Origin of the sequence: Aeromicrobium sp. Root344, assembly GCF_001425755.1 — a bacterium.
GTDB lineage: Bacteria > Actinomycetota > Actinomycetes > Propionibacteriales > Nocardioidaceae > Aeromicrobium.
The window spans coordinates 1871998-1987340 of the sequence record NZ_LMDH01000001.1; the positions used below are offsets into that span (position 1 = coordinate 1871998).

Consider the following 115343-nt stretch of genomic DNA (forward strand, 5'->3'; position numbering starts at 1 on the left):
GAGCGCGGCGACGAGGACTACGCCGACTTGGGCCTCACCCGGACCGGCGGCACGTTCAACGTCACGGGATACGGCGACCTCACCCCCGGCACGTGGACCATCGTGGTGTCCGACGACGACGCGAACCCCGAGTACTCGACGACGTTCAAGAGCGTGACGCTCGTCGCCGGCGCCAACGCGCTGGGCGACATCCAGGTCCAGCTGTCCTCGACGGCCGAGGGATCCGTCACGGCTCCGTCCGGCCGCAAGCTGTCCAACGTCGAGGTCATCGCGCTGCCCGGCGACGGCACGTTCCCGGACGAGCCGGACCCGTCGTTCTTCTACAGCCTCGGCTTCGGGCAGACCGACACCTCGGGTGCCTTCCGCATGACGGGACTCTCGGTGGGCCAGTACACGGCGTTCTCGGTGTTCGAGGAGGACCAGGAGCTGCCGACGCACCACGTCTCGTTCGACGTGGCGACTCCGGGCCAGACGGTCACCGGCGTCAACCTGACCGGGATCAAGGTGCCCCCGTCCGTACGCATCAAGGGCACCTCGCCGGCGAAGGGCAAGGCGACGCTCACGCTGACGGTCAGCGCCGCGCAGTACGGCATCGCCAACGCGGGGGGCCGCTTCGACCTCTACCTCGGTTCGAAGAAGATCCGCTCCGCCGTCGGCTTCACGAATGGCAGCCGCACGGTCCACCTGATCGGGCTCGCCGCAGGCAAGCGCACCTTCAAGTTCAAGTACCTCGGCTCGACCGACACCCGTTCCGCGTGGTCCAACAAGATCACCGTGACGGTCAGGTAGCCGCCGGGTCGTCACTCTGGCGGTACGTGGCTCTCGCTGCCATGCTCAGGGACGGAAACAGGAGGTCTGCATGGCACTCGTCGAGGTCAACGGCGCACGGATCAACATCGAGGACACCGAGGCGCCGGTCGGCCGGCCCGACGCGGCGACGGTCGTGTTCGGCCACGGGCTGTTGTTCAGCGGCCGGATGTTCGACGACCAGGTCGACCGGCTGGCGCCGCGCTATCGGTGCGTGACGATCGACTGGCGCGGCCAGGGCCGGTCACCGGCGGCCGACGGCGGCTACGACATGGACACGCTGGCCGACGACGCCGCGGCGATCATCCAGGAGCTCGCGCTCGGCAAGGTGCACTGGGTGGGGCTGTCGATGGGCGGGTTCGTCGGGATGCGGCTGGCGGCCCGGCGCCCCGAGCTGATCCGCTCGCTGAGCCTGCTCGACACGAGTGCCGGACCCGAGGACCCCGAGAAGGTCGGCCAGTACCGGCTGCTCGCCAAGATCTACGGCCTGTTCGGCCTCGGACCCGTGCAGTCGCGGGTCAAGCCGCTGCTGTTCGGACCCACCTACCTCAGCAGCCCGGAGTCAGAGCCGCAGATCGAGGCCTGGCTCAACGAGGTCAAGGCGGTGAAGCGCTCCGGCATGAAGCGGGCCATCTATGGCGTCACCGACCGTGAGCCGATCGCCGACGAGCTCGGCAACATCACGGCGCCGACCCTCGTGGCCACCGGTGCCGATGATGTCGCGACACCGGTGGCCAAGGCCGAGGTCATCCACAAGCTGATCCCCGGCTCGCAGCTCGAGATCATTCCGCTCGCCGGTCACTCGAGCACGATCGAGCAGCCCGACGCGGTCAGCGACCTGCTCGAGGCGTTCATCGACCGGAACTGACCGGCGGCTCGACCACCCACGGCTGCGTGGGCAGCTGCGCCGGGTCGAACGACTTCAGCAGCCCGCCCGGGCTGGCGCCCGTGAGGCCCAGCGATTCGACGATGAGTGCGAACACGTCGACGCCGGCCTCGCGGAGCTCGGTGAACGTGACCGCCCCGTCGCGCTTCGCCAGCCGCTGACCGGACGCGTTGAGCGCCAGCGGCACGTGCACGTACGTCGGTGGGCTCGCCCCGAGCAGGGTGGCGAGGTAGGCCTGGCGCGGCGCCGAGGCCAGCAGGTCGTCGCCGCGAACCACCTGGTCGACGCCCTGGTCGGCGTCATCGACGACGACCGCGAGGTTGTAGGCCGGCACGCCGTCGCCGCGCCGCAGCACGAAGTCGTCGACGGCGCCTTCGTACGTCCCGTGGATCTCGTCCTCGACCCTGAACGTCGCAGCCTCGCTGCGGAGCCGGAGGGCCGCGGGTCGCTCGGTCCGTCGCTCCGCGCGCTGGGCCTCGGTCAGGTCACGGCATGTCCCGGGGTAGGCGCCCGGCGGGTGGTGCGGTGCGGTCGGCGCCTCGAGGATCTCCCGGCGGGTGCAGAAGCACTCGTAAACCCGGTCCTCGTCCTGCAGGCGCGCGATCGCCGCGTCGTACAGGCCGAGGCGCTCCGACTGGCGCACGGGTGGGCCGTCCCAGTCGAGTCCGAGCGCACGCAGGTCGTCGAGCTGGCGCTGCTCGGCGCCGGCACGGACGCGATCGAGGTCCTCGACCCGGATGAGGAACTCGCGTCCGGAGTGCCGGGCCCACAACCACGCCAGGAGTGCCGTGCGGAGGTTGCCGACGTGCAGGTCACCTGACGGCGAAGGGGCATATCGGCCGGCGCTCACCCCACCAGTATGTCGACGGTCTCAGAGCAGCTGCTCGATCGCCGCCCAGACGGCATCCACGCGGTCGTGGGTGGCCAGCCCGCGGGTGACGTACGCACAGGAGTAGCCCTTCGCGGTCGACACCCACGCCGACGAGCCGCCGATGCCGCCCATGCCGATCTCGACGTCGTCCCGCTGGAAGCCGAACGTCCACGACACCTCCCGCTCGAGGACGAGGTCATGACCTGCGGCCTGCACCGATGTGTACTCGCGCAGGAGGTCATGTCCGAGCCGCCGGGCGACCGGGCCGTCGGGGTCGAGCAGGCCGGCGTAGAACCCGGCGAGCGCCGAAGCCGTGGCGTGCAGGCCGATCGCGGGGAACCAGCCCGTGCGCCAGCGTTCACTGTTGACCACGTCGACGTCGAGGGGGCCCACCGGCCGGCCGAGCGAGGCGGTCAGCGCCTCGTTCGGACTGCTGAGGTAGCCGTCCGCCCAGCCCGGCTGCCGGTACGTCAGCTCGGCGACCCGTGGCAGATCGGCGGGGCCGACGGAGAGGTGCAGGTCCCAGGCGTACGCCCGGGCGAGGCTCGCGAAGCGCTCGGCGAGACTCTCGCCGGTCGCCCTCTGCACGACGCCGTGGAGCAGGTGCCCGTACGTCAGCGCATGCTCCGCGATGCCCTCGCCGGGCGGGTGCAGGGGTGCGGCGTCCGCGAGCGCCGCGACCAGTGCCTCGCCGTCGAGCGGGTCGATCGTCGATGCCGCCGGCGGGAACGCGTAGAGGCCGGACTGGTGTGACAGCACGTGCCGCAGCGTCGTGGCTTCCTTGCCGTGCGCGCCGAACTCGGGCCACACGTCGGCGATCGGCTGGTCGAGGCCGATCGCACCGTCGGCGACGGCGGTGAGCGCCGCGAGGGCAGCGAACGGTTTCGCGACGGAGTAGGTGTGGACCAGTGTGTCGAGCTGCCAGGGATCACCGGCCGCGTTGCGGGTGCCGACCGCGACGTCGAGCACCTTGGCGCCGTCGTGCCACACCGACACCCCGGCGCCGATCTCGTCGCCGGTGTCGGCCGAACGCCGTACGAGATCGCCGATCGTCGACCAGTCGGGCTCTTGGGGCATGGCGTCACAGTGCCACGCCACACGGCGCGCGCGGGCCGGGTTGCGCGACTAGGGTCGAATCATGGCCGAGATCCACACGCCGGACGAGCCCGACTCGGTCGCGGACCGCCCGATCGGCACGCGATCGTTCATCTACGGCACCAAGACGTTGGCGACCGCCGTGGTCGCCCTGATCCTGACCATCGCGAACGGCGGCGACACCGAGCCGGCGTTCTGGGTGCTGGTGTCGGCCGGCGTGCTAGGCGTGATGTTCAGCCTGATCGAGCGCACCACGACCCATGGCGCCGAGGTGGTCAGCCATCGCCGGGTCAACCTCGACGTGCTCGGCACGGTCCTGCTCGCGGTCGTGGTCAACCTCGTGGTCCACGTCGCCCAGCGTTGAGACTGCGCCAACGGGGCGGTCTCGGGCGCAAAAGTCGAATCTCCGGACACCAGCGGCGCGGTCGGGTTACATGGTGTCTGACATACGCCTCGGCGTGAAGCAGGATTCAGGCACGAGGACACTCCCATGCGTTCACATCTTCGGGCGACGGCTGTCGCTGTCGCGACATGCGCGGTGCTCGTGGTGGGGCTCACCGCTGCAGCGGCGCCCGCCGGGGCCAGCACGACACCCACCATGGTCGTCATCGGCGACTCGATCACGTCGCGACACAACGACACCGTGGGCAGCGCGTCCCGTGGGTGGTGGTCCTACCTCGGCAGCAAGCTGGAGCTCCGGGTCATTCGCCACGCCGTACGCGGCTCGGGCTATGGCAAGCGCGGCAAGGCCAACGACGGCACGGACGTCTGCGGTCGCTCCACGTTCCGGCAGCGCCTCGAGAACGCCACCGTCGCCCAACACGTCAAGGCCGCTCGTGTCGTCATCGTCGAGGGCGGGATCAACGACTACATGACGTGCGTCCGCAAGGACGGGGAGTGGGACCAGGTCCGCTCGACCGAGTCCGAGGTCAAGGTCCAGATCCACGCCACGATGGTTCGCCTGGCAGAGCTCCGAGCCTCGGCGCCGTCATCGGTCTACGTGACCGCACCGTTCGGACCCTTTGCGCCGGCCGACAGGACCAAGGCCTGGATCCTCCCGTTCCTCAAGGCCGAGGCCGAGGCGGCGGGCTTCCACTACGTCGACACGGCACACGGGACGCTCTACGGCGATCGCACCAGCGACAAGGTGCATCCCAACGCCGCCGGCAACGTGCGGCTCTACCGCGACCTCTACACCAACGGGGCGATGTATCGATGGGGTGCCGGCTTCAAGGGGATGGACGCTCCGGCGCCACCGACGAGCGGCGCGCCGGTCGCGCCGAGGACGCCCTGACCGCAACGGCCTGTCGGCGGCCGCCTCAGGGCAGGGGCTTCTCGTAGTGCTTGTAGGTCGTGTCGACCTCGTAGCCGCTCCGGTCGTACACCGCCTGGGCGCGCAGGTTGGCGTGTGCCGTCGACAGCTCGATCGCGACGGCGCCGGCCTCGACGGCCAGGGTTGCCGCGGTGTCGAGCAGCGCGTCGACGGCGCCTGTGCCCCGTGCCTCCTCTGACACGTAGAGGTCGTTGAGGATCCAGATCGGCGCGAGGCGCGTCGACGAGAACGCCGGGTAGATCTGGCTGAAGCCGACCGGGACACCGTCGTCATTCCGCGCGAGCAGCACGATCGACTCGTCGCGCGCCAGCCTGCTGGCCAGGAACGACGCCGAGATGTCCAGGTCGTAGGGCTCACCGTAGAACTCGCGGTACGCCGCGAACAGCGGAGCGGCCTGGGAGACGTCGGAGAGCTGGGCGCGGATGACCTTCACGGGAACAGCGTCCCACGCCCACGCCTCGGCGGGATAACGCCCGAGCGCCCAGATCGTTGATCGCGGTAGACGTCGGGGGTCGACGAGGAGGCACCATGGACGAAGCGATCCGCGACTACGCGCGTGGCCTGGCGATCATCGCTGCCTTGGTCCTCGTCGCCCTGGCCGTCGTCGCCAACCCGATGCCGTGGTCGCCGCTCGGTCAGACGTCGGGTCAGGAGCAGGGCGACCACGGGGCGCCGTCCATCGACCTGTCGCGCTTCGACATCCCTGACGGCTGGGTGCCCGGGGAGGGCACCCGACTCGTCGTGCCGAGCGCGCCCGGCACTCACACCTGAGCTATCCGCAGAGCGTACGCACGACCTGGAGGCCCTCCGGCGTACCCGGCCAGTGCCGCTCCAACGCCTCGGGACCCGCGGTGCGTACGACCGAGCGGAGCACCAGCGCGACGACCACGACGTCGTCGGCATAGCCGAGCACGGGGATGAAGTCGGGCACCAGGTCGATCGGCATCGCGAGATAGCCGAGCAGCAGCACGAGACGTACGCGGACCCCACGCGGCAGCGTCCGGTCGCCGGCGAGCCGCTTGATGAGCCGCAGCAGGTCGGGCACGAGCCGGGCGGCGTCTCGCACCGTCATCTCGTCGGGCTTGGCACGCCACAGGAGGACCAGCATCGCCACCCAGACGACCACGAGGCTGCCCGCGCACACCCCCGCGATCGCGACCCAGTTCGGCACGCCTCGCATGATGTCATCCCAAAGGACCTTGTGGAGTGGTGAAGCGTCGCTCTAGGTTGCTGGTGGGGCTCAGTTCACGCGGCGACGAGGGATCGAACGATGGCGAAGAAGCGCCGCAAGCTCAGCTACGAGGAGCCGGTGACCAAGGGCGAGCGCAGCGCTCGGCTGGGTGGGAGCGCCGGCCGCCGCCTGCTCAGGCGCATGGGCCGATCTGATCGGCTCCTGTACGACGCCGAGTCCCAGGCACTCGTCGAGCAGGCCATCGGCTTCCTCCTGGATTCGCAGGGGTTGTCCGTCGACGACGCCAGGAACGTCCTCATCCAGGAGGCCGCCGATCGGGGCCTCACGATGCGCGAAGCCGCCGAGCGGGTCCTTCGACGGGAGAGCTGAGCTGCCTGCGGAGCTCTACGCGTCGTAGTCGAGCCGGAGCTCCTCGCTGACCGGGTGCGCCTGGCAGGTGAGGATGTATCCGGTGTCGATCTCCTCGTCGCAGAGGACGTGGTTCTGGTCCATGACGGCCTGACCGAGAAGAACCTTGGCCCGGCACGTGCCGCAGGCCCCTCCGGCGCAGGAGTAGGGCGGGTCGATGCCGTGCTGCATCGCGGCGTCAAGGATGGTGTCGCCCGTCGATCGCAGCGGGAACGTCGTCTCCGTCCCGTCGACGGTGACGCTCACCTGGCTCTCCACGTCCAGCCCCACCGAGCTGGTGGCCGGCTCGGTGTGGAAGACCTCGGTCAGGACCTGGGCCCCGCGCGGCTTCAGCGACGCTTCCATGACGTCGACCAGGTCCTGCGGCCCGCACAGGAACCACGCATCGACTCGACCGGTCACGACCTCGTCGACCAGCTCGGGGGTGACCCGTCCGCGCAGCCTCGCGCCATCCTCTCGGGACAGCACGTGGTGCACGGTCAGCCGGTCGCCCATGGCGCCGAGCTCGTCCCTGAACATCGCGGACTCCGAGGTCTGGTTCCCGTACACGAGGGTGAACGTGCTGTCCGGCTCGGTCTCGAGGGTCGTGGCGATGATCGACATCAGCGGGGTGATGCCCGAACCCGCCGCGACGGCTGCGTACGTGCGAGAGGCGCTGGGATCCAGTGCGGTGTGGAAGCGGCCGGTCGGGGTCATCACGTCGAGGATGTCGCCGGCCTCGAGGTCGTGGTGCACGTACGTCGAGAAGACACCGCCGGGCACGAGCTTGACGGCGACCCGCAAGGTTCCTGCGGACACGGGCGACACGATCGAATAGCTGCGACGCACGTCCTGTCCCTCGATCATGGCGCGCAGGGTGATGTGCTGGCCCTGGACGTAGCGGTAGTCGTGGGCCAGGTCGTCGGGCACCTCGAACGTGATGAGGCGGCTGTCGGCAGTCAGGAGCTCCGTCGACCGGACGCGCAGCGGGTGGAAGACCGGCCGTCCCGCGGGAACCCGGTCAGGCGTCTGGCCGATGTCGTCGGTCAGCCGTCGCCAGGTGCGGTACTCGGCTGTCGTCAGGGAGCGGCCGAAGACGGTCGAGATGGCGGCATTGCGGTCGAGGTACGCCTGCTCGTTGCGGCGCCACGCACGGACGTAGCGGTAGAACGGCACGCTCGGATGCAGGTGGTGCACCAGGTGATAGTTCTGGTAGACGAACAGCGGCGTCGCCCACCACTCGCCCCCGACGCGGACCCGGGTCGCGCGGTACTTGTCCTGCCTCTGGGTGAACGGCAGTCCGTGGTGCGGCAGGTAGTCGAACCACCACGCGAGTATGCCCATGCCGATCCGCTGCGGGATCAGGAACGCGACGAGGAGCTCGGCACCATGTCCGGCCACGATCAGGGCGGCGAAGGCGGCGAGGACGCCGACCGCGGTCGCCACGGTGCCGACGACCTCACCGCGCGGGCGTTGCGAGATCCTGCGGACGTAGAAGACGAAGTACCACGCCTCGATGGTCATCCAGCGGAACGGGAGCTGCCACCACGGCCCCTCGCTCGTCCAGGCATCCGGGTCGACGGACTTGGGCTCGTTGGTGTTGCGGTGGTGCTCGATGTGGATGAACTTGAGCAGCCGGTACGAGGCGTACGGCGCGACGAAGGGCACCGAGAGGTAGCCGAGTGCATTGTTGAAGCGGGTGTCGGTGCTCGTCGCGTGGTGCGTGGACTCGTGGAGCACGCTGAACATCAAGAACGTCACGGCCGCACCCATCGGGCTCGTGACCCACGGTGACCAGTCCGCCGCCAGCGCCCCGTACATCTCGAGCGCGAACAGCCCGAGGGTCGCCACGTAGAGCGCCACGGTCGGCCAGGCGACGGGGGGGACGCGCTCTCCGGGGTCGGGCAGTCCGAGGACGGGTTGCTGCTGGATGCTCGTCGTCATCGGACGCTCGCTCTCACAGGTATGTAATCTCGTTATGCTTGACATTCGCACCGTATATGTAAAGTCGGTGGATCGGCAAGAGGGCGTGACGATGGGACCGGTGTGTCCGGGCCGGCCATCCAGGTCGGCCCGGGCCTGGCTTGGCTGCTGGTGCACGTCCGCGACGCCACGGGGTACGCCGACACCCAACGCTTCAATCGGACTCAACGGAGGAGACGTCACCCATGGGGCTCAGTGACGCGCGTACGACGACGGGATCGGCATACCTGGCGACCGGTGTGCGGATGCACTACCACGACTGCGGCGAGGGTGAGGACGCTCTCGTGCTGCTCCACGGCTACCCCCAGACGTCGTGGCAGTGGCGCCACGTGCTCGGCCCTCTCGCGGCGGCCGGCTACCGCGTCATCGCGCCGGACTATCGCGGCGCGGGCAGCTCGTCCCGTCCGCGAAGAGATCCCGGCATGCCGGCGGAGCTCCGCGGTGACGGCCCGCTCCCGCGGGGTGGCTACACCAAGTGGGAGATGGCCGAGGACGTCCACCTGCTGCTCCACGACCACCTGGGCCTCACCCGGCCGGCATTCGTCCTCGGGCACGACATCGGCTCGATGGTGGCGACGGCGTACGCCTTCCGCTACCGCGACCAGGTCCGAGCGCTGGGCTACGGAGAGGCCACCCAGCCCGGAACGACGGTGTTCGAGCGCATGAAGAGCTCGCCCGTCGAGTGGCACTTCACGTTCCACAACGTGCTCGACCTGCCGGAGATGCTGGTGGCCGGGAGGGAACGGCTCTACCTGCAGTACTTCTTCGATCGTCACGCCGCCAAGCCCACGGCCATCGACACGGACGCCTACGCAGCCGCGTACGAGCAGGCCGGAGCCATGCGCGCGGGGTTCGACCTCTACCGCGCCTTCGCGGCCGACGCCGACGACATCCGCACGGCACTGCGCGAGGGCGGGAAGCTGTCGATCCCCTGCCTCGGGATGTACGGGCAGGCCAGCCTGGCGCACGCGAAGCAGACCGAGGAGATCGGGCGGGAGCTGGCCGACGACGTCACGGTCGACGGCATCCCCGACGCCGGGCACTGGATCGCCGAGGAGAATCCCGCAGCGATGGTCGAGAGCCTGCTGCGCTTCGACGGTCGTACCCCGTGAGACCCACCGACGCCCACGTTTCGTGTCGTCTCACTGTGCCCGGCCCTGCGCAGGGGGTCACCTAGAGTCGCCTCATGTCTGCGCACTCGCTCGACGACTACCTCGCCCTCGACTTCGTCCCGGAGCCGGAACGCGCCAGCCAGTACGTCAGGCATCTCTTCGGGCGCGCGACCGACGGCGGTGCGGCCGACCCGGTCGACCTGCTGTGCCGGATCGTGGAGGAGGAGATCGGCAAGCGCGGTGTGGACGAGGTGGTCCTGCCCCTGACCGCCGGCTACGACTCGCGAGGCCTGCTTGGTGCCCTGCTCTCGGTGCTGCCGGCGAAGTCGATCCATTGCGTCACGTTCGGCAGCAAGGACTTCCACGACGTGACCGGTGCCGCCGCGGTCTGCTCGCGCCTGGGCCTGGAGCATCGACGCCTCGATCCCAACCGGATGCGTTGGGACCTGGACCGATTCACCGACATCGCCCGCGCCCGCTGGGAGAAGCACCGATCGCTGGCTCCCGTCGACGGCATCGCGGTGTACGCCGCGCTGGCCGACGCTGCCGAGGGCCGAGTCGTGCTCTCGGGCTACCTGGGCGACGCCGTGAGCGGAGCGCACCTTCCCAAGACGGACGAGGCGAGGACCGGGAGCGGCGTCACGGCGCAGTTCCTCCGCTGGAACGACCCGAAGATCGCGACCGCCCAAGGGGTCGAACGACGCACGGCGCTGTTCGAGAAGTTCCTCGCCGACCACGCCGACCTCCTCGGCCAGTCGCGGTCACTCACCCCGTTCGACCTGCTGGATTTCGGGTTTCGCCAGAACTTCCGCATCAAGTCCGTCGCGGTCGACGCGTTCGAGGACTGCATCGCTCCCTACGAGGACACTCGGTGGGTCGCGCACTGGATGGCGCGCAACCTCCCCGACCGTTTGGGGGCGTCGAGCTACCGGTCGATCTACCCCGCTGCGTTCCTCGAGGTGTTTGCCGACGCGCCGGCGAGCCGATCCTTGGTGCAGCGGGCTGCCGGCCGCGTGGTGGCGAAGATGCGTCCCGCCCCACCAGTCGTGCCCTGGGTCATCCAGGCGCGCGGCGACGCCAGACGCAATGCCAGCATCGCGGCTGTGTTCGAGGAGACGACGCGCGCGTTCGACCAACGACGTGTCCGGCCAGAGGTCTCGGCCACGTCGGCGTTCGAGCGGCTCACGGGGGACGCGCCGACTGGCAAGGACTTCATGACGACGCGCTGGGCCGCCACCGCGGAGATGTACGTACGCGCAGGCATCCTCGGGAACGGCACATCATCACCGTGACACCAGCTCGTCTTCCGAGAGTTGTGGCGGCGTCGTTCGAGAGCTGTGGCACCCCCAACGGGATTCGAACCCGTGCTACCGCCGTGAAAGTGGAAATAAAGCCTGATGGAACAGTGTCGATCAATGCGGTTTTTGATTGATATTGCAGGGAAATCGTCGTCTAGATTTATTGGACATTTGTGACAGTTATTGGCTGTTTTGGAGTCTCGTGTTGCCTCAGTGTTGCCAAAGACCGGCCTCCGTCTTTACAGATAACCACCGGAAGAGGCAGTATTCTGTTATGGCGATTCATGGCGACTTCCTGACAACCCAAGAGGTGTCCGACCTCTTGGGGGTTGAGGGGCGGCAGGTTCGCGGCCTCGCCGAGACGGGGTCGATCACCCGCATCGCCCGTGGCATCTTCGACCGCACATCGGTGGAGCGCTACCGTGCCGAGCGCGGTTCAGGCCGGACCCGGACCTGGGCAGCGCGTACCGCCTGGGGGGCTATCGCATTGCTTTCGGGCGCAGCCCCGCTAGACCTCGGTGATGTCCAGACGTACCGGCTCCGCGCTGCTCTGCGCGAGATCACCGACCCGACCGATCTGGCCATCCAGTTGCGCGACCGCGCGACGGTCACTACCTGGGCCGGCCACCGCTCCGTCCTTGAGCGCGTCCGTGAGGAGCTCGTCGTCCCCGGCCGTCAGCGGCTCGGGCTCGTCGAGGACGACGCCATCGTCGACGGCTACATCCATGCTGACCGGATTGCAGAGGTCGTGCGCCGCTACCGGCTCAGCGAGGACACCACGGGTTCGATCACCCTGCGCTACACGAATATGGACATCGAGTTCATCCAATACCTTGCAGCCTTCAACAGGACGCTCGCCGCCGTCGACGCCGCCACCTCGCTCGACCCGCGTGAACGCGGCGTGGGAGAGAAGGCCCTGGTCGGCCGGTTGGAGTTGTTCCGCGAAAATGCCAGACGATAAGCAGTCGGGCATCGAGCGCCCGATCATCGACGTCGGCGCTCCTACTGGTGGCTGGCCCGACCCGTGGCCGAACGTCGCCGAGATCGCCGAAGTTCTGCCGACCGACAAGTGGACCCTTGTCGGCGGCCTGATGACCCAGTTGCACTCCATCCACCACGGCCTTGGCGCCGTGCGACCAACCAACGACGTCGACATCGTGCTGCACGTCGAGACCTCACGCGGCGTCGCCTCGGAGACCGCGGCCGCATTGCAGTCCCTTGGGTACGACCTGCGTCCGACGGTCGATCCGCGCGACAACACCGCGCACCGCTTCTTCCGCGGCACGAGCAGGATCGACATGGTCGCCAACCGTCCAGACGACGAGTCGGAGGAAGTAGTCGACGTCTTGATCTCCGACCACCACGCTCCGAAGGTCACCGAGCGGCTCGCCGGACGCGACATGATTCGTATAGAGGGCGGCACGCAAGCACTGCGACGCACCATCAACGCGCGCATGGAGATCGAGCCCGGAATCGTCACCACAGTCTCGGTCCCTGGCGTATTCGGCGCTCTCCTCTTGAAGGCTGCCGCGTACAAGACCGACTCGCGCGACCCCGACCGCCACCTGCGCGACGCTGTGGCATTGCTCGCCTGTGTCGACGACCCGTTCGCCGAGCGCGAGGGCTTCACGGGCTCTGACCGATCCCGACTCCAAACCCTGCGCACTCGACTCACACCCGACGACATCGCCTGGACCGTGCTGACCGGCCAGCCCCGCATCGACGCCGAGTCGGCACTGGAGATTCTCGTCAGCGAGGACTGACCCCCCGGACCCGCGCGGAGCCGGACATCGGAGGAGTCTTGCCGCGCTATGAGCGGATTCTGGCCGGGCCTCGGATCCTGGTCCTGCGGCATCCGGATCACGGCGGACAGTGGATCATCCCGCCGCGAAGGCGCTAGATACTTCCTGGGCTGCGGTTGCCCTCCGTTAGACGAATCAGGCCGCGGCCACAGCCCTTGCACCGGGTCCCGGAACTCGCCACGACGATAGCGATGCTGAAGAACGTTCGGAGCGATAGCGTGCATTCATGACTTCGACTTATCAGATGGCCAAGCTAGGCCGGCTCGCGTAGGCGGGCCGAACCTAGCTTGTTCCAGCCTTCGGGCTACATCTGATTGGAGAAGTCTGTGTTCATTAGTGATTGCGTTGTGCTCAACGGGCGTGACCTGGTTGTGGAGACCTATGAGGTGCGTGGTCTTCGTCCGTTGCTGGCAGTGGTTGTGGACGAACTGTTTTGCTCCCACCACGGCAGGTCCTGCGCTGAAGGATTCTGTCTGCTCGAGCCGCCTTCGTGGGCCTGGTTCGTCGGGATCGGACCGCACGCGAATCTCGGTCTTGCGTTCTGGAAAGCGGGACAGTGGGCGCTCGGATACCCGTTGCCTCTGACTGACCGGCGCACAATTAGCGAGGACGAGGCCGTGAATGTGTGGGGCTGGAACTCGGCATTGCTGGCCGAGTCGATGTCGCTGCTCGACTAGAACGGACGGCGCCGAGGGTTGCGGAACGTTCGCGTCCAGCGCCACCCTCGGCGCCCAGTAGAAGGGCTCACCTACGGTCTTGGTCCGCCACGCCTATTCGCGCGGCACCGCGCACGGCGGGCCCACAAGTCTTCAGGACGAGTAGACCTCGTCTACAGTCAACTTCGGCCCTGCCGGTCTTCTGCCGGAACCCAGCCGTAGCCACACTCCGGACAGATGTGTGCACCCTCATTGCCCGATTCGTCAAGGTCGACAACGGCTAGGACTCTTGCCTTGCAGTGAGGGCAGTCCACTCGCTGGACAAGGGTCTTCATGAGTCTGACGGTACTCAGCAAAGCCCGATCGTGGCAGGCGTGTTCCCGGTACGCGAGATGGGCGGCCGAGCGTCCTTGGGGTGCGCTTGGCTAGCCAACCGGTCGCAGGTAATCGCGTGCCCGAGCGCTGTCAGAACGACCTGCGTCCGAAGCCCGTCATCCCGTAGCGACTCATATCCCGACGCCAGGGCCACCTGGGGGCAGATCCGTTGATCGCCGTGGCGAGCTCGTGCGTTGTCGTTGGACGCGGTCGAAGACATGGCTCTCGCCTGCGAGGAGTCGGGTGATCCGAGAGTCCAGGGCGGCTGTCGGGTGATCATCGGGTAGCGATCCTTGGCCTGCCGCAGCCTCCAAGAGGCGGTGTACGTCGTGTCCCTGCTGGGCCAGTAAGGCGAGCCGTCCGGCAAGGACAGGCGTGTGATTGTCGCTGTGCCCGACGAGCTCGCTGATTGGCCGTAGCCACGCTGCGCCTTGCTTGTCGAGGTGATGAGTGAGGCTTTGATCGAGTCGCTGTTGATGTTCGCGGGCCGCGAAGTCCACCTGTGGTAAGCCAGTCGGCCGTAGGTCGCTTTCGGGTATGCCGTGGGCGGCGCGCCACACTTCGATGTCGCTCGTGAGGCCAGCGGGGAGCGCGGTGTTCGGCGGCAGCCACTGGTGCGAGTGTTGATCGGTTGACCTCCGGACGTTGCGAGCGAAGGTGCTGACCTGTTCTGCGCGTTCGACCAAGTAGGTGCCCCAGGTGGAGTCTTCCGTGAGCTTGGCGGGGATGGCGGGGAGCCATGGCAACGGGCCGCCGTCCGTCGAAGCCAGGGTATGCAGGCGCCATCCGAGCACGAGTGCTGCGTCGTCAGCGTCGTCGAGCGGGCGGTACGCGAAGGCAGTCTCGAGTAGATCGCAAGCGCTCAGTCCGTTTGTTTCGATCATGAGGAGTTGCGCCGACAGAGACGACCATCCAGGCGTGCCGGTGAGCCCGGTCAGCAGTTCTTCGGCCTGGTCCGCGATCTTGCGAATGTGATCTGGACCGAGCACGTCTTCGGCGGCGGCGACGAGTGCATCGGCATACCGGGTCGCGGCTTCGTTGAGTTGCGCTGCGGGCGAGGTCGCTTCGCGGGCGGTGGTGGTTGCGGAAACAGCAGTTCCGGTGCGGGCCAGGATGGATTCGAGGATTTCCGTTGCGGTCGCCGGCTCGCGAGTATCTGGGTGGAGCAACTGGTGAGGGTCGCCGTCTCCGCCGACCGCCAGGTGTACGTGATTGGCGTGACGTCCTCTGGTCATCATCGAGTAGAGCGTCTCGCGGGATTCCGTGCCGGTGATGACTCCGTGCATTGTGTCGGCGGTGAGGCCTTGGGCGCTGTGGACGGTCGAGGCGTATCCGAGCTCGACGTGCTCGGCGACGTATGGCGCGGGCAGGGTGATGTGCAGACCGGACCGCGCGTGGCGGGCGGTGAGTGATCCGCCCTGGACGTCGGTGACGGTCCAGCGGTCGCCGTTCTTCACCCAGTCTGTGGGGCTGAGCGCGAGCCGTCGGTCGTTGCGTCGAGTGCGCATCGTGTCGCCGATCGAGGCGCGACTGCCATCAGCGAGGTCGACCTCGGCGTCAGGCGTCGTCTTGTCGAGGCGCGTGGCTCGGGCTCGTAGATTCAATTCAGTCACGAGGTCGTGTGTGGGCGCGACCATCAGTGAATCCATTCCGGCTGCGCGGTCCTTCGACCACGCAGCGAAGACCGCGTCTGTGGTCGTGGTGGTGCTGCCGATGTGGACGCGGTCCTGGTCGAAGTAGTACCCGAGGGCCGACGGGTTGCCGTGACGCAAGGCAATTGACGCGGCGGCTTCGGCGGCGTCCGTGAATCGCATGAGTTGGTCCAGGCGTGCGGCGCCGTGGATGGCGACGATGTCGCGCAGTACTCCGCCGGCGCCGATGGCTGCGAGCTGTTGGTCGTCGCCGATGAGCCGCACGGACGCCCCGTTGTCGATGGCGTGGTTGATGACGCGGGCCAGGGTCAGTGTGTCGGCCATGCCCGCCTCGTCGATGATGACGAGCGTCTCCGGCCCGATCGACAGTAATGGGGATGGGCTTCCAACGTCGAGCTCATGCACCAGCTTGGCGAGGGTGTCCGACGTGATGCCGGTCTCCGCCCCAAGCGCGGCCGCGGCTGCCGCAGATGGCGCCAGGCCAACGACTTGTCCTCCGGCGTCGTCCCATGCGCTGGCCAGAATCTGCATTGCGGTGGTCTTGCCTGACCCGGCTGCTGCGATGCCGACCTGCAGACGCCGTCCGCTGAGGGCCATTTCTCGGACCAGTTGGGCTTGCCCTTGGTTGAGGGCGATGCCGTTCGCGGCGCTCTCCAGCAGAGCTACCTCGACGGTCTCGACTGGGACGAGGCGTCCGTCTTCGCGGTCTGCGGCGATCATGATCTGTTGCTCGGCCTCGAGGATCCTGGGGCTGGTGAACAGGTCGTGACCGGTGTGCCGGTAGACGCTTGAGCCATCCGCGCGACGGAGCTTCTCAGGGTCGCTGATGGGGTCGAGGTCGGGCGTCAGGTTGACGGATAGATGCTCGAGGACGTGGTTGACGACCCAGCCGACCGCCGCATCCAGGCGGCCGGAATCGATCTCGGTGTCGCGCACTTGGCGCTGAGCTTCGGCGCGCGCATGGGTGGTCTTCCACGTGGCGCGGTGGGACTCCAGCTCGGCGACTACCCGTTGCGCGGTGTCCGCTACCCATGTTGCTGACACGCCATCGCACACGGTGGCGATGGGGTGCAGCGCCTCAGCCACCATGTCGTCGGCAGCCTGCTGCGATCCGAGTTTGTTGACCGCCTCGTCGTGCCAGACGGAACGTTGTTCGGCCAACGAGCGTGGCTCGTGCTTGGCGTCCCTCGTCTCCAGGTTCGCCTGCTGAGCCAGACCGATCGTCTCCAAAGGAGTTGGCGGGCGCCCGTGCGTCTGCTGGAAATCGGCTGCCAGCTCGCCTTGGCGCACATTGATGTCGCGGCGGCGCTTCGACCATTCCTGGTTGAGCGATGGGTTGATGCCCACGATTTCGCGTACCAGGCGCTTCCCTCGTTGGGCATCGGACCGTGGCGCGAAGCGGACACCGAGTGTCGCGGCCAGGTGGTGCTCGAGTGCGGTGTTGTAGGTCTCCGACGCCGCCACTGCCGCCTCGTAGAGCACCCGCCCATAGATGGCGAGCCACTTGCCGCCCGTCGTCTGGACCTTGTTCGCCACCGCGACGTGGGTGTGAAGGTCGGGGTCACCAGCACGCGAGTCGCGGTGCGTGAATCCCGTCGCGATCAGCCCACGCGTCTCGACCTGCCGAGCCCCGTTCAAGCCTTCGCGGGTGAACAGTGCCTCGCGTTCGATGAATCTCAACGCGTCGGACACCGCGGCATCGTGGGCCTTCTCGATCACCGCTGACACTTCTGGCGGAGCGATTGCCCACAGTGTGGAGACCGACTTGACCGGCGAGAACGTCAGGTCAAAACCGGCGACGGCCGCGCGTGGTGGACGTGAGTATCGCTTCAACGCCGCGTCGAGCTCACGGGGGTTCGTAGGTTCCCGGCCGTGCTCCTCGACGAAGAATTCCTTGGCCACCTCCGTACGCGCGCGTGCACGAACGTCGGCCGGCGAAGCAGGTGCGGAGTGCTCGTTCTCGGAACTCAGGAAGCGGGCGCGAAGTCCCACCTCAGCCCGGAAGCCCTCGCTGAGTTGATTGTCATAAAGCCGGTATGGCCGACCCAGCCGATCGCCGGAGACCGGATCGAGTCCATGTCCGAACAGGTGAAGCATCTGCTCCGCCGTGACGACGTCACCGGTCTCGATACCGTCAATCCCGGCTAGCCCCGAGCCCATCCAGACGCCGGGCGCCTCACCTTTCGCCGAGTAGTAGTCCGCCAGTGTCGCGTGCCCCTTCTCGGTCGAGTCCATCGCAGCGACCTGCCGGGTCAAGTACTCATACCCGGAACCGGCCGAGAGCTTGTGCAACGTCATGGTCACGTTCCCCAAGGCCGAGAAATCAGCACGAGTGGCCACGCGAGGCACCCTCAATGAAAGAGGTGTGTGGAAGTTGATGGGCGTCGTTTCCGTGCCGGGCGTTTCAATTCCGTCGTATGTTGAGCGATCAGTACCGTAATTACAACGTTCGTTGCATATCCGTTTGATTGGCGCTACGGTCACCGGGTGAACGAGAACCTTGACGAAGGTGCATTCAACCTCGATGAGGCCGATCGCCTGTTGAGCACGACCCGTGCTGTGCGCCGCCGACTTGATCTGGAGCGTCCGGTGTCACGCGAGGTGGTCGAGAACTGCATCGAAGTCGCTATGCAGGCGCCGATCGGAGGCAACGTCGAGGTCCGTCGTTGGGTGGTCGTCACCGACCAGGGGCTCAAGGATCAGATCGCTGCGCACTATCGGACGGCCGCCGATCCTTACCTCGACGAGACCTTCGAGGATGCATACAAGCGGGGCGACCAGCAAAAGCTCCGTGTTGTGGCCAGCGCGAAGTTCCTTGCCGCCAACTTCGAGCGGGTGCCAGTCTTCGTCATCCCTTGCATTGAGCCTGGCATCGACTTCTCGGACAGCATCTCCGCCGTCGCAGATTTTGCCTCTGTGCTGCCCGGTGTGTGGAACTTCCAGCTCGCGCTGCGTGCGCGCGGGCTTGGCACGACGCTCACCACTCTCCACCTCTACGAAGAAAGAGCGGTGGGCGACCTTCTCGGGATCCCGGCCTCGGTGAGTCAGATCTGCTTGCTGCCTGTGGCGTACACGGTGGGGCGCAACTTCAAGCCGGCGAAGCGGGTCGACGCCCGCAAGGTCACGTATTGGAACTCCTGGCCCACAACGAAATGAGGGGGCGGGCAAAACCATTGTCCTCGTAGGAACTGTGTTGTACATTCACCGTTACATATCAACGTCTATCGACTATCCGGGCTGGAGGTCTTTCGCATGAGTGCGTTGCCAGAGGTCGGCCTACCGGTCGTCGGCCCGCGGGCCTGGAAATTCGGTTTCATCGCGCGAGTCGCCTCGACTTTCGTCGGTGCTGTGGGGACGATCGTCGCCGCCTCGTTCGTCATCTTCACTGCCCTGAGCTTCGCTCCCGGGGACCCGGTGGCGCAGATCTTGGGGCCCAAGGCCACCGACGAGGCGCGCGCAGCGAAGGCTGCAGAGCTCGGTCTCGATGACCCGTTGATCGAGCGGTACTGGCACTGGTTGACATCGCTGGTTCACGGAGACCTCGGCACGTCGTTCACCTATCGCGAAGACGTCACCAAGCTTGTCGAGCCACGACTCGAGACCACGTTCTTGCTCGTGCTGATGGCAGCACTGACGATGCTGGTGGTCGGGATCGCGCTTGGATCGCTGGGCGGAATCAGCGAGCGGTGGCGTCCCTATGTCAGCGCCGCGGCTGGGTTGGGAGTGTCGGTCCCCACGTTCGTGGCGTCAAGTGTGCTCATCAGCGTTTTCGCAGTTCAGCTGGGCTGGTTCCCCACGTTCGGAGCGGGCGAAGGCCTCGCCGACAGAATCAGGCACCTCGTGCTTCCCGCCATCGCGCTGTCCATCAGCTACGGCGCCTACGTCACACAGCTCTCGGCGACGGCGGTGCGCGACGAGGCGTGTAAGGAGCACGTGATGACCAGTCGCGGACGGGGAATCCCAGGCAATCGCATCGTCTTTCGGCACATTTTGCGCAACGCCGCCCTTCCGGTGATGACGGCATCCGGTCTGGCGATCGCGGGTCTCGTGGCCGGTGCGGTTGTCGTCGAGCAGGCGTTCGCCATCGACGGCATCGGGTCACTGCTGATCGCCAGCATCTCGAGCAAGGACTACCCGGTTGTGCTCGCAGTGTCGCTCATCATCGTCATCGTCTTCGTCGTCGTCATGACGATCATCGACGTCGCTCAGGTGCTTTTGGATCCACGTCAGAGAGAAGGCCGCTGATGGCCACGATCGCGGCAGCCGGTGCCACTGTGGTACCAGCGGAACGGTGTCCCAAGGACAAGCTGCTCATCGTCTCCGCCCTGATCTGTGCACTGGTGGCACTGGTCGCGGCCTTCGGTGCCTTCATCGCGCCGTACTCGCCGAACCAGACAGACGTGCTGAGTGCCAGCCTCGGTCCGAGTGGCCAGCACTGGTTTGGCACCGATGGCATCGGGCGCGACATCTTCTCGCGGGCGGTCAGCGGTGCTCGGATCAGCTTTGCAGGCGCCGGCATCATCGTCGTGGGCAGCGCATTCATCGGAACAGCCCTGGCCATCTTCTCTGCCTGGAACGGTGGGTGGGTGGATCGCGCGCTGAACCGCGTGCTCAACGTGATGTTCGCGGTCCCCGGGATCCTTGTCGCAGTGCTGGCATCGGCCGTGTTTGGTGCTGGCTTCTGGGCGCCGGTCATCGCTCTGACCATCGTGTACGTACCGTTCTACGCTCGCGTGGTTCGTTCGGCAGCGGTCCAGGAGTGCGCCATGCCCTACATTGAGGGATTGCAGCTGGCTGGGCTGTCGTCGTGGCGCATCTGCACCCGCCACATCCTGCGGAACGTCTCGCCGATGGTCCTCGCCCAGGCGACGATCGCCTTCGGCAACGCGTTGGTTGACTTCGCGGCGGTCTCGTTCATCGGGCTCGGTGTCCAGCCGCCCACCTCGGAGTGGGGGCTCATGGTTGCTGACGGACGTGCCGAGATCCTCAACGGGGCGCCGCAGCAGAGCCTCGCGGCGGGCATGTGCATCGTCGTCACCGTGGTGGCCTTCAACGTGCTCGGTGACCGGCTGTCGGCTCGCACTGGAGGTCAACGATGATGACGGCGGCAGGCGTGAGCGCTGACGCACGCGGACCCGCGCTGCTCGACATCCGAGACCTGGGTATCAGGCTGACGGATCGCGTGCCACATCGCGTCCTGGTGCAGGACGTCACGCTGTCCATGCACCCCGGCGAGTCGGTCGGACTGGTGGGGGAGTCAGGTTCGGGCAAGTCCATGACTGTCAAGGCCGCGATGCGTCTCCTCCCGAGCAACGCCGAGGTGGAGGGCAGCATCGAGTTCGACGGCCGACTGGTCGACCGGTTCAGCCGGTCGGAGCTGGCCGCCTACCGCAGCTCCGATGTCGGGTTGATCCACCAGGATCCACGCGCGCACACCAACCCGATGCGTACGGTCGGCCAGTTCCTGGTGGAGAGTGTGGTTGCCACTCGCAAGATGTCCAAGCGCGAGGCGACCGACCGCGCCATCAGCCTGTTGGCCGAGATGGGTATCGGCGACGCGCGGCGCCGGATGGATCAGTACCCTCACCAGCTGTCCGGAGGCTTGCTGCAGCGCGTCATGATCGCCGCCACGCTCATGAATGAGCCCCGACTCATCTTCGCCGACGAGCCGACGACGGCGCTCGACGTGACTGTGCAGTCAGAGGTCATGGCGATCTTGATGGAGCAGATCGAGGAGCGCGACCTCGGCATGCTCTTGGTCACCCATGACCTGGACCTCGCCGCCGCGGTGAGCGACACCCTGGTCGTCATGTACGCAGGAACCGTGGTCGAGTCGGGGGGCGCCAAGGATCTTTACGCCGACCCGCGGCACCCCTACACCGCAGCCCTTTTGGCATCCCGCCCGAGCACCACACAGGTCAAGCGCCTGGTGTCGATCCAGGGTCGACCGGCGGCGGCCTTCGAGGTGGGCCAGGGTTGCGTCTTCGCGGCGCGGTGTCCGTTCGCCACGGAGCTGTGCCGCACGGACCGCCCTGAGATGCGGCTGGTCGACGGTAGTCACGTCGCGTGCCACCGTGCTGAGGCGATCGCTGACGATCTGAAGGTGGCCTTGCATGACTGACCCAGCAGGTGGACAGGCGACACGTGTCGTGACGACCGCACCGCAATCGTCGCCGAACGCAGGATCGGCCATCCTCACGGTTGAGCACCTGACGAAGGTCTTCGGGCGCAGCGGCCGTGAGCACAAGGCGGTCGATGACCTGAGCTTCCACCTGGATGAAGGTGAGTCGCTTGCGATCGTGGGCGAGTCCGGATCAGGGAAGACGACGACCGCGCGGATCGTGGCCGGCCTCGAGACAGCGACGTCGGGGAGAGTAGTCATGGACGGCCTCGACGTGACACGTGGACCTCGCACCGGTCGCCGGAAAGATGTGGCACGAATCGTCCAGATGGTCTTTCAGGACCCGTTCGGGTCGCTGGATCCCCGACAGAAGATCGGCAAGGGCCTCGAGGAGCTGCTGACGATCCACTTCGGTCTGTCCGGTTCCGGTCTGTCGGATCGGGTCTCGGAACTCCTGGACCAGGTCGGCCTCGATGATCGCCATGCGGCGTACCTGCCGCGGACGCTCTCTGGGGGTCAGCGGCAGAGGGTTGCCATCGCTCGTGCTCTTGCCCTGGAGCCCAAGATCCTGATCCTCGACGAAGCCGTCTCGGCTTTGGACGTCAGCGTGCAGGCCCAGGTGTTGAACCTGCTGGTCGACATCCGGCAGAACACGGGGATCTCCTACCTGTTCGTCTCGCACGACCTCGGCGTCGTTCGCCAGGTCACCGACAACTGCCTCGTGCTGAACTGCGGCAAGCTGGTCGAGTCCGGCCCTACGGCCCAGGTGCTCGACGCTCCCGCTGAGGCGTACACGCGTGCGCTGATTGACGCTGTGCCGAAACCGGGCTGGAAGCCGCGCCGCCGGGTCGTCTGAGGCGACCGCCGTTCAATTGCGGCCCTTTTCGTTGAGAAAAAGCGTGACAGGCGTTGCATCAGCCTTTAGTGTATTCCCAATATATAAAGTCGTTCTACAACGTCAGGAGCACATCGTGAGCCTCATCAGGTCGAGACGGAGTCACCGGGCTTTCGTTCCAGTGGTGCTGGCGGCGTTGACGCTCGCCGCATGCAGCGGTGGGAAGGGCGATGGCGACGCGAACGAGCTCCCCAATCCCCGACCCAGCGTCGTGGGCACGGCAAGCGGAACCATGGACACACTCACGTGGGCGTTGCCCCTGGGTGAGCCGAACACGATCGACCCGCCGAACACGGCGTACTACAGCAGCGGCCTGGTGGCCAACAACTTGTGCGAGTCGCTGTTGCGGCTCAACGCGGACTACAGCACCTCCGATGGGCTGGCGTCCCTGTCCACGCCGACCCCGACGACGCTTCGCCTCAAGCTGCGCACCGACGTCACCTTCTGGGACGGCACGCCGATGACCAGCGCTGACGTCGTCTGGAGTCTTGAACACACTCGCAAGAGCATCGTGGGTCCCCTGTACGAGAACGTGAAGTCCATCAAGGCTGTCGACAAGCACACCGTCGACCTCCACCTGGCCCAGCCGGACCGGTTGCTGCCCAAAGAGTTCGCATCATTCTCCGGAAGTGTTCAGCAGAAGAAGTTCTCCGAGCAAGCCGGTGACAAGCTCGGTACGCCCGGGACCGGCGTGATGTGCACCGGGCCGTACCGCTTCGAATCCTGGAAGCCCGGAGCGGGAATCACCCTGACTGCGAACCCGAAGTACTGGGACACGAGGAACGCAGCCAAGGCATCGACCGTGAACCTGAAATTCCTGACAGACTCGAGCGCGCTCGGCCAAGCCCTCAAGACCGGAGGCGTCGACGGTGCCTACGAGGTGCCGGCGTCACTCGTGCCGGCACTGAAAGACGTGGACGCCGGGACGCTGACCCTCGGCTCACCCAGCCAGCAGTACGTCGGACTCTCCCCGATGCGCGCTGACGGGCCGCTCAACACCCCGGAACTGCGCAAGGCGTTCTACATGACGATCAATCGTTCGGATCTTGCCAAGGGGCCGTTCCACGGCGCGGCCGAGCCCAACTACACGGCGGTCAACACCTCCGCCTGGGACAACCCGTCCACCGGCGACGCCGGTCGCAAGCAGTGGCGAAAGGCGTACGACGAATTCGCCAAGGAGCGCAAGGACTGGGGTTCAAGCGCGGCTATCGCCGAGGCGAAGAAGCTCGCCAAGTCGGCGGGCTACGACAACAAGCCGATCACGCTGGCCGTTCCAGCCGGTGACCAGACCTTCAGTCAGATGGCGGTCCTGATCCGCCAGCAGGCTGGCATGGCTGGATTCAAGGTCAAGATCCGTTCGCTCGATCCTGCGCGCTACTCCGCCGCCACGACCGACCCGGCTGCGCGCACGGACATCGATCTTTACATGAATTTGAGCTTCAACGTCGCGCCGGACCCGCTCGAGGCGGTGACGACGTTCGTGCCCGGCACCTATTTCAACTTCATCGGCTATGACAATCCGGAGGTGACGTCGCTGATCGCCAAGGCCAGAACGGCCCCCGACGCGGCCGCCGGTGCTCATGACCTCATAGCAGCCCAGGCGAAGTACGAGGAGAACTACGGGTTCCAGGCGCTCGTCCAGCTCAACGAGATCAGCTTCCTCAAGAAGGATCTCGGCGGGATGACCACGTCGTTCGCCTACCTGAACCAGCCTTCTCTCGCATCGATCGGACCAAAGAAGTGAGCAGTGACATCCCTACGGCCGTCCAGCTCGATCGAGCCGCCGAGATCTTGGAGCGCCGGGACCTCGACGCGATCGTCGTGTGGTCGCGGCAAAGCCTGCGTCATCTGTCCGGTCTCTACTTCCCGCACCTGGCGTTCCTGCCGGAGGAGTACATGTTCCTGGTGTGCACGCGTACCGGTGATCACGTTGTCGTCGCCTCGTACGCCCTGCCTCCGGACTACGCGGCAAAGTCGGGCATCCGGACGGTGTACTGGGACTTCAACACCGATCCCTGGGGGGCGCTGACCGCTGAGCTGCGCCGACTGGGCGTCGACCGGGGCCGCATCGGGGTCGAGCTCGAGCAGGTGACGGTGAGCGACATGCGCCGCTGCGAGGCTGCCTTTCCTGCGGCGACGTGGCACGGCGTCGACCACGACTTGATGATGGCTCGGCAGATCAAGACGACGGCGGAGATCGCGCTGATCGACGAAACCGCAAAGGCGGGTGAGCGCGCCATGGCGGCGGCGATCGAGCGCGGCCGCGTTGGGATGACCGATCGTGAGTTCAGCCTGGAGCTCCGGATCGCCTCGCTTCGGGAGGGCGTCGACGAGCTGACGTGGCTGGCGTTGAACTGGAACTCCATCGATCAGCGGACGCATCCGACCGACGTCCCCATTCGCGACGGCAACGTCTTTTCCATCGAGATGGGCTTGTCCATCGACGGCTACTACTGCGACCTGCAGCGCACCGTCGGGGTCGGGGCGGTCAGCGACGAGGTCTTGTCGACCTATCGGCAGCTCATGGACATCCAGGGCCGGACCATCGCGTCCATGACACCGGGGACGAAGGTCTCTGACGTGCACCGGAGGTTCGACCAGGACATGTCTGACCACGGCCTCATCATGTGGGACTGGTGGCTCGGGCACAGTCTCGGGCTCAACGTCCATGAAGGTGGCACCATCTGGCTGTCCGGTGACGTTGACGTCGTGCTCGAGGAGGGCATGGTGTTCGCGCTCGAGCCCGTCGTGACCTCACCCGCAGTGCTGGCGGTGGAGGACAACCTGGTGATTGAGTCCGAAGGGGCGCGCCTCCTGTCCGGCGCGCTCGACTGGTCCGAGCTCGTTCGACTGGGTCAGGCGGTTCCGGCGCGTGCGCAAGGGAAGTGATCGCGTCGTCGTCGGTCCTGGGTCGATCCCTGACTACCGGATCGAGACCATCGAAGGCGTCAGGACCGGTGGCGTGTCGCACTGGCAGCAGCAGGTGGGGCTACCGGCCGCCAGCGAGACGCTTCCCGGTGACCGCACGGCGGACGTGTGCATCGTCGGTGGTGGTCTGACCGGTTTGTGGACCGCCTACTACCTCTCCGAGGCGGATCCCACGTTGGACATCGTCGTCCTCGAGGCCGAGTTCGTCGGGTACGGCGCCTCAGGACGCAACGGCGGTTGGTTGTCGGCCGAACTGCCTGGAAACAGGGCGACGTACGCGCGCGGTCCCGGCGGAATGTCGGCCGTCGACCGGCTCGCTGCCGAGCTCGCTGACTCGGTGGATCGAGTCATCGACGTGTGCCAAACCCAGGGCATCGAGGCCGACGTCGTCAAGAGTGGGGTCATGTACGTGGCCACCTCGGCGGCTCAGCTGGCACGCCTTCAGTCGACCACTCCCGCTCCCGGTTCTCGGGTCCGGATCCTCGACGCCGAGGAGAGCTCCGCGCGGATCAAGGTCGCCGGAACCCGCGGAGCCGTCCTGGATCCACAATGCGCACGGGTGCAGCCGGCGAAGCTGGTGCGCGGGCTCGCCGAAGTCGTTAGGGCGCGTGGCGTGAGGATCTACGAGCGGACAGAGGTGCAGCGCGTCGAGTCGGGGCGTGCCGTGTGTGAGACCGGCACCGTCACCGCACCTTTCGTGCTGCAGTGTCTGGAGGGCTACACCTCGGCCCTGCGCGGTAACCGCAGGACGTGGTTGCCGATGAACTCCGCCATCGTGGTCACCCAACCGCTCTCCCAGGACGTCTGGTCCGAGCTCGGCTGGGCCGGCAACGAACTGCTGGGCGATCTCGCGAACGCCTACTACTACGCGCAGCACACCGCGGACGGCCGCATCGCATTGGGCGGCCGCGGACGCCCGTACCGCTACGGGTCTGCCACGGACGTCGACGGCGTCACCCAGGCCTGGACGATTCGTTCCCTTCGCGAGACCTTGGAGCGCGCCTTCCCTCAGCTGAACGGCATCACGCTGGAGCATGCCTGGTGCGGCGTCCTCGCTGTGCCGCGTGACTGGTGCGCGAGCGTCAGCCTCGACCCGCGGACTGGGGTCGGTTTCGCAGGCGGCTATGTCGGGAGCGGGCTCACCGCAACCAACCTGGCAGGACGGACGTTGCGTGACTTGGTGCTGGGAAAGCAGACGGACCTCACCACCCTGGCCTGGACCAACCGGCCCGTGCGACGTTGGGAGCCCGAGCCACTGCGCTGGCTCGGGGTCAACGGCATGTATGCGCTCTATCGTGCTGCGGACAGACGGGAGTTGGCTGGACTCGACCGCCCCAGCCGACTTGGTCGATTCGCCGACCGCCTCTCAGGCCGTTGAGGTGGCGGGAAGCAGGTCGAGGCGCCTGAGTGCTGCGTGCAAGGTGCTGACCTGACGCTCGGCGGGCCAGTCCTCGCGGTGCTCAACGCTCGCGAGGACGATGCCGTTGGTCAGGACCCGCAACAGATCGACGTGCTCCTCGAGCTCGTCAGCGGGCACGAGGCCGACGAGGTGGTCGTGGATCAGTGCCCGCATCCGACGATCCATCGTTAAGGCGAGTATCGGTCCGGTCTCGGGGTCTGACAGCAGCACGATTCGGCTCCGCTCCTGGTTCCACCCAGCTTCGCTGCGGGGGAGCATCCACTCCAGCAGGACCCGTAGCCGGTCGGGCCGGTCCATCCCGGCCTCGAGCTCGGGCAACAAAGCGTCGTACTCCTCCAGGAGCGTCTCGGCGAGGCCGAGAAACAGGTCCCGCCGCGTGGGGTAGATGTGAGTGACCAACGTGATCGACCCGCCGAGCTCGTCGGCGATGGCCTTGAGCGTCAACCCGTCCAGGCCCACCTCGGCCAGAAGGCGAATGGCGATCGAGGTGATGTTGCGACGTCGTTGCACGAGGTCGAGAGCGCGGGGCATCTGGTCATCTCCTCGATCGAGCTCTCACTATGGCACGCGTGTCTGCGAGCCAGGCTTGCCCACAACACAGTGTTTGTGTCTGTTGCGTAACACAACGCGTGTCATACAGTATGCGACAACCGATCGTATGGAGAACCATGACTGACGAGCTGCACTGGAAGACCGCCTCGGAACTGGGCCGGATGTATCGACTCCGCGAGGTTTCCCCGGTCGAGGTCATCGATGCTGTTCTCGAGCGGATGGAGCAGGTTCACCCGTCGATCAACATCATGGTGACGACGACCGCGGACCAGGCCAGGGTGAGCGCACGCGAGGCCGAGGCTCGACTCGGCTCCGGCGAAGACCTCCCGCCGCTTTTCGGCGTGCCCATGACGGTCAAGGATCTGGCCGAGACCGCGGGGGTCCGCACGACGTATGGATCCACGGCCTACGCCGACCACGTCCCCGACCTCGACGCCATCGGTTGGGAGCGGTTGAAGGAGCAGGGCGTCATCCTCCTGGGCAAGACCACCACGCCGGAGTTCGGACTTCTCGGGGTCACGGAGAGCAAGCTGACGGGGTCGACGAGCACTCCGTGGCGCCCGGGCTACGCCGCCGGTGGTTCGTCAGGCGGCGCGGCGGCGGCGGTGGTCTCTGGTGTGGGACCTGTCGCCTGGGGATCTGATGGTGGCGGCTCGATCCGAGTGCCTTCGTCGTTGTGCGGCGCGGTCGGCATCAAGCCGTCGATCGGCCGAATCCCGACGAGAGACAACACCGACAGTGACTCGACGGACGGTCCCATCGCGCGCACGGTCCTCGACGCCGCCATGGTCCTCGATGCCACGGCGGGCCATCACCCTGCCGACCGATTCTCGGTGCCCCGCGAGGCGCGCAGCTATGCCGACGCCGCCAGCGCTCCCGGAGATCTGACGGGCGTGCGAGTGGGGTATTGCCACGACCTCGGCCAGAAGGTGCTGGACGCAGAGGTGCGGCGACTGTTCGACCGGGCCGTGGACGACATGCGTGCTGCAGGAGCGTCGATCGAGGGAGTCGAGATCGAGCTGCCCGACACTGAGTACGTCTTCGACCTCGTCAATGGATACAGCTATGTCGACGTCCTGGAGGAGTTGCGGCGCGAGGGTGTCGAGGTCTGGCCGTCGATCCGGGAGTTGGCAGACCGTGGCTCTCGGCTTTCGGGTCGAGAGGTGCACGGCGTCCACGCCGTCAAGACGCAGATCTACAACGCCTTCAATGACGCGATGACAGGGCTTGACGTCTTGGTGACCCCCACCACCGCTGTCTCCGCGTTCCCCAGTGAGGGCGACAAGGGGCCCGCGCTACAGGTCGGCGGCCATGACACCATGCCGCTGGGCATGCTGATCCACATGATGACCGAGCCGCCGTCGCACGCTGGCCTGCCCGCTCTCTCCGTTCCCGGCGGATTCACCGACCAGGGCCTCCCGATTGGCGTGCAGTTCATCGGCCGGCTGTGGGGGGACGCCGATGTGATCTCGGTGGCTGCTCGATACGAGCGCCTGAACGCGTGGCACGAGCACCATCCAGCTCTCTAGAACAGAGGCCATTTACATAGTGTGATGCTCGTTGTATATTGCATGTCTTGCTACCCCTCGCGGGTGCGACCCATCAAGGAGTGGATATGACGACATCACCTGCACGCCGCGCTTGGTATCAACCTCCCCGTGGCGTTGGCGCAGTGGCGACGGCCGCGGTCGTCGCTCTGCTCCTGTCGGCGTGCTCAGGAGGCAGCGGCAGCGACGGCTCCGTCAAGGGTGCGGACAAGCTGGTCACGAGCCTCGCTCCGGCGAAGGCGGACGTCGCAGCCGTCAAGTGGAACCTCACCGCCGGTGAACCGACCACCCTCGACCCGGCCAATGCGGCTGACTACAGCTCCGGCCAGGTCGTGATGAACCTGTGTGATGCGCTCCTGACGATCGACGCCGATTACAACCTGAAGCCGAACCTTGCGACCTACAAGCAGGTGTCCGACACGCAGCTGGTGCTCAAGATCCGCGAGGGTGTCACCTTCTGGGACGGCAAGCCGCTGACTGCCGAGGATGTGGCATACAGCCTCAACCGAGCCTCGAAACCGGACAAGATCATCAGCTTCGCGTTCTTGAACGTGAAGTCGATCGTCGCCACAACCAGGGACGAGGTCACGATCGACTTCACCCAGCCTGACGCCATCTTCCTCAAGGCGCTCGCCAACATCACCGGCGTGGTCCTGGAGAAGGACTTCACAGAGAAGGCCGGCGACGCGATGGGCACCTCCGCGGGCGGACTGATGTGCAGCGGCCCGTTCAAGCTCGACGACTGGAAGGTCGGCAGCGAGATCAGGATCAGCCGCAATGACGACTACTGGAATGCCGAGCGGCGTCCGTTCGCGAAGTCGGTGACGTTCTCCTTCGTCACAGACGGGACGGCCCTCGCCCAGGCGCTGAAGTCTGGTGAGATCGACGGTGCCTACGAGATCCCGGCTTCGGCCGTACCGGCCCTGCAGAAGGCGACATCAGGGCGAGTCACGTTCGGTCCGTCGATGCAAAGCCTGAACGTGTACGTGGCCAACCCGGGTGGCGTCCTCGCGGACCACAAGATCCGGCAGGCGCTCCAACGGATCGTCAATCGCGAAGCCCTCGCCAAAGCCGTCTTCCATGGGGCCGCCGTTCCGAACTACACCGCTCTCACGCCGGCGACATGGCCGAACGACCAGAAGGACGTCTACCAGAAGGCGTATGACAAGATCGCGGCCAGCCGCAGCTATGACCCGGCGGCGGGCAAGAAGCTGATCTCGGACTCGGGCTACGACGGTTCGCCGCTCGTCCTGGCGATCAACGCGGGCGACGAGACCATGTCGCGGGCCGCTCAACTTCTGCAGCAGGATGCCAAGAAGGCCGGGCTGACGATCAAGATCAAGGCGCTGCAGCCGCTGATCTTCACCCAGGCCGGTTATGACGCGACCAAACGCAAGGGCATCGACCTGCTGATGTCGACGAGTTTCAACGGCACGCAGAACCCGCTCGAGCCGATGGGCTTCACGTACCTTCCCGGGCAGCCTTACAACTACACGAACTTGGACAATCCCGGAGTCACTGAGCTGCTGGCCACGGCCCGCAAGACTCTGGACGGAGACGCGCAGGCGCCGCTGGTGACCAAGGCTCAGGGGCTCGTCGAAGACGACTCCAGCATCATTCCGATCGTCTCGACCAACACGGTGACCTATCTCGCCAATGACTTCACGGGTGCCATCACGTCCTTCGCCTACTGGTCGATGCCGCAGATGGCGTTCGTCGGCGCCGCCAAGAAATAGCAGCCACCGGGGCGGCACGGGCACAGGCGCGATCACTAGATAGAACAACCATTGTATAACCGAAGGACATCATGGGAATTCTGACGGACGATCTTTCCGAGGTGAAGACGGTCAGCGTCTCGCACCCCAGCGAAGCTCCTACTCTCGTCGGGCAGGAGTTCGTCACGCCGTGGTTCACGATGGACGAAGACCGTGCGGACATGTTCGAGAAGGGCACGTATCTCGACAGCTACCCCCACCGCTACGGAGGCGACGACGCCTATGGCGATGACCTGGTGGAAGGCTTCCACCTGCTCGGCATGTTCGACTTCCTGCTGAACCACAGCATCTGGTCAGAAGGGCCGTGGATCGCGTGGAACTACGGTGTGGACAAGGCTCGATTCGTGTCGGTCATCCGACGGTCCGACCCGTTTCGACTGAGAGGCACGATCGTTGACGTCGTCGATCGCGGGGCGCAAGGTCACCTCGTCGTCGTCGATGTGGTGGGTGAGGTGCGAGGCAGGGCCAAGCCCGGCTTCGTCGCGACCTCCCGTGCTCTCTGGACCACAGCCGGATGAAGGTGGATGGGGCGACCTCTGCTTCGTTCACGATCGACTATCGCGACCATCATCGCCGGGTGGCCAGGATGACCATGCCCGAGGCGCTCGACTTCGCCGGCGAGACATGGGCTGACAACCCGGCGCTGACATTCCTCGAAGGAGGAGGGCCAGATCGTACGTGGGCACAGCTTCGCGAGGACGTGACGCGCGTTCGCTCAGGCTTGCAGGCTGCCGGGGTCCGCCACGGCGACCGAGTGGGAGTGCTCTTGGACAATCAGCTCGAGTTCCCCGTCAGCTGGTTCGCCATCGCGGAGCTCGGTGCGGTCATTGTGCCGATGAACCCGAAGTACACGCGGCGCGAGATCGAGTTCGTCATGGGTGACGCCGGCGTCACCTGGCTCATCGCCGACGCCACGATGCTAGACAGCCTCAGCGTGGACGGAGCGCTGGGCGATGTCGCGCAGGCCAGGGTCGTCGTGGTGGGAGACGAAACTGACGAGGGTGACCGAGGCTGGCTGAGATTTGTCGACCTGCTCGGTCACGAGGAACTTCCAAGAACTCAGGTGCCCGGCGTCGACGACCTCGCCAACATCCAGTTCACGTCCGGTACGACGGGGCTGCCCAAGGGCTGCATGCTGACTCACCGTTACTGGATCGCTGGAGGGGTCCAGTCGGCTGCACTGTTCGACGACCCGCAGCGGATCCTCGCCGACCATCCGTTCTACTACCTGCAGAACCAGGCGTACTTCACGATGGCGCTTGCCGGTGGCGGCGCGCTTCACGTGACGCGCGGACTCAGTCGCCGCAAGTTCATGGGCTGGCTGGTCGATCAACGGATCGATTTTGCGTGGATCGACGACGGGATGCTGGACGTCCCGAGGAGTGAGCTGGACCGACAGCTCGTCCTCAAGAAGGCGCCGGTCGCGGCCCTGCCCGCGGAACTGCACGCTGAGCTGGAGTCGCGCTTCGACCTCGTCGCCCGAGACTGGTATGCGAGCACCGAGGTCGGCTCCGGCACGTTCGTCCCCTTCGATCGCACCGACCTCGTCGGCTCCGGCTCGATGGGCCTCGTCTTCCCCAACCGCGAGTCCAAGATCGTGGACGCGCAGCTCGAAGAGGTCGAGGCGGGTGTCGTCGGCGAGTTGTGCCTTCGGGGGGACGGGATGATGCAGGGCTACTACAACCGTCCTGAGACCAACGCGGAGCTGTTCCTTCCGGGTGGATGGTTCAGGACCGGGGATCTGGTCCGCAAGAACGCAGATGGGCTGCACTACTACCAAGGCAGGCTTCGCGACGTCATCCGCCGCAGCGGCGAGAGCATCGCGTCCGCCGAGGTCGAACAGCAGATCCTGACCATGCCGGAAGTCGCGGAGGTGGGCGTCGTCCCGGTGCCCGACCGCGAGCGTGGCGAGGACGTCAAGGCAATCGTGGTCCTCAAGCCCGGAGAGAGCGCGACGGCTGAACAGGTCGTGGACGGGGCCCTCAAAGGCCTCAGCTCGTTCAAGATCCCTCGATACGTCGAGTTTCGCGCCGAGCTCCCGATGACATCGAGCGGCAAGGTGCGCAAGGCGGCACTACGGGAGGAGGACCCCTTCAACGACAGCGTCATCGACGTCACCGGTCCCAACAAGAACAAGTACGTGAAGACCGCTGCCGAGAGAACCGGTCACGTGGAATGAGAGCGAAGCACCATGACGTTTGAGATTCTCAGCGGGCCGGACACAGCCATGCCCGCAGCCAAGCCGAAGCCCACCAGCGTTGACGGGCAGGCAGAGTCCTCGGTCAGTATCCCAGGACTACTGGCCGGCGAAGTCGGTCTGTGGGAATGCGACGAAGGTACGTTCAGCGCGGACCGATCGGCGTTCGCCGAGGTCTGCTACATCATCCAGGGCGAAGCGGTCATCGCGACCGACGGTACGTCGGATGATCGGACGGTGGCTGCCGGTTCGCTGTTCGTCCTGCCGCGAGGGTGGCGTGGAACTTGGACGATACACAAGCAGGTGCGGAAGGCATTCGTGCTGATCAGCGACGAGACTCCTGCCTGAGTGCCTGGAGCAGAACCAGCGGGACCGCGAGCGAGTCGTGTCGTGAGGCACGTCGTATCGCATCCGTGATACAACGGGTCGTGTGACCGTGCCGTCAGGCACTGATCTGTCCCAATGGTGAGGAAGGTGGCGTGCGATGCCCAGGTTTGTCGACCACGACGTCCGCAAGCGTGACATCGTGCGAGCGACCCTGGAGATCCTGGCCGAGTCCGGCACTGGTGGCCTGTCATTTCGAGCGGTCGCGGCTCGTCTTGGTGGCTCCACGACCTTGGTGACGCACTATTTTCCCAATCAGGACGCACTCTTTGCCGAGGTGGCATCGTCCTCGCTGGAGCAGTGGGTCGAGGAGATCGACGAACTCGACCAGCGGGGCAGGACGCCCGAGGAGCGCCTCCAGAACCTGCTGGTATGGCTCATGCCGGTCACCCCCCTCGGTCTCACCCAGGAGCGTGCACGCATCAACCTCCTCTCGTCCCAGCTGCTCGGCGTGGGGCACCGAACTGCTCTGGAGGAGTGGGACGTCAAGATCAGGTCCGTGTTGCGAAGCCACCTCGAGGAACTGGTGCCGCAGGCCGACGTCGAGCGAACCGTCGAGCTGTTGCGGGTCACCATCAGCGGCGTCGTGCTCACGGTGGTCGAGCACCCTGACTCATGGCCTGTCGAGCGCCAGCTCGCCATCGTCGAGCACCTCATGCTCTTGCTCGGGATCCCCCTTGCTGAGCAAGGGGTTGTCGTCGACCCTGTCAGTGCTCTCGAGCTCTCACCCCGGGCTGAGCCCCACGCGTAGCCGCGCCACCGGAAGCAACTAGCGGGCGGTAGGCCGCGGGCTCAGTCGACGGTGATCGGCAGCGCCCCCTCAATGGCCGGTCGACCAACTTATTTGTACAACAGACGTTACGCAACGAGCGCGCATCCGCTACGGTTGATAAAACGTTCATTGTAAATAAAGTCGATCCATCGGAGAGCTCTCGTGACGACGTCCCCCAAAGTCGCCGTCGACAACGTCGTCTGCTGGCCCTCAGATCTTGCCGCGGCATGGTCCGCCTGCCCTCTTGAGCCTGTCACGCACGTACTCGGCCGGGCCATGCGATCCAGCCCCGATCATGTGCCGCTGGTCTTCGAGGATGGCTTCGAGGTCACGTGCGGCCAGCTCCTGGCCGAGATCGAGCACTTGGCGGGGGTGCTGTCGGACATCGTTGGAGTAGGTGACCGGGTCGTGGTGGCGATCGGCAACCGCACCGAGTTCGTCATCGCCTTCCTGGCCATCGTCGCCAATCGAGGGGTGGCCGTGTGCCAGTCCCCAGAGCTCGGCCCGCACGAGGCCGCATTCGTTGTCGACGACTCGTCGTGCCGGACCGCACTCGTGGACGAAACGGCGCGAGCGGTCTTCGACGACCTGGCCGCATCATCCGAGGTCCTCGAGGCGGTCCTGCCGGTGATCGGCGAGGAGCCGCGAGGGTTCCGGCACCTGTCTGCGGATGCCGTACCGCTGGACATCGTCACGGTTGACGCCTCGATGCATGACGTGGTCGACATCGGCTACACCTCCGGGACGACGGGCCTCCCGAAGGCGCTGGGCGAGACGCATCGAAGCATGCTGCGGTACGTCGATGTCCATCTGCGGACTCACGCGGACCCATCCCAGCGGCTCATGTTTCCGCTCCAGCTGCACTACGGCGATCCGCTCACCGGTCTGTTCGCAGCCATCGTCGGTGGCACCTCGATCGTCCTCGTACGTAAGTTCAGCGTGTCCCGGTTCTGGGAGGTGGCCCGGCGCACGGGGGCCTCCTCGATCTTCACGATCGGTTCGATCCCCGACATGTTGCTGAACAGCACACCTTCCCCAGACGATCGAGCGCACCAGGTTCGTGAGGCCGTCGCCGTCGCGGTTCCCCGCGCTCGCCATGCGGAGCTGGAGCAGCGGTTCGGATTTCCCTGGCGGGAGGTCTACGGCTCGTCGGAGACCGGGCCCGCCATCGCGATGCCGGCCGAACACGGTCACCGGTTCGTCGGCACAGGCGCTCTTGGCATCCCTTATCCCGACGTCGAGGCCCGGCTGGTCGACGAGCGAGGCGAGGCGATTGTGGGCGCGGGACTCGGCGAGCTGCAGGTCCGAGGAGAAGTCGTCTTCTCGGGGTACGTGGGCCATCCGGAGGCCACCGCTGAGGTCATGGATGGAGACTGGCTTCGAACAGGGGACATCCTTCGTCGGGACGATCATGGCGTCTACTACTTCGAGGGCAGGAGCAAGGAGCTCATCCGCCGCAGCGGCATCAACGTCGCGCCGGCCGAGATCGAGTCGGTTCTTCGCCTGCACCCATCCGTCGAGGATGTCGCGGTGGTACCCGTCGCGGATGCCGTCATGGGTGAGGAGATCAAGGCGTACGTGAAGCTCGTCGAAGGTGCGGGGTGGGAGCCTGGCGAGCTTTCGGCGTTCGCGGCGGCGCGGCTGTCGCGCCAGAAGCTGCCACGCTACCTAGAGGAGCGGATGGAGCCGTTCCCACGCACGGAGACGCAACGCATTCCGAAGGCCAAGCTCATGGTGAACGGTGAACACCGAGTCGACTTGTGCTGGGACAGCCGAGCTGCGACTTCGAGCCCCGAAGGCTGAGGACAGGCCACCATGCCGCGAGCGCCGCTGCCTTTGTGGGCCGAACGCTATCTGACACAGCCGCGTGATGCCGTGCTCGCGACGATGCGGCGCGATGGTGGTCCTGCTGCAGTGCCATGCTGGTACGGCTACTCGGAGGGTCAAGTCTTCCTGTCGATGGGTGGCCGGGCGAAGCGTCTGGAAAACATCAGACGAGATCCGCGAGTCGCGCTGAGCGTCCTGGCCAACGATCCACCTCGGCACCTCTCGCTCACCGGGCTCGCCATCGCCATTCGCGCTGACCCTGATCTGGAAGACATCGACGTCCTGTCCCAGCACTACCAGGGGTGCGAGTGGCACGAGCGCGGGTCAACGGAGATGACGACTGTGGTCGTCAAGGTGCACAGTTGGATTGCTTTCGGCTTCGACGAGATCGCCGACCACTGAGGTCACCCCGCCATCGGGGAATGGATGTGTCTGCCGGTCCGCCTGCCTAGGGCTTGATGATGACGCGCCCGAATGCCTCGCGACTCTGAACCCGGCGGTGCGCCTGCGCCGCTTCGGAGAGAGCGAAGGTGCGGTCCAGCACGGCTGTGAATTCTCCCGAGAACACCCGGTCGAGCTGCTCGGCGATGATGGCAGTGGCGCGATCGTTGTCCCGTACCAGCTCCTCGACGAGATAGTAGCCGCGCAGGCTCGCGTTCTTCAGGAGCAGCGGGATGAGATCGGGGGCGGACTCGTCGCCGCCCATCGTCCCGATGAACACGACCGTCCCGCGGTATGCCACCGCGTCGATGCAAGCGGCCAAGGCGGGGCCGCCGACCGGGTCGATCGCGAGATCCACGCCCCTGCCATTGGTGATCCGCATGACTTCGGAGACGGTGTCGACCTTCGTGTAGTCGATGCCGTGGTCGACGCCGTATCCGGAGAGTCGTTCCAGGCGTTCCGGCGAGGATGCCGTTGAGATCACCGTTGCCCCGGCCGCCTTCGCGAGCTGTATCGCCGCCAGGCCGAACCCTCCGGAGCCGGCTTGGACGAGAACTGTCTGACCGGCCGTGAGCCCGCCGAACTCGAACAGAGTCTCGTGCGCAGTCCCGAACTCCACGGGAACGGCAGCGGCGGTGTCGAAGTCCATGCTTTCGGGAAGCACCCACGTCCAGCTCGAGTCAGCGACGGCGCGTTCGGCGTGGGATCCATTCAGCATGATTGCGGCGACACGCTGCCCGATGGTGCGATCTGTGACGCCTGATCCGACTGCCTCGATCACGCCCGCGACCTGATAGCCCACCACGTGCTGAGGGGAAGGGACTTCATCGGCGGCGCGCGCGCGAACGTCGCCGCCTTGCAGCCCGATCGCGTGAACTTTCACGAGCACCTGATCTGGGCCGGGGACCGGATCGGCGACGGTCGCGTATGTGAGAACGTCGGGCGTGCCGGGTGCGTCGTAGACAGCGGCTTTCACGGGGACTCCTGGGTGTGTGCGGTTGGATGGCCAAGTTCAAAGTGGTTCGGGTGCTCGTCGGAGCGTTGGGCCGGTGTCGCATCAGTCGACGGTGATGACTGGCAAGGTGAGGGTCGCCGGGTGCTCGCCGCCCAGGAGCAGCTTCTGCTCAACGGCGACCTTGATCCTTGCGCTCCACGGGGAATCCTCGGTCCCGGGATGCACCAGGAAGTAGGGGAAGTCGCTGGTCGCAATCTGCAGCTGCAGGCAATGGCCGGCCTGCAGACGGTAGGCATTGTCGTCGAGGAGAAGTCGGACGTCGGTGCCATAGGGCTCACTCAGCACGGCGCGGCCCCACGAGATCGGCCGGGTCGTGCCATCCGGATCGACGTCCTGCAGCTTCGCGAACACGTGCGTGCTCGTACTGGCGTACTCGAGCCGTACGTTGAGCTCTGGCTGGCCGGCGAAGTCGAGGGGCGCCTCGAGTGGTGCTGTACGGAAGGTGAGAACGTCGGCGCGCTCAGCAAGGTCCCGCTCGTCGGGATAGCCGGCGAGCAGGTACCAGAACGTCTCGATGTCGGTGCTGGACGGCACCGGGTCGAGCGGGTCGTGGGTCCATGAGAGCGCGCTCGGCTCAGCGTCCGGGCCAATGGCGAGTTGGTGCGGGCCCGACCCGTCCTGCACGAGATGGAACGTGCTGGGAGAGGACGGCGGCGGCCATTCGGAGGAGTGTTGCCAGCCGACATGACCGAGGTGCCAGCGCGCCCGCGGCCGGGGAGTTGACGGGATCTGGCCCTTCACGTGCTCGTCGAAGAAGTCAGCCATCTCGCCGCACTCCTCGCGGATCTTGTCCATGAGGGTGTCGTCGTCGAGGTACGGGTTCTTGGCGTCGCCTGCGTCGACGTCCTCGAGCTTGAAGCCTCCGTGGTCAGCGGAGCCGACACGCAGGTAGTGCAAGTGGCGGCTGCCGGTCAGGCTGCGGAAGTGGCGCCAGTCCCGGAAGCCCTCGGGAGCCAGGCCAGGGTCGTAGTAGTTCTGCCAGTGCAGGATCGGCACGCTGGTCGTGTGCCATGGATTGCGGTCGCCGTAAGGGTTGTTCCAGCCCTGGTGGTGCGTCCCTTCGATGAGCGCCTCGACGCCGACGGACGTTCCGAGCTGCTGTCGTGCCTGGTCGAGGAGGGCGAGGACGTCGGCGGAGCCCCAGTCGATGTCGATGAGGTAGCCGTCGTTGTTGGTCCAGATCTGGATCAAGTCCTGCAAGGAGATGTTTGCGGGGTTGTCGAGCGACCACCGCGATGCCACGTGGCGGGCGCCCATGTCGATCCCGGTGACCTGAGGGACGGCTGCCTTCAGCGCAGGGTGTCCGCTCGCGACTGCGGCCCAGCACGTGAAGCCGTAGTAGGAGGCGCCCACCGCGCCGGCTGTTCCGTCCGACCATGCCTGCTGGGTGATCCATTCGAGGGTGTCCCGGCTGTCGGCGACATCGAGCGCGTAGGGGACCGTCGCGCCCTTGGACCGGAACTTTCCGCGGACGTCCTGAGCAACGAATGCGTAGCCGCGGCTGTTGAAGTACTCGGCCTCGAACCGCAGCCCGGTGTAGCGGCTGGACTTGTCGTATGGCGTCCGAACGATGATCGCCGGGAACGGTCCCTCGCCTTCAGGCAGGTACACATCCGTCGCGAGTTCGACCCCGTCCCGGGTCTGCACCATGAACTCCGTCGCGGCGGGAGACGGCTCCTCGGACCGCATTGTCTCGATGATCTCGAACGTCATCGGTAGCTCCTCGGACGGCGCGACAGCATTAATACAACAAGTGTTACGCAAAACGCTGTGGCTCGCTAGTCTTTGTAAAACACCCGCGGTACTACCTGCTTTCATCATGCAGCTGACCGCCCAGGTTCTTGGAGGGACCCGCTTGTGAAGCACGAGACAGTATTCGAACGGCTACCGGCCAACTCGGCGGCCGTCGCGCACGCGCTCGGAGCGGCGGCGCAGTCGGTGTACTGGCTGGACGGGATCCAGTCGGAGACCTACGAGCAACTGCGCGGCGAGACGCGTGCCGATCTGACGATCGTCGGCGGCGGCTACACCGGCTTGTGGACTGCGGTGCTGGCGAAGCGACGCAACCCAGCTCAGCGCGTAGTCCTGTTGGAGGCTGAGCAGATCGGCTGGGCAGCATCGGGTCGCAACGGCGGCTTCGCCGAAGCGAGCCTCACCCACGGCGAGGAGAACGGGCGATCCCGGTGGCCTGACGAGTACGAGACGCTGGATCGCCTGGGTCGCGACAACCTCGACGCCTTCGAGCTGGACCTCAAGGACTTGGGTCTTGACGCAGAGCTCGAGCGGACAGGCGGTTTGGCCGTGGCGTACGAGCCGCACCAGGTGCGCTGGCTTGAGGACGCGGATGACGGGGTCTGGCTTGATGAGCCGGCGGTGAAGGCGGAGATCAACAGCCCGATCTTCCTCGCCGGCCGGTGGAAGACCGATGACTGCGCTCTCGTCCATCCCGGCAAGCTGGCGAAAGAGCTGGCCCGGGCGGCAGCCGAGCTTGGCGTGGAGATCCATGAGCATTCTGGTGTCACCGGGCTCGAGTCGGCCCGTCCAGGTCCGGTCCGAGTGCGGACCGCCCGCGGGGCTGTCGTCAGCGACCGGGTTGCCCTGTGCACCAATGTCTTCCGACCTCTTCTGCGGCGTACCCGACTCATGACGGTGCCGGTGTATGACTACGTGCTGATGACGGAACCACTCACGTCCGAACAGATGGCCCAGGTTGGCTGGCGCAACCGCCAAGGCCTGACGGACCTGGCCAACCAGTTCCACTACTCGCGGCCGACCGCCGACAATCGGATTCTCTATGGCGGCTACGACGCGGTCTATCACGTCGGGCGCAGGGTGCGGTCGCAGTACGAGGATCGCCCGGTGACCTATGAGCGGCTCGCCTCGCACTTCCTGACCACGTTCCCGCAGCTCGAGGGCGTGCAGTTCAGTCACCGCTGGGCCGGCGCCGTCGACACCTCGACGCAGTTCTGCGCCTTCCATGGACTGGCCCGCCAAGGCCGCGTGGCGTACGCCTCGGGGTTCACCGGCCTTGGCGTGGGCGCCACCCGCTTCGCCGCCGAGGTGATGCTCGATCGTCTGGCCGGTCAGGCGACGCCGAGGACGCAGCTGGAGATGGTGCGCAAGAAGCCGCTGCCGTTCCCACCCGAACCACTCGCCAAGATCGGCATTGAGGCAACCAAATGGTCACTGGATCGCGCCGATCACCGCGAGGGCCGACGCAACTTCCTGTTGCGAACCCTGGATCGCCTGGGACTAGGGTTCGACTCGTGACATCGGATCGGGCATCGGCCGCCTTGCTGGTCGAGGACGCGCAGCAGCTAGCGCTGGAGCACTCAGCCTTGGATGCGGAGAACGTCGTGGCCGGCGACCCGACGACTGCGCTCGCTCCATTGCACTCCGATGAACGTGTCGAGGTGGGGATCTGGGAGATCACCTCCGGAGTGGCGACTGACATCGAGGTGGATGAGATATTCGTCGTCCTGTCTGGTCGCGGGAGGGTGGAGTTCGCGGACGGCTCGGCCATTCTCATGGCTCCTGGATCGGTCGTGCTCCTCAAGGTCGGAGATCGCACGACGTGGGTCATCTACGAGACTCTGCGAAAGGTCTATGTGGCTCTGCCACAAGTCGTCTCGACGTGAATTCGAGGGGACTCGTCTGACGCGCTTGCTACTGACAAGCGGCTCAACGAAATCCTGATGTCCCTTTGGGAATCAGGAGGACTTTGCCGGTGGCCCGGCAGTCCTAGAGGGTCAGGTGCGCCTGCGTGGCCCGCGGCGAGCGGGAACGAAGGGCGCAGGGCACCGCTCTCGAAGTGGGGCGCGAGCGTGGGAAATGTCAACGCTGCACCCTCCGCTCGTCGATCCGGATCGGGCCCCCGACCGGATATGTATCTCGTCCGGTCGATCGGGGTAAACGCGGCCCACCATTGACAGAACTTGCCAATTGGATAATTCTGGACACCCGTGCATCGGCGTGCCCCCGCCGACCGTCCAAAGGTGTGATCCCCATGGCCCGCGAATCCCGGTATGACGTTCTGTTCGACCCGATCCAGCTCGGTCCCAAGACGTTGCGGAACCGCTTCTGGCAGGTCCCGCACTGCAATGGCGCCGGCTCGGACCGGCCCGGGTTCCAGGCGGCATTCCGCGGCATGAAGGCCGAGGGGGGCTGGGGAGCGGTCTTCACCGAGATCTGCACGATCGCGCCCAGCAGCGACGTCATGCCCTGGGTCAGCTCAAAGCTGTGGGACGCGGGGGACGTCCGCAACCTGGCGCAGATGTGCGACGCCATCCAGGAGCACGATGCACTCGCCGGCGTCGAGCTCGTGCACTCAGGCGGGCTGGCGCACAACGCCGAGACGCGCGCCGGTGGACTGACGGTCTCGCAGCTGCCGAACGACATCAACCACATGGCCAACGGCCGTGCGATGAGCAAGCGCGAGATTCGGGATCTCCGCCGGCTGCACGTCGACGGCTTCAAACGCGCGCGGGACGCGGGGTTCGACCTGTTGACCTTCTACGCCGGCCTCGGGACGTTCCCGATCTTCTTCCTGTATCCCTTCTACAACCGCCGCACCGATGAGTACGGAGGCTCTTTCGAGAACCGGACGAGGTTCACCCGCGAGGTGTTGGAGGACATTCGTTCGGAGATCGACGACTGTGCGATCGGGATGCGCTTCGTCATCGACACGCTCGAGGAGCCGTACGGCTACGGCGATGGCGGCGTGAGGGCCCACGAGGAAGGCAAGGACTTCATCGCTGCCTTCGATGACCTGGTCGACTACTGGGACATCAACATCGGCACCTTGAACTGGGGAGAGGATGCCGGCTCCAGCCGGTTCTTCGACACGAACCACGAGGCGGAGTACACGCGCGTGGCCAAGGAGGTGGCGACCAAGCCGGTGATCAACGTTGGCCGATTCACCGATCCCGACGTCATGGTCAACGTCATCAACTCAGGACAGTGCGACATCATCGGCGCTGCTCGGCCATCGATCGCCGATCCGTTCCTGCCCAAGAAGATCGAGCTGGGCCAGCTGGAGGACATCCGCGAGTGCATCGGCTGCAACGTGTGCGTCTCGCGGTGGGAGATGGGCGGCCCGCCGATCTGGTGCACCCAGAATGCGACCAGTGGCGAGGAGTACCGCCGTGGCTGGCACCCGGAGAAGTTCTCCGAAGCAGCCAACAAGCAGAAGCCCGTCCTGATCATCGGCGCCGGTCCGGCAGGCATGGAGGCCGCGACGGTTCTCGGCAAGCGCGGCTTCGATGCCGTGCACCTCGTGGACGCGTCGGCCGAGCTTGGTGGACACCTGACGTGGATGACGACGATGCCCGGGCTGGCCGCCTGGCGACGCGTGACGGAGTACCGCGAACGGCAGATCAGCAAGCTCCCGAACGTCGAATTCATCCCGAACGTGAGCCTCGACGCCGCAGGTGCCTTGGACTACGGGGCGGAGATCATCATCAACGCGACGGGGTCTCGCTGGTCTGGGGACGGCATCAACGGATCACTCCACAACACGATCGAAGGAGCGAACTCATCGATGCCGGAGGTCGCCACTCCGGAGCAGCTCGTCATCGAGGGCAAGCAGCTCGGCAGCCACGTGGCCGTGGTCGACAGCGATGGCTATCACATGGGCTGCACGGTCGCGGAGTTCTTGGCTCTGCAGGGACGCAAGGTCACCTACATCACGCATTTCGACAACCTCGGCCCCTACCTGCGGAACACGCTTGAGGAGCAGCGCCTGTACCAGCGGCTCGTTGAGCTCGGCGTGGAAATCCTGTCCCAGCACGTGACCCTGTCGTTCGAGCCGGGCAAGGTCGGGCTGATCCACGCCTGGAGTGGCGCGGAACGCGTCGTCGAGGCCGATTCCATGGCGCTGGTGACGCATCGCTACTCCCATTGCGACGTGTACGACCAACTGCTCGACGACGAAGACCGGCGAGTCGCCGCCGAGGTCAGCCAGCTCCATCTGGTGGGTGACGCGCACACTCCGGGCATGATCGCCCAAGCCGTGTTCTCCGGTCATCGCCTCGCGCGCGAGATCGATTCCCCGGATCCCGATACGCCGCTGCCGTTCATTCGTGAGCGACGCCTGCTGGCCAGCACAGAAGACGACTTCCAGCTTGGTGCGAAAACGCTCCTGCCACTCCTCCCACTTTGACCGACGAGGTCTCCAATCGCAGCCGTCCAGATGGATGGATTGCCCCGACCCGCACAACGAAGGACAGTCATGCCGATCCCCCAAGGGCTCACACCCACACCGTTCTCATCCAGGTTTCCCAGCGATGTCGTCGAATGGATCGACATCTACGGCTTCGCGGTCCCGGCCTTCATCAGTGACCCGGCCGAGGAGTACACAGCGATTCGCAACCGGGTCGCAGCTCTCGAGTTCTCCATGTTGTACAAGTGGGATCTTCGCGGCCCGGGAGCCATCGACGCTGCGGATGCCGTGTTCTCCCGCAACGTACGCAAGCTGGGCGCCCGGCGGATCGCGTACGGCGTCGTGGTCGACGAGCACGGAATGATGGTCGACGACGTCACGGCTGTCGTGCTCGCGAACGACCACGTCCGGGTGATCGGCGGCAATCCGCAGACGGCGCGGATGCTCGAGGAGCGAGCGCCGACGGGGACGACGCTCGAAGAGGTGCGGGACACACTTGCGGTGCTGTCCCTCCAAGGTCCGCGAAGCAGAGAGGTGCTCGCGAAGCTGACGGCCGCCGATGTCTCCAACGACGCGTTCCCCTACTACACCTTCGTTCCCGACATGCAGGTCGCTGGGATCGAGGCGCATGTCAACCGCATGGGATTCACCGCCGAGCTCGGATACGAGATCATGGTCCCGGTCGACCGAGCAGAAGAGCTCTGGGACGCAGTCTTCGCTGCAGGCGCTGAGTTCGGCATCGCGTCGGCCTCCGCCGCCGCCCTCATGATGTGTCGTGTGGAGGCAGGGATGATCATGGGCGAGCTCGAGTACGACAGCACCGTCTCGCCGTTCGAATGCCGCATGGGCTGGGCGATCGACCTCGAAAAGGGCGACTTCGTCGGCAGAGACGCATTGCTCGCGGCGCGAGAAGCAGTCACGGGGCGCGTCGTCTCCTTGGCGTTCGACAGCGACGTTGGCGACGTGGACGGGTCTCGGGTGACGATCGACGATCAGGACCTCGGCTTCGTGACGATGGGTGTGCCGTCTCCCGTGATGGGCGGCAACACGCTGGCATTGGCGCGGGTGCACAAGGGTGCGGCGAAGATCGGGACCAAGGTGGTCGTCGGAGGTCACACGGCGCTGGTTCACCGCACTCCGGCGTTCGATCCCGATCGTCTTCGGGTCAGGAGCTGACATGGAGCGCTACGTCCTGACACTGCGGTGCGACGATCAGCCCGGCATCATCCGATCGGTCACCGAAGGGGTGTCGGCGATCGGTGGGAACATCGTCGAGAGCGCCCAGTTCTCTGACCTCGAGACGTCGCAATTCTGTCTCCGCATGACGATCGACACGTCGCTCGAACCGGGTGAGACGGTGCGCGACACGATTGCGACCAGGGTGGCGCCACTGGACCCGATGATCTCCGTGCGGCCGGTGAGCAAGCGACGTCGTGTGTTGATCATGGTCTCGAAGTTCGACCACTGCCTGAACGATCTCCTCTACAGGTGGAGAACGGGTGAGCTGCTCGTCGACATACCCGCGGTTGTCTCGAACCACGAGGAGCTGCGATTGGAGGTCGAGGCTCATGGCATTCCGTTCATCCATGTGCCCGTCACCCGCGACACCAAGGTCGAGGCCGAGGCATCGATCCTTCGCCTCGTCGCGGACCTGGACGTTGATCTGGTGGTGCTGGCTCGCTACATGCAGATCTTGAGCGACGATCTCTGTCGCGCTCTTGCCGGGCGATGCATCAACATCCACCACTCCTTCTTGCCCGGTTTCAAGGGCGCGAAGCCCTACCACCAGGCGCACGAGCGCGGCGTCAAGCTCATCGGGGCAACAGCGCACTTCGTCACGGCGGACCTTGACGAAGGACCCATCATCGAGCAGGACGTCGTACGTGTGGGGCATCAGGAACCGGTCGAGGAGTTCGTCAGACGCGGTCGCGATGTGGAGCGCGTCGTCCTCTCGCGGGCAGTCCGCAACTTCTCTGAGGATCGCATCTTGCTGTTGGGACAGCGAACGGTCGTCTTCGCATGAGTGCTCAGATCCTGGACGGCAAGACGACAGCGGCCGCGATCAAGCAGGAGATGTCCAGCCGTGTAGCGGCGTTGAGGCGCCGCGGCGTGGTCCCGGGTCTTGGGACTGTCCTGGTTGGTGACGACCCAGGAAGTCACGCCTACGTGAACGGGAAGCACCGGGACTGCGGCGAGGTGGGCATCGAGTCGATCCGCGTCGACCTGCCTGCCGCGGCTACCGAACGCGATGTCCTCAGGGCTGTCGACCAGCTGAACTCTGATCCTGCTTGCACCGGCTACATCGTCCAGCTGCCCCTCCCGAGCGGGCTGGACGCTCACGCCGTCTTGGAGCGGATGGATCCGCGCAAGGACGCCGACGGCCTGCATCCGCTCAATCTCGGCCGTCTCGTCCTCGGAGCGCCCGGTCCATTGCCGTGCACGCCACGAGGGATCGTCGAGCTGTTGCGCCGACACGAGGTGCCTATCGAGGGTGCCCAGGTCTGTGTCGTCGGTCGCGGCGTCACGGTGGGCCGGCCATTGGGACTGCTGCTGTCCAGACGGCAGGAGAACGCAACCGTGGTGCTGACCCACACCGGCACGCGAGACGTGGCGGCGTTGACGAGGTCGTCCGACATCGTGGTGGCGGCAGCGGGTGTGCCGGGAATGCTCACGGCGGACATGGTCCGGCCGGGAGCGACCGTCGTCGATGTCGCGATCACGCGGACGGACGCGGGATTGGTAGGGGATGTGCATCACTCCGTCCGTGACGTCGCCGCGTGGATCGCACCGATGCCCGGCGGCGTCGGTCCGATGACCCGCGCGATGTTGCTTCTGAACGTTGTGGAGCAGGCCGAGCGCGAGGCCGCTGAGAAATCCATTGACACAACTATCCAATTGGATTAATCTCCTTCCATTCGGCACCGAATGAATTGCGTCACACTCTGTTGCTCACCGCCATCATTGGAGATCGCATGACCGCCTCGACCCAGCCATCCAGCTCCGCCTCACCTGGGGGCGCCAAGAAATCACACCGCCTTCGGCCAGAGGCACTGGGAGTGATGGGCATCTTGTTCTTCGTGCTGTCCGCGCAGGCGCCGCTGACCGGCATCGCCGGCGCCTCGCCACTCACCGTGGCACTTGGCAACGGGGCAGGTGCGCCGGGCGCCTACCTTCTCGTGGGAATCATGATCACCATCTTCGCGGTCGGATTCATCGCCATGAGTCGCCACGTGAAGGATGCCGGCGCCTTCTACGCCTACATCGGCGAGGGACTTGGTCGCCCGATGGGGACCGGCGCGGCAGTCCTGGCCCTGTGGTCGTACAGCACAGTCCAGGCGGCGATGTACGGGCTCTATGGGGTCACCGTGAGCTTGCTCTTCGATGAGTACACCAGCATTTCGGTGGACTGGTGGGTTGCCGCAGTCGTCACCATGGTGGCCGTGATGGCGCTCGGTGCCCTCCACATCGAGATCGGCGCGAAATTCCTCGCCGTTCTCGTGGCCGCCGAAATGGCGATCCTCCTGGCGTTCGCCCTGTCAGTGTTCTTCAGCGGCGGCGGTCCTGAGGGCATGGGCCTGACCGACAGCTTCTCGCCGTCCGCGGTTCTTTATGGCGCGCCGGGCGTGGCCATCATGTTCGCCGTCGCGTCGATGTTCGGCTTCGAGTCGACAGCCATCTACGCCGAGGAGGCCAAGGACCCCGAGCGCACGGTGGCACGGGCGACGTACGTGTCCGTGGCCGTGATCGCGATCTTCTTCGCGTTCGTGACGTGGATGCTCGTGTCCTACTACGGCGCCTCGGGTGTGCAAGGTGCTGCCGGCAAGGCGCTCGAGTCCGGAGACGCGACGACGTTCCTGTTCGCGCCCGTGGGTGACAAGTTGGGCGCGTGGACGAGTGATGTCCTTGGCTTCCTCCTGGCCAGCTCCTTGCTTGCTGGCATCCTCGCGTTCCACAACGCTCTGAACCGCTATCTGTACTCGTTGGCTCACCACGGGTCAGTGCCCTTGGGACTGAGCACGGTCAACCGTCACGGGGCTCCTCACGTCGCCGGCCGTGTCCAGACCGCAGTCGCCGCGGCCCTCGTCCTTCCCTTTGCGATCTTGTCCAAGGATCCTGTCCTGACGCTCTTCTCCTGGTTCAGCGGCGTGGCGGTTCTGGCGCTGCTCGGGCTGTACGTTCTGACCTCGATCTCGGTGATCGTCTACTTCAGGCGTACCGGAGTCGATCGCCGCGCTTGGCCGACGCTGGTCGCGCCGGCAGTCACGGTCGTCCTGGTGACCGGAGCGCTGATCCTTGTGCTGCTCAACTTCAAGACCCTCATCGGTGGCTCCGGCACGACGGCAGCGTGGTTGATCGCGACCGCGCCGGCGGCGTTCATCATCGGGGTCGCGATGAGTCGGGGCGGTCGTCGCCCGGTCGGCGAGCCGGCCCTCGAGTCCGACCTGCCCGATTGAACTTCCTAGCGCCTGAGGAGATGGCATGACCACCGAACTGACCTGGACCACACGGGACGCTACAACGCTGACGGACCCCTACCCGGCGTACCAGCAGCTCCGTCACGAAGCGCCGTGGTTCGATCACCCCGACGGGTACACGGTGGTGAGTCGGCACGCCGACGTCATGGCACTGCTCGCGGACAAGGCAATCGGATACGAGGATGACCCCGTCGCAGGGGTCGAGAGCCGAACAGGCGCTGGAGCGTTCGCGAGCAACATCGGTTCTTGGTTGCTGTCCATGAACGACCCTCGTCATGCGGCGCTGCGACGCCTGATCGGACCGGCGTTCATGCCGCGAAAGGTCGAGCTTCTCAGGGAACGCACCAAGACGATCGTGTCCGAAGCGTTCGACGCCTTGGAGAGCGCGGGGAAGGGGGAGGGGCTCCAGGACCTTGCCTTCGAGGTTCCCTCCCGCGTGATCTGTCAGCTGATGGGGATCTCGGCCGAGGAGCGCCCTCGCTTGGCGGCGTTGACCGCGGACGTGGCGGCCGTCCTGTTCGAGGCCACGCCAACCCCGGAGATGGTGGCTGCCGCCAATGCCGCGGTCGCCGAGATCGACACCTTCTTCGAGGCTCAGGTCGAGGCGAGACGGGCCCGACCGGGGGATGATCTCATCAGCACGATGGTGCAGGTCGCGGACGGCTCTGACGACGTCACGGAGTACGAGTTGCTGGCGAACGTCCATTTCATGTACGGGGCGGGGTATGAGGAGACTCATTGCTTCATCGCCAGTGGGATCTTCCATCTGCTGACCAATCCCGACCTCGTCACCAGGCTTCGTACGGACGACGATGGTGGGGCAGCGGTCCAGCAGGAGCTGCTCCGCTACGACACCCCGTTGCAGTCGACCCTCCGAACAGTCAGGGAGGCGTGCGAAGTCAACGGGCATGCACTTGCAGCGGGCCAGTCCCTGCAGCTGCTGCTGGGCTCTGCCAACCGGGACGAGCTGGCATTCCCCGACCCCGACCGCCTCATCGTTGATCGTCCGGCCGAGCCCCGCATCGCCAGCTTTGGCGGCGGCAACCACCATTGCGCGGGACACCCGTTGGCCCGCATGGTCAGCATGGAGGTGTTCCAGGAGCTGGTGCGACGCCCGATTCACCTCGGAGTCCCGGCCGAGGCGATCGCCTGGCGGCCCGGGAATGTCTACCGGTGCCTGCAGTCGCTTCCGCTTTCGACCACCAGATGAATGATCATGTTCCTGCGCTGCGCAAACCGGTGAGGATCTCGCGGAGACGCTCGAGCGCCCGCTCCGCGCGGCCTTCGTCCAGGCCGTGGGTCAGCTGGTCGAACACGAGCCCGTCCAGGGCCGCGAACACCAGGTCGGTCAGGGCGGTGTCGTCGCCGAGGCCAAGTGCGATGAGCTCACGGCGCGTCGCTTCGCGATAGCTGCTGTAGACCTTTTCCGTCAGGTGAGAGAGGGCCGGCGTCCGGCGCGCTTCAAGCATCAGCTCGTACTGGAATGCCTGGGTGTCTGGCTCCTTCGTCACCGCGGCGGCCAGACCGGCCGAGAAGTCAGCCATCTCGCCTGTACCGGGCTCCAAGGCCCCTGATTCCATGCTGGTCAGGACCGAGTGCTCGAGCGCGGCCTCGATCAGCGCGTCACGGGTTCCGAAATGGTGCCGCACCAGGCCGTGGGTCATGCCTGCCTCTGCTGCGACAGCGCGGAACGTGAGGTTGCGCAGGCCACGGTTCGCCACGACGTGGACCGCCGCTCGTAGCAGCGCTTCGCGCCCTTCACCGTAGGCCGGACGTGCCTTGGGCCTGTCTTCGTTCTCGGTCTTGAGCTCGGGCACGGTGACTCCTATCCTCATGGACAGCCTAACGGGGGTGTCATCGGCGTGTACGCCGGTGGTCATCCAGATTGTGCGGTAGCGAATGACTATGCTGACGACATGACACCAACCTCAGCCGAGATGAAGCGTCTTGGAAGTCAGGTCGAGGACCGAACCGGCAGAACGATGTCAGAGATGCTCGCCGAGAAACAGGTGGCCGGTCTCGGCGTCGACATCCAGGCCATGACTCTCGTCTCGAACCTCTATCGCGTCGCGGCCCGCATGCGGAACCACTTCGAACAGGGGATCCTGCGCGAGACAGGCCTGACGTGGACGGGCTTCGTCACGCTGTGGGTGCTGTGGATCTGGGGCGAGATGCAAACTCGCCACCTCGCTGATGAGGTCAACGTCAACAGGAGCACCCTCAGCGGAGTCCTCAGCACGCTGGAGAACAAGGGACTCCTTGTGCGACGACCGCATGAGACTGAGGGCCGTCTTGTGCTTGTCGAGCTCACCGACAGCGGGCGCGACCTGATCTCAACCCTCTACCTCGAGTTCAACGCGGAGGAATCGTTCATTGTCTCCCGCCTGTCCAGTCGCCAACAGCAGCAGCTGACCGACGCGCTTCGCGTCATTCATGGACTCCTCGAGGACGAAGGTGAAGAGCGACGCGCGGGCAAGCAGCTCAAACCCGAGACATCCTGAACTCGGCGGCCGCCGCGACCAGCGCTGCGAACAGGTTCGCCTGCGGAACATCCGCTGCGGCCGTGTCCTCCGGGTGCCACTGGACGCCGAGGAACCATCCACCTGAGTCGACGGACTCGACCGCCTCGATGACGCCTCCGCTGGTTCGGGCCGAGACGACCAAGCCCTCGCCGAGCTGCGCGATCGATTGGTGGTGATAGCAGCTGATCGTCACGATGCTGTTCCCGGTCACACTGCGAAGGCGGGTGTTCGTGCTCAACGAGAGCTCTGACACGACGTGTCGGTGATGATCCTTCATGTCCTGCTCCAAGGTGCCGCCGAGCGACACGTTCACGACCTGGAGCCCCCGACAGATCGCTAGCAGCGGCACGTGGTCGGCCCATGCCCAGCGAGCGATGGCGAAGTCGAAGGCATCCTGCACCTCGTCGACGTCATACAGCGCCTCATGGTGCTCGGCGCCGTAGTGGCTGGCCGCGACATCCCCTCCACCGGGCAGGAGCACTCCGTCGGCGAAGCGCATCCGGTGGGCGATTTCCGACCCGTCGTCAGACGGTCGCGCTGGATGGACGAGCAAGGGCTCGCCGCCCGCCTCATACACCGCTTCGAGCAGGGCGGCGGCACCAACCTCGGCGGCATAGCGCAGAGCTGATGCGGAGCTCGAGAACCGGCTCGGGATCGCGATCAGCGGCCGGGTGGTCACAACGCTATCCAAGTGGTCTTCAGCTCGGTGTACTTGTCGAGGGCATGCGCTGACTTGTCCCGGCCGTTTCCGCTCTGCTTGTATCCGCCGAACGGGACGGTCATGTCGCCTTCCTCGTAGCAGTTGACCCAGACTGTCCCAGCCCGGAGGCGTCGGGCGACTCGGTGGGCAGTGCTGACATTCCTGGTCCAGATCGACGCGCCCAGCCCGTAGTCGGAGTCGTTTGCGAGTCGGACCGCCTGCTCGACGTCGGACGCGACCAGGACGGACAGCACCGGACCGAAGATCTCCTCGCGTGCCACAGCGGACTGTGGGTCGACATTGGTGAGCACAGTCGGTGCATAGTAGGCGCCTGCGCCGGTGGGCGTGACACGACAGCCGCCGGTGGCTATCGCGACGCCTTCGACAGCTGCCTGCTCGACGTAGCGCTCGACCGATCTGAGGCGTTGCTCGTTGACGAGCGGACCCATCGTGGTGCCCGGCACCAGTGGATCTCCGACCACGTTCTTGGCGGCACGGTCGACGATTGCCGCCGTGAGATCAGCCGCGACGGCGGCGTGGACGATCAGTCGCGACGGCGCAGTGCACATCTGACCGCTGTTGAAGAAGATGTTCCCCGCGATCACGTCGGCAGCCGCTTCGAGGTCAGCATCGGGCAGCACGACGCTCGGGGACTTGCCGCCCAGCTCCAGCCACACGTTCTTGAGGTTGGAGTCGGCTGAGTACCGCAAGAATTCCCGACCCACGTTGGTCGATCCAGTGAAGGCGAGCACGTCGACATCAGGATGGGAGCCAAGTGCCCGACCGGCGGTTGGACCGTTGCCGGTGACGACGTTGAGGACGCCGTCCGGTAGTCCCGCTTGCCGAGCCAGCTCAGCGATGCGCAACATCGACAGCGGCGACAGCTCGGACGGCTTGACGACGACCGAATTTCCTGCGGCGAGTGCTGGGGCGATCTTCCACGCGGCAAGAGTCATGGGGAAGTTCCACGGAGTGACGACGCCGACAACGCCCACCGGCTCCCGTGTGATGAGTGCCAACGCACCCTCACCCGTGTCGGGTGTCTCGCCGTTCATCTTGTCGGCGAACTCCGCGTACCAGCGATAGCACGCCACGGTGGTCTTCATCTCGATGTCGCGGGCGATCTCCACCGGCTTGCCCATCTCGAGGGCGATGAGAAGCGCCAGCTCATCGCGATGCGCCTCGACCAGGTCGGAGAACGTTTGCAGGACGCGCTTGCGTTGCTGTGGGGGCATTCGCGACCAGGTGCCCGCGTCGAACGCCGTCCGGGCTGCTTCGACGGCGTGGTCGACGTCCGCCGTGCCGGCGTCCGGCACCGTCGCCACGATGTGCCGGTCGCGTGGGGAGAAGACCGCCGTCGCCGTGCCACTGGCTGCGTCGACGTCTTGCCCGTTGATGATCATGCGCTCCGGGACGCGGATCGTGGCGGCGCGCCCGATCCAGTCAACTGCGGACTCGGTGGTGGTCGTCATGGCGGCTCCCTGACTCGTGGGGTCGGACTGGGGCGGAAGGGGGGTTGACGAGAACTATCCATCCGCATAGGTTGCTCGATATGGACAATACCGTTCGGAACCGAACGAGGGAAGAGGTCTCGTCGTGAGTCGTTTGCACGGTTTCTACGGTCCGCGTACTGCGACCGGCAAGGCGTCACTTCTCCCGGCCCCGCCATGGCACTACTCGGGCGACCTGTTGACGATCGAGTTCCGGGTCGATCCGGATCGCGTGGCCGAGCTGCTGCCCGAGCCGCTGGCCCTCGCAGACGAGGACCCGGGCGCCGTGGCGTTCATCTGGGCTGACTGGCAGTCCTGCGCGACCGATCGCGCTGAGCTGGCCGACCCGGTCCGCGGGCAGTACAAGGAAGCGTTCGTCGTCGTGAGATGCCAGTTCGAGGGGCGCACGTACAGCCGTTGCGTCTACATCTGGGTCGACACCGATTTCGCGATCGCTCGCGGCGCCTATCAGGGCTACCCGAAGAAGCTGGGCTCGATCCATCAGACGCGTCCACATCCGTTCGGTCCGGCGCCGCGCATCGCTGCGGGAGGCGCCTTCGGCGCGTCGCTTGCCGCGTCAGACCGCCGACTCGCGGAGGCCAGGATCACGTTGACGCGCGAGACCGAGACGAACGGCTTCGTGAACGGGCACAAGATGGCGCACGATCGCTGGGTCACGGACATCGCCGACCCGACCGCGTTCTCCTTGGACGAGATCATCAGCACCGGCGCCAAGGAATTCGAAGCGGGACCAGCATGGGCGGCAGACGTCGACCATTTCGAGCTCTTCGCGTCCCCCACGGAGGAGCTCGATCGGCTCGCGCCGCGAGAGATCATCGGCGGGTACTACCGTCAGGTCGGCGTCGTCTGGGACGGTGGCGAGCTGATCCACACCCGTTCCACGAACGGGGCGCCCGCATGAGTACCCAGGCAACAGTGGCTGGTGTCCAGGTCGACCTTCGGCACTGGATCGGCGGCGAACGTGTGGCGTCCGCCGAGACGTTCGAGGATGTCTCTCCGATCGATGAGACCGTCCTTGCGCACGTGCACAGCGGTGGACCCGGCGAGATCGATCGCGCGGTGACTGCCGCTCGATCGGCGTTCGCCGCCTGGGCCTCGATGCCGATCGGTGAGCGGGCAGCGATCCTGCATCGCGTTGCCGACGGCATCGACGCCCGCGCCGAGGACCTCGCGCAGGTCGAGACCGCTGACAACGGCGCCCTCCTGAGGTCGCACCGGCGAGGCGTCATGCCGCGGGTGGCCATGAACTTCCGGCACTTCGCCGACCATCTCCAGACGCTCGGCCGTCCGGACGGCAGCATCCGCGGACACCGGCAGCGCGTCACGTACGATCCGGCCGGAGTCGTCGCGATCATCACACCGTGGAACGCTCCGCTGATGCTCGCCACTTGGCGCATCGGCCCCGCCCTTGCCGCGGGCAACACGGTGGTGCTGAAGCCCCCGGAGTGGGCGCCGCTCACGGCATCCCTCTTCGCGGACATTGCTCATGAAGCGGGGCTGCCGGCTGGCGTGCTCAACGTCGTGCAGGGGACAGGCGTCGAGGCGGGCGCGCCTCTGACTGCGCACCCGGACATCAACCGGCTGGCGTTCACCGGCTCGGTGCCCACCGCTGGCGTCATCTCGCGAGCTGCGGCAGCCAACATCGTCCCGTTGTCGTACGAGCTGGGTGGCAAGTCGCCTCTGGTGGTGTTCGCCGACGCAGACTTCGACCTTGCCGTCGGTCTGGCTGTCGAGCAGTTCGACAACTCCGGGCAGGTGTGTCTGGGTGCGTTCCGGATCCTCGTGGAGGAAACCATCGCGTACTCCTTTGTCGAGGAGGTGACGCGCCGTACCCGCGACATCGTCCAGGGTGATCCTCGCGACGAGAAGACTGACATGAGCTGTCTCATCACGCGATCGCACTTCGAGAAGGTTGACGGTTTCGTCAGTCGAGCCCTGGAGGCCGGCGCAAAGGCGTTGGTCGGCGGTGGACCCAATGCAGAGCTCGGTGGTCTGTACTACCAGCCGACGGTGCTGGTCGATGCCGAACCGGGCAGCGAGATCCTGACCGAAGAAGTGTTCGGGCCGGTCCTGACGATCCAGACGTTCCGCACCGAGGAGCAGGCCATCAGCATGGCCAACGACACCCGTTTCGGCCTGGCCGCGACACTCGTGACCGGGGATCCCGTCAGGGCTGAACGAGTCAGTTCCGCCCTCGTCGCCGGCACCGTGTGGGTCAACTGCTTCTTCGTACGCGATCTCGGTGCGCCGTTCGGCGGCTCAGGACGGTCCGGGATCGGCCGAGAAGGCGGCGACTGGTCGTTCGAGTTCTATTCCGACATCAAGAACACCGTGTTCTCACCCGAGGGCTGGCGCACGGACACATCGACCACGGGAGAACATCATGGGTGACATCGTCGGCGCCGGTCTGCTGGCGCACGTACCGACCATCGTCCTGCCTGGGGCAACACGACGCGAGCTCAACCACGGGCAGGACTCGACGCTCGTCTCGGGGCTCGAGGAGCTTCGTGCCGAGGTCTTCGACGTGCTCGACTACGACACTGTCGTGGTCCTCGACTCGCACTGGGCGACGACAGTCGAGTTCGTCGTCACAGCGCAGAACAGGCGGGCCGGACTCTTCACGTCCGAGGAGCTGCCGCGCGGCATGTGCCGGCGGCCGTACGACTTCGCAGGCGATCCAGAGCTCGCCCATGCGATCGCGGCTAGGGGTGCTGAGCACGGCACGTGGATCACGGCGATCGACGACGACCACCTGCCGATCTTCTACGCGACGACGAATCTCTGGGAGTTCCTGGGACAGGGGCTGCCCGACAAGCGATGGGTCTCGATCGGGGTCTGCCAGACCGCGGACACCGAGGACAATCTCCGACTGGGCCGAGCCTTGGGCGACGCGATTCGTGCGTCAGACCGACGTGTGCTCCTGATCGCTTCCGGAGCGATGTCGCACACGTTCTGGCCGCTGCGCGAGCTCCGCCAGCACGAGTCCGCCGGCGTCGACCACATCTTCACCCCAGAAGCCGCAGAAGCCGACCGCGTACGACTGGAGTGGCTCGCGGCAGGTGACCACCGGCAGGTGCTCGACACGATGCCGGAGTTCTACCGCTTCCGGCCCGAGGCGCGCTTCGGGCACTACCTGATGATGCTCGGCGCCCTCGGCGAAGGTGACTGCACTGCGCCTTCTCGCATGTATGGCGAGTACGAGAACTCGATCGGCACGGGCCAGGTCCACCTGTGGTTCGACCGGCCTGCCGCGGGATTTCCGGCCCCTCGCCGCACTGACCTGACCGAGGCCGATGCCCGCTACTTCCCACTGACTGCAGGAGATCCCGCATGACCGAGTTCAGAAGAATCCTTCTCGACGGCAACGTCGTCCAGACCGTACGAGCGGGGGAGGAGCTTCGAGCTCCCGATGGTCGAACCGTCGCCATCGAGGAGGCAACCCACCTGCCCCCCGTCGTGCCTTCCAAGATCGTCGCTGTCCATCTCAACTACGAGAGCAGGGTCGCCGAGTTTGGGATCGGGCTGCCGGACGCACCGACCTACTTCCACAAGCCGACCTCGGCGCTCAACGCCCATGACGGTGCCGTCGTGCGTCCCGAGCGATGCAAGTGGTTGAACTTCGAGGGCGAGATCGCCATCGTCATCGGCAAGACGGCGCGCAACGTGAGCCCGGACGAGGCGGGGGACCACATCGCGGGCTACACGATCGCCAACGACTACGGGTTGCACGACTTCCGGGACACCGACGCTGGATCGATGCTGCGCGTCAAGGGCTCCGACACCCTGTGCCCGCTTGGCCCCGGCCTCATCGATGACTGGGACTTCCACGACAAGCGCATTCGGACGTTGGTCAACGGGGAGGTCAAGCAGGACGGCAACACGTCCGAGATGAAGTGGGACATGAACTACCTGGTGGCCGACATCGCGCGGACCATCACGCTGTTCCCAGGCGACGTGCTCCTCTCGGGGACGCCGGCAACGTCGCGAACGGTGTACCCGGGGGACATCGTCGAGGTCGAGGTCGAAGGGCTGGGCACCTTGCGGAACCACATCGTCTCCGGTCCTGTTCCGGTCCGTGAGGACTGCGGGGCCCAGCCAACCGAAAGTGAAGAAGTGCTTTCGACTGCACTGGGCGGCGATTGGGAGCACCGCGGCCAACGTGCGCCGCAGCGCTGAGAAGCGACAGGTCTTGGAGGCCCGCAGATGACGACTGACACGATGACCGTGGTCCGAGAAGTGGAGCTTGAGCTCGAGGTCGAACAGGCTCATGCAGCAGCCGATGGCGTGCTCGCATTGACGCTCGTCGATCCGTCGGGATCCGCGCTGCCGCGTTGGACGCCGGGCGCCCACGTCGACCTGATGCTCGAGTCCGGGCTCACGCGCCAGTACTCGCTCTGCGGTGACCCCAGGGACTCCCATCGATGGCGAGTAGCGGTGCTCCGTTCCGACGATGGCAGAGGTGGATCCCGATCGATCCACGAGAGCCTGAAATCGGGCTCGCGCCTCAAGGTCCGCGGACCGCGCAACCATTTCCCGCTCGTGCGTGCATCGTCATACCGGTTCATCGCGGGGGGTATTGGTATCACGCCATTGCTGCCGATGATCAGGGAGGTGCAAGCGGCCGGAGACGAGTGGTCGCTGACCTACTGCGGACGCAGCATCGCCTCCATGGCGTTCGTCGACGAGCTCCTCGAATTCGGCGACAAGGTACGCATCGCGCCCAGCGACCAAGTGGGACGGATCGACCTTGCCGAAGCCGTCGGGGACGACGACGGCTCGTTGATCTACTGCTGCGGTCCAGAAGGGTTGCTGGAGGCCGTCGAATCAGTGGTCAGCACTCGTCCGGATCGCTCGAGCTCGTTGAAGGTCGAACGGTTCGCGGCCAAGGCCGCGGTCGACGACGACGGTCCAGAGGATGCGTTCGAGGTCGTCCTGCAGCGATCTGGAAAGAAGCTCACGGTCGAGCCCGGCCAGTCCGTGTTCGACGTGGTGCAGGAGGCCGGCGTGAGCGTGCTCGGGTCTTGCTTCGAGGGCGTCTGCGGTACGTGCGAGACCGGCGTGATCAGCGGCGACGTGGACCATCGCGACTCGATCCTGTCCGACGAGGAGCGGGAGTCGAACGAGTACATGTTGATCTGCGTCTCCCGCTGCACCTCCGGCCGGCTCACCCTCGACCTCTGACAGACGGGACTCTTCACCATGATTCGCTCAGCAGAACGTGCGCGGCGTGACCGCCTCGACCAATTTCCACTCAACTGTTGGTATGTCGCTGCAGCAGCGGAGGCAGTGACCCGGACTCCCATCCGCCGCCGGATAGCTGACATGCCGATCGTGCTCTACAGGGCCGAGAGCGGAGTTGCTGTCGCGTTGATCGACAAGTGCGCACATCGCGGATACCCGCTGAGTCGCGGACATGTCGACGGCGACAACATCGTCGATGGTTACCACGGGTTCACGTACGGTCCTGATGGTCGCTGCATCCGCGTCCCGTCACAGTCGCACGTGCCATTCGGCGCCGAAGTCCGCGCCTTTCCGGTCGTCGAGCTCAACGGTTTCGTGTGGCTGTGGCCGGGATCTGCCAACGCGTCGGACGGACGTACTCCACCGGAGCTCCCGTGGCTGGAGGATCCGAGCTGGAGAACCGTCGCGGGCGAGGATGAGGTCGAGGCGAACTTTCTTCTGCTGCACGAGAACTTCGCCGACATCACGCATGTGCCCGTTGTAGCCCCCGACATTGCGCCCGCCGTCCTGCTCGACTCACCGCCGCCTCTCGAGGTCAAGCTCAACGAAACGACCGTGACGCACGTCAGGTCCTTCCCACGGTCACCGCTGGCCCCGTGGCACGCCGGCCTCCTGGGCGTGTCGCCCGAGGAGCAGCACGTTCAGACCGAGGAAGGCTCGTTCGTCGGACCAGGTCTCTGGATCGACAGCTTCGACGTCCGCGTCGCTGACTCGGAATCTGTCCCGGCCGGGCTCTATCACCTACGTTTCGTCCAGGCGGTCACTCCTCGCGCCGTGGGAAGCACCGGATTGATCTGGCGGCTGAGTCGCAATTTCGCGGTCAACGACACGCGGGTGAGCCAACAGCTCGAGGCGACATTCCGGAGCTATTACACCCGCGTCAAGGACGTCCTGGAGATCCTGCAGTCCAGCAACGACCGCGACCCCCTCGAGCGTGAGGTTCATGTCAGTGCTGACGCGGCCGCCCTCGAGGTGCGTCGGATCATCCGCGCGATGCTGATCGAGCAGGGCGAGACACCTCTGGGGTCGATCGCGACGAGGACTCGCGCACGTGTGAGTCGCGATGACTAACCGAGAAACTTTACAAATGGCAAGTTTGTCGCGTACCGTTCATTCACACCCACGTCAGGAGCAGCCCGTGCAGCACGACCTGGAGGGTCTCGCCGCAGCAGAGCAGCGACTTCGAGATCAAGACATCGACGTGGTTCGACTCGGCTACTCCGACTTCATCGGCTCGGAGCGCGGCCGGGATGTGCTGACCAGCCGTCTGGCGCGAACCGCCGCGGGCGGGGTGGCGTTCTGCCGCTCGGTGTACGGTACGACCCCCCGCGGGGACGTGGTCGATTTCGAGGGCGGACTGGCCGACGGGCTGCCTGACGTCGTTGCTCGACCGGACTTGGCGACCCTGATCGCCATGCCTTGGGAGCCCGGCGTCGCACACTGCATCGTCGACGTCTTCAATCCGGACGGGACGCCATCACAGGAGAGCCCTCGCAACGTCCTGCGGCGCGTGGTGGAGAAGTTCGCCGAGCTTGACTTGTCACCCGTTCTCGGACCAGAGCTCGAGTTCTTCGTGCTGGATGCTGATCCGTCCACGCCGACCGGATGGTCACGATACGGCGAAGCCACCGGAAACGTATATGTCTCCGGGCGCAAGGGCGATCCCGACAACTTTCTCCTGGACACACTCAGGCAGCTCGATGGCTATGGTCTCGAGGTGGTGGCCGGCAACCACGAGTTCTCGAGTGGACAGTTCGAGATCAACCTCTGGCACTCGACCGCGCTGGACGCAGCGGATCGGGCGTTCCGGTTCAAGGCGGCGATCAAGGAGCTGGCGCGCCGCGCCGGGAAGAGCGTCACCTTCATGGCCAAGCCGTTCAACGACGAGGGTGGCTCCGGATTCCACCTGCACTTCTCGGCGCTCACCGATGACGGCGCCGCCGCGTTCGACGATCCCCTTGGCGCTCATGGCCTGTCCGACACGGGACGAAGCGCGATCGCCGGCGTCCTGCAGCACGCCCCAGCCATCGCGGCACTGTGCAACCCGACCATCAACTCTTACAAGCGATTCGGACCCGACACCCTTGCGCCATGGCTGATCGACTGGGGGCTGGACAACCGGAGCGCGATGGTCCGGATCCCGCCCGAGCGGGGGATGGCGTCCAGGCTCGAGCTCCGCCTCGGCGACGCGACAGCCAACCCCTATCTTGCGATCGCGGCGACGCTGGCTGCCGCATATCTGGGGATCAAGTCGAAGGCGGAACTCGGGAGTCCTCTTGAGGGCTACGGCTACGACGAGACCAAGGCTCCGAGGCTTCCGTCATCGCTCGGTGCGTCCCTGGACGCACTGGAGGCGGACCAGGAACTGACGGAGATCTTGGGGCTCACGTTCGTGAACTCCTTCGTCGCCTACAAACGCAACGAGCTCGAAAGGTTCTCCCGCTGGGTGACCGACTGGGAATCGCGCGAGTACGCCTACCACCTCTGAACACCTTCCGATGCGGAGCAAGCATGACAACACAGCACACCCTCCCGGGAATCGATCTCACTGATCTCAGCTTGTTCGAGCGCAATGAGGCTTGGACCGCGTTCGAAACCCTCCGGGCCGAGGCGCCGGTGCACTGGAATGCTGAGGCGCTGCCCAACTCCGGGTTCTGGTCGGTGACGCGGCACGCCGACATCAAGGCGGTCGACAGCGATCCGGAGACCTTCACATCGACGAAGTACGTGAACCTCGAGGAGGTCGACGACGAGGACTACGTCGCCCTGCGTCGCTCCATGCTCGAGAGCGACGGCACGCGCCACATGGCGCTGCGCAAGTTGCTGCTGCGTGACTTCGGTGGTCGCATGCTCGGGCGCTACGAGGAATTTCTCCGGGACCTGACACGCCAAACCGTCGAAGAGGCGCTGGCCCAGGACGAGTTCGACTTCGTCGAGAAGATCAGCGCTGACTTCCCGATCCAGGTTCTCGCCCGTCTGCTCGAGGTGCCCGAGACCGACACGGATCAGCTCATCGAATGGGGCAACCGGATCATCGGCAACACCGATCCCGACTATGCCGACGTTCTCCTCGGCAGCAGCGACAGCGAGACCTACAAGCATCTGCCGTTCAGGTCTCCGGCCTCGCTGGAGGTGTTCGAGTACGGCCGAAAGCTCGCGGCTGAACGGCGCGGGGGTGACGGCGACGACCTCGTCAGCAAGCTCGTCAACCGGGTGCCCGAAGACGGTGAGCCGCTGACCGCGACCGAGTTCGACAACTACTTTCTCCTTCTCGTCGTCGCCGGGAACGAGACGACCCGGCACGCCATCAGTCACGCGATGCTGGCCCTGATCAACAACCCTGAGCAACTGGCATACCTGCGCGACAACCCTGAGGCCATGGCTGTCGGGGTTGAGGAGCTGATCCGCTGGGCGTCACCGGTCTATCACTTCCGAAGGACTGCGACCCGCGATGTCGAGCTGGGCGGTGCACAGATCAAGAAGGGCGACAAGGTCGTCATGTGGTTCGCTTCCGGCAACCGCGACGAGACCGTGTTCGACGCCGCCGACCAGCTGGACGTCAGGCGCTACCCCAATGACCACGTCACGTTCGGCAAGGGCGGCCCGCACTTCTGCTTGGGCAGCAACCTCGCCCGCATGGAGATCCGCATCCTGTTCGAGACCCTCCTGCCGCGTATCGAGTCGATCAAGGTGAACGGCGACGTCACCCGGGTGCGCAGCAACTTCGTGAACGGGATCAAGAAGTTTCCTGTCTCGGTAGTCTCGCGACCGGCACCTTGATCTGATGAAGCACTTGCTTCTCATCGGGCACGACTACCTTTCGGCGGGGCCGATCGAGGAGCGCTTCATTGCGCGCGGCTACCACGTCGATCGCGTCCAGGTGGTTCCGCCGGGCCGTACCGACAATCCCGGCGTGGACTTCGACTTCCCGGACCCGCGTGACTACGACGCCATCCTCGTGCTGGGTGCCCGGTGGAGCGTCTACAGCGACCAGGTCGCGTCGTGGGTGAAGCCCGAGCTCGAGCTTTTGCAGACCGCAGACGAGTCCGGAGTGCCCGTCTTCGGGATCTGCTTCGGCGGGCAGATGCTCGCCCAAGCGCATGGCGGCGACGTCGTCGCATCGCCGGCCCCGGAGATCGGCCCGCACGTCGTGTTGGGAGTGCCAGCAGTGACCGGGGTCTGGACGCAATGGCACCACGACCGGTTCGTGCCGCCGGCGGAGGCGACAGTCGTCGGCGTCAACGCCGCTGCCCCGCAGGCGTTCGTGCTCCGCCGCAACCTCGCATTGCAGTTCCACCCGGAGGTCGACGCCGACAGCGTACGCGCCTGGATTGAGGACGGAGGCGCGCAGGACGCCCGGGACAGCGGGCTCGACCCCGACGTGCTGCTGGATCATATTGCTTCCCTGGACGAGGAGATCCGAGTCCGGGCGGCCGCGCTCGTCAACTACTTCCTCGACGATGTCGCGGCTACGTGATGGCTCGGCCGTCGGTGCAGCGGCACTGAACGGGCTGAGAAGGTGCACCCCCGGTGGACCCCCACGGTGATATCAGCGACTCCGCGACCACGAATGCACTCGAGATAACGGGCAGAAACTCAGTCCGGAGTCACCAGCGGTGAGGAGACTTGTCCATGTGGCACCGCCCGGTTTGGCCACTCGCGGCGTCCCGGTGGCCTTAAGGAGTACGCAACTACTCCGAGGAGCACACGATGACCGAGAATTTCAATCGCGCCAGTGACGAGGGAGAAGCCGTCATGCTGACGCTCGACGAAGCTGCTGCGCTGGTGCGCACTCCCGTCGCGACTCTCCGTTACTGGCGCCACATGGGAACCGGGCCGCGGAGCTTCCGCGTGGGCCGTGCCGTTCGCTACTGGCGGGCTGACGTGATCGCGTGGCTGCACGAGCAGACCATCCACAGCGGCGTCGGAACTCATTGATGCTGTCGGGGCACCCCCCGAGACTGGGACGAGGAGGCAGTCATGGCCAGCATTGAGAAGCGCACGGCAAGCGGCAAGAGCGTTTGGCGAGCCCACTACCGAACACCCGCCGGGAAACAGCGCAACAAGACCTTCCAACGCAAGGTCGATGCCGAACGGTTCTTGACCAGTGTGGAGAGCTCGAAGAACACCGGCTCGTATGTCGACCCGGCGCTTTCGCGGATCACTGTGGGGGAGTGGGCGAAGCTCTGGCTCGCGGGCCAGACACAGCTCAAGCCGACGACCCAGGAGCGATATGAGGGTGTCGTGCGCAAGCACATCAATCCAGCGTGGAGCAACGTCAAGTTGTCCGCCGTGTTGCACTCCGAGGTCCAGGTATGGGTCACCGAGCTGACAAGGACTCAATCGCCGGCGTCGGTTCGCAAGATCCACCGCGTGCTCTCACTCATGCTCGACATGGCCGTCAGGGACGGGCGGCTCGTTCGGAACGTCGCCACTCAGGTCAACCTCCCGCGACCGGTCAAGCACGAGCGGCGCTACCTGACCCATGCGCAGGTCGATGCCCTGGCCCAGGCGTGCGGCTACCCGGCCGAGGTCAGCAAGCATCGAGCTCACGACGAGCGCACGAATGAGATGTATCGCCTCGTCGTCCTGTTCCTGGCCTACACGGGTGTCCGCTTCGGGGAGATGGCGGCGCTGCGCGTGCGGCGTATCGATCTGGAGAAGCGTCGTGCCGTGATCGCCGAGTCGGTCACGCCGGTGCAGGGCCTCGGCATGGTGTGGGGTACCACCAAGACGCATCAACGACGTGAGGTGCCTATTCCGCGTTTCCTCGTCGATGATCTTGCCCAACATCTCGAAGGCAGGGAGCCGGACGATCTCGTGTTCGCAGGCATCCGCAGCGGCAACCCACTGCGGGTATCGGGCTTCCGGAAAGTGTTCAGGCCAGCTGCGGAGTCGATCGGCATTCCTGATCTCTATCCGCACGAGCTGCGGCACACGGCAGCTTCCCTCGCGATCGCGTCCGGTGCAGACGTCAAGGTGGTGCAGCAGATGCTCGGTCACGGGTCGGCGACGATGACCCTCGACACGTATGGCCACCTGTTTGAGAACCGCCTCGATGAGGTCGCCGACGCGATGGACGCGGCTCGCCATCTGGAGCGCGGTTCGACACCTGCGTTGCCCGCGGAACGTGCTGTTGCCAAAGTGTTGCCAATTGGGCAATCAGATGAGCGGCTGTCCAGGTTGCTGGAGCGCATCGCTGCAGGTCAGATGCCGTTTGAGACTGGCACCCCCAACGGGATTCGAACCCGTGCTACCGCCGTGAAAGGGCGGCGTCCTAGGCCGCTAGACGATGGGGGCCGGAAAGCCCGTTCAGCATAGTGGGTGAGGGATGTGCCGCCCAAACCGCATCAGGCAGGATGGAAGCATGATCGAGGTCAGCGAGGACCGCTTCGCCGAGCTCGTCGAGGCCGCGTTCGACGCGGTGCCGGCCGAGCTCGCGGCCCTGCTCGACAACGTCGTGCTGTTCATCGAGGACGACGCCCCTGCCGACGACCCGACGCTGCTGGGCTTCTACGACGGCATACCGCTGACCGAGCGCGACACCTCCTACGGTGGGGTCATGCCCGACCGCATCCACGTCTACCGCAACCCGACGCTCGCGATCTGCGACACCGAGGAGGACGTCGTCGAGGAGGTCGGCATCACCGTCGTCCACGAGATCGCCCACCACTTCGGCATCGAGGACGACCGACTCCACGAGCTGGGCTATGCCTGAGATCCGCCGCGCCGACGACCGTTTCCGCACTGACGGCGACGGCGTGACGACGTGGCACAGCTTCTCGTACGGCCAGCACTACGACCCTGACAACGTCGGCTTCGGCCCACTCATCGCGATCAACACCGAACGCATCGACGCCGGCCGGGGCTACGAGCTGCACCACCACGCAGACGTCGAGATCGTGACCTGGGTGCTCGAGGGCGCGCTCCAGCACCAGGACGGCACGGGTCACCGTGGCACCATCCAACCGCGCACGGCGCAGCGCTTGAGCGCCGGCACCGGTGTGCAGCACTCCGAGCAGAACGCGTCCGACGACGTGCCCTTGGTGTTCGTGCAGATGATGCTGAGCTCGGACCACGACGCCGAGCCGGAGTACGCGCAGGCCGACGTCGACCCACGTCCGGGCGAGCTGACCCCGACGGTCGACGTGCACACCGGGGCCGAGCTGTTCGTCGTACGCCTGACGGCCGGCCAGTCCGTGACGGTCCCTGCCGCGCGTCGCAGCCTGGTGCACATCACCGAAGGGTCGCTCAGCCTGGGCGACGCGACGCTCGCCGCGGGCGATGAGGCCCGGCTGACGGACGAGGGTGAGTACGATCTGAGGGCGTCCAGCGCCGCAACCGCGCTGATCTGGCAACTGCAGAGGTGACACGGATGACGGTCCTCGTCCTCAACGGCCCCAACCTCGGTCGTCTCGGCGTGCGCGAGCCCGACGTCTACGGCACCGCGACGTACGCCGACCTGGTGGCGCGCTGCGAAGAGGTCGCCAAGGAGTCCGGCGTCGACGTCGACGTCCGCCAGACCGACACCGAGTCCGAGATGATCGGCTGGCTGCACGACGCCGCCGACGCCGGCTCGCCGGTCATCCTCAACGCCGGCGCCTGGACCCACACGTCGGTCGCGGTGCGTGACGCGGCGAGCCAGCTGAGCGCCCCGCTGGTGGAGGTGCACCTCAGCAACGTGCACGCGCGGGAGTCGTTCCGCCACACCTCCTACCTCAGCGACATCGCCGCCGCCGTGGTCGTCGGCATGGGCCTCGAGGGCTATGCCGCTGCCATTCGGTTCCTGGCTGTCTCTTAGGGCGACCTACGACGCGAGGTGTCGTCAGACGGGTCTAACCTGAAACACGTGAAAGGTTGGCAGGCCCACGGGGAAGCCGTTGATCGGTTGCTGGCGTCGTACGCGCGCATAGCTCCGGGAGACCGCGTACGCCTCGCCAAGAAGACGTCCAACCTGTTCCGTCCGCGCCAGGGCAACGACTCGCCCGGCCTCGACGTCAGCGGGCTCGACGGCGTCATCGCGATCGACACCGAGGCGCAGACCGCCGAGGTGCAGGGCATCTGCACCTATGAGCAGCTCGTCGCCGAGACGCTCGCACACGGCTTCATCCCGTACGTCGTGCCGCAGCTGCGCACGATCACGCTCGGCGGCGCCGTGACGGGGCTCGGCATCGAGTCGACCTCGTTCCGCAGCGGGCTGCCTCACGAGTCGGTGCTCGAGATGGACATCCTCACGGGCTCCGGCGAGGTCGTGACTGCGGCGCCGGAGGGCGATCACGCCGACCTGTTCGAGGCGTTCCCCAACTCCTACGGCAGCCTCGGCTACGCCACGCGACTCAGGATCAAGCTCGAGAAGGTCCCCCCGTTCGTCACCCTGCGCCACGTCCAGGTCGCCGACGCCGCGGCTGCGGTCAAGGCCATCGAGGTCATCGCCGAGACCGGCGAGTGGCACGGTGAGCGCGTCGACGGCCTCGACGGCACCGCGTTCAGCCCCGACGAGATCTACCTGACGCTCGCCCACTTCACCGACACGCCGCAGACCGTCAGCGACTACACGGGCCAGCAGATCTACTACCGGTCGATCCAGACCCGCGAGACCGACGCCCTCACGATGAACGACTACATCTGGCGCTGGGACACCGACTGGTTCTGGTGCTCCGGAGCATTCGGCGCGCAGAACAGGTGGGTCCGCAGGGTGTGGCCCACCAGGTGGCGCCGCAGCGACGTCTACCACCGGCTCGTCGGGCTCGACGAGAAGGTCGGCCTCAGCAAGGTCCTCGACAGGATCAAGAAGGTGCCGGGTCGAGAGCGTGTGATCCAGGACGTCGAGGTCCCGGTCGACCGGCTGCCGGAGTTCCTCGAGTGGTTCGACGCCGAGGTCGGCATGCGCCCCGTGTGGCTCTGCCCGCTGAGGACGACGCGGCCGTGGCCGGTCTACCCGCTGACGCCCGGAGAGACGTACGTCAACGCCGGCTTCTGGGGCACCGTCGAGGTCCCGGCCGGTTCCCCCGAGGGCATGGTCAACCGCAAGATCGAGGACTTCGTGCACAGCCTCGGCGGGCACAAGTCCCTCTACTCCGAGGCGTTCTACGACCAGGAGACGTTCGAGCAGATGTATGGCGGCGAGGTGCTCGCCGCCGCCCGAGGGCGATACGACCCCGAGGGCAGACTGAGCACCCTGTACGAGAAAGCGGTGAGGAACTCATGACCACAGACGTGGGAGTACGACTGTCGATCGCTGACGCGCTCGGCCGGCTCATGAAGGACGGCCTGCCGTTCCGCTTCGAGGCCTTCGACGGCAGCATCGCGGGACCCGAGGACGCCCCCATCAAGCTGCGACTCGTCAACGAGCGCGGCCTGTCCTACCTGATGACCGCCCCAGGCGACCTCGGCTTCGCCCGCGCCTACGTCTCGGGTGACCTCGAGCTCGAGGGTGTGCACCCGGGCAACCCCTACGACGCCATGGTCCTGGTGATGAGCCAGCTCAAGTTCAAGGTGCCGTCGGCCGCTGAGATGGTGCAGATCGTCCGCAGCCTCGGCTTCGGCAACCTCAAGCCCCCGCCCCCGCCGCCGGAGGAGCACCTCCCCAAGTGGCGCCGCGCGATGGAGGGTCTGCGCCACAACAAGAAGCGTGACGCCGAGGCGATCCACCACCACTACGACGTCTCCAACCGCTTCTACGAGCTCGTGCTCGGCCCGTCGATGACCTACACGTGTGCGGTCTTCCCGACGCTCGAGTCCACGCTCGAGGAGGCCCAGTACGAGAAGTACGACCTCGTCGCCCGCAAGCTCGACCTCATGCCCGGCCAGCGACTGCTCGACATCGGCTGTGGCTGGGGCGGCATGGTCCGCCACGCCGCCAAGCACTACGGCGTCAAGGTCCTCGGCGTGACGCTGTCCCGTGAGCAGGCCAGCTGGGCACAGGAGGAGATCAAGCGCCAGGGCCTCGACGACCTCGCCGAGGTCCGGTTCATGGACTACCGCGACGTCACCGAGACCGACTTCGACGCGATCAGCTCGATCGGCCTCACCGAGCACATCGGCGTGCGCAACTACCCGTCCTACTTCGGCTTCCTCAACGACCACCTCAAGGTCGGCGGCCGACTGCTCAACCACTGCATCACCCGACCGCACAACAAGACGATGTCGACCGGTGCGTTCATCGACCGCTACGTCTTCCCGGACGGCGAGCTCACCGGCGTCGGCCGCATCACGGTGGCGGCGCAGGACGCCGGCCTCGAGGTACGCCACGTCGAGAACCTCCGCGAGCACTATGCGCTGACGCTCAAGGGCTGGTGCGACAACCTCGTCGACAACTGGGACGAGGCGCTCGGCGAGGTCAGCCTCGGCCGGGCCAAGGTGTGGGGCATCTACATGGCCGGATCGCGGCTCGCGTTCGAGCGCAACGAGATCGAGCTGCACCACGTGCTCGCGGTCAAGACCGACTCGCACGGCAACGCCGACTGGCCGCTCCGCCCGACGTGGGGCAGCTGAGCGCGTCCTCGTTAGAGTGGCGTGCGGACCCCGGGCACGGGGTCGGCTCAGCGTCCGGAAGGCAGGTTGCAGGTGAGCGGCGATCCGCCCGAGTTCCTCACGACGTACGCCCGCCAGACGTCGCTGGATCCGCGCACCATCGCAGCCGTCGCGTTGCGCTATCGCGCCGACGAGTCCGTCACGTTGCTGTCACTGATGGCCTCCGGCGGCACCCTGACCTATGACGGGGTGCTGGCTGCCGCCCGCCGGGTGATCAGCGGCGAGACCGACGCCACGGGCAGCGGACTCACCGATCTCGACGCGCTCGCCGCCCTGGCCCGCGCGATCGCCGGCCGGCCGGGACCCGGACCCGACTACACCGAGTCGGCCGATCTGCACCAGGCGCTCCGGGTGCTGGGCCACCGGCCCCGTCGCAAGGACGACACGCACCGGCTCGAGGCGCAGACCAACCTCGCTGCCGGCCGGCACGACTACGTCGAGTCGATCCTGCCGCAGATCACGCTCGACAAGGACAGCCGATGGATGGTGGAGACCGACCTGGTCAGTCCCGAGGCCGGCCGGCCCGGTTCCACCGAGGACGAGTGGCTGCGCTCGTTCAACCGGCTGTTCACGTCTCGGGGACTCTCGCCGATCGGGCTGCTCGACGGCGACGGGGCGAGGTTCGACCGCCTGCGGCCGGCAGAGCCGCCGGCGAAGGTCGCCGGTGACGGGCCCACCGTCACGATCATCATGTCGGTCTTCAAGCCCGACCAGAGCCTGTTCACGGCGCTGCGGTCGTTGATCGACCAGACCTGGCCGCACCTCGAGATCCTCATGGTGGACGACTGCTCGGGTCCGAAGTTCACGCCGCTGCTGACCCAGGCGGCGGCGATGGACGACCGCATCGAGCTGGTCGTGATGCCGCAGAACGGCGGGACCTACAAGATCCGCAACACCGCGATCGCCCGCGCTCGCGGCGAGTTCATCGGCTTCCAGGACTCCGACGACTGGTCCCACCCCGAGCGCATCCAGCGCCAGCTCCAGCCTCTGCTGGACGACCCGGCGCTCGTCGCCTCGGCGAGTCGCGCGGTCCGCGTGACGGGCGACGTCATCACGAGCAAGGTCGGCTATCCGACGGTGCGACCCAACGCCTCCTCCTTGGTGTTCCGCCGCGACATCGTGATGGAGACTCTCGGTGGCTTCGACGAGGTCCGCAAGAGCGCCGACATGGAGTTCGGCGAGCGGATCAAGACCGTGTTCGGCCGCGAGCGGATCGCCGCCATCAAGGACCCCCTGGCCTTGATCCAGCTGTCGCACGCGTCGCTGTCGCTCGAGGACTTCCGGTTCGGCTGGCAGGACGCCGACCGGGTGTTCTACCGAGACGCGATCAACCACTGGCACGACCAGATCGCCGCCGGGACCGAGTCGCCTCTGCTCGACCCGGCTGCGCCCCGGCGGTTCGCGGCCCCCGAGCGGTTCTTCGGCAAGGGTGCTCCCGTGACCGATGCCGCGGACGTGCTGCTGGTGTCGGACTGGCGACCGGGCAACCCGCGCTGCAACGGCAACGTCCAGGAGCTCACGGCCCTGGCCGACTCGGGCCTGGTCACGGCGGTCGTCCACGCGGAAGCCATGCGCTACGCCGACGACAAGCGGCTTCCCCCGGCGCCGGCCGTGCTCGACCTGCGCAACGAGGGACGCATCGTGACCCCGGCCTGGCGCGACGACCTGCGGGCCCGGCTCGTGCTGGTCCACGATCCAGAGCTGCTGAGCTACCCGCGCCCTGCCGTCGATGTCGGCCTGCGTGCCGACCGGGTCGTCATCCGGGCGGCATACCCGCCCCGTGCTCCCGGTGACGATGCCCTGGTCTACGACCCGGTGCACATCCAGCAGCACGTGCAGGAGCTCTTCGGGGCACCGGCCGAGTGGTTGCCCACCAACGACTCGATCGCCAAGGCGCTCGTCGCCGACGGAGCCGGCACCGTGCTCGAGCCCCAGCACCTGGGGGTGGTCAACGTCCATCGCGTACGCCGTCGCGGTCAGCGTGGTGGGCCGCGGCCCGTCATCGGCACGTCCGGCATCGAGCCACTCGCCGAAGACCGGCCGGACTGGGCCACGCTGCTGGGCTGCTTCCCCGACGACGACCGTCTCGACATCCGCATCCGCGACGTACGCGGCACCGTGGCCGCGATCGAGCGGCCGGCGCCGCTGCCGCCCAACTGGCTCCTCGACTCGGCACCGCTGGCCCTGTTCCTGCGCCAGCTCGACGTGTTCGTGGGGCTGCCCCGCCGCACGTGGGGACCCGAGCCGATGTTCGCGGCGCTGACGGCGATGTCGCAGGGCTGCGTCGTGTTCCTCGACCCCGCTTACGAGTCGCAGTTCGGCGACGCCGCCCGCTACTGGGGCGAGGCACCGCCTGCCACGGCGATCACGGCGTTGCTCAAGGATCGTCCGGCGTTCCGGGCCCAGCAGGAGCGCGGCTACGAGTTCGTGGCGGCGGAGCTGTCGCCCGAGGCCTTCACCACCAGGATCGGCGCGCTGGTCCGCGCCCATGACAAGGAGAACGAGGCGCCATGAGGCTCCCCAGTCACAAGCTGCTGCTGGCAGCCGGAGTCATCGGCGTCGTCCTCGTCGTCGGTGTGGTCGCTGCGATTGCCGACAACGTGGGCCTGGCGCTCGTGTGCGTGCTGCTGATCCAGTCGGCTGCGCTGCTCGCCGTGGTCGACACGCGCCGCCGCCAAGGCGGCCTCGCCGACACGGTGAACGACCATGCGGCCTCGCTGAAGCGCGTCGACCGCACGATCGCCAACGTCTCGCAGCGGGTCGTCACCGAGGCCCGGGCCAGCGACAAGGCGCTGCGCACCGAGCTGGCCGCCAGCCGCGCCGACCTGCGAGACCGCCTCGGCCGCACCCGCAAGGGTGTCGAGCGGACGCTCGACCTCCGGGTCCAGGACATCGAGGCGATGATCCAGCTCTCCGACCGCTTCGAGCTGCGCGCCGCGATGCCGCCGTCAGGGCGTTGGGCGCTCAACGCCGGCGGACTGCTCAAGCTCGTGGACCTCGTCGAGCGCCGTCCGATCCGCACGATCGTGGAGCTCGGCAGCGGCACGTCGACCCTGTGGCTGTCGTACGCCCTCGAGCGCCGGGGCAGCGGTGGGCGGATCATCTCGCTCGACCACGACCCGCACTTCGCCGGCATCACCCGTGCCGAGCTGGTCGCCCACGGGTTCGCCGACGGGCCGGCCGAGGTGCGCGACGCCCCACTCGTCGACGGCGTCATCGATGGCCACGACACCCCGTGGTACGACCCCGCGTCGTTCCACGACGTCGAGGCGATCGACCTGCTCATCGTGGACGGACCGCCGATGGCGTCGGGCGGGCTCGCCCGCTATCCGGCCGTACCGATGTTGCTGTCGCGCCTGGCCCCCGGAGCGATCGTCGTGGTCGACGACGCCCCGCGGCCCGACGAGCAGGAGATGATGCAGCGTTGGCTCGCCGACGTGCCCGGACTGACCCGGGTCGACCAGACGGAGCGCCAGGTGTTCCTCGCGCTCGGGGAGTGACTGCGACGGTGCCGTCGAGCGTACGCATCGAGGTCCTCGGACCGTCAGGGGTCGGCAAGTCCACGATCCTGGCGGCAGCCGAACGGCTTCGACCTCCGTCCGGCACGTGGTGGGGCCCGGAGCAGGTGGCGGCCGGCATGTCCGTCTCCGGTCCGATCGGTGAGGCTCTCGACGATCCGGCCCTGCGCGACTTCGTCGACGCGTGCCTGGACATCGTGCACGGCCTGCCCGTCTCGCCCTCGTCGAAGATCGCGATGCTGACGATGCTGCGGCGCTCCGCGCGCGACCAACGTGCCGCTGACCTGCTCGACGTCGCGGTGCCGGTGGTGCACGACGAGCTGCTGCTGCACCGGGCGTTCAGCATCCTGCCGCAGTCGCCCGACGTGGAGCGCGATGCTGCGACGTTCTTCGAGCTCGCACCGACGCCCAGGGCGGCCGTCGTGGTCACGGGCGACGTCGACACGATCCTCGCCCGTATCGCGACGCGTGGCACGCAACCCAACTGCTACGCGGGACTCGACGACGCGGGGCTGCGCACGGCTGTCGAAGCGGGGCTCCGAGCCTGCGAGATCGCTGCGCAACGCCTGCGCGCCCGCGGTGTCGAGGTGCTCGAGCTCGACGCCGGTCCCGACGTCGACCACTCGGCGCAGCAGCTCCACACGTTCATCACGTCCTATCTGGAGGAACCCACCATGACCGAGTCGACCGACCCCGACGACGTACGCGCCAGGCTGCTCGCCGCCTCTGGAAGCTTCCGCAAGAAGGCCGGGCGGCACGAGCTGCGTACGCGCGACGTCATGTACTGCGCGTTCTCAACGCCCAACTTCACCGTGACGGCGGACGAGGCGCAGCGCGACGCCGCCCGTCGGCTCGAGCGGTTCGGCATCACCGCAGACCTCGCCCGTGGCAAGAGCGCGCTCGACCTCGGGTCGAACGCCGGCGCGATGCTGTTCGAGCTCAACAACCTCGGCGTCGCCTCAGGCCTTGGCGTCGAGTTCGACCAGGACAAGGTCGACCTCGCCACCGAGATCGCCGCGCTGTCCGACCTCGACCGGCTGACGTTCCGGCAGGGTGACATCGATGAGCTCGACGCCGCCGAGCTCGGCACGTTCGACATCGTCATGGCCCTCGCCATCGAGGCCCACGTGCAGCAGCCCGACCGGCTCTACCGCCTGCTGGGCCAGGTGGCCGCCTCGACGCTCTACTTCGAGGGCAACGGCAACTGCGACGTCGAGGCCGCGACCGCGCAGCTCAAGGCCGCCGGGTTCGCCGATGTCGAGTCGATCGGGTTCTGCGACGACGACCGCGACCCGCGCAACAACAACCGGCCGATGCTGGTGGCCCGCAAGAAGGTCAGCCGCGGCCTGTTCGGCCGCCGCAAGTAGCTCGGCTCAGAGCCGGGTGACCTTGGGGTCGTCCGTCGCGCCCTTGGTGTCGAACAGGCACCGGGCGACCGAGGCGATGGCCGCGAGGTCGTAGTCCTTGTGGTTCTGCAGCAGCACCGACACGTCGGCGGTCGCCAGCGCGTCGTCGAGGTCGTCGGCGCGCTGGACGGCGACACCATTCGGCGTCCACTCCTGCACGTGCGGGTCGTGGAACACGAGGTTCGCGCCCTTGTCGAGCAGCAGCTGCGCCAGCGGGGTCGCGGGGGACTCGCGCTGGTCGGCGATGTTGGGCTTGTAGGTCACGCCGAGCAGCAGGATCGTCGACCCGCGCAGGGCCTTGCCCTCGTCGTTGAGCAGGTCCGTGACGCGCTCCACGACGTACGCCGGCATCTGCAGGTTGATCGACTGCGCGAGCTCGACGAACTGGAACGGCCGGCCGAGGGTCGAGCGGACCTTGTAGGACAGATAGTTGGGGTCGATCGGGATGCAGTGGCCGCCGACGCCGGGTCCGGGGAAGAACGCCTGGAAGCCGAACGGCTTGGTCGCCGCGTTGCGGATGACCTCCCACAGGTCGATGTCCATCTCGTGGCAGAACTGCGCCATCTCGTTGACCAGCGCGATGTTGATGTGCCGGTAGGTGTTCTCCAGCAGCTTGGTCATCTCGGCCTCGCGGGTGCCCTTGGACGGCACGACGGTCTCGATGAAGCGGCCGTAGAACTCCGTGGCGACCTTGGTCGACTCGGGCGTGTGGCCGCCGACGACCTTGGGGGTGTTGGCGATGCCGTAGGTCGGGTTGCCGGGATCGACGCGCTCGGGGCTGAAGGCGAGGTGGAAGTCGGTCCCGGCCTCGAGGCCGGCCTTCTCCAGGATCGGGCGGACGACCTCGTCCGTCGTGCCGGGGTAGGTCGTGGACTCGAGCACGACGAGGTGCTGCTTGCGCAGCTGGCGCGAGATCGTGGTCGTCGCGGCGATGACGGCGCCGAGGTCGGGCTCGCCCTCGACCGACAGCGGGGTCGGTACGCAGATGACGATCGCGTCGGCGTCGGCCAGGACGGCCTCGTCGGTCGTGGCGGTGAAGCCGAGCGAGATCATCTCGGCGATGTCGGCGTCGGTGAGGTCATCGATGTGGCTCGTGCCGCTGTTGAGCGAGTCGACCATCGCGCTGTTGACGTCGAAGCCGACGACACTGAGTCCCGAACGGGAGGCTTGCTGAGCGAGCGGGAGGCCGACGTAGCCGAGGCCGATGATTGCCATGTCGATGGACAACGGAGTTCCTTCAGATGGGGTGCGTCGTGCCTGCGAAGATTACCTCAGGTGCCCGACCAGCTGGAAACTCGCGGCCGTCGCCCGGGTCGTGAGGACGGTCACGGCCCACGCACGCGGCGGCGGGGCGGTTGCGCCGCATCCGGTAGCCTGACCGCGGTTGTTTTCCCGGTGTCGCAGCGCCTCACGCGGCCGGCGCCCCCGCCCTCGAGATCGAGATTGGATCGTTGCGCATGCCCGTCGTCGCCCAGCACCACTCCGGCGACTCGACGCTCACCAAGCCCGATCACGGCCGTACGCTCCGCCTCGACATCGAGGGCATGCGGACGATCGCCGTCGGCTCGGTCCTGGTGGGGCATGCCGGGGTGTCGTGGTTCGCCGGGGGCTTTGTCGGCGTCGACGTGTTCTTCGTCCTCTCGGGCTTCCTGATCACCGGCCTGCTCGCCCGTGAGGTGTCGCGGACCGGACGTGTGCGGATCGCCAGCTTCTGGGCGCGGCGCATGAAACGTCTGCTGCCGGCCTCGGCCACGGTGCTGCTGTTCTCGGCCATCGTCACCTACGTCTACCTGCCGATCACGCAGCGCGCGGACTTCGGCGGTGACATCAAGGCGGCGGCGCTCTACGTCGTCAACTGGCGGCTCGCGTCGCGAGGGGTCGACTACCTCGCCGAGGACATCGGGCAGTCGCCGGTGCAGCACTACTGGTCGCTCGCGGTCGAGGAGCAGTTCTACCTCGTCTGGCCGCTCCTGATGCTTGCGATCGGCGTCATCGCGGCCAGGCGCTGGAAGCTGGGTGCGTTCGTCGCCCTGGGCGGGATCACCGTCGCGTCGTTCGTCTGGTCGGTCATGCAGACCGAGAGCAGCCCGGCGACGGCCTACTTCGTCTCGACGACGCGGGTCTGGGAGCTGGGCCTCGGCGCCTTGCTGGCGTTGTCGGCGGCGCGGGTCTCCCGGCTCCCGTCCGTCCTGCTGGCCGTCGGCGGATGGCTCGGCATCGCCCTCATCGCGTACGCCGTGCTGTTCTTCGACGGCAACACGACCTGGCCCGGCGCCAACACCCTCGTGCCGACGGTCGGCGCGGCGCTGATGATCGCGAGTGGCCTCACCCGCACCCCCGGGTCGCCGCAACGGATGCTGAGCCTCGCGCCGATGGTGTGGATCGGCGGCCTGTCGTACTCGATCTACCTGTGGCACTGGCCGATCCTCGTCGCGGCCCAGGCGGAATACCCCGACCTGCGCGTCCGCTGGACCATGCTGCTGATGATCCTGTCGATCATCCCGGCCTGGCTGTGCCACCGCTACATCGAGAACCCGGTCCGCTTCGGCACGTTCTTCAAGCCCACGGGCCGGGCGCTGGCGATGGGCACGACCCTGACTGCGCTCGGCGTGTGCACAGGACTGCTGCTGAACGCCTCGGTCGGCCTGAGCAGCCACCTCAAGGAGGCGTCCGTCAAGGACAGCCCCGGCGCGGCGGCACTGCTCGACCCGGCCAACCGAGGGGTCGTGTGGTCCGACATCACGTCGCTCGATGCGATGCGCCCGCTGCCCGTCAACGCGCCCAAGGACCGGCCGCCGCTGTACGACAAGCAGCCCGGGTGTCAGGTCGCGCCCGGTGACCCGAAGCCGAAGCTCTGCGAGTTCGGCGACACGTCGTCGGACCGCGTCGTCGTGATCGTGGGCGACTCCAAGATCGTGCAGTGGGAGACCGCCCTGTCAGACCTGGGCAAGCGCGAGGGCTGGAAGCTCGTCCAGATCACCAAGTCGGCGTGCCCGTTCACCGACGCGAGCCTGCGCACGGGCAACCGCCAGAAGGTCTGGACCGACTGCCGCCAGTGGGGTCAACAGGCGCTCAAGGACATCCTCGACCTGCACCCCGACCTGGTCATCGCCTCGCACCGCAAGGGCACGGCGCTGCCGGAGGGCAAGACCGGGCAGGACGACCTCGACCAGGCCGCGATGGTCAAGGGCATGGCGAGCTACTGGCGGACCATCACCGACGCCGGCATCCCCATGGCGGTGCTGCTGGACAACCCGGAGCCCAAGACCGAGGGCGTCTACGAGTGCGTCGCCCAGCACGAGGACGACCTGAGCGCCTGCGCGTTCGACAAGTCCGACGGCGAGCGTCGCTCGGGTGCGGCGGCACAGCTCAAGGCAGCCGCCGAGGTGCCGGCCGTCAAGGTCATCGACATGTCGAACGTCATCTGCCCCGACGTCGACCGCTGCGCTCCCGTGATCGGCAACGTCCTGGTCTATCGCCAGGGCACGCACCTCACCCGGACGTTCGTCGACAGTGCCGAGCCACAGCTCGCGGCGGCGCTCGCCAAGGCGACCGACGGCCGGTTCGGCAAGGGCTGAGCCCTAGGGGCGCAGTGCCTCGATCGCCGCGACGTTGCGGCGGGCGTTGTCCCGGTCGCGGTAGGTGAATGCCTCGGCGGCTCGCTGCTCGTAGACGGCTTCCCTGCGGCAGCCGGCCTCGAGGTAGGCCTCGATCGCATCGATCGTCGACTCGAGGTCGTCGACGACGGGCCCGAAGCCGTCGCGCTCGTGGTCGAACCACGACGGCGTGGCGTGGAACGCGCGGTACTCGGCGTTGTCGAAGTGCGAGTAGATCAGCGGGGTGCCGAGATAGGCGATGTCGAAGTGCACCGACGAGTGGTCGGTGACGAACAGGTCCGCTTCGAGCATGACCTGCTGGATGTCGGCCGACGCGCCGCCCAGCACCGTGATGCGTTCACTGCCGACCGGTACGTCCGCGAGCTCGTTGCGCAGGTTGTAGTGCGGCATGAACCGCAGCCGGTAGTCGTGGCGCTCGAGCACTGCGGCCAGTCGCTCGCTGGTGAGGAAGCCGAGGATGAACTGCTGGTAGGTCGAGCCCTCGAACAGGCGGCTGCCCTCGTCGCTCGTGCTGAAGAGCTTGGCGACGAGGTATTGCCGCCAGGTCGGCATGAACAGGATCGTGCGGCTCTCCGGCGTCGGGACCAGCGCGTCGTAGCGGGCCAGTCCGGCCTGCACGACCTGCTGGTCGTAGCCCGAGGTGGCGCGGGCGGCCGCGGCCTCGCGGGCCATCGTCGTCGTGTAGGTGTCGTAGCCGCCGACCCGGCGCCGCAAAGCGTTGGTGTCCACGTCGACCCCGTGGTTGAGGTAGGCCCGATAGGCGCCGACCCGCCACGCGAACTGGCGCATGTAGGTGCTGCCGTCCCACTGGCGAGGCACCATGTGCTTGATCGAGTATGCGTTGGCGAGCACCTCGGCGTGCAGCATGAGCAGCCGGTGCCGCCACGAGGAGTGGGCGACGACGTGGCCGAATCCGGCCACGCGGTCACGCTGCTCGCAGTCGCGGTCGATCACGTAGTAGGACCTGATGTCGTGGCGCTCGCGCCGCAGATGGCTGAACAGGTGGTAGCCGTTGTCGCGGGCCGTGTCGGCGCGTTCGCCGACGAGCCAGATCGGCGTGCGGAAGAACGGGCGCGTCAGGAAGCGCGCCAGGCGTACCCAGGCGAACGGTTGGCGGCGGACCGCTGCCTTGAGGTCGTGCATCGCCATCGTCCGGGACCAGCCGAGGCGGGCGACCAGGCCGCCGGCCTGGCGGGTGACCAGCTCGAGCAGATGGGCGGCGCCCGAGGCGACCGGCACCGGCTGCAGGCGACGGCCCCCGACCGTCAACGGGCGGGAGGCAGCCGACAGGCCGATCGACGCGGTGACCCGCTTGCGCGGCGGGTCGAAACCGGCCGGGCCCTCGGCCTCGACGAGGAGCTTGGTGCGGCCGAGCGGGAGCTGGTCGACGGGGACGACCGCGGTGAAACCCGTCCAACGACGTACGCCGGCGTCGACCCGGAGCTGTGGAGTCGTGGGGACGCTGAGCAGGGTGTTGCCGTCGAGGTCGGCCATGATCAACGTGACGGCCTCGGGTGGTGGCGTCGGACCCTCGCTGGCTCCGCGCCGACACGTCCCGGTGAGCAGGAGCGTGCCGTCGTCCCTGATGTCGATGCCGTCGAGGCTCGCCGCGAAGCTGCGATAGGGCAGGAGCTGCAGGTAGGCGTCGAGGGCGGGCTGCAGGGTGGCGAGCGCGTCGGCGTGCCGCTCACGGGCCCAGCCCGTGTAGACCTCGAGGACCCGCAGGTCGGTCCAGCCGGTCAGCACCGGCAGCGGGAACGGCGCATCCGCGAGGCCGCAGCGCTCGGCGAGCTTGGTGCCGTTCCTGAGGCGGGGTGTCATGCTCTTGCCGCTCAGGATGCGGCCGGAGAATCCGACCAGTCGCGTGTTCGTCTCGTCGAGGGCGCGGCGGATCGCGTCGACCTCGGTCGCCTCGTCGTCGGCGGCGGCGTCGACGACGGTGGGCCACGGCTCGGTGGTCGGATCGTGCGCGGTCGAGGCGGCACGGGCGGCGTCGGGGGAGGGCGCGACGAGGACGAGCCGGAGGTCCTCGGGGGTCGCGGCCAGCTCGGCGCGGGTGCCTGCGGAGTCGGTCATGTGGTGCAGTCTCAGCTGATCTCGATGACGACGGGTGCGTGGTCGCTGGCGCCCTTGCCCTTGCGCTCCTCGCGGTCGATCCAGGCGCGGTCGACGCGGGACGCCAAGGCCTCCGAGGCGAGGATGAAGTCGATGCGCAGGCCGCGCTTCTTGGGGAACGCGAGCTGCTGGTAGTCCCAGTAGGTGAACTCGCCGGGGGTGTGCGGGCGTACGACATCGGCGTAGCCGGCGTCGAGGATCGCCTGGAACGCCTCGCGCTCGGGCTTCGACACGTGGGTGTGGCCCTCGAAGACCGACATGTCCCAGACGTCCTCGTCCTGCGGTGCGACGTTCCAGTCGCCCGTCAGGGCGATCTCGCCCTGGGGGTTCTCGGCGAGCCACTCGATCGAGGCGAGCCGCAGCCGCTCGAGCCACGCGAGCTTGTAGACGTAGTGCGGGTCGTCGAGCGTACGGCCGTTGGGCACGTAGAAGCTCCACACGCGTACACCGCCGCAGGTCGCGCCGATCGACCGCGCCTCGACGATCTCGGGGTCACCGAACATCGGCTGGTCGTCGGCGAACGAGGTCGCGATGTCCTCGAGGCCGACGCGCGAGATCAGCGCGACGCCGTTCCACTGGTTGAGCCCGAAGTGGGCGTAGTCGTAGCCCATCGCCGACAGCTCGAGCCCGGGGAACTGATCCTCGCGGCACTTGGTCTCCTGGATGGCGAGCACGTCGACGTCGTTGCGCTCGAGCCAACCGGTGACCCGGTCGATGCGGCTGCGGATGGAGTTGACGTTCCAGGTCGCGATACGCACACCACGAACCTACTCGGTCGTCCGGCGCGGGTCGAAACGACGACCGCGAACGATGCGGGCCCGCGGGATTCCGGGGTTCGAGTGACAGCCGGGACCGGTGAGACGCATGATTGAGGAGTTGTCTCGGGGAAGGGGGCGCGTATGTGGCGCCGATTCGTGCTGGCATGCGTGCCGCTCGTCATGGGGGTCGCGGTGCTGGCGTCGCCGGCCGCAGCCGGGGATCCGCCGATCACCCTCCCGTCCAGCCCCAAGGGCCTGCCGGCGCCGGTGACGCTGCCGGCCGGCGTCGATCCCGCATCGCCCTACCTGCCCCAGGTGTCGTGCAGCCCGGTCGACATGCCGGGCGTCGTCAAGCTGCGGGCGCTGGTCCTCAAGACGTACGGCGAGGGTGGTGCCGGCGCGATCAGCCACGTCTGCACCGAGGGCGTCTCGGAGCACAGCGAGGGCCGGGCGTGGGACTGGATGGTCGACGTCGGCGACACCAGCGAGCGCACGGCGGCGGCGAACTTCATCGGCTGGGCCACGGCCAACAACGGCCGCAACGCCCGGCGCCTCGGCATCATGTACATCATCTACGACAAGAAGATCTGGGCGATCTATCGTGCCGCGGACGGCTGGCGGACGAGCTCGGGCCACACCGACCACGTGCACATCTCGTTCAGCTGGAACGGGGCTCGGGGCAACACGTCGTTCTGGACCGGCGAGGTCGGCACGATCGACCTGGGCCCATGCGTACGGTTCGCCGGCACGTACGGCGCGCGGACCAGCACGCCGCGAACCGGGGCGTGCCCGCGAACCGCATCGCTGCTCAAGAAGACGTCGCTGGCGGACCGGGCCTATGGGCACACCGGGGCCGCCGTCACCAAGGCGCAAGGTCTGCTCGGGGTCGCCAGGACCGGGAAGTTCGACCTGGCCACCTGGAAGGCCGTCAACGCGTACCAGCGGGCTCACGACATCCCCTACACGGCTGCGCTGGACCAGCCGACCTGGGCCTCGCTGAGCCCGTCGAGCGTCACGACCAACGCGGTCACCGGCTATTCGCAGCGCGAGGCTGTCGACTACGGTGTCGCGACCTACTCCGCAAGCACGATCTCGCGGGGCTATGTCGGCCGGGCGGCGCTGTTCCTGCAGACCGCGCTCGGGATGCCGGCCGCCGACCGCAACGGCTACTTCAGCACCGCGACCCTCGCCGCGGTCAAGCGGCTGCAGGCGTCGGCGGGGCTGACCCAGGACGGGATCGTCCGCGCCGAGGAGTGGCGAGCCATGGCGGACGCCCTCGGATGACGGGCGGCGGAACCTCCGTCCTGCCATGATGTGGCCATGACCCAGGACGAGTCGGCCGCGACCAACGAGCCCCACGAGGACGACGCGCTCGAGCGCAAGATCCGGGACCAGCCCGACATCGCCCCCGGTGCGTGGGTCAAGCGGATCGTCCTGGCGATCGTCCTGCTCGTCGTGGCGTACGTCGGCTTCCGGGTCTCCGCAGCGTTCTTCCCGCGCTGGTGGGCGCACCGCGTCGGCGACCAGGTCGGCGACAGCCTCACCAAGGGCACGCTGTGGGGGCTGTTCTACGGGTTCGTGTTCACGTTCGTCCCGCTCCTGCTGCTCTTCCAGATCCGCCGCCGCTTCTTCAGCTGGACCTGGCGCATCGTCGTCGCGGTCGTCGCGCTGCTGCTGGCGGCGCCCAACTGGTTGACCCTCTCCGTCGTCGCCGGCAACAGCAAGGCGGCCCACGCGGGGGAGCGCATCTTCGACGTCGAGGCGCCGGGCTTTCGCGCGGGCACCCTCAGCGGCGTGATCGCCGGCGCGGTGCTGGCGCTGATCGTCACCGGCACGAGCATGCAGATGCGCCATCGCAAGAAGGAGGTCAAGCGCCTCCGTGGCGAGCGGGACGAGCTCAAGCGCGCTCAAGCCGATCACACGCGCGACGACGAATCGAGTTGAGCTCGGCAAAGTCGCGTTCGATTTCCGTCGTGTGAACTCCTTGGATCGTATGCATCAAAGGTCTAGATTCATACCTCTTTGCCGCGCTAGCATGCACCAACTTCACTGAAAGTTGGGTGCACCACATGGCAGATCAACTCACCGACGACGAGAAGCATCTCGCGAGTCTTGGCTACAAGCAGGAGCTGAACCGCAGCTGGTCCAGCTTCTCCAACTTCGCGATCTCGTTCTCGATCATCTCGATCCTCGCGGGTTGCTTCACGACGTTCGGCCAGGCCTGGAGCAACGGTGGCCCGATCGCCATCTCCTGGGGCTGGCCGGTCATCTCGCTCTTCATCTTGATCATCGGCTTCACGATGTCCGAGCTCGTCTCGGCCTATCCGACGTCGGGCGGGATCTACTGGTGGGCGTCCAAGCTGGGCGGGCCGGCGGCAGGGTTCTTCACCGGCTGGCTCAACCTGATCGGCCTGATCGCCGTCACGGCCTCGGTCGCGTACGGCTGTGCCAACTTCGTGGACATCTTCATCAGCCTGCTGAGCGACAGCTGGGCCGCGGACTACAGCCTCAAGCGGGTGTTCATCGAGTTCGTGATCATCTTGTTCGTCGCCGCGCTGGCCAACATCTTCTCGAGTCATCTGCTGGCGGTCGTCAACAACATCTCCGTCTGGTGGCACGTCGCCGGTGCGGCCTTGATCATCGCGGTCCTGGTCATCGTCCCGGATCATCACCAGAGCGTCGGCTGGGTGTTCACCGAGCGCATCAACAACTCCGGCTATGACGGCGGCGCCAGCAACGGCACGATGTTCTGGTTCCTCGTGCTGCCGCTCGGCTTCCTGCTGACGCAGTACACGATCACCGGGTTCGACGCCTCCGCCCACCTCTCCGAAGAGACGCAGGCGGCTTCGGAGGGCGCCGCCAAGGGCATCTGGCGATCCATCGCGTACTCGGCGATCGGCGGCTGGATCCTGCTCCTCGCCCTGCTGTTCGCCGTCAAGGACCAGAACGCAGTCACGGACGGGGTCAACAACGGCCTCTACGGGTCCGACGTCATCCTCGGCCAGGCACTCGGCGAGTCGTGGCACACGATCGTGATCGCCATCTCCGCGTTCGGGCAGCTGTTCTGCACCGTCGCCTGCCTCACCAGCGCCTCGCGCATGACGTTCGCGTTCAGCCGCGACGGCGCGATCCCCGGTTCGGGCCTGTGGTCGAAGGTCAACGCCAAGAAGGTGCCGGCCAACGCCGTCATGTTCGTCGCGGTGATCGCCGGCCTGATCACGCTCCCGGCGCTGATCGAGGTCAACTTCGGCACCAAGGAGGCACCCATCATCCTGCCGACGGCGTTCTACGCGGTCGTGTCGGTGGCCGTGATCGGGCTCTACCTGGCGTTCGCCATCCCGATCTACCTGCGCTGGAAGCTGGGCGACGGGTTCAAGCCCGGCAGCTGGCACAACGGCAAGAAGTACAAGTGGATGAACCTGGTCGCGGTGGCGGAGATCGCCATCATCTGCATCTACTTCATCCTCCCGCTGTATCCCGCGGGGTGGCCCGGCAACGAGAACTTCGCGTGGAAGTTCGTCAACTACGCGCCGCTGCTGGCCGGCGGCACGATCCTCGCCGTCGCGGTCTGGTGGCAGGTCTCGGCCAAGAAGTGGTTCACGGGTCCGAAGCACACGATCGACGAGGCAGTGATCGAGGCGTTCAGCGACTGAGGATACGGTCGGGCGTGTGAGGACGTTGCATGTCGATGACGAGGCGCTGGGCGACAAGCCCGATCTCTCGGCCACGGCGGACGACGGTCCCTCACACGCCCGCATCGCGTCCTGGCTCCTCGGTCGCATCGGGTCCGGCAAGGTGCGCGCCGACGACAAGCTCCCGCCCGAAGAGGAGCTCGCCGCCGGCCTGGGGGTGAGCCGGATGACGTTGCGGCAGGCCCTCGGCTCGCTCGAGGCCCGCGGCTACATCGAGCGCCGGCGCGGTCGCGCCGGCGGCAACTTCGTCCGCGAGCCGCGCATCGAGGTCGACCTCAGCGGGCTGCCTGGCTTCACCGAGCTGATGCGGCGGGCCAACGTACGCGCTGGGGCCCGGATCGTGCGGGCCGGGATCGTCACGGCATCCTCGGAGGTCGCGACGGCGCTCGAGCTCGGTCGCCAGCGCGACGTCATCGAGGTCGTCCGCGTCCGCTCGGCGCGTCGGGTGCCTCTGGCCCTCGAGGAGACCTATCTCCCGGCGCACCTGTTCCCAGGGTTCCTCGACCGCGGCCTCACCGGATCGCTGTACGGCCTGATGCGCCAGCACTACAACCTGGCGCCGCACAGCGCCAAGGAGTGGCTCGAGCCCGAGATCTCGTCGCCGGAGCACGCGCAGCTGCTCGAGGTCGAGCCCGGCTCGGCCCTGATGCTCGTCACCCGCAAGGCCTCCACCGTGGCGGGGGTGCCGGTCGAGTTCGCCCGCGACCGCTATCGCCCCGACCGCACCCGGATCAGCCTGCACACCGGCATCGATCCCGGCACGTCCCCCGAGCTCGTCATCGAACCCACCTAGCCCTGGGTTCACCCCTGAGCGGTGGATTCTCCACCGAATGAGCTGCCATATGGTGGAGAATCCACCGCCGCACCGGACACGGGCCCATCGTCTAGACCTTTTGGTTGGGGCGCAGGTAGGGTTCGAGGATGGTGGACATCGAGGCGGTGCTGGACCAGGTGCCGGTGCTCTCGGGATCCCCGCGGACCGTCGAGGAGCTCTCGGGCGGACTGACCAACCAGAACCTCAAGGTCACGACGCCGACGGGTGAGTACGTCGTACGTCTCGCGCGCAGCGACAACACGCTGCTCGGGATCGACCGCGAGGCCGAGTCCTACAACACCAAGGCGGCCGAGGCTTCCGGTGCCGGAGCGCCGTTCGTGGACTACCGCCCCGACCTCGGCGTGCTCGTCATCGGCTACGTGGGCGGCCGCAGCTACGTCAACGCCGACCTCCGCACGCCCGAGACGATCCCACGCGTCGCCGCCGCGATCAGGATGCTGCACTCCGGCCCCCGCTTCTCGACCGACTTCGACATGTTCGTCCGCCAGCCGACCTACCTGCGTACGTGTGTCACGCGGGGCTTCGCGATCCCCGACGACTACGTCTCGTACGGAGCGGACTTCCTGCGCATCCAGGGTGCGCTCGGCTCACGTCCGATGCCGACAGTGCCGTGCAACAACGACCTGCTCGCCGGCAACATCGTCGACGACGGCGAGCGCATCTGGCTGATCGACTACGACTACGCCGGCAACAACGACGCCTACTTCGAGCTCGGCAACTCGTGGACGGAGTGCGAGCTCGACGACGACCACCTCGTCGAGCTCGTCACGGCGTACGCCGGGCGCGAGGACCCGGGGCTGGTCGCGCGAGCCCGGCTGCAGGCGACGGTGTCCCGCTACGGCTGGTCGTTGTGGGGCTTCATCCAGGCCGCGACCAGCGACGACGACTTCGACTTCCACGGCTGGGGCCAGGAGCGGTTCGACAAGGCGGTCGCCGACTTCCGCAGCCCGCAGTTCGACGCCTGGCTCGAGGCGGCAGGCGCATGACACTGCCGAGCAGGGCGCGCATCGTCATCATCGGCGGTGGCGTCGTCGGCACGAGCGTCGCCTACCACCTGACCAAGTCCGGCGAGCGCGACGTCGTGCTGCTCGAGCAGGGCGAGCTGTCGTCGGGCACGACGTGGCACGCGGCCGGGCTGGTCGGCCAGCTGCGCGCGACCCAGGCCGGCACGACGCTGGTGCAGTACAGCGCCTCGCTCTACGAGCAGCTCGAGGCCGAGGTCGGCCTGAGCTCGGGCTTCAAGCGGTGCGGCGGCGTCACGGTGGCTCGCACCGAGGACCGCATGGAGCAGCTCCGGCGCACGGTCGCCACCGCTGCGGCGTACGACCTGGAGTGCGAGCTGCTCACGCCCGAGCAGGCCGGCGAGCGATACCCGCTGCTCGAGACCGGGGACCTCGTGGGCGGCATCTGGCTGCCCGGCGACGGCACCGCCAACCCCACCGACCTGACCCAGGCGCTCGCGCGAGGCGCCCGCCAGCGCGGCGCGACGGTCGTCGAGCACCTACGCGTGACCGAGATCCTGGTCGACGGCCGTGCAATCACCGGCGTGCGCACGGATCAGGGCGACATCGAGGCCGACATCGTCGTCAACTGCGCCGGGCAATGGGCGCACCACCTCGCGGCACAGATCGGCGTCACGGTGCCGCTGCACTCCGCCGAGCACTTCTACGTCGTGACGGACCAGATCGACGGGGTCCGCCCGGACCTGCCGATCCTGCGCGACCCCGACGGCTACACGTACTTCAAGGAAGAGGTGGGCGGCCTCGTCGTCGGCGGCTTCGAGCCCGAGGCCAAGCCGTGGGTCGCACCCGACCAGATCCCCTACCCGTTCGAGTTCCAGCTGCTCGACGAGGACTGGGACCACTTCCAGATCCTGATGGACAGCGCGCTGGAGCGCATACCCGTGCTGCACGACACCGGCATCCGCAAGTTCTACAACGGGCCCGAGAGTTTCACGCCCGACAACCAGTTCATCCTCGGCGAGGCGCCTTCGGTCCGTGGGTTCTTCGTCGGCGCCGGCTTCAACTCCGTCGGCATCGCCTCGGCCGGTGGCGCCGGGCGAGCCCTCGCCGAGTGGATCCTCGAGGGCGAACCGACCGTCGACCTGCTGGCGGTCGACATCCGCCGGTTCGCGCCGTTCCAGAACGACAAGGACTACCTGCGCGCCCGGGTCACGGAAGTGCTGGGCCTGCACTACGCCGTGCCGTGGCCCAACCGCGAGTACGACACCGCGCGCCCCTTGCGGACCTCGCCGGTCTACGAGCGCCTCGCCGCCGCCAACGCCGGCTTCGGCAGCAAGATGGGCTGGGAGCGCGCCAACTTCTTCGCCCCGCCCGCGGTCGATCCCGCGATCCAGTACGCCTGGGGCAAGCAGAACTGGCTGCCGTGGTCGGCGGCCGAGCAACAGGCATGCCGCGGGGCCGTCGCGATCTTCGACCAGTCCTCGTTCTCCAAGTACGTCGTCCACGGCGCCGACGCCGAGGCCGCCTTGCAGTGGATCTGCAGCAACGACGTCGCGGTGGCGCCCGGCCAGACGGTCTACACCGCCCTGCTCAACGAGCGCGGCGGCTACGAGTCAGACCTCACGGTGACCCGCGTCCTCGACGACGAGTTCTTCCTCGTCGCGAGCTCGGCGACGACCGAGCGCGACCAGGACTGGATCCGGCGCAACATCCCGGCCGGTCTCGACGCCCAGATCGACGACGTGACCGACAGGCTCGCGGTGCTCGGCCTCATGGGCCCGCGGTCGCGCGAGCTGCTGACCGGGCTCACTGAGTCCGACCTCGGCGAGGATGCGTTCCCGTTCGGAGCCAGTCGCGAGAGCCAGCTCGCCGGGCTCACGGTGCGGGCCACCCGGATCACGTACGTCGGAGAGCTCGGCTGGGAGCTGTACGTCCGTACGTCCGACGCCCTGCAGCTCTACGACGCCCTGAAGGAGGCCGGCCGCGAGCTCGGGCTGGTCGACGCCGGCTACTACGCGATCGAGTCGATGCGCCTGGAGAAGGGCTATCGCGCGTACGGGCGGGAGCTCACGCCCGAGGTCGATCCGGTCGAGGCGGGTCTGAGCTTCACCTGCAAGCTCGGCACCGACATCGACTTCCTCGGCCGGGCCGCCGTCGAGAAGGCCAAGGCCGCCGGACCGTCGCGTCGCCTCGTCTCGTTCACCCTCGAGGACCCGGACGTCATGGTCTGGGGCGGGGAGCTGCTCGTACGCGATGGCGTCGCCGCAGGTCAGGCCACCTCCGGCGCATGGGGCGCGACCCTCGGCACCGGCGTCGGCCTCGCCTGGGTGCAGGCGCCCGAGGGCGCAACGGCCGATGCCGCGTACGTACGGGCCGGCGACTACGAGCTCGACGTCGGCGGTCGGCGCGTGCCCGTCACGGTCAGCCTCAAGCCCTTGTTCGATCCTTCAGGCGAAAAGCTGAGGCCGTAGACATACGCTTGGCCGTGCCGATAAGGTTCGATATCAGACCTTAAGGTGGCGACGGGAGGCGGCATGGCGGAGACCGACGACGTCGTGGACGCGCAGGACGACCTCGCGGCCGCCGTGCTCCGCCCGCTGCGCGCACACCACGCGTTCGAGTCGTGCGTCGAGATGCTCGCGACGTCGATCCGCCTGGGCATCTATCCGGACGGCAGCACGCTGCCGCCCGAGCGGGAGCTCGCCGAGCGCATGGGCGTGTCGCGGTCGACGCTGCGCGAGGCGATCGGCGCCCTGCGGGACGCCGGCCTGCTGACGACCCGGCGCGGCCGTGGCGGCGGCAGCGTGGTCGAGTTCCACCCCGAGGAGCCCGGCGCCTCGACCAAGCTCGAGCGGCCGCGCGACGAGCTGCTCGACGCGCTCGAGTTCCGGCGCATCGTCGAACCGGGAGCCGCGCACGCGGCGGCCACCCGTACGTTGAGCGCGTCGCAGGTCGAGCTGCTGCAGGCGTCCCTCGAGCGGGTCAGCTCGGCCGCGGGCAAGGCCGTGCACCGCCAGGCCGACGCCCAGTTCCACCTCGCGATCGCCTCGCTGAGCGAGTCGCCGCTGCTGATCGACGCCGTGACGAACGTCCAGGTCAGGCTGCACGAGATGCTCGGCGCCATCCCTGTGCTCGACCGCAACATCGACCACTCGCGTCAGCAGCACGCCGCGATCGTGGAAGCCATCCTCGCCGGCGACGCCACCAAGGCGCGGCGGGTCATGGAGAGTCACTGCGACGACACGGCGGCCCTGCTCCGGGGGCTCATGTGAACCTGCCCAAGATGAGAGGTACGAGTCGATGACCCAGCGACACCCCCACCTGCTGAGCCTCGAGCAGCTGCGCGTGCAGATCGAGGAGGGCGACATCGACACCGTCATCGTCGCGTTCACCGACATGCAGGGCCGGCTCCAGGGCAAGCGGCTGCACGGGCAGTACTTCCTCGACTTCGTCGTCGAGGCGGGGACCGAGGGCTGCAACTACCTGCTGAGCGTCGACGTCGACATGAACACGGTCGACGGCTACGAGATGTCGTCGTGGGACAAGGGCTACGGCGACATGGAGTTCGCCCTCGACTTCGACACGATCCGGCTGCTCACGCACCTGCCGGCCACGGTGATGATCCAGTGCGACCTCGTGTGGCTCGACCACCAGCCGGTCGTCCAGTCGCCCCGCACGATCCTCAAGGCGCAGCTGGCCAAGGCCGCCGACGCGGGGTTCACGGCGCTGGCCGGCACCGAGCTCGAGTTCATCCTGTTCGACACGACGTACGAGGCAGCGTGGTCGAGCGGCTACCAGGACCTCACCCCGGCCAACCAGTACAACATCGACTACTCGATCGTCGGGACGACGCGGGTCGAGCCGTTGCTGCGGGACATCCGCAACACGATGTACGCCGCGGGGATGAACGTCGAGGGCGCCAAGGGTGAGTGCAACTTCGGCCAGCACGAGATCGGCTTCCTCTACGACGAGGCGCTCGTGACCGCCGACAACCACGCGGTCTACAAGACCGCCGCCAAGGAGATCGCCTCGGCGCACGGCAAGGCGCTGACGTTCATGGCGAAGTACAACGAGCGAGAGGGCAACTCCTGCCACATCCACCTCTCGCTGCGGAACACTGACGGCGGGATCGCGTTCTGGGACGGCGACGCGCGCACGCCGACGTACGACCGGTTCATCGCCGGCATCCTCGCGACGATGCGGGACTTCACGTTGCTCTATGCGCCCAACATCAACTCCTACAAGCGGTTCGCCGGCGGCTCGTTCGCGCCGACGACGATCGCGTGGGGCCTGGACAACCGGACCTGCGCCGTACGCCTGGTCGGCAAGGGCCCGTCGGCGCGGCTGGAGAACCGGGTGCCGGGCGGCGACACCAACCCCTATCTCGCCCTCGCGGCCATGGTCGCCGGTGGGCTGTACGGCATCGACCACGAGCTGGAGCTCGAGCCCGAGCAGACCGGCAACGCGTACGCGTCCGACAAGCCCAAGGTGCCGACGACGCTGCGCGAGGCCCGGGAGGCCTGGCACGGCTCGGCGATCGCCCGCGAGGTGTTCGGCGACGAGGTCGTGGACCACTACACCAACATGGCCGACGTCGAGCTCGCCGCGTTCGACGCCGCCGTGACCGACTGGGAGCTGCGCCGCGGCTTCGAGAGAATGTAAGGAACTGCATTGAGCAACACGTACACCGTCGTGAACCCGGCGACGGAGCAAGCGGTCGTCGAGGTCGAGATGGCTGACCTCGCGGCGACCGACGCCGCGATCGCGCGGGCCGCCGAGGCGTTCCCGGGCTGGCGCGACGTCGCGCCCGGCGAGAAGGCCCGGCTGCTGCGCCGGTTCGCACAGCTCGTCGACGAGCACGTCGAGGAGCTCGCCGAGCTCGAGGTCCGCAACTCGGGGCACACCTGGGGCAACGCGACCTGGGAGGCCGGCAACGTCCGCGACGTCCTCAACTACTACTCGGCGGCGCCCGAACGGCTGACCGGGCACCAGATCCCGGTCGCCGGTGGCATCGACGTGACGTTCCACGAGCCACTCGGCGTCGTCGGGATCATCGTTCCGTGGAACTTCCCGATGCCGATCGCCGGCTGGGGCTTCGCGCCGGCACTGGCGGCGGGCAACACCGTCGTGCTCAAGCCGGCGGAGCTGACGCCACTCACCGCGATCCGGCTCGGTGAGCTGGGTCTCGAGGCCGGGTTGCCCGAGGGTGTCTTCACGGTGGTCCCGGGCAAGGGCTCGGTCGTCGGCGAACGGTTCGTGACCCACCCGGCCGTACGCAAGGTGTGCTTCACGGGGTCGACGCAGGTCGGCAAGAAGATCATGGCGGGCTGCGCCGACCAGGTGAAGCGCGTGACGCTGGAGCTCGGCGGCAAGAGCGCCAACATCGTGTTCGCGGACGCTGACCTCGCCAAGGCCGCCGCGTCGGCGCCGTCGGCGGTGTTCGACAACGCCGGGCAGGACTGCTGCGCGCGCTCACGGATCCTGGTGGAGCGGTCGGCGTACGACGAGTTCGTCTCGCTGCTGGAACCGGCGGTCAAGGGCATCAAGGTGCTCGACCCGTCAGACCGTACGAGCGAGATGGGGCCGCTGATCTCGGCCGGCCAGCAGGCCACGGTCAAGGGCTTCGTCGACGAGGTCGACGTGGCGTTCGCCGGCTCGGCGCCGCAGGGTGCGGGCTACTGGTTCGCGCCGACCGTCGTGCTGGCGGACGACCCGCAGCAGCGGATCTGGCGCGAAGAGGTGTTCGGCCCGGTCGTCGCGGTGATGCCGTTCGACGACGAGGCCGAGGCCGTGCAGCTCGCCAACGACACCGAGTTCGGGCTGTCCGGCTCGATCTTCACGCGCGACGTCGGCCGGGCGCTGCGCGTCTCGCGCGCCGTCGAGTCCGGCGCGCTGAGCGTCAACTCGCACTCCTCGGTGCGCTACTGGACGCCGTTCGGCGGCTTCAAGCAGTCCGGCATCGGCCGCGAGCTCGGACCCGACGCCCCACACTCCTTCACCGACGTCAAGAACATCTTCATCTCCAACGAATAGGAACACAGCATGACAGGACGCATCGCAGGCCGGACCGCCGTCGTGACGGGCGGCTGCTCGGGCATCGGCCTGGCGACCGTACGCCGCTTCGCCGAGGAGGGCGCCAACGTCGTCATCGGCGACGTCGACGACGCCAAGGGGCCCGGCATCGCGGAGGAGGTCGGCGGGACCTACGTGCACGTCGACGTCACCGACAAGGACCAGGTCGACGCGCTGTTCAAGACCGCCAAGGACACCTACGGCTCGGTCGACATCGCGTTCAACAACGCCGGCATCTCGCCGCCGGACGACGACTCGATCCTCGACACCGACCTCGAGGCGTGGAAGCGCGTGCAGGACGTCAACCTGACGAGCGTCTACCTGTGCTGCAAGGCAGCGCTGCCCTACATGCTCGAGCAGGGCAAGGGCTCGATCATCAACACCGCGTCGTTTGTCGCCGTGATGGGCGCCGCGACGTCGCAGATCTCCTACTCGGCCTCCAAGGGTGGCGTGCTGTCGATGTCGCGCGAGCTGGGCGTGCAGTTCGCGCGCGAGGGCGTACGCGTCAATGCCCTGTGCCCCGGCCCGGTCAACACCCCGCTGCTGCGCGAGCTGTTCGCCAGCGACCCCGAGCGCGCCGAGCGCCGTCTGGTACACGTGCCGCTGGGCCGGTTCGCCGAGCCCGAGGAGATGGCCAACGCCGTGCTGTTCCTCGCCTCTGACGAGTCGAGCTTCATGACCGCGTCGACGTTCCTCGTGGACGGCGGCATCTCCGGGGCGTACGTCACTCCGGTGTGAGCATGCGGCCGCTGATCGGAGTCACGACCTACCGCGAGCAGTCGCGGTGGGGCATCTGGCACGAGCAGGCGGACGTGCTGCACGCCGTCTACTCGCGGTCGATCGAGGCCGCAGGGGGAGTCGCGGTGCTGCTGCCGCCGGGTGACCCCGAGGGGGCTGCGTCGGTGGCGGCGCGCATCGACGGGCTGATCATCGCGGGTGGTGCGGACGTCGAGCCGTCCCGCTACGACGCGGAACCCCACGAGCGTACGGTCGGCTGGCGCGAGGACCGCGACGACTGGGAGCTCGCGATGCTCGACGCCGCGGCGGTCGCGGGCCTGCCGGTGCTCGGCATCTGCCGCGGCATGCAGGTCATGGCCGTCCATGCCGGCGGAACGCTCGACCAGCACGTGCCGGAGACCGCCGGCCACGAGGAGCACTCGCCTGGAGGCGACGAGTTCGGCGTGATCGACGTCGACGTCGTGCCGGGTACGTTGCTGGGTCGCGCGGTGGGCGACAAGGGGTCGGTGCACTGCCACCACCACCAGGCCGTGCGCGAGCACCCCGGCTTCGTCGCCTCGGCGCATGCGGCCGACGGCGTGCTCGAGGCGATGGAGGACCCGTCGCGGCCGTTCTGGCTCGCCGTGCAGTGGCACCCCGAGCGCCTCGAGGACGCCGGGCTGTTCCGGGCCTTGGTGGACGCCGCTAGGCGTCCTGCGTCGCCTGCGCCTTCTTGAGGATCGCGGAGAACCGGCGGTTGAGCTGGCGCATGATCGTGTTGTAGATCCACGGCGCGTACCTCTGGGCGTACCAGCCGGCGCGGATGTCGGTGGACGTGAAGACGAGGTACTTGCCCTTCTCCACCCCGCGGATCATCGAGGCGGCGGCGCTCTCGGGGCTGACCGCGTGCTTCTGGAAACGGCCGATGTTCTTCCGGATGACCGGGTTGTCGCGATCGATGCCGACGATGTTGACCGTCCTGACGAGAGGCGTGTCGACGGCGCCGGGGCAGACGAGGGTGACGTTGATGCCGTACTGCTCGAGGTCGAACCGCAGCACCTCGCTGACCCCGCGGAGGCCGAACTTCGCGGCGCTGTAGGGCGCGTGGACCGGCAGTCCGAAGAGGCCGGCGGCGGACGAGACGTTGACGACGTGGCCGCCGTTGCCGGCCTCGATCATGGCCGGCACGAAGGCCGACATGACGTGGATCGGTCCCATCAGGTCGATCTCGACGCAGTCGCGCCAGTGCAGCGTGTCGAGGTCCTGGATGCGGCCCCACGTCGAGATGCCGGCGACGTTCATGACGATGTCGACTGCCCCAGCCGCACTGAGCGACCGGTGCGCGAATGCGGCGACGGCGTCCGCGTCGGCGATGTCGAACGGCTCGTGGTGCACGACCGTTCCGCCGCCGTTCGTGACCATGGCGGCCGTCTCGTCGAGGCCCTCGGCGTTCACGTCGGTGAGGAGCAGGCGCGCGCCCTTGTCGGCAGCCTTGAGGGCGGCGGCGCGGCCGATGCCGCTGCCGGCACCGGTGATGACGACGGTCTTGCCGTCGAAGGACGTCCTGGGCATCGCAACCTCTCCCGGATTAAGTGGGACGATCGTACCGCTTTCGTGTCGCGAAGTCCCGTTGTCCGCCCCGGCACCTACCGTGATCCACATGAGAGCCAACAAGTACGCCGGACGGTGTGCCGAGTGCGACGTGACCGTGGAGATCGCGGCCGGACAGCTCATCGGCCTGCCCGGCGACTGGCGCACGATCTGCGTGGCGTGCTCGCCGGCCCCGCCTCCGCGGGGCGAGCACCCGGGCTGGCACCTCACGCCGCTGGCGTCGCTCGACTTCGAGACGACCGGCGTCGATCCGCTGACCGACCGGGTGCTGAGCTACGCCCTGCTCGACGATCGCGGTCACGACTTCTCCGGCCTCATCAACCCGGGCGTGCCCATCCCCCCGGAGTCCGCCGCGGTCCATGGACTCACCGCCGAGGCACTTGCCGGCGCGCCGGCCCCCGTGGACGCGCTGGCCGAGGTGATCGCCTGGGTGCAGGACCTGATCGAGCGTGGCGTGGGACTCGTCGTGTTCAATGCCGCCTACGACCTCACGATGCTGCGGGCCGAGGCGGCGCGCTGGGGCCTGGCGCAGCCCGACTGGGAGCGGCTGTTCGTCGTCGATCCCTACGTCATCGACTGGGGCATCGAGCGCGGCGGTCTCGGCCCGCGCCGCCTCACTGACGTGGCTGCCTATTACGGCGTCGCGCTCGACAATGCTCACGACGCGACCGCAGACGCGCGAGCCGCTCGTGAGATCGCCTATGAGATCGGCCGCCGTCATCCGACGGTCGCGGCCGGCGACCTCGAGAGCCTGATGCTCCGGCAGGTCATCTGGTTCGCCGGTCGGGCCGAGGACTGGAACCACTACGCTCGCCGGGTCGGTCGGGCCCTCGACGATCCCGCCGGCTGGCCCCTGTCAGCGCCGGACCTCAGCAACGTGCGCATCGCCTGACGCGTACGTGCGGCATCGTTGGGTACATCCCCGCACATGACTGAGACAGACACGCCAGACAACCCCGATCTCGAGGCCGTCCAGCTGGTCGTCGACCGCGTCTCCTCATGGCAGGACGGCGCGACCGAAGGCACGGTCGCCGAAGAGCTTCGCAAGGGATTCGACGAGGTGGGCGTCGAGGTCGAGCCCGACGAGGTCGAGAAGCTCGCCGACGCGATCCAGAACGAGCACGGCGACGTCGACGCCGGAGAAGTCCTCGGCTGGTAGCTGAGTCGGCTCGAAACCCGCAGTCACCGCTGGGTCCTGCTGGCTGGCGGTGGGTCAGTCGCCCTTCGGGCACGGTGACGGGCGACCAGGTCACCGCCGACGCGTCCGTGTCGCTCCGTCGGCAAGGCGCCGACCCTAGACTTCGGGCGTGACCTTGAGGAGCAGGCTCGCTCGCGTCGTCCGGCGTCGTCGTCTGACGCGCGCCCTCGCGAACCTCGACGCCCTAGCGGACGCCCTCGCCGCCACTCAGGGCTCCATCGTCGTCTACCTCGACGAACCCGATCCCGAGCTCGTCGAGCGCCTCATCGACAGACTCGGCGTCGAGGTCCGCACGATCCAGGTCGACGGCTCGATCGACGCCGCCCTCACCGCGCTCCGCTCCATGCCCCGCCCCGCGGCGATCCTCGACGCGACGCTCTCCGGCAACCGGGGCAACCTGCTCCGCCAGACGGTCTTCGCCCTGCCCGCCGGAGCCGCCTACGTGGCTGCCGGAGTCACCCCGGCGTGGACCGCAGACGTACGCAGCTCGGCAGAGCCACGCGACGGCGAGGGCCAGGCCGCCGGCCGCCGGCGCCAGGAGCTCGCCGATTCGATCGACGTCCACGACGCCACACGAGGCCTCGGCGTCGTACGCAAGCGCGGCACCCACCACATCACCCTCCGCCACGACGCCGTCGAGGACGCGCTCAGCGACCAGTTCGGCGCCGACTGGGGCGAGGTCATCGCGCACCGCGAGGCGTACGAGTACGAGTCGCGCGCGACGCTCCACATGCACGGCGAGCCGCCGTCCCGCGAGAAGCCGTCGAGGATCTCCGTGCCCGCGCTGTCGCTGCGCCGTTATGACGACGCCGTCTGCCACCTCCGCGAAGTCGCCACCAAGGGCAATCTCGTGCTGCCCGACACGTTCCGCCACTGGCAGGGCGGCCGCCTGTTCCACAAGCGCATCATCCCGGCGACGGCGTGGTTCGGCCGGCTCGAGGACCGGATGCAGCAGGCGAACGTACGCCATGAGGCCGGCGAGTTCTTCTCGTTCGACTCGGCGTTCCCGACGCACTACGGACATCTGACGACCGAGACCCTCTCGAAGCACTGGGGCTGGCGGATCGCCCGCGAGCGCAACCCCGGTCTCCGGGTCGTCATGACGCACCAGCCCGGCAAGCCGTCCCTCCCGGTGTGGAAGGCCGACATCCTCGGCGCCCTCGGCGTCCCCCTCGACGACATCCTCTGGGTGACGCAGGACGAGGCCGTCGAGGTCGACTCCCTGGTGGCCGCGATGCCGCAGCTCGAGAACCCGCACTATGCCGACCGCGACCTCGGCGACACGTGGGAGGCGCTGTACGCGGGCCTCGACGCGGATCCAGCGCCGCAGGACCGGGCAGCGAAGATCTTCCTGTCCCGGCGCACCCGCACCCAGCGCTGGTGCACCAACACGCCTGAGGTCGAGGCGTTCATGGTCGAGCAGGGCTACACCGTGATCTATCCGGAGGACTTCTCGTACGCCGAGCAGGCCCATGTCTTCCGGGCCGCGAAGGTCATCGCGGGGTTCGCCGGCAGCGCCCTGTTCAACATGATGCTCAACCCCGAGGCGCGGATCGTCGTGCTCTCCAGCCGCGGCTACGTCGCCGCCAACGAGTACCTCTTCGCCTCGGCGGCGGGCCACGAGATCCACTACTTCTGGGCTCCGCCGCTCGTCGACCAACCGGAAGGCGGCTTCACCGTGGATGCCTACCGCTCCGACTTCACCTTCAACCTCGACGAGCACCGTGCCGAGCTCGTCAAGGCTCTCGCCTAGGTCAGCCGACTCGCGCCAGGATCGCCTCGGCCAGCGCCTCGGGATCCTGCTCCGGGATCCAGTGGCTCGTGCCGGTGAGCTCGACGAACCGGAAGTCGGCGTCGACGAACTCCCCGCAGCGCTCCGCGCCCGCGCGGCCGATTGCCTGGTCCTGGTCGCTCCACACGTACGTCGTGGGCACCGTCACCGCCGGCAATGAGCCGAGGTCGGCCCGCATCGCGCGGTACCAGTTGAGCGCCGCCGTCAGGGCATCTGGCTCCGAGAGCAGCACGACATAGCTGTCGACCTGCGCGGGCCGGACATGACCGGCGTACATCGCCCGCAACCGCTGCGCGTCGTCCTCGAGCAGCACGTGCTCGGCCTTGCCGGGCTGCCGCAGCAGCCCGATGTACGAAGCGCGTTGCTGCTGGTCGGGGTCGCCCTGCAGCGCTGCCCCGTACGCCGCGAGGTGCGGCACCGAGACCGCGGTCAGCGTGCGGAGCCGATCGCGGTGCCGCACGGCCGTGACCCATGCGACCGCGGCACCCCAGTCATGCCCGACGAGGTGGAACGTGCCGATCCCGAGCGCATCGGCGATCCCGATGACGTCGTCCGCGAGCAGGTCCGTCGTGTACGAATCGACACCCGGCGGGCGAGCCCCGGGGGAGTATCCGCGCTGGTCGGGAGCGATGACCCGCAAGCCCGCGCCCGCGAGCAGCGGGGCGACCCCGGACCACGACAGCGAGCTCTCCGGGAACCCGTGCAGCAGGATCACGGGTTCGCCGTCCTCGGGACCCGTCATGCGTACGTCGAAGGTCAGGTCGCCGACCGTCACGGGTGTGGTCTCGTCGTACGTCATGGGGCTCCTCGGTCAGTCGAACGTGTCGCCGATGCGGGCGACCGCCTCGCGGTCGAGCACCGCCGCCGTCTCGGGGTCGGGTGCGCTGCCACCGCGATCGTAGGGGACCCACCAGCGGTCCTCGTCGTTGCGCGGCATCGCCGGGTAGGTGTCGATCGCCTCGGCGAGCAGCGCGTCCATCGCGACGTGGAGCCGCAGAGAGAGCTCGTCGACCGACTCGCCGTCGGCCGGCCGCAGCGGCTCGCCGACCATGATCGTGACGGGCATGCGGCGGCGCAAGGAGCGGTGCCCGTCGACGGTGTAGATGCGGTGCCCGCCCCACACGATGACCGGGATCAACGGCACCTGCCGGTTGACCGCGAGCCCGGCGGCGCCGCGCTTGAAGGGCTTGAGCAACCACGACCGGCTGATCGTCGCCTCAGGGAACACGCCGACCAGCTGGCCGTCGTCGAGCAGCCGCAGCGCCTGCCGATAGGCCCGGGCCCCGGACTTCCGGTCGACCGGGATGTGGTGCATCGACCGCATGAGCCGGCCGACGACCGGCAGCTCGAACACCGATCGCTTGGCCATGAACCGGATGCGACGCTTGCGCGGACGGGCGGCGTACCCGATGAACGTGAAGTCGAGGAAGCCGATGTGGTTGCCGGCCACCACCCCGGCGCCGCTGCTCGGGAGGTGCTCGACTCCGCGGACGTCGAACCGGTAGCCCATCAACCGGAACAGCGTGCCGAAGATCCGGACCACCACCCGGTAGGTGAGGTCGGATCCAGGCACGCTGCTCAGGCTACGCCGTGCGGCGGACTCAGTCCTGTCCCGGCGCGGCGTCCACGACGTCGATCGTCACCGTGGTGATCGACGTCGGGTCGTCGGCAGCCACGCCGGGGATGACCGGGAACCCGGGGTTGCGCGACTGGTGACCGATGTACTGGCCGGTCTCCTGGTCGAACAGCAGCTCCTGGGCGTAGCCCATGCGCAGTGCGATCGCCGCCTTGCCGTCGACATGCGTGACGCCGCCGACGATGCGCACCTGGGGCTCCTTGGCGAGCGCCCGGAACAGTGCCGCACGGATGTCCGCCGGCGCGAACCCGCTGGTCAGCACGGGGGTGACGGCCTCGTCCAGTGCGGCATAGTGCTCGACCGGGTCGTACGAGTGGGCATCCTTCAGCAGGGTGTCGAGGAGCCGCGCGGGATCGCGGGGCAGGGAGGCGTACCAGCTGGCGTCCTGGTACTTGGAGTACGAGTGCCAGTTCGTGGAGGCGCCGCCCTTGGAGGTCCAGACGTGGTGGTCCTCGCCCCCGGCGTACTTCTCGCCGTCGACGCTGATGTTGCGCAGCCGGTGTGACTCCTCGTCGAAGACCCACGTGCCGGCCCGGTCGTACGGCACCCACATGTGCTGCGTGCGGAGGGTCTGGAACACGATCGGCTTGCCGTCGCTGCCGATCGGCGGGCCCTCGCCGATGTGCTCCGGCGGCGGGGCGTCGGGATCGGAGGTCACGATCTCGGGCTGGCCCCAGCCCTTCTCGATCGTCGTGATCCGGAGGTACTGCCCCGGCCCGACGACCGGGTCCGACGTCGTGATCGTGACGTCGGCGGCGCGCTCCAGGACGGCAGCGGCGGGGGATCCGCCCACCTCGTGGCCACCGAGGTCGATGCGGGTCAGGCCGAGGGCGACCGTGGCGGCGACGGCACCGGCCACAATCAGCGTGCGGCGTAGGTGTCGACGTGGCGTCATCTCGACAAGCTCAATGACCGGGGAATGGGGTGTGGCCATGATGGCGCGGAGCAGGTCCTCGTCCTGGGCGGTGATCTCGGTGGAGGCGCCGGCCTGCGGGTCGAGCTCGGCGAGCGTACGGGTGATGGCGTTCATGAGGGCACCTCTGCGGTGTGGGTCGTGGGACGGGTGGACGAGCGCTGGGGACCGGGTGGGTCCGAGAGCGCGTCGCGGAGCTTGCGGCGGGCGCGGTGGAGCCGTACGGCTGCGGTGCCGGGCCGGCAGTCGAGCACGACCGCGACGGCCTTGACGGTCAGGTGCTCCCAGTAGACGAGCAGCAGGATCTCGCGCTCGTCGTCGTTCAGCCGCTCGATCGCCTCGAGCACGAGAGACCGGTCGTCGGCGGCTGCCGTGGCGTCGGCCTCGACCAGCTCCGTGGTGTCGGTGACGCGTTGGGCGACCCGGAGCTGACGCCGTTCGGTGCGTTGGTGGTTGGCGAGCGTGAACCTCGCCGTGCGGTAGAGCCACGGCAGCCCGCCGGCAACGGCTTCGTCGCAGCGTCGCCAGGCCGTCAGGTAGGTCTGCGCGACGACGTCCTCGGCGAGGTCGTCGGGCGCCCGCCGTCGGGCGTACGAGCGGATCGAGGGGAGGGTGATCCGGTAGAGCGTCTCGAAAGCGCGGCGGCGCTCGTCCTCATCGGCAGTCATGACCGTTTTATGTCCACGTCGCCGCCCGGCATTACATCTGCTGCGGCAGCCGGGGCCAGCAGTCGGTACGGATCGTGGGGTCGAAACCGGCTCCTGCGGCGATCGTCCGCTTCTCGCGGCCGAGGATGCCGGTGGTCAGCAGCAGGATCGCGACGATGTAGAGCCCCATGATCGCCAGACCCGTGGCGGTGGCGTCCTTGTCGATCCGGTCGGCCTCGCCCAGCGCGATGATGCCGTCGGAGACCAGGAAGCAGGCCCCGCCGATCCCGGCCCGCAGGTCGGTGGCGAGCGACGTCGACGCCGTGCCGAGGAGGAGCGCGGCGTACACCGGGACGATCGGCCTGAGCCCGGCCTCGAGGCCGCTCCACGCCCAGACCACGAGGCCGATCGCGGCGGCGACGTAGATCACGAGGATCCACGGCCTGGCCCGCAGCCGCTCGAGGGCGCCGCGGAGGATGAAGAACCGGATGAAGCAGACATGGGCTGCGGCGAACGCGGCCATGCCGACGACGAACAGGTCGTCGCCCAGCTCGAGGAACAGGTCGCCGAGGAAGCAGAACCCCAGTGCCACGACCAGGAGTCTGGGCCCGTGCTGCTCCACGACCCAGGCCGCGAGCAGCGGCGCGATGAAGCACTTGGTGATGCTGTCCCACGGGGTCGCGTCGGCGGCGTTGAGCGCGAGGTGCACGACGGACACGACGCCGAAGGCGACCAGCCACGGGCTCTTGACTGCCATCCCAGCACCGTACCGGTTGGCCGCCTCCGCAGTTCGCGGGTTGGGCACGACAACCACGAACCTGAAAAGGTGGACGCATGACTTCCCGGCTCGCCGTCCTGACCAGCCGATGGACCGGGATCGTCCCGGTCGCCGCCCTGATCGTGTTCGCCCTCGCCTGGCACCGGGACCTGCCGTGGGTCGCCGTCGCCGTGGTCTCGGCGTTTCTCGGCGGAGCCGTGCTCGCCGCGGTGCACCACGCCGAGGTGATCGCCCACCGGGTCGGCGAACCGTACGGCTCGCTGGTTCTCGCGGTCGCGGTCACCGTCATCGAGGTTGCCCTGATCGTCACGCTGGTGACGACCGGCTCCAAGGGGAGCGAGAGCCTCGCCCGTGACACGGTCTTCGCCGCGATCATGATCACCTGCAACGGCATCGTCGGGGTCTCGCTGCTCGCCGCCACCCGCAAGGGCCAGGTCGCGCACTTCAACGCCGAGGGCACCGGCGCCGCGCTGGCCACGGTCGGCACCGTGGCGACGCTGTGCCTCGTGCTCCCGACGTTCACGACGGGCCGCACCGGGCCGGAGTTCACGCCCGGGCAGCTGGGCTTCGCGGCCGTCGCGTCGCTGGGGCTCTACCTGCTGTTCGTCGGCATGCAGACCGTGCGCCACCGCGACTACTTCCTCCCGACCCGCAGCGACGGGTCCGTCGCGCCCGACGACGACCACGCGTCGCCGCCGTCGGCCCGCGCCGCGTGGCTGAGCCTCGGCTTCCTGTTCATCGCGCTCGTCGCGGTGGTCGGCAACGCCAAGAACGTCTCGCCCTCGCTCGAGGACGCGGTCGACGCCGCCGGTATGCCTCAGGCCGTCGTCGGCGTCATCATCGCGCTGCTGATCCTGCTGCCCGAGACGATCGCCGCGGTGCGCGCGGCCCGCCGCAAGCGGGTGCAGATCAGCCTCAATCTCGCGTACGGCTCGGCGATGGCCAGCATCGGCCTCACGATCCCGGTGATCGCGATCTCGCAGATCTGGCTCGACGGCCCGCTCGTCCTGGGTCTCGGCTCCACCGAGCTGGTGCTGCTCTCGTTGACGATGGTCACGAGCGTCCTCACCGTCGTGCCGGGCCGGGCGACCATCCTGCAGGGCGGCATCCACATCGCGATCCTCGGCTCGTTCCTCTTCCTTGCCGCCAGCCCCTAGGCGTCCTCACGCTTGGCGTCGAGCCACCGCATCGCGGGCGTGGCCGTGACGCCGTGGAGGATCACCGAGAGCGTGATCGCCAGCCCGACGGTCGACCACAGCAGCGGTACGTCCCGGAAGTCGGCATGTCCCGTCGCGTACGCCAGGTAGTAGATCGAGCCGACCCCGCGCACCCCGAAGAACGCCGTCGCCGCACGCTCCCGCGGCCCCATCGTCCGGTCGCCGACGCGCAGGTCGGAGCGGCCCGCGAACAACGCGACCATCCCGCTCGCCGGGCGTACGACCAGGAGCAGCAGCACCGCGACGAGCACGGCCTGCCAGGTCAACGCCGACAGCAGCCCGTTCGTGAGCGCGACCCCGAGCAGCAGCAGGACGATCAGCGTCAGCAACCGCTCGAGTCGCTCGATGACGTCGTGCATCAGGGCGTGGTAGTCGTGACCCCGCTCCGCCGACCGCATCGTCATGGCGCACGCGAACACCGCGAGGAAGCCGTAGCCACCTGCCACCTCGGTCAGCCCGTACGCCAGCAGCACCGCGGCGAGCGCGAGCAAGGGCTCCCCGGAGTCGGCCGTGCGCAACGAGGGCTTGGTCGACCGGAACGCGATCTTGGCCAGTGCCCAGCCCACGAGGACCCCGATCGCCGAACCGACGACGACCTTGCCGGCCAGGTCCCAGGCCACCCACCTCGTGCCCCAGTCGGCGAACGAACCGCTGGCGGCGAGGAGAATCGCCGCATGCACGAACGGGAACGCCAGTCCGTCGTTGAGCCCGGCCTCGGACGTCAGCGCGAAGCGCACCTCGTCGTCCTCGTCGATCTCGTCCTGGTCGCCCTCGGTCGTGGTCGGTCCCTCGACCTGGACGTCCGAGGCCAGCACGGGATCCGTCGGCGCCAGTGCGGCGCCCAGCAGCAGGGCCGCCGACGGTGCGAGGCCCATGACCCACCAGCCGAGCAGCGCGATCCCGGCGATCGACAGCGGCATCGCGATCACGAGCAGCCGCCACGTCGCGCTCCACCGCCGCCACGACTCGAACGAGCGCAGGCTCAGTGGGCGGTCGAGTGCGAGGCCGACGCCCATCAGCGCGATCAGCACCGTGAACTCGGCCAGGTGCTCGACGAACCCCCGATGCGCGATCGGCGAGAACGCGGAGTCGCCGGTGCCCGGAAGCAGTCCGATCAGCGCGCCGAGACCGAGCAGGACGACCGGCGGCGACAGCGCAGCGGTCCGCAGCGCGTACGGCAGGACGACGGCCAGCAGGAGGGCCGCGCCTCCGAGGAGGTAGACGAGATGGGTCGCCATGACCCTTCGAGGCTACGGGGACGAACCGGTGCCCGCCCCTTGAGCTCGCGGCCCTTCGAGCCACTCGGTGATGAACGTCTCGCTCGCGTGGATGTGGGTCGCGATGTAGCGCTCGGGCCCCACGACCTCGAACTTGTGCGGCGTGAGCTTCGGCACGACGAGGACCTGCCCGGCGACGCCCATGAGCTGCTCGCCGGCGACCGTGAACAGCGCCCGGCCGCCGCGGATCACGAAGGTCTCGGCGTACGGGTGCTGGTGCAGGTCGGGGCCGTCGCCGTCGACGTCACTGTCCTCGAAGATCAGGGAGACCCCGGCGCCGTAGGCCGCGCCCTCGATGTTGTCGAGGAGGCGTCCGTCAGGCCGCGTGGTCCCTGTGGTGTGGATCACGTGCATGTCGGCCACGCTAGCCCGGAACCAGCCCCGGAGTGAAGACCGCTGCTGCGACGGGCGTACGCCCGGGCCCACGTACTGCCGTCGTGGTAGTCGAGAGTCACGGCGTACGGAGGACGCGCGGCACCCCCGCGGTTCGGGAGTGTGGTCACACTGCCGCGAGACCCGCGGCCCGTCTCTCGGAGGAACCCCCATGGCTGCATTCGCTCGATGGTGCTTCAACCATCGCCTCTCCGTCATCGGCATCTGGATCGCGCTGCTGATCGCAGTGAGCGGTGCGTCGATGGCCGCCGGCACGAGCTACTCCGACGCGTTCGACCTGCCCGGCACGGAGTCGACCAAGGCGCTCGACCTGCTGCAGAAGTCACTGCCGGAGTCCGCCGGCGACGCCGACCAGATCGTGCTGCACGTCGACGAGGGCAAGATCACCGATCCGGCGGTCAAGACCCGCGTCGACGCGATGCTGGAGAAGGTCGGCGCCGTCCACTCCGTCGTGGGCATCACCAGCCCGTACGACGAGGCCGGCGCGAGCCAGGTCAGCCAGGACGGCCGGACGGCGTACGCCACGGTGCAGTTCGACAAGCAGGCCGACGAGCTCGCGGTCAAGGACATCGACGCGGTCATCGACACCGCGCAGGACGCGCGTGGCGACGGCCTGCAGGTCGAGCTGAGCGGCCAGGCGATCGACACCGCGACGCAGGCCGGGCCAGGCAGCACCGAGCTGTTCGGCATCGCCGCGGCGGCCGTGATCCTGTTCGTCGCCTTCGGCTCGCTCCTGGGCATGGTCCTGCCGCTGATCGTCGCGATCGCCGGCGTCGGTGGCGGGATGATGACGATCGCACTGCTGTCGCACACCCTGAGCCTCAGCGACGTGACCCCGACCCTGGCGGCCCTGATCGGCCTGGGTGTCGGCATCGACTACGCGCTGTTCATCGTCACCCGCTACCGATCCGGCCTCAAGATGGGGCTGCCACCTGAGGAAGCCGCGATCAAGGCGCTCAACACCTCGGGCCGCTCGGTGCTGTTCGCCGGTGGCACGGTCGTCATCGCCCTGCTGGGCTTGCTCGTGCTCAACGTCGACTTCTTGGCCGGCATGGGCATCGGGGCCGCGGTCACGGTGCTGTGGACCGTCGCGGCGGCGTTGACGCTGACCCCGGCCTTCCTCGGCCTGTTCGGCATGCGGTTGCTGTCGCGCCGCGAGCGCCGGACGCTCGCCGCCGAGGGGCCACAGCTCGAGGCCGTCGGCATCTGGGCCCGCTGGGCGCGCTTCGTCGCGCGGCGCAAGGCGTTCGTCTCGGTCGTCGCACTCGGCCTGATCGCGGTCCTGGCGATCCCGTTCTTCTCGCTGCGACTCGGGTCCGCCGACGCCGGCAACAACCCGGCCGACACGACGACCCGCAAGGCGTACGACCTGTTGGCCGACGGCTTCGGGCCCGGCTTCAACGGCCCGCTGCAGCTGGTCGCCGAGCTCAAGTCACCCGGTGACCAGTAGGCGCTGACGACGCTGGTGTCCGACGTCGAGGCGACCAAGGGTGTCGCGGCCGCCACGGCCTTGCCGATGAAGGCCGACGCCACGGTCGGCATCGTCCAGGTCGTGCCCACGAGCGCGCCGCAGGACGAGGCCACGACCAGGCTGATCGACACCCTGCGGGACGACGTCATACCGACGGCGGAGAAGGGCAGCACCCTCCAGGTGTACGTCGGCGGCAACACCGCGACGTTCGGCGACTTCGCCGACGTGCTGACCGGCAAGCTGCCGCTGTTCCTGGGCGTCATCGTGGCCCTGGGCTGCGTCCTTCTGATGGTCGCGTTCCGCAGCATCGTCGTGCCGTTGACCGCGGCGCTGATGAACCTCTTGGCGGCCGGTGCGGCGTTCGGTGTTCTCGTGGCGGTGTTCCAGTGGGGCTGGCTGGGGGACCTCGTGAGCATCGGCAAGGAGGGTCCGGTCGAGGCGTTCCTGCCGGTCATCATGCTGGCGATCCTGTTCGGCCTGTCGATGGACTACCAGGTGTTCCTGGTCAGCCGGATGCACGAGGAGTGGACCCACACCAAGGACAACCGGCGCGCCGTGGTCGTCGGCCAGAGCGAGACCGGCCGCGTCATCACCGCCGCGGCGCTCATCATGATCAGCGTGTTCATCGCGTTCGTCTTCGAGGGTGAACGCGTGATCGCGGAGTTCGGCATCGGTCTGGCGGCGGCCGTCGCGGTGGACGCGTTCATCCTCCGCATGCTCCTGGTGCCGGCGCTGATGCACTGGTTCGGTGCCGCCAATTGGTGGCTGCCGGCGTGGATCGACCGGCGCATGCCGCACCTGTCGGTCGAGCCGATGGAGGACGCGCCCGTGGCGGAGATCGCGGAGCTCGACACCGTCGACCAACCCGCGAGGGCGTGACAGGCTGAGCACGTGAGTCTGAAGGAAGAGCTCGGCGAGCAGGCACGGCGCCACCCGTTTGCGGCGGACGCCGTGCTTGCCGCCGCGCTCGGCGCCATCGCCCTCCTGGTGCCGCACGAGGAGGACCGGTCGCCGGTCGGCCCCGACTGGATCGTGATGTCGATCAAGGTCGCGGTGTTCCTCGCCCTGATCCTGCGCCGGTCGTGGCCGTTCCCGGTGCTGGGTCTCGTGCTGGTCGGCACTGCTGTGGTGCTCGCGCTGGCGCACGGGAAGTCACCCGTCGTCGCCGCTGCGTTCGTCGCGATCTGCACCGTGGCCTACCGAGGCGACCGCCGTACGGGCATCGCGGTGTGGCTGGGAAGCGCTGCGGTCCTCACTGCAGGGGCCGCAGTCGGAGCGGGATCGCTGTTCCGCTTCGAGAACCTCTCGATGCTCGCCTGGACCGGGTTCGCCGCCGCGGCCGGCAACGCCGCGCGCTCCCGCAAGGAGTGGTTCGCCGAGGTCGAGCAGCGCGCGATCGATGCCGAGGAGAGCCGCGAGGAGGAAGCCCGTCGCCGGGTCGTCGCCGAGCGCCTGCGCATCGCCCGGGAGCTGCACGACGTCGTGGCCCACCACATCGCCGTCGTGCACGTGCAGGCCGGCGTCGCGGATCACCTGCTCGACACCAAACCCGCCGAGGCCCACGAAGCCATCGCGCACATCCGCCGGGCCAGCGGTTCGGTGCTCGACGAGCTGGGCGGTCTCCTCGACGTGCTCCGCCAGCCCGACGAGCCCATCACGCCGACCGCGCCGGCCCCCGGTCTCAGCGGACTCACGTCGCTGATCGACTCGTTCTCGGCGTCAGGCCTCACCGTCGACGTCAAGGCCAACGGCGTGCCCGACGCCATACCGCCGGCCGTCGAGCTCGTCGCCTACCGGCTCGTGCAGGAGGGCCTGACCAACGCGCACAAGCACGGCTCGGGGACCGCGACGCTGGACTTCACGTTCGAGCGCGGCGCACTCCGCATCGACATCGCCAACCCGTGCCCGGGTGTCCCCGCCCTCGCCGGTGCGGGCCACGGCCTGCTCGGCATGCACGAGCGGGCCAAGGCCGTCGGCGGCACGGTCCGGACGCACAACGACGGCGACGCGTGGCGCGTCGCTGCCCGGCTGCCCTTCGAGCCCGCCGTATGACGATTCGCGTGCTGCTCGCCGACGACCAGGCGCTGATCCGCAGCGGGTTCCGTGTGCTCATCGAGTCCGACCCCGAGCTCGAGGTCGTGGGCGAGGCGGCCACCGGCAAGGAAGCCGTCGAGCTGGCGCGCAGCACGCGGGCCGACGTCATCGTGATGGACGTACGCATGCCCGAGATGGACGGGCTCGAGGCGACCCGCGCGATCTGCGCCGATGACGACCTCGCCGGCGTCAAGGTGCTCGTGGTGACCACGTTCGAGACCGATGACTACCTGATCGAGGCGCTGCGGGCCGGCGCGAGCGGCTTCGTCGGCAAGGGTGTCGAGACCGAGGAGCTGCTCGCCGCTATTCGTACGGTCGCGGTCGGCGACGCCCTGCTGTCCGCTCGGGCGACGCGCAGTCTCATCACGACGTTCCTGGCGCAGCCCTCGGGCCGGCCGGCGGCGACGCCTGCGGAGCTCGAGGTGCTGACGCGGCGCGAGCGCGAGGTGGTCGGCCTGGTGGCGCAGGGGCTGTCCAACGACGAGATCGCCGAGCAACTGTTCGTCAGCCCGTTGACCGCCAAGACGCACGTCAACCGCGCCATGATCAAGCTCGGCGCCCGCGACCGGGCGCAGCTCGTCGTGGTGGCCTACCAGTCCGGACTGGTCAGCGCCGATCCTCCCGGCTGAGCGACACTGGGCGCATGATCATCGACGGCGGCCTGTCCAACGCGCTGGAGCAACGCGGGCACGACCTGTCCTCCGAGCTCTGGACCGCCGAGCTCCTGCGCGACGCGCCGCACGAGATCGCCGCGGTGCATCGCGCGTACTTCGAGGCCGGCGCCCAGGTGGCCACGACGGCGAGCTATCAGGCGAGCGTGCCCGGGTTCGTCCGCGCCGGCATGTCGATCCCCGAGGCCGAGGGGCTCATCCGCCTCAGCGTCGCGATCGCCCGTGACGTACGCGACGAGGGCCCGGACCGCCTGGTCGCCGCCTCCGTGGGACCGTACGGCGCGGTGCTCGCGGACGGCTCGGAGTACACCGGGCGCTACGGCCTCACCGCCACGGAGCTCTACGACTTCCACGGTCCGCGGCTCGAGCTGCTCGCGACCGCAGAGCCCGATCTGTTCGCGGTCGAGACGATCCCCGACCTCGACGAGGCGACCGTGCTCGCGGGGCTGCTCGACGAGATCGGCATCCCGGCCTGGCTGTCGTTCACGATCGACGGCGAGTCCACCCGTGCAAGCCAGCCGCTGGCGGACGCCTTCGCCGTTGTCGCCGGCGCCGATGCGGTGATCGCCGCCGGCGTCAACTGCTGCGCGCCGGCCGACGTCCTCGCCGCGGTCCGGATCGCCCACGACATCACCGGCAAGCCGGGCGTCGCCTACCCCAACAGCGGCCAGACGTGGGACAGCGCGACCCACACGTGGCACGGCGAGCCGTCGTACGACCTGTCGCTCGTGCCGGCCTGGCTGGAGGCCGGTGTCGCGTACGTCGGAGGGTGCTGCCGCATCGGCCCGGCCGACATCGCCGCGCTCGCCGAGAGCCTCGCCTGACGACGGATGCCGTCGTCCCCGGCGTGTGGTCAGATGGGAACCATGACGAGCCGCATCTCGCACACGACGATCGACTGCCATGACGCACACGCGCAGTCGGTGTGGTGGGCCCAGGTGCTCGACATGCAGCAGGACCCTCGAGATCCCAACGAGCCGGGCCACGAGGAGTGCATGATCTTCTCGCGTGACGGGCGGACCCGGCTGCTGTTCATCGAGGTCCCCGACGAGAAGCAGGTCAAGAACCGCATGCACCTCGACCTGCGGCCGACCGATGTCACCCAGAAGGACGAGATCGAGCGCGTGCTCGCGCTCGGTGCCACCGTCGTGTCCGACCTCCGCACACCACAGGGCCTCGGCTGGATGGTGCTCGCCGATCCCGAGGGCAACGAGTTCTGCATCCTGCGGAGCGACCTCGAGATCCCCGACTACCACTCGCACCTCATCACCTGATGACCGAGCTGCTGCTGACCAACGCCCAGGTCTACGGCGACGGGGCGTGGCAGCCCGGCGTCGACGCGATCGCCGTGCGCGACGGCGTGATCGTCGGCCTCGGCCGGTCCGCCGACCTCGGGAGCCTCGTGCCGGCCGCAGACGTGATCGACCTCGAAGGCGGATGGGTGCTTCCGGGATTCCAGGACGCCCACGTCCACCCTGTGCAGGCCGGGCTCGAGATGAATGCCTGCAACCTCGCCGACGGTGACGGCCTCGACGACTACGTCTCCACCGTCGCGGCGTACGCGCTGGGTCATCCCGCGGCCGAGTGGATCGTCGGCGGTGGCTGGTCGATGGACGCGTTCCCGGGCGGTGTCCCGACTGCGGCGGTGCTCGACCGGATCGTGTCGGACCGGCCGGTCTTCCTGCCCAACCGGGACCACCACAGCGCCTGGGTCAACACCGCGGCGCTCGAGCGGGCCGGCATCACGGCCGCCACTCCCGATCCCGCCGACGGCCGCATCGAGCGCAACGACCGCGGTGAGCCGACCGGCGCACTCCACGAAGGTGCGATGGAGCTCGTACGCCGTCACGTCCCGCGGCCGTCCGCCGACGACATCGCGCGGGCGCTGCAGACGGCCCAGGCGCACCTGCACTCTTTGGGCATCACCGGATGGCAGGACGCGCTCGTCGGCGAGGGACTCGGCATGCCGGACACGCTCGACGCCTATCTCGACGCGCACCGAGCCGGCAGGCTCACCGCCCGTGTCGTGGGCGCGCTGTGGTGGGACCGTGAGCGCGGTGACGAACAGATCGCCGAGCTCGTCGAGCGCCGGGAGCGCGCAGCCGCGGCCGGCTTCGACGCGAGCAGCGTCAAGATCATGCAGGACGGGGTGTGCGAGACGTTCACGGCCGCGGTCGTCGAGCCTTATCTCGACCGCCACGGGCATCCGACCGACAACCACGGCCTGTCGTTCATCGAGGCGGCCGACCTCGCACGCTACGTTCAGCTGCTCGACGCCGCCGACTTCCAGGTGCACATCCATGCCCTTGGCGACCGGGCCGTGGCCGACAGCCTCGACGCGATCGAGCACGCCGTCACGGTCAACGGCCGCCGCGGCAACCGCCATCATCTGGCCCACGTCCAGATCGTCCGGCCGGAGGACGTGCCACGCTTCGCCGAGCTCGACGTCACGGCCAACGCGCAACCGCTCTGGGCCTGCCTCGACGAGCAGATGGCCGACCTGACGCTGCCGTTCCTCAGCGCCACGGCGCGCGCGCAGCAGTACGTCTTCCGGTCGCTGGTCGACGCCGGGACCCGCATCGCGTTCGGCAGCGACTGGCCGGTCTCGTCAGCCGACCCCCTGCTCGGGATCCACGTGGCGGTCAATCGGGTGGCGGCCGGGTCCGACGCCGAGCCGCTGCTGGCATCCGAGAGCCTGACGGTGGTCGAGGCGATCGAGGCCTACACCCGGGGCAGCGCGTTCGTCAGTCGTCGCGAATCGGCGTCCGGAACGATCGCCGTCGACATGGCGGCCGATCTCGCGGTTCTCGACGCCGACATCGTCTCGATCGATTCTCATGAGATCGCAGAGGTCCGGGTCACCCGCACGTACGTGGCCGGCCGGCTCGTCCACACGTTGTGACACGTCACAATTCTGGCTGAAATCCCGGTAAATCAGTGAATTATGCTAGGTGCGACGACAAATTGTTCACGCTCACATCCTGACGAGGTCGCCAGAGATCGACATGAAAATTTGTTGAGAGATTTACTTGACGCCGGAGTTGTTAGCGTTAACAATTCAACGCAGGGTTCGCGTGGTCCACGTCACACAGTGATCCAAGTGAACGCTAACAACGGGGCCGCACCTCAATCCGAGGCAAGGCTTCAAGGACCCAAGCGGATGTCCGCCCGCGAGTGTCCTGGCTCTCCCGAAGTCGAGTGACTTGGGGTGTCGCATCCCAGATGGAGGAAACAGTGTTCAAGAAACTCATCACCGTGAGCGCGGGCGTAGTCCTGGCCAGCGGCCTGGCTGCCTGTGGCAGCAGCAGTGACAGCGGTTCCGGCGGCTCGGGAGGCTCCGGCGACATCACCATGGGCTTCGCCCAGGTCGGCGCCGAGAGCGGTTGGCGGACAGCAAACACCAAGTCGATCCAGGCCTCGGCCAAGGATGCAGGCATCAAGCTCAAGTTCTCCGACGCGCAGCAGAAGCAGGAGAACCAGATCAAGGCGATCCGTTCGTACATCCAGCAGAAGGTCGACGTCATCGCGTTCAGCCCTGTCGTCGAGACCGGCTGGGACACGGTCCTGCAGGAGGCCAAGCGCGCCAAGATCCCCGTGATCCTGACCGACCGCGCCGTCGACTCCAGCGACAAGTCGCTCTACAAGACGTTCCTGGGCTCCGACTTCGTGCTCGAGGGCAACAAGGCCGGCCAGTGGGTCGTCGACAACGCCGCGACCAACGACGTCAACAAGGACGGCAAGATCAACGTCGTCGAGATCCAGGGCACGACCGGCGCCGCCCCGGCGATCGACCGCAAGAAGGGCTTCGAGGACAAGATCAAGGCCGACTCGAAGATCAAGATCGTCGCGTCGCAGACGGGTGACTTCACCCGTGACGGTGGCAAGAAGACCATGGAGGCGTTCCTCAAGTCGCAGAAGGACATCGACGTCGTCTTCGCCCACAACGATGACGAGGGACTCGGCGCGATCGAGGCCATCGAGGCGGCCGGCAAGAAGCCCGGCGTCGACATCAAGATCGTCACGATCGACGCGGTCAAGGACGGCATGACGGCGCTGTCCGAAGGCAAGATCAACTACATCGTCGAGTGCAACCCGCTCCTCGGCCCGCAGCTGATGGACCTCGCCAAGAAGGTCGTCGCAGGCGAGGACGTCCCGGCGCGTGTGGAGACGAAGGAAGGCGAGTTCGACCAGGCGCAGGCCAAGGCCGCCCTGCCGAGCCGTCAGTACTGAGCACAGCACGGAATCGGGGCCCTGCGCCGCAGGGCGCAGGGCCCCACCCCAACCTTCCCAGGAATGAAGAGATGATCCAGATGACAGCCGAAGCCGCCGAGGCCACACGCACCGAGCCGGTCGTGCAGATGAGCGGCGTCTCGGTGAGCTTCCCCGGCGTCAAGGCCCTCCAGTCCGTGGGCCTCACGTTGCGGCCCGGCGAGGTGCACGCCCTCATGGGCGAGAACGGCGCCGGCAAGTCCACGCTGATCAAGGCGCTGACCGGCGTCTACTCGATCGACGAGGGCACGATCATCGTCGGCGGCGAGCCGCGTACGTTCCACAGCCCGGCCGAGTCGCAGGCCGCCGGCATCAGTACCGTCTATCAAGAAGTCAACCTCTGCACCAACCTCACGGTCGCCGAGAACATGCTGCTGGGGCGCGAGCCGCGCTCGTTCGGTCGCATCGACACCCGCGCCATGAACCGCCGCGCCGGGGAGACCCTGACGCGTCTGGGCCTCGACATCGATCCGAAGTCGCAGCTCGGCACCCACCCCATCGCGATCCAGCAGCTCGTGGCGATCGCCCGTGCCGTCGACATCGACGCCGAGCTCCTGATCCTCGACGAGCCCACCTCCAGCCTGGACGCCGACGAGGTCGCCAAGCTGTTCGAGGTCATGCGCACGCTCCGTGCCGAGGGTGTGGCCATCGTCTTCGTCTCGCACTTCCTCGAGCAGGTCTTCGCGATCTCCGACCGCATGACGGTCCTGCGCAACGGCCAGTTCGTCGGCGAGTACCTCACCGCCGAGACGACCCAGCTCCAGCTCGTGCAGGCCATGATCGGTCGCGAGCTCGAGACGCTCGAGAAGATCGAGCAGGCTGCCGAGGAGCACACCGTCAAGACGCAGGGTGCTCCCCTGATGGAGGTCATCGACCTCGGCCGCAAGGGCAGCGTCGAGTCGGTCGACCTGCAGCTGTTCGAGGGCGAGGTCATCGGCATCGCCGGCCTCCTCGGCTCGGGCCGCACCGAGCTGGCCCGTCTGCTGTTCGGCGCCGACACCCCCGACCACGGCGACATGCGGATGCGCTCCAAGGGCACCAAGCTCCGCACGCCCCGTCAGGCCATCGACCACAAGATCGCGTTCTCGAGCGAGAACCGCCGGTCCGAGGGCGTCATCGCCGACCTGTCGATCGCCGACAACATGGTCCTCGCGATGCAGGCGTCGCGCGGCTGGCTGCGGCCGATCCCGGCCAGGACCAAGGACCGCCTCGTCCGCAAGTACATCGAGGCGCTCGACATCCGCCCGGCCGACCCGAATGCGCTGATGCGCAACCTCAGCGGCGGAAACCAGCAGAAGGTGCTGCTCGCCCGCTGGCTCATCACCGAGCCGGAGCTGCTGATCCTCGACGAGCCGACCCGTGGTATCGACATCGGCGCGAAGGCGCAGATCCAGCAGCTCGTGGCCGACCTCTCCAAGGACGGCATGTCCGTCGTGTTCATCTCCGCCGAGCTCGAAGAGGTGCTGCGCCTCAGCGACCGCCTCGTCGTGATGCGCGACCGCCGCAAGATCGACGAGCGCGCCAACGAGGACGTGACCGTCTCGGATGTCCTCGAGATCATCGCGGGGGAGGTGCGCAACGATGCGTGACCTCGGTCTGCGGTTCGTCCGCCACAACCTGTTCTGGCCGACTCTGGCCCTCGTGCTCCTGCTGCTGCTCAACCTCACGAAGACGCCCGACTTCTTCTCGCTCCGCCTGCAGGACGGGCACCTCTACGGCAGCCTGATCGACATCCTGCGCAACAGCGCACCGACGCTGCTGATCGCACTCGGCATGACGCTCGTGATCGCGACGCGCGGCATCGACCTCTCGGTCGGCGCGGTCGCCGCGATCTCCGGCGCCGTCGCCTGCACCTACATGGCCGGCTCGCCGGACGAGTCGACCGCCGGTCGCGCGGTCATCGGGATGACGATGGCCGTCGCCGTCGCCGTGCTCCTGGGAGTCTGGAACGGCTTCCTGGTCTCGGTGCTGGGGATCCAGCCCATCATCGCGACGCTCGTGCTCATGACCGCCGGGCGTGGCCTGGCGATGCTGATCACCGACGGCCAGATCACCACGGTCAACAACTCGCTGTTCGCCAAGGTCAGCACCGGGTTCGTGCTGGGCCTGCCCATCGCGATCCTGATCGCCCTTGCCGTGTTCGCCATCACCGCCGTGCTGACCCGGCGCACGGCGCTCGGCATGCTGATCGAGGCTGTCGGCATCAACCCCGAGGCGAGCCGGCTCGCGGGCGTGCGTGCACGGACCATCACCTGGACCGTGTACGTGTTCGTCGCCTTCTGTGCCGGCATCGCGGGCCTGATGATTGCCTCCAACACCAGTGCGGCCGACGCCAACGCGGCGGGCCTGTTCATCGAGCTCGACGCGATCCTCGCGGTCGTCATCGGCGGCACGTCGCTGGCCGGCGGCCGGTTCTCGCTGACCGGCACGTTGATCGGTGCGATGTTCATCCAGACCCTCGCGACCACGATCCCGACGATGGGCATCCCGGCCGAGACCAACTACCTGTTCAAGGCCGTCGTCGTCATCGTGGTCTGCCTGCTGCAGTCGCCCAAGGCGCGCGCAGTGCTGTCCGTACGACGATCGTCGCCCCTACTCACCAAGGGATCGGCCGCGTGACCACCGTCATCTCTCCCCCCGAGAGCCCCGCAGGCAGCCCCGCCCCCCGCGCGTCGCGTGGATTCACGTTCCCGACCCGCTTCCTTCCGGTGATCGCGACGATCGCACTGTTCATCGCGATGTTCGGCGTCGGCTCGTTCCGCTACGAAGGCTTCTCCTCGCCGCAGACCCTGCTCAGCGTGCTGGTCGACAACTCGCATCTCATCGTGCTCGCGGTCGGCATGACGTTCGTGATCCTGACCGGCGGGATCGACCTGTCTGTCGGCTCGGTCGTCGCGTTGTCCACGATGATCGCGGCCGAGACGTTGCGCGCCGGCTGGGCCGCGCCGCTCGTGATCGTCACGGTCCTGCTCACCGGATCCGTGCTCGGCCTGCTGATGGGACTGGTGATCCACTACTTCGAGATCCAGCCGTTCATCGTGACGCTGGCGGGCATGTTCCTGGCTCGCGGCCTCTGCTACGTCATCAGCCTCGAGTCGATCCCGATCAAGAACGAGACGTTCACGTCGTTCGCGAGCGGCACGATCGAGATCGGCGACTACTTCATCACGCCGTCGGTCATCGTCGCGCTGGTCGTGCTCGTCATCGCCGCCGTGGTGC

104 protein-coding genes, 1 tRNA gene and 1 pseudogene (2 of these 106 only partly in view) are annotated in these 115343 nt (G+C 67.4%); 82 read left to right on the top strand and 24 right to left on the bottom strand.

Translation table 11 applies throughout. From position 1 onward, the window contains the following. Together ASC61_RS09270 and ASC61_RS09275 are read left to right on the top strand one after the other, a co-directional pair. Nucleotides 1-789 carry the 3' portion of a carboxypeptidase-like regulatory domain-containing protein gene (locus tag ASC61_RS09270; protein WP_157439435.1) on the top strand. The gene continues 162 nt to the left of window position 1, outside the view, so only the last 789 of its 951 coding nucleotides appear in the window; its start codon lies beyond the left edge, outside the window; the stop codon is at nt 787-789. A 70-nt stretch (nt 790-859) separates the two neighbouring features. Then, a complete protein-coding gene (locus ASC61_RS09275) occupies nt 860-1675 on the top strand; it encodes an alpha/beta fold hydrolase (protein ID WP_056211208.1) in 816 nt (271 codons plus the stop codon). Here the strand turns inward: ASC61_RS09275 and gluQRS are convergent. Next, nucleotides 1659-2543 carry a tRNA glutamyl-Q(34) synthetase GluQRS gene (gene gluQRS, locus ASC61_RS09280; RefSeq protein WP_056211209.1) on the bottom strand — a complete coding sequence of 295 codons (885 nt, stop codon included), beginning with the start codon at nt 2541-2543 and terminating at the stop codon, nt 1659-1661. The genes ASC61_RS09275 and gluQRS overlap by 17 nt on opposite strands. Nucleotides 2544-2564: 21 nt before the next feature. Then, a complete protein-coding gene (locus tag ASC61_RS09285) occupies nt 2565-3641 on the bottom strand; it encodes a serine hydrolase domain-containing protein (protein WP_056211212.1) in 1077 nt (358 codons plus the stop codon). 61 nt (nt 3642-3702) lie between these two features. On the opposite strand from ASC61_RS09285, the gene ASC61_RS09290 reads away from it, so the two are divergent. Further along, complete coding sequence (locus ASC61_RS09290) at nt 3703-4023, top strand: hypothetical protein (protein WP_056211213.1); 321 nt, start codon at nt 3703-3705, stop codon at nt 4021-4023. A 126-nt stretch (nt 4024-4149) separates the two neighbouring features. Then, the gene (locus ASC61_RS09295) at nt 4150-4953 is read left to right on the top strand and encodes an SGNH/GDSL hydrolase family protein (protein WP_082530556.1); all 804 of its coding nucleotides are present in this window, start codon (nt 4150-4152) and stop codon (nt 4951-4953) included. Between the two features lie 25 nt (nt 4954-4978). Here ASC61_RS09295 and ASC61_RS09300 read toward each other — a convergent pair whose 3' ends face one another. Beyond that, nucleotides 4979-5425, bottom strand: a complete 447-nt coding sequence (locus ASC61_RS09300) for a GNAT family N-acetyltransferase (protein WP_056211217.1) — start codon at nt 5423-5425, stop codon at nt 4979-4981. A 95-nt stretch (nt 5426-5520) separates the two neighbouring features. Here ASC61_RS09300 and ASC61_RS09305 point away from each other — a divergent pair, with 95 nt between their 5' ends. Next, entirely contained in the window at nt 5521-5763 is a 243-nt protein-coding gene (locus tag ASC61_RS09305) for a hypothetical protein (RefSeq protein ID WP_056211219.1), read from the top strand. Between the two features lies 1 nt (nt 5764). On the opposite strand, the gene ASC61_RS09310 is transcribed toward ASC61_RS09305, so the two are convergent. Beyond that, nucleotides 5765-6172 carry a YkvA family protein gene (locus ASC61_RS09310; protein ID WP_056211221.1) on the bottom strand — a complete coding sequence of 136 codons (408 nt, stop codon included), beginning with the start codon at nt 6170-6172 and terminating at the stop codon, nt 5765-5767. 90 nt (nt 6173-6262) lie between these two features. Between ASC61_RS09310 and ASC61_RS09315 the strand changes: the two genes are divergently transcribed. After that, nucleotides 6263-6553 (top strand): ANTAR domain-containing protein, encoded by a 291-nt coding sequence (locus tag ASC61_RS09315; RefSeq protein ID WP_056211223.1) that lies wholly within the window; start codon nt 6263-6265, stop codon nt 6551-6553. 15 nt (nt 6554-6568) lie between these two features. Here the strand turns inward: ASC61_RS09315 and ASC61_RS09320 are convergent, their stop codons facing one another. Then, entirely contained in the window at nt 6569-8515 is a 1947-nt protein-coding gene (locus ASC61_RS09320) for a fatty acid desaturase (protein WP_056211225.1), read from the bottom strand. Between the two features lie 224 nt (nt 8516-8739). Between ASC61_RS09320 and ASC61_RS09325 the strand changes: the two genes are divergently transcribed. The 5 genes from ASC61_RS09325 (at nt 8740) to ASC61_RS09345 (ending at nt 13443) form a co-directional block, all read left to right on the top strand. Further along, nucleotides 8740-9666 carry an alpha/beta fold hydrolase gene (locus ASC61_RS09325; protein ID WP_056211227.1) on the top strand — a complete coding sequence of 309 codons (927 nt, stop codon included), beginning with the start codon at nt 8740-8742 and terminating at the stop codon, nt 9664-9666. A 74-nt stretch (nt 9667-9740) separates the two neighbouring features. Beyond that, nucleotides 9741-10958 carry an asparagine synthase-related protein gene (locus ASC61_RS09330; RefSeq protein ID WP_056211229.1) on the top strand — a complete coding sequence of 406 codons (1218 nt, stop codon included), beginning with the start codon at nt 9741-9743 and terminating at the stop codon, nt 10956-10958. A 280-nt stretch (nt 10959-11238) separates the two neighbouring features. Then, the gene (locus ASC61_RS09335; RefSeq protein ID WP_056211231.1) at nt 11239-11925 is read left to right on the top strand and encodes a hypothetical protein; all 687 of its coding nucleotides are present in this window, start codon (nt 11239-11241) and stop codon (nt 11923-11925) included. Beyond that, entirely contained in the window at nt 11855-12727 is an 873-nt protein-coding gene (locus ASC61_RS09340; protein ID WP_235503522.1) for a hypothetical protein, read from the top strand. Before ASC61_RS09335 ends, ASC61_RS09340 begins: the two co-directional genes overlap by 71 nt. Nucleotides 12728-13092: 365 nt before the next feature. Then, complete coding sequence (locus ASC61_RS09345; protein ID WP_157439436.1) at nt 13093-13443, top strand: hypothetical protein; 351 nt, start codon at nt 13093-13095, stop codon at nt 13441-13443. A 485-nt stretch (nt 13444-13928) separates the two neighbouring features. Here the strand turns inward: ASC61_RS09345 and mobF are convergent, their stop codons facing one another. After that, nucleotides 13929-17747, bottom strand: a complete 3819-nt coding sequence (gene mobF / locus ASC61_RS09350) for a MobF family relaxase (RefSeq protein WP_235503523.1) — start codon at nt 17745-17747, stop codon at nt 13929-13931. Nucleotides 17748-17936: 189 nt separating this feature from the next. Between mobF and ASC61_RS09355 the strand changes: the two genes are divergently transcribed. From ASC61_RS09355 to ASC61_RS09390, 8 genes are all read left to right on the top strand, one after another. Next, nucleotides 17937-18605 carry a nitroreductase family protein gene (locus tag ASC61_RS09355; protein WP_056211241.1) on the top strand — a complete coding sequence of 223 codons (669 nt, stop codon included), beginning with the start codon at nt 17937-17939 and terminating at the stop codon, nt 18603-18605. A gap of 105 nt (nt 18606-18710) precedes the next feature. Then, nucleotides 18711-19694, top strand: coding sequence for an ABC transporter permease (locus ASC61_RS09360; protein WP_200935417.1), 984 nt, complete (start codon nt 18711-18713; stop codon nt 19692-19694). Beyond that, complete coding sequence (locus ASC61_RS09365; RefSeq protein WP_200935418.1) at nt 19694-20548, top strand: ABC transporter permease; 855 nt, start codon at nt 19694-19696, stop codon at nt 20546-20548. Before ASC61_RS09360 ends, ASC61_RS09365 begins: the two co-directional genes overlap by 1 nt. Nucleotides 20549-20562: 14 nt before the next feature. Continuing rightward, entirely contained in the window at nt 20563-21570 is a 1008-nt protein-coding gene (locus ASC61_RS09370; RefSeq protein WP_235503524.1) for an ABC transporter ATP-binding protein, read from the top strand. After that, complete coding sequence (locus ASC61_RS09375; RefSeq protein WP_082530558.1) at nt 21563-22426, top strand: ABC transporter ATP-binding protein; 864 nt, start codon at nt 21563-21565, stop codon at nt 22424-22426. Before ASC61_RS09370 ends, ASC61_RS09375 begins: the two co-directional genes overlap by 8 nt. A gap of 115 nt (nt 22427-22541) precedes the next feature. Then, on the top strand, nt 22542-24209 hold the full coding sequence (locus ASC61_RS09380; protein WP_157439437.1) for an ABC transporter substrate-binding protein: 1668 nt from the start codon (nt 22542-22544) through the stop codon (nt 24207-24209). After that, complete coding sequence (locus ASC61_RS09385) at nt 24206-25354, top strand: M24 family metallopeptidase (protein ID WP_056211250.1); 1149 nt, start codon at nt 24206-24208, stop codon at nt 25352-25354. The genes ASC61_RS09380 and ASC61_RS09385 overlap by 4 nt, the downstream gene beginning before the upstream one ends. A 49-nt stretch (nt 25355-25403) precedes the next feature. Further along, nucleotides 25404-26771, top strand: a complete 1368-nt coding sequence (locus ASC61_RS09390; protein ID WP_056215511.1) for an NAD(P)/FAD-dependent oxidoreductase — start codon at nt 25404-25406, stop codon at nt 26769-26771. Here ASC61_RS09390 and ASC61_RS09395 read toward each other — a convergent pair. After that, nucleotides 26760-27344, bottom strand: coding sequence for a TetR/AcrR family transcriptional regulator (locus ASC61_RS09395; protein ID WP_056211252.1), 585 nt, complete (start codon nt 27342-27344; stop codon nt 26760-26762). The genes ASC61_RS09390 and ASC61_RS09395 overlap by 12 nt on opposite strands. Before the next feature lie 38 nt (nt 27345-27382). On the opposite strand from ASC61_RS09395, the gene ASC61_RS09400 reads away from it, so the two are divergent. From ASC61_RS09400 to ASC61_RS09435, 8 genes are all read left to right on the top strand, one after another. Further along, the gene (locus ASC61_RS09400) at nt 27383-28894 is read left to right on the top strand and encodes an amidase (protein ID WP_200935419.1); all 1512 of its coding nucleotides are present in this window, start codon (nt 27383-27385) and stop codon (nt 28892-28894) included. Between the two features lie 353 nt (nt 28895-29247). Continuing rightward, the gene (locus tag ASC61_RS09405; RefSeq protein ID WP_268750628.1) at nt 29248-30648 is read left to right on the top strand and encodes an ABC transporter substrate-binding protein; all 1401 of its coding nucleotides are present in this window, start codon (nt 29248-29250) and stop codon (nt 30646-30648) included. A 101-nt stretch (nt 30649-30749) separates the two neighbouring features. Then, a complete protein-coding gene (locus tag ASC61_RS09410; protein WP_056211257.1) occupies nt 30750-31205 on the top strand; it encodes a hypothetical protein in 456 nt (151 codons plus the stop codon). A gap of 68 nt (nt 31206-31273) precedes the next feature. Next, on the top strand, nt 31274-32866 hold the full coding sequence (locus ASC61_RS09415; RefSeq protein WP_157439596.1) for a class I adenylate-forming enzyme family protein: 1593 nt from the start codon (nt 31274-31276) through the stop codon (nt 32864-32866). Nucleotides 32867-32878: 12 nt separating this feature from the next. Further along, nucleotides 32879-33232 carry a cupin domain-containing protein gene (locus ASC61_RS09420; protein WP_082530560.1) on the top strand — a complete coding sequence of 118 codons (354 nt, stop codon included), beginning with the start codon at nt 32879-32881 and terminating at the stop codon, nt 33230-33232. A gap of 136 nt (nt 33233-33368) precedes the next feature. Beyond that, the gene (locus ASC61_RS09425) at nt 33369-34019 is read left to right on the top strand and encodes a TetR/AcrR family transcriptional regulator (RefSeq protein WP_056211261.1); all 651 of its coding nucleotides are present in this window, start codon (nt 33369-33371) and stop codon (nt 34017-34019) included. Nucleotides 34020-34316: 297 nt separating this feature from the next. Continuing rightward, nucleotides 34317-35843 (top strand): AMP-binding protein, encoded by a 1527-nt coding sequence (locus ASC61_RS09430; RefSeq protein WP_056211263.1) that lies wholly within the window; start codon nt 34317-34319, stop codon nt 35841-35843. Nucleotides 35844-35855: 12 nt separating this feature from the next. Next, nucleotides 35856-36269 carry a pyridoxamine 5'-phosphate oxidase family protein gene (locus ASC61_RS09435; RefSeq protein ID WP_082530561.1) on the top strand — a complete coding sequence of 138 codons (414 nt, stop codon included), beginning with the start codon at nt 35856-35858 and terminating at the stop codon, nt 36267-36269. A gap of 46 nt (nt 36270-36315) precedes the next feature. Here the strand turns inward: ASC61_RS09435 and ASC61_RS09440 are convergent, their stop codons facing one another. Beyond that, entirely contained in the window at nt 36316-37284 is a 969-nt protein-coding gene (locus ASC61_RS09440; RefSeq protein WP_056211267.1) for a quinone oxidoreductase family protein, read from the bottom strand. A gap of 81 nt (nt 37285-37365) precedes the next feature. Continuing rightward, on the bottom strand, nt 37366-39036 hold the full coding sequence (locus ASC61_RS09445; RefSeq protein ID WP_056211268.1) for a CocE/NonD family hydrolase: 1671 nt from the start codon (nt 39034-39036) through the stop codon (nt 37366-37368). A gap of 144 nt (nt 39037-39180) precedes the next feature. Between ASC61_RS09445 and ASC61_RS09450 the strand changes: the two genes are divergently transcribed. From ASC61_RS09450 to ASC61_RS09485, 8 genes are all read left to right on the top strand, one after another. Further along, the gene (locus ASC61_RS09450) at nt 39181-40593 is read left to right on the top strand and encodes an NAD(P)/FAD-dependent oxidoreductase (RefSeq protein WP_056211270.1); all 1413 of its coding nucleotides are present in this window, start codon (nt 39181-39183) and stop codon (nt 40591-40593) included. After that, nucleotides 40590-40961: a cupin domain-containing protein gene (locus tag ASC61_RS09455; protein WP_056211272.1), complete on the top strand. Its 372-nt coding sequence runs from the start codon at nt 40590-40592 to the stop codon at nt 40959-40961. Before ASC61_RS09450 ends, ASC61_RS09455 begins: the two co-directional genes overlap by 4 nt. A 125-nt stretch (nt 40962-41086) precedes the next feature. Beyond that, on the top strand, nt 41087-43483 hold the full coding sequence (locus tag ASC61_RS09460) for an oxidoreductase (protein ID WP_157439438.1): 2397 nt from the start codon (nt 41087-41089) through the stop codon (nt 43481-43483). A gap of 69 nt (nt 43484-43552) precedes the next feature. Then, nucleotides 43553-44659 carry an aminomethyltransferase family protein gene (locus ASC61_RS09465; protein ID WP_056211277.1) on the top strand — a complete coding sequence of 369 codons (1107 nt, stop codon included), beginning with the start codon at nt 43553-43555 and terminating at the stop codon, nt 44657-44659. A 1-nt stretch (nt 44660) separates the two neighbouring features. Further along, nucleotides 44661-45506: a formyltetrahydrofolate deformylase gene (gene purU / locus ASC61_RS09470; RefSeq protein ID WP_056211278.1), complete on the top strand. Its 846-nt coding sequence runs from the start codon at nt 44661-44663 to the stop codon at nt 45504-45506. Next, nucleotides 45503-46387 (top strand): bifunctional methylenetetrahydrofolate dehydrogenase/methenyltetrahydrofolate cyclohydrolase, encoded by an 885-nt coding sequence (locus tag ASC61_RS09475; protein WP_056211280.1) that lies wholly within the window; start codon nt 45503-45505, stop codon nt 46385-46387. The genes purU and ASC61_RS09475 overlap by 4 nt, the downstream gene beginning before the upstream one ends. 155 nt (nt 46388-46542) lie before the next feature. After that, nucleotides 46543-47937, top strand: coding sequence for an APC family permease (locus tag ASC61_RS09480; protein WP_200935422.1), 1395 nt, complete (start codon nt 46543-46545; stop codon nt 47935-47937). Nucleotides 47938-47962: 25 nt separating this feature from the next. Next, complete coding sequence (locus ASC61_RS09485; protein ID WP_056211284.1) at nt 47963-49168, top strand: cytochrome P450; 1206 nt, start codon at nt 47963-47965, stop codon at nt 49166-49168. A 4-nt stretch (nt 49169-49172) separates the two neighbouring features. Here the strand turns inward: ASC61_RS09485 and ASC61_RS09490 are convergent, their stop codons facing one another. Further along, the gene (locus ASC61_RS09490) at nt 49173-49775 is read right to left on the bottom strand and encodes a TetR/AcrR family transcriptional regulator (protein WP_235503526.1); all 603 of its coding nucleotides are present in this window, start codon (nt 49773-49775) and stop codon (nt 49173-49175) included. 99 nt (nt 49776-49874) lie between these two features. Here ASC61_RS09490 and ASC61_RS09495 point away from each other — a divergent pair, with 99 nt between their 5' ends. Continuing rightward, nucleotides 49875-50459: a MarR family winged helix-turn-helix transcriptional regulator gene (locus ASC61_RS09495; RefSeq protein WP_082530564.1), complete on the top strand. Its 585-nt coding sequence runs from the start codon at nt 49875-49877 to the stop codon at nt 50457-50459. Here the strand turns inward: ASC61_RS09495 and ASC61_RS09500 are convergent. Together ASC61_RS09500 and ASC61_RS09505 are read right to left on the bottom strand one after the other, a co-directional pair. Then, nucleotides 50440-51159: a gamma-glutamyl-gamma-aminobutyrate hydrolase family protein gene (locus ASC61_RS09500; protein ID WP_056211288.1), complete on the bottom strand. Its 720-nt coding sequence runs from the start codon at nt 51157-51159 to the stop codon at nt 50440-50442. The genes ASC61_RS09495 and ASC61_RS09500 overlap by 20 nt on opposite strands. Beyond that, complete coding sequence (locus tag ASC61_RS09505) at nt 51156-52652, bottom strand: aldehyde dehydrogenase (RefSeq protein WP_056211290.1); 1497 nt, start codon at nt 52650-52652, stop codon at nt 51156-51158. Before ASC61_RS09505 ends, ASC61_RS09500 begins: the two co-directional genes overlap by 4 nt. 124 nt (nt 52653-52776) lie before the next feature. Between ASC61_RS09505 and ASC61_RS09510 the strand changes: the two genes are divergently transcribed. From ASC61_RS09510 to ASC61_RS20460, 11 genes and pseudogenes are all read left to right on the top strand, one after another. Beyond that, nucleotides 52777-53592, top strand: a complete 816-nt coding sequence (locus ASC61_RS09510; RefSeq protein WP_056211292.1) for an acetoacetate decarboxylase family protein — start codon at nt 52777-52779, stop codon at nt 53590-53592. Next, entirely contained in the window at nt 53589-55082 is a 1494-nt protein-coding gene (locus ASC61_RS09515) for an aldehyde dehydrogenase family protein (protein ID WP_056211294.1), read from the top strand. The genes ASC61_RS09510 and ASC61_RS09515 overlap by 4 nt, the downstream gene beginning before the upstream one ends. Continuing rightward, nucleotides 55075-56025, top strand: a complete 951-nt coding sequence (locus ASC61_RS09520; protein ID WP_056211296.1) for a catechol 1,2-dioxygenase — start codon at nt 55075-55077, stop codon at nt 56023-56025. The genes ASC61_RS09515 and ASC61_RS09520 overlap by 8 nt, the downstream gene beginning before the upstream one ends. After that, nucleotides 56022-56867, top strand: a complete 846-nt coding sequence (locus tag ASC61_RS09525) for a fumarylacetoacetate hydrolase family protein (protein WP_056211297.1) — start codon at nt 56022-56024, stop codon at nt 56865-56867. The genes ASC61_RS09520 and ASC61_RS09525 overlap by 4 nt, the downstream gene beginning before the upstream one ends. A gap of 27 nt (nt 56868-56894) precedes the next feature. Next, on the top strand, nt 56895-57872 hold the full coding sequence (locus tag ASC61_RS09530) for a PDR/VanB family oxidoreductase (protein ID WP_200935425.1): 978 nt from the start codon (nt 56895-56897) through the stop codon (nt 57870-57872). An 18-nt stretch (nt 57873-57890) separates the two neighbouring features. After that, nucleotides 57891-59003, top strand: coding sequence for an aromatic ring-hydroxylating dioxygenase subunit alpha (locus ASC61_RS09535; RefSeq protein ID WP_082530565.1), 1113 nt, complete (start codon nt 57891-57893; stop codon nt 59001-59003). Then, on the top strand, nt 58996-60420 hold the full coding sequence (locus ASC61_RS09540) for a glutamine synthetase family protein (RefSeq protein WP_235503527.1): 1425 nt from the start codon (nt 58996-58998) through the stop codon (nt 60418-60420). The genes ASC61_RS09535 and ASC61_RS09540 overlap by 8 nt, the downstream gene beginning before the upstream one ends. A gap of 23 nt (nt 60421-60443) precedes the next feature. After that, nucleotides 60444-61712, top strand: coding sequence for a cytochrome P450 (locus ASC61_RS09545; RefSeq protein ID WP_056211303.1), 1269 nt, complete (start codon nt 60444-60446; stop codon nt 61710-61712). A gap of 4 nt (nt 61713-61716) precedes the next feature. After that, on the top strand, nt 61717-62409 hold the full coding sequence (locus ASC61_RS09550; RefSeq protein WP_056211305.1) for a type 1 glutamine amidotransferase: 693 nt from the start codon (nt 61717-61719) through the stop codon (nt 62407-62409). Between the two features lie 233 nt (nt 62410-62642). Continuing rightward, on the top strand, nt 62643-62870 hold the full coding sequence (locus ASC61_RS09555; RefSeq protein ID WP_056211307.1) for a helix-turn-helix transcriptional regulator: 228 nt from the start codon (nt 62643-62645) through the stop codon (nt 62868-62870). Nucleotides 62871-62912: 42 nt separating this feature from the next. After that, a pseudogene (locus ASC61_RS20460) lies at nt 62913-63923 on the top strand (tyrosine-type recombinase/integrase); the annotation flags it as partial. A gap of 233 nt (nt 63924-64156) precedes the next feature. Here ASC61_RS20460 and ASC61_RS09565 read toward each other — a convergent pair. Continuing rightward, a tRNA-Glu gene (locus ASC61_RS09565) sits at nt 64157-64232 on the bottom strand. Nucleotides 64233-64299: 67 nt separating this feature from the next. On the opposite strand from ASC61_RS09565, the gene ASC61_RS09570 reads away from it, so the two are divergent. The 8 genes from ASC61_RS09570 to ASC61_RS09605 all read left to right on the top strand — a co-directional run bounded on the left by ASC61_RS09570 (nt 64300) and on the right by ASC61_RS09605 (nt 73350). Next, nucleotides 64300-64650, top strand: coding sequence for a metallopeptidase family protein (locus ASC61_RS09570; protein ID WP_056211310.1), 351 nt, complete (start codon nt 64300-64302; stop codon nt 64648-64650). After that, complete coding sequence (locus ASC61_RS09575) at nt 64643-65302, top strand: pirin family protein (protein ID WP_056211311.1); 660 nt, start codon at nt 64643-64645, stop codon at nt 65300-65302. Before ASC61_RS09570 ends, ASC61_RS09575 begins: the two co-directional genes overlap by 8 nt. Nucleotides 65303-65307: 5 nt before the next feature. Then, complete coding sequence (aroQ, locus tag ASC61_RS09580; protein ID WP_056211313.1) at nt 65308-65733, top strand: type II 3-dehydroquinate dehydratase; 426 nt, start codon at nt 65308-65310, stop codon at nt 65731-65733. A gap of 48 nt (nt 65734-65781) precedes the next feature. Next, on the top strand, nt 65782-67140 hold the full coding sequence (locus tag ASC61_RS09585) for an FAD-binding oxidoreductase (protein WP_056211315.1): 1359 nt from the start codon (nt 65782-65784) through the stop codon (nt 67138-67140). Further along, nucleotides 67137-68426, top strand: a complete 1290-nt coding sequence (locus ASC61_RS09590; protein WP_056211317.1) for an SAM-dependent methyltransferase — start codon at nt 67137-67139, stop codon at nt 68424-68426. The genes ASC61_RS09585 and ASC61_RS09590 overlap by 4 nt, the downstream gene beginning before the upstream one ends. 72 nt (nt 68427-68498) lie before the next feature. Then, nucleotides 68499-70979, top strand: coding sequence for a glycosyltransferase family 2 protein (locus ASC61_RS09595; RefSeq protein WP_056211319.1), 2481 nt, complete (start codon nt 68499-68501; stop codon nt 70977-70979). Beyond that, on the top strand, nt 70976-71965 hold the full coding sequence (locus ASC61_RS09600) for a class I SAM-dependent methyltransferase (RefSeq protein ID WP_056211321.1): 990 nt from the start codon (nt 70976-70978) through the stop codon (nt 71963-71965). The genes ASC61_RS09595 and ASC61_RS09600 overlap by 4 nt, the downstream gene beginning before the upstream one ends. Continuing rightward, complete coding sequence (locus ASC61_RS09605; RefSeq protein WP_056211322.1) at nt 71962-73350, top strand: class I SAM-dependent methyltransferase; 1389 nt, start codon at nt 71962-71964, stop codon at nt 73348-73350. Before ASC61_RS09600 ends, ASC61_RS09605 begins: the two co-directional genes overlap by 4 nt. Before the next feature lie 6 nt (nt 73351-73356). Here the strand turns inward: ASC61_RS09605 and ASC61_RS09610 are convergent, their stop codons facing one another. Further along, nucleotides 73357-74616, bottom strand: coding sequence for a nucleotide sugar dehydrogenase (locus tag ASC61_RS09610; RefSeq protein ID WP_056211324.1), 1260 nt, complete (start codon nt 74614-74616; stop codon nt 73357-73359). 230 nt (nt 74617-74846) lie between these two features. Here ASC61_RS09610 and ASC61_RS09615 point away from each other — a divergent pair, with 230 nt between their 5' ends. Continuing rightward, entirely contained in the window at nt 74847-76967 is a 2121-nt protein-coding gene (locus ASC61_RS09615) for an acyltransferase family protein (protein WP_056211327.1), read from the top strand. Nucleotides 76968-76970: 3 nt separating this feature from the next. On the opposite strand, the gene ASC61_RS09620 is transcribed toward ASC61_RS09615, so the two are convergent. Continuing rightward, entirely contained in the window at nt 76971-79082 is a 2112-nt protein-coding gene (locus ASC61_RS09620; protein WP_056211329.1) for a CDP-glycerol glycerophosphotransferase family protein, read from the bottom strand. 11 nt (nt 79083-79093) lie between these two features. Beyond that, entirely contained in the window at nt 79094-79879 is a 786-nt protein-coding gene (locus ASC61_RS09625; RefSeq protein WP_056211331.1) for an exodeoxyribonuclease III, read from the bottom strand. Nucleotides 79880-80020: 141 nt separating this feature from the next. Between ASC61_RS09625 and ASC61_RS09630 the strand changes: the two genes are divergently transcribed. The 11 genes from ASC61_RS09630 to ASC61_RS09680 all read left to right on the top strand — a co-directional run bounded on the left by ASC61_RS09630 (nt 80021) and on the right by ASC61_RS09680 (nt 92894). After that, nucleotides 80021-81163, top strand: a complete 1143-nt coding sequence (locus tag ASC61_RS09630) for a peptidoglycan-binding domain-containing protein (RefSeq protein WP_056211333.1) — start codon at nt 80021-80023, stop codon at nt 81161-81163. Nucleotides 81164-81199: 36 nt separating this feature from the next. Further along, on the top strand, nt 81200-81823 hold the full coding sequence (locus ASC61_RS09635; protein WP_056211335.1) for a hypothetical protein: 624 nt from the start codon (nt 81200-81202) through the stop codon (nt 81821-81823). A 125-nt stretch (nt 81824-81948) separates the two neighbouring features. Continuing rightward, nucleotides 81949-83532, top strand: coding sequence for an amino acid permease (locus ASC61_RS09640; RefSeq protein WP_056211337.1), 1584 nt, complete (start codon nt 81949-81951; stop codon nt 83530-83532). A 16-nt stretch (nt 83533-83548) separates the two neighbouring features. After that, nucleotides 83549-84364, top strand: coding sequence for a GntR family transcriptional regulator (locus ASC61_RS09645; protein ID WP_056211339.1), 816 nt, complete (start codon nt 83549-83551; stop codon nt 84362-84364). A 128-nt stretch (nt 84365-84492) separates the two neighbouring features. Further along, a complete protein-coding gene (locus tag ASC61_RS09650; RefSeq protein WP_056211341.1) occupies nt 84493-85392 on the top strand; it encodes a phosphotransferase in 900 nt (299 codons plus the stop codon). Continuing rightward, nucleotides 85389-87839, top strand: coding sequence for a GcvT family protein (locus ASC61_RS09655; RefSeq protein WP_056211343.1), 2451 nt, complete (start codon nt 85389-85391; stop codon nt 87837-87839). The genes ASC61_RS09650 and ASC61_RS09655 overlap by 4 nt, the downstream gene beginning before the upstream one ends. Before the next feature lie 63 nt (nt 87840-87902). Next, nucleotides 87903-88640, top strand: a complete 738-nt coding sequence (locus ASC61_RS09660) for a FadR/GntR family transcriptional regulator (protein ID WP_056211345.1) — start codon at nt 87903-87905, stop codon at nt 88638-88640. Between the two features lie 28 nt (nt 88641-88668). After that, a complete protein-coding gene (locus tag ASC61_RS09665) occupies nt 88669-90030 on the top strand; it encodes a glutamine synthetase family protein (RefSeq protein WP_056211347.1) in 1362 nt (453 codons plus the stop codon). A gap of 9 nt (nt 90031-90039) precedes the next feature. Next, the gene (locus tag ASC61_RS09670; RefSeq protein WP_082530567.1) at nt 90040-91401 is read left to right on the top strand and encodes an aldehyde dehydrogenase family protein; all 1362 of its coding nucleotides are present in this window, start codon (nt 90040-90042) and stop codon (nt 91399-91401) included. Between the two features lie 9 nt (nt 91402-91410). After that, on the top strand, nt 91411-92178 hold the full coding sequence (locus ASC61_RS09675; protein WP_056211349.1) for a 3-oxoacyl-ACP reductase: 768 nt from the start codon (nt 91411-91413) through the stop codon (nt 92176-92178). Nucleotides 92179-92180: 2 nt separating this feature from the next. Continuing rightward, a complete protein-coding gene (locus ASC61_RS09680) occupies nt 92181-92894 on the top strand; it encodes a gamma-glutamyl-gamma-aminobutyrate hydrolase family protein (protein ID WP_056211351.1) in 714 nt (237 codons plus the stop codon). Here the strand turns inward: ASC61_RS09680 and ASC61_RS09685 are convergent. Next, the gene (locus ASC61_RS09685) at nt 92863-93729 is read right to left on the bottom strand and encodes an SDR family oxidoreductase (RefSeq protein WP_056211353.1); all 867 of its coding nucleotides are present in this window, start codon (nt 93727-93729) and stop codon (nt 92863-92865) included. The genes ASC61_RS09680 and ASC61_RS09685 overlap by 32 nt on opposite strands. Nucleotides 93730-93817: 88 nt before the next feature. Here ASC61_RS09685 and ASC61_RS09690 point away from each other — a divergent pair, with 88 nt between their 5' ends. The 3 genes from ASC61_RS09690 (at nt 93818) to ASC61_RS09700 (ending at nt 96719) form a co-directional block, all read left to right on the top strand. After that, a complete protein-coding gene (locus ASC61_RS09690) occupies nt 93818-94660 on the top strand; it encodes an exonuclease domain-containing protein (RefSeq protein WP_056211356.1) in 843 nt (280 codons plus the stop codon). A 36-nt stretch (nt 94661-94696) separates the two neighbouring features. Continuing rightward, on the top strand, nt 94697-94927 hold the full coding sequence (locus ASC61_RS09695) for a hypothetical protein (RefSeq protein WP_056211358.1): 231 nt from the start codon (nt 94697-94699) through the stop codon (nt 94925-94927). A gap of 148 nt (nt 94928-95075) precedes the next feature. Continuing rightward, complete coding sequence (locus ASC61_RS09700; RefSeq protein WP_056211360.1) at nt 95076-96719, top strand: glycosyltransferase family 61 protein; 1644 nt, start codon at nt 95076-95078, stop codon at nt 96717-96719. Nucleotide 96720: 1 nt separating this feature from the next. Here ASC61_RS09700 and ASC61_RS09705 read toward each other — a convergent pair whose 3' ends face one another. Genes ASC61_RS09705 through ASC61_RS09725 form a run of 5 tightly spaced genes read right to left on the bottom strand, consistent with a single transcriptional unit; the run spans nt 96721 to nt 100711 of the window. Next, complete coding sequence (locus ASC61_RS09705; RefSeq protein ID WP_056211362.1) at nt 96721-97557, bottom strand: alpha/beta fold hydrolase; 837 nt, start codon at nt 97555-97557, stop codon at nt 96721-96723. A gap of 12 nt (nt 97558-97569) precedes the next feature. After that, nucleotides 97570-98331 carry a lysophospholipid acyltransferase family protein gene (locus ASC61_RS09710; RefSeq protein ID WP_056211364.1) on the bottom strand — a complete coding sequence of 254 codons (762 nt, stop codon included), beginning with the start codon at nt 98329-98331 and terminating at the stop codon, nt 97570-97572. Between the two features lie 28 nt (nt 98332-98359). Then, nucleotides 98360-99424, bottom strand: coding sequence for a hypothetical protein (locus ASC61_RS09715; RefSeq protein WP_056211366.1), 1065 nt, complete (start codon nt 99422-99424; stop codon nt 98360-98362). Then, complete coding sequence (locus ASC61_RS09720) at nt 99421-99975, bottom strand: RNA polymerase sigma factor (protein ID WP_056211368.1); 555 nt, start codon at nt 99973-99975, stop codon at nt 99421-99423. The genes ASC61_RS09715 and ASC61_RS09720 overlap by 4 nt, the downstream gene beginning before the upstream one ends. Before the next feature lie 31 nt (nt 99976-100006). After that, nucleotides 100007-100711: a lysoplasmalogenase gene (locus ASC61_RS09725; protein WP_082530569.1), complete on the bottom strand. Its 705-nt coding sequence runs from the start codon at nt 100709-100711 to the stop codon at nt 100007-100009. 77 nt (nt 100712-100788) lie between these two features. Between ASC61_RS09725 and ASC61_RS09730 the strand changes: the two genes are divergently transcribed. Beyond that, nucleotides 100789-101889, top strand: a complete 1101-nt coding sequence (locus ASC61_RS09730; RefSeq protein ID WP_056211369.1) for a calcium:proton antiporter — start codon at nt 100789-100791, stop codon at nt 101887-101889. Here the strand turns inward: ASC61_RS09730 and ASC61_RS09735 are convergent. Then, the gene (locus tag ASC61_RS09735; RefSeq protein ID WP_056211371.1) at nt 101886-103187 is read right to left on the bottom strand and encodes a cation:proton antiporter domain-containing protein; all 1302 of its coding nucleotides are present in this window, start codon (nt 103185-103187) and stop codon (nt 101886-101888) included. The two genes, ASC61_RS09730 and ASC61_RS09735, sit on opposite strands and share 4 nt — an antisense overlap. A 12-nt stretch (nt 103188-103199) precedes the next feature. Next, a complete protein-coding gene (locus tag ASC61_RS09740; RefSeq protein ID WP_056215520.1) occupies nt 103200-103580 on the bottom strand; it encodes a cupin domain-containing protein in 381 nt (126 codons plus the stop codon). Between the two features lie 190 nt (nt 103581-103770). On the opposite strand from ASC61_RS09740, the gene ASC61_RS20085 reads away from it, so the two are divergent. The 11 genes from ASC61_RS20085 to yjfF all read left to right on the top strand — a co-directional run. Further along, nucleotides 103771-105069: an MMPL family transporter gene (locus ASC61_RS20085; protein ID WP_200935426.1), complete on the top strand. Its 1299-nt coding sequence runs from the start codon at nt 103771-103773 to the stop codon at nt 105067-105069. A gap of 15 nt (nt 105070-105084) precedes the next feature. Further along, nucleotides 105085-105969, top strand: coding sequence for an MMPL family transporter (locus ASC61_RS20090; protein ID WP_200935427.1), 885 nt, complete (start codon nt 105085-105087; stop codon nt 105967-105969). Nucleotides 105970-105981: 12 nt separating this feature from the next. Beyond that, nucleotides 105982-107142 (top strand): sensor histidine kinase, encoded by a 1161-nt coding sequence (locus ASC61_RS09750; RefSeq protein WP_056211372.1) that lies wholly within the window; start codon nt 105982-105984, stop codon nt 107140-107142. Beyond that, nucleotides 107139-107813: a response regulator gene (locus ASC61_RS09755; protein ID WP_056211373.1), complete on the top strand. Its 675-nt coding sequence runs from the start codon at nt 107139-107141 to the stop codon at nt 107811-107813. The genes ASC61_RS09750 and ASC61_RS09755 overlap by 4 nt, the downstream gene beginning before the upstream one ends. Nucleotides 107814-107827: 14 nt before the next feature. Next, nucleotides 107828-108679 (top strand): homocysteine S-methyltransferase, encoded by an 852-nt coding sequence (gene mmuM, locus ASC61_RS09760; protein ID WP_056211375.1) that lies wholly within the window; start codon nt 107828-107830, stop codon nt 108677-108679. A 42-nt stretch (nt 108680-108721) separates the two neighbouring features. Further along, complete coding sequence (locus ASC61_RS09765; RefSeq protein WP_056215523.1) at nt 108722-109129, top strand: VOC family protein; 408 nt, start codon at nt 108722-108724, stop codon at nt 109127-109129. Next, nucleotides 109129-110757, top strand: coding sequence for an amidohydrolase (locus ASC61_RS09770; protein WP_056211378.1), 1629 nt, complete (start codon nt 109129-109131; stop codon nt 110755-110757). Before ASC61_RS09765 ends, ASC61_RS09770 begins: the two co-directional genes overlap by 1 nt. A 353-nt stretch (nt 110758-111110) precedes the next feature. Then, complete coding sequence (locus tag ASC61_RS09775; protein WP_235503529.1) at nt 111111-112085, top strand: ABC transporter substrate-binding protein; 975 nt, start codon at nt 111111-111113, stop codon at nt 112083-112085. Nucleotides 112086-112156: 71 nt separating this feature from the next. After that, nucleotides 112157-113713, top strand: a complete 1557-nt coding sequence (locus ASC61_RS09780) for a sugar ABC transporter ATP-binding protein (RefSeq protein ID WP_235503530.1) — start codon at nt 112157-112159, stop codon at nt 113711-113713. Then, complete coding sequence (locus ASC61_RS09785; RefSeq protein WP_056211381.1) at nt 113706-114743, top strand: ABC transporter permease; 1038 nt, start codon at nt 113706-113708, stop codon at nt 114741-114743. Before ASC61_RS09780 ends, ASC61_RS09785 begins: the two co-directional genes overlap by 8 nt. Continuing rightward, a protein-coding gene (gene yjfF, locus ASC61_RS09790) for a galactofuranose ABC transporter, permease protein YjfF (RefSeq protein WP_082530571.1) crosses the window boundary here: on the top strand, nt 114740-115343 show its 5' portion. The gene runs 413 nt beyond the window's last position; the window shows 604 of its 1017 coding nt (coding positions 1-604); it begins with the start codon at nt 114740-114742; its stop codon lies off the right edge, out of view. Before ASC61_RS09785 ends, yjfF begins: the two co-directional genes overlap by 4 nt.

What these genes read in the sequence shown, in the direction of transcription:
- ASC61_RS09495 (WP_082530564.1), top strand. Translation starts at nt 49,875, where the DNA reads ATGACACCAACCTCAGCCGAGATGAAGCGTCTTGGAAGTCAGGTCGAG.
- ASC61_RS09770 (WP_056211378.1), top strand. Translation starts at nt 109,129, where the DNA reads ATGACCGAGCTGCTGCTGACCAACGCCCAGGTCTACGGCGACGGGGCG.
- ASC61_RS09615 (WP_056211327.1), top strand. Translation starts at nt 74,847, where the DNA reads ATGCCCGTCGTCGCCCAGCACCACTCCGGCGACTCGACGCTCACCAAG.
- mmuM (WP_056211375.1), top strand. Translation starts at nt 107,828, where the DNA reads ATGATCATCGACGGCGGCCTGTCCAACGCGCTGGAGCAACGCGGGCAC.
- ASC61_RS09520 (WP_056211296.1), top strand. Translation starts at nt 55,075, where the DNA reads ATGGGTGACATCGTCGGCGCCGGTCTGCTGGCGCACGTACCGACCATC.
- ASC61_RS09635 (WP_056211335.1), top strand. Translation starts at nt 81,200, where the DNA reads ATGACCCAGGACGAGTCGGCCGCGACCAACGAGCCCCACGAGGACGAC.
- ASC61_RS09405 (WP_268750628.1), top strand. Translation starts at nt 29,248, where the DNA reads ATGAACCTGTGTGATGCGCTCCTGACGATCGACGCCGATTACAACCTG.
- mobF (WP_235503523.1), bottom strand. Translation starts at nt 17,747, where the DNA reads ATGACGTTGCACAAGCTCTCGGCCGGTTCCGGGTATGAGTACTTGACC.
- ASC61_RS09545 (WP_056211303.1), top strand. Translation starts at nt 60,444, where the DNA reads ATGACAACACAGCACACCCTCCCGGGAATCGATCTCACTGATCTCAGC.
- ASC61_RS09675 (WP_056211349.1), top strand. Translation starts at nt 91,411, where the DNA reads ATGACAGGACGCATCGCAGGCCGGACCGCCGTCGTGACGGGCGGCTGC.
- ASC61_RS09620 (WP_056211329.1), bottom strand. Translation starts at nt 79,082, where the DNA reads ATGACCGACTCCGCAGGCACCCGCGCCGAGCTGGCCGCGACCCCCGAG.
- ASC61_RS09680 (WP_056211351.1), top strand. Translation starts at nt 92,181, where the DNA reads ATGCGGCCGCTGATCGGAGTCACGACCTACCGCGAGCAGTCGCGGTGG.
- ASC61_RS09730 (WP_056211369.1), top strand. Translation starts at nt 100,789, where the DNA reads ATGACTTCCCGGCTCGCCGTCCTGACCAGCCGATGGACCGGGATCGTC.
- ASC61_RS09715 (WP_056211366.1), bottom strand. Translation starts at nt 99,424, where the DNA reads ATGAACGCCATCACCCGTACGCTCGCCGAGCTCGACCCGCAGGCCGGC.
- ASC61_RS09705 (WP_056211362.1), bottom strand. Translation starts at nt 97,557, where the DNA reads ATGACGTACGACGAGACCACACCCGTGACGGTCGGCGACCTGACCTTC.
- ASC61_RS09695 (WP_056211358.1), top strand. Translation starts at nt 94,697, where the DNA reads ATGACTGAGACAGACACGCCAGACAACCCCGATCTCGAGGCCGTCCAG.
- ASC61_RS09720 (WP_056211368.1), bottom strand. Translation starts at nt 99,975, where the DNA reads ATGACTGCCGATGAGGACGAGCGCCGCCGCGCTTTCGAGACGCTCTAC.
- ASC61_RS09310 (WP_056211221.1), bottom strand. Translation starts at nt 6,172, where the DNA reads ATGCGAGGCGTGCCGAACTGGGTCGCGATCGCGGGGGTGTGCGCGGGC.
- ASC61_RS09365 (WP_200935418.1), top strand. Translation starts at nt 19,694, where the DNA reads ATGGCCACGATCGCGGCAGCCGGTGCCACTGTGGTACCAGCGGAACGG.
- ASC61_RS09685 (WP_056211353.1), bottom strand. Translation starts at nt 93,729, where the DNA reads ATGCCCAGGACGTCCTTCGACGGCAAGACCGTCGTCATCACCGGTGCC.
- ASC61_RS09765 (WP_056215523.1), top strand. Translation starts at nt 108,722, where the DNA reads ATGACGAGCCGCATCTCGCACACGACGATCGACTGCCATGACGCACAC.
- ASC61_RS09590 (WP_056211317.1), top strand. Translation starts at nt 67,137, where the DNA reads ATGACCACAGACGTGGGAGTACGACTGTCGATCGCTGACGCGCTCGGC.
- ASC61_RS09420 (WP_082530560.1), top strand. Translation starts at nt 32,879, where the DNA reads ATGACGTTTGAGATTCTCAGCGGGCCGGACACAGCCATGCCCGCAGCC.
- ASC61_RS09535 (WP_082530565.1), top strand. Translation starts at nt 57,891, where the DNA reads ATGATTCGCTCAGCAGAACGTGCGCGGCGTGACCGCCTCGACCAATTT.
- ASC61_RS09375 (WP_082530558.1), top strand. Translation starts at nt 21,563, where the DNA reads ATGACTGACCCAGCAGGTGGACAGGCGACACGTGTCGTGACGACCGCA.
- ASC61_RS09325 (WP_056211227.1), top strand. Translation starts at nt 8,740, where the DNA reads ATGGGGCTCAGTGACGCGCGTACGACGACGGGATCGGCATACCTGGCG.
- purU (WP_056211278.1), top strand. Translation starts at nt 44,661, where the DNA reads ATGGAGCGCTACGTCCTGACACTGCGGTGCGACGATCAGCCCGGCATC.
- ASC61_RS09295 (WP_082530556.1), top strand. Translation starts at nt 4,150, where the DNA reads ATGCGTTCACATCTTCGGGCGACGGCTGTCGCTGTCGCGACATGCGCG.
- ASC61_RS09780 (WP_235503530.1), top strand. Translation starts at nt 112,157, where the DNA reads ATGATCCAGATGACAGCCGAAGCCGCCGAGGCCACACGCACCGAGCCG.
- ASC61_RS09275 (WP_056211208.1), top strand. Translation starts at nt 860, where the DNA reads ATGGCACTCGTCGAGGTCAACGGCGCACGGATCAACATCGAGGACACC.
- ASC61_RS09395 (WP_056211252.1), bottom strand. Translation starts at nt 27,344, where the DNA reads ATGCCCCGCGCTCTCGACCTCGTGCAACGACGTCGCAACATCACCTCG.
- ASC61_RS09530 (WP_200935425.1), top strand. Translation starts at nt 56,895, where the DNA reads ATGACGACTGACACGATGACCGTGGTCCGAGAAGTGGAGCTTGAGCTC.
- ASC61_RS09755 (WP_056211373.1), top strand. Translation starts at nt 107,139, where the DNA reads ATGACGATTCGCGTGCTGCTCGCCGACGACCAGGCGCTGATCCGCAGC.
- ASC61_RS09290 (WP_056211213.1), top strand. Translation starts at nt 3,703, where the DNA reads ATGGCCGAGATCCACACGCCGGACGAGCCCGACTCGGTCGCGGACCGC.
- ASC61_RS09540 (WP_235503527.1), top strand. Translation starts at nt 58,996, where the DNA reads ATGACTAACCGAGAAACTTTACAAATGGCAAGTTTGTCGCGTACCGTT.
- ASC61_RS09575 (WP_056211311.1), top strand. Translation starts at nt 64,643, where the DNA reads ATGCCTGAGATCCGCCGCGCCGACGACCGTTTCCGCACTGACGGCGAC.
- ASC61_RS20085 (WP_200935426.1), top strand. Translation starts at nt 103,771, where the DNA reads ATGGCTGCATTCGCTCGATGGTGCTTCAACCATCGCCTCTCCGTCATC.
- ASC61_RS09655 (WP_056211343.1), top strand. Translation starts at nt 85,389, where the DNA reads ATGACACTGCCGAGCAGGGCGCGCATCGTCATCATCGGCGGTGGCGTC.
- aroQ (WP_056211313.1), top strand. Translation starts at nt 65,308, where the DNA reads ATGACGGTCCTCGTCCTCAACGGCCCCAACCTCGGTCGTCTCGGCGTG.
- ASC61_RS09740 (WP_056215520.1), bottom strand. Translation starts at nt 103,580, where the DNA reads ATGCACGTGATCCACACCACAGGGACCACGCGGCCTGACGGACGCCTC.
- ASC61_RS09555 (WP_056211307.1), top strand. Translation starts at nt 62,643, where the DNA reads ATGACCGAGAATTTCAATCGCGCCAGTGACGAGGGAGAAGCCGTCATG.
- ASC61_RS09480 (WP_200935422.1), top strand. Translation starts at nt 46,543, where the DNA reads ATGGGCATCTTGTTCTTCGTGCTGTCCGCGCAGGCGCCGCTGACCGGC.
- ASC61_RS09785 (WP_056211381.1), top strand. Translation starts at nt 113,706, where the DNA reads ATGCGTGACCTCGGTCTGCGGTTCGTCCGCCACAACCTGTTCTGGCCG.
- ASC61_RS09320 (WP_056211225.1), bottom strand. Translation starts at nt 8,515, where the DNA reads ATGACGACGAGCATCCAGCAGCAACCCGTCCTCGGACTGCCCGACCCC.
- ASC61_RS09650 (WP_056211341.1), top strand. Translation starts at nt 84,493, where the DNA reads ATGGTGGACATCGAGGCGGTGCTGGACCAGGTGCCGGTGCTCTCGGGA.
- ASC61_RS09430 (WP_056211263.1), top strand. Translation starts at nt 34,317, where the DNA reads ATGCGATCCAGCCCCGATCATGTGCCGCTGGTCTTCGAGGATGGCTTC.
- ASC61_RS09570 (WP_056211310.1), top strand. Translation starts at nt 64,300, where the DNA reads ATGATCGAGGTCAGCGAGGACCGCTTCGCCGAGCTCGTCGAGGCCGCG.
- ASC61_RS09330 (WP_056211229.1), top strand. Translation starts at nt 9,741, where the DNA reads ATGTCTGCGCACTCGCTCGACGACTACCTCGCCCTCGACTTCGTCCCG.
- ASC61_RS09690 (WP_056211356.1), top strand. Translation starts at nt 93,818, where the DNA reads ATGAGAGCCAACAAGTACGCCGGACGGTGTGCCGAGTGCGACGTGACC.
- ASC61_RS09435 (WP_082530561.1), top strand. Translation starts at nt 35,856, where the DNA reads ATGCCGCGAGCGCCGCTGCCTTTGTGGGCCGAACGCTATCTGACACAG.
- ASC61_RS09425 (WP_056211261.1), top strand. Translation starts at nt 33,369, where the DNA reads ATGCCCAGGTTTGTCGACCACGACGTCCGCAAGCGTGACATCGTGCGA.
- ASC61_RS09285 (WP_056211212.1), bottom strand. Translation starts at nt 3,641, where the DNA reads ATGCCCCAAGAGCCCGACTGGTCGACGATCGGCGATCTCGTACGGCGT.
- ASC61_RS09660 (WP_056211345.1), top strand. Translation starts at nt 87,903, where the DNA reads ATGGCGGAGACCGACGACGTCGTGGACGCGCAGGACGACCTCGCGGCC.
- ASC61_RS09335 (WP_056211231.1), top strand. Translation starts at nt 11,239, where the DNA reads ATGGCGATTCATGGCGACTTCCTGACAACCCAAGAGGTGTCCGACCTC.
- ASC61_RS09305 (WP_056211219.1), top strand. Translation starts at nt 5,521, where the DNA reads ATGGACGAAGCGATCCGCGACTACGCGCGTGGCCTGGCGATCATCGCT.
- ASC61_RS09465 (WP_056211277.1), top strand. Translation starts at nt 43,553, where the DNA reads ATGCCGATCCCCCAAGGGCTCACACCCACACCGTTCTCATCCAGGTTT.
- ASC61_RS09315 (WP_056211223.1), top strand. Translation starts at nt 6,263, where the DNA reads ATGGCGAAGAAGCGCCGCAAGCTCAGCTACGAGGAGCCGGTGACCAAG.
- ASC61_RS09485 (WP_056211284.1), top strand. Translation starts at nt 47,963, where the DNA reads ATGACCACCGAACTGACCTGGACCACACGGGACGCTACAACGCTGACG.
- ASC61_RS09445 (WP_056211268.1), bottom strand. Translation starts at nt 39,036, where the DNA reads ATGACGTTCGAGATCATCGAGACAATGCGGTCCGAGGAGCCGTCTCCC.
- ASC61_RS09665 (WP_056211347.1), top strand. Translation starts at nt 88,669, where the DNA reads ATGACCCAGCGACACCCCCACCTGCTGAGCCTCGAGCAGCTGCGCGTG.
- ASC61_RS09630 (WP_056211333.1), top strand. Translation starts at nt 80,021, where the DNA reads ATGTGGCGCCGATTCGTGCTGGCATGCGTGCCGCTCGTCATGGGGGTC.
- ASC61_RS09735 (WP_056211371.1), bottom strand. Translation starts at nt 103,187, where the DNA reads ATGGCGACCCATCTCGTCTACCTCCTCGGAGGCGCGGCCCTCCTGCTG.
- ASC61_RS09515 (WP_056211294.1), top strand. Translation starts at nt 53,589, where the DNA reads ATGAGTACCCAGGCAACAGTGGCTGGTGTCCAGGTCGACCTTCGGCAC.
- ASC61_RS09640 (WP_056211337.1), top strand. Translation starts at nt 81,949, where the DNA reads ATGGCAGATCAACTCACCGACGACGAGAAGCATCTCGCGAGTCTTGGC.
- ASC61_RS09505 (WP_056211290.1), bottom strand. Translation starts at nt 52,652, where the DNA reads ATGACGACCACCACCGAGTCCGCAGTTGACTGGATCGGGCGCGCCGCC.
- ASC61_RS09550 (WP_056211305.1), top strand. Translation starts at nt 61,717, where the DNA reads ATGAAGCACTTGCTTCTCATCGGGCACGACTACCTTTCGGCGGGGCCG.
- ASC61_RS09475 (WP_056211280.1), top strand. Translation starts at nt 45,503, where the DNA reads ATGAGTGCTCAGATCCTGGACGGCAAGACGACAGCGGCCGCGATCAAG.
- ASC61_RS09725 (WP_082530569.1), bottom strand. Translation starts at nt 100,711, where the DNA reads ATGGCAGTCAAGAGCCCGTGGCTGGTCGCCTTCGGCGTCGTGTCCGTC.
- ASC61_RS09525 (WP_056211297.1), top strand. Translation starts at nt 56,022, where the DNA reads ATGACCGAGTTCAGAAGAATCCTTCTCGACGGCAACGTCGTCCAGACC.
- ASC61_RS09600 (WP_056211321.1), top strand. Translation starts at nt 70,976, where the DNA reads ATGAGGCTCCCCAGTCACAAGCTGCTGCTGGCAGCCGGAGTCATCGGC.
- ASC61_RS09415 (WP_157439596.1), top strand. Translation starts at nt 31,274, where the DNA reads ATGACCATGCCCGAGGCGCTCGACTTCGCCGGCGAGACATGGGCTGAC.